Raw genomic sequence first — 96498 nt, forward strand, 5'->3', positions numbered from 1 at the left:
ATGCAGCGAATGACACCGTCAAAGTCGAGGCGAACCCGCTTGCCGAGGAATTCGTTCAGTGGGATGCGGCTGTCGCCTACCGCAATGGAATAGGAAACTGGCGCCACCGCTTCGGCCGGCATTTTGCGCAGCCGACCCGTCACGTCAATCAGATCACTCAAGACTTGACCTCGACAAACTGGTCCGGATCAATGTCAGTCTTGCCGGCATTCGCCCTTTGCACCGAAGGATCACAGGCGGTGCCTGCCTTGGCGCCCCGATCAATGTAGCCTGTGCGCTCCTCTTCCGGGACCTGGTGCAGGTTCTCGTAGTAGATGACCGCTTGCAGGCTGATCTCCCGCTGCTCCGGTGTGAGCTTTCTGCCGTCTGGCCACTTTCCCAGCTCGATCGACTGGCGGAGGCTCCGGTAGACATTGGGATCCAATCGCTCAATCAGTTCATCGTAAGTCATTCGGTTCTCCCGAAACGCGTTCAAAAAAATGTGCCTCAACCGTTTGACAGATGCAAACGATAACAATTATCATTCCCTCGCCAAATGACGACGGTCGTATCATTTGGTCTCTCTCATCAGGAGCTTCTAGCTCTTTTCATGCCCCGCCCCTTGGCGGGGCTTTTTTATGGGCCGTCACTGTTTTCTTACGGGCAATAGCAGCGCAAGGGCCACTCCACTGACAAACCCGCCCAGATGGGCTTCATTGGCCATACGCCCCAACCCCAACAGTTCCATAAAGGGCGTGAACCCAATCACCATCCAAACCACGGCGAACGTCACCAGCGCAGGCGGGAAATGAAATCTCGGAACCTTGCGCTGACTCAGCCAGCAGTACCCGAGAATGCCATAAACCACGCCGGACAGCCCGCCAAACAAGGGTCCGGAAACCAGGTACTGAAGTCCATTCGAGAAAATACTGGTGCCGAGGAACAACACAATCAAGCGCCCTCGCCCATCGAACCATTCAATCTGGCTGCCAAGAAACCACAGCATGACCGCATTGAAGATAATATGGGTCCAACTGAAATGCAGGAAATCGGGGGTCAACAACCGCCAGACCTGGCCGCTGGCCAGGGTGTTGGCAAGCGCATCAACGCGGCCCGCCATGGTGCTCCAGTCAAAACTCCTTGGGTCGATGACCATGAGCGCGGCGGCGAGCTCATTACGCCCCATCGCCGTTACCCAGACCATGATCACGGCAAAGACAATCAGCCCCAGTACAACGGGCGCATGCCGGGGCGACGGCTGCCAGCGACCACGCACGAAGACGGAGGAATGCTGCTGGCGCTCCACAGCGTCTCGCAGCTCAGGCTCAGCAAGAAATCGCTCCAGGGCCGCAAGGACGGGTTCCGCGTGCTCAGGATTCTCCAGCCACAGAACCTGGTGATCGTTTTCTTCCGTGATCCGGTGCGCCACACCCTGTCCAGCCAGCCATCGACTGAAGCCGGCGAGATTCACCGTGGTATCCAACTGCTTCACGCGGTACACAAAAAACCTCGCCTGTCGGAGTAATCGGGTTCCGTTATCTCAACGGGCAATGCTGTCTTCGGTGCCGGAATAGCCCGGCTGTTCTGGGCGGTCAACGTCCACCCATACAAATTTGTCTGGGGAAAGCACCGACTCACCGTCCATTCGGTAGGCTACTAACCGGCCGTATTTCACCGCGCTGTAGTCGATGCAGGCCACGTTGGCCTTAAGTGGGGCCGGCTCCCCTTCCATCCAGTAATGCCCCACAAATACCGGTGGCGCATCCACCGGATAACTGATCAGCTGCTTGCGCTCGTTTTCGGTCAACACCATGCGGGCCACCTCCGGCGGCAGGGGGTCCGGCTGGAACACCACGTCGGCATAAGTGTGCGGGTCATCGGCCCAGAACTTGGTCCGGAAAAACTCCCGGACATAGCCGTCCCGCCCCGTGATCTTGGTCCCCTCCGGCAGGCGCAAATCCGTTCCTCGAAGCAAGGTATCCATGACCTGCCCGGCAAACGACTCAATGGCCGCCGATGCATGCAGGAAATCCTCGTCAATGCAGGCGCCGCCCTGGATCTGTTTGAACTTTTCAATCAGCTCCCCATCCCAGCAGGCATGAACGACCCGGAAGCCGTCCTCCTCAATAAACAGGGGGATGCTGTAGAACCAGTCCAGAAACTCGTTCCATTCATGGGGGTAGGCGTCAAACTGCTCGAGGGTTTCGCGAATCAGTCGATCATGCCGGGCATTGTGCTCACGCAGCCACTTTTTGCCGCTGCCAGAACGGGCACGGGTGCAGTAGCCCAGCGCATTGTACTCGTGATTACCCATCACAATCCGGGCTGAGCCATGCTCCACCATGTCGCGCACCAGGTGCAGGGCTTCACGGATTCTGGGGCCACGGTCGATAATATCGCCAATGAAAATCGCCTGGCGCCGGTCGTGCTGATACACACCGTTCACCTTCCGGTAGCCCATCTGCTCCAGCAACCGGATCAGGGTATTGGCGCAACCGTGGATGTCGCCGATGATGTCAAAGCCGCGGCTTGCGTTGTGTCTGTTTACAGCCATGATCAACTCGCTGAAATTTCACTTGCCCAGCCAAGCTTGTCACGGCAGGTGGCATAGAAGTTGTGATCGGTGGGGTGAATCAATCGGATCTTGAACGGTTTTTTGGTAATGCGGATGATGTCACCCGGCGCACAGGCAATGTTCATCTGCCCATCGAACGAAATCTGCGGGTAGGTTTCGTTGGTTTCGCCAATCACCAGTTTAATCTCGCTCTTGCCATCCACGACGATGGGGCGGCTACTGAGTGTGTGGGGAAACATGGGCACCAGGACGACTGCATCCAGCTTCGGATGCATGATTGGGCCGCCCGCAGAAAGCGAGTAGGCCGTAGAACCGGTCGGCGTCGCGACGATGAGACCGTCGGAGCGCTGGCTGTAGACAAAGTGACCATCGATAAACAGATCGAAGCCGATCATCCGGGTCGACTTGCCCGGGTGCAGCACCACGTCATTCAGGGCGGTCCCGAACCCCAGCGGCTGTCCATTGCGCTCAACATTGCCGTCCAGCAGAAAGCGCGTTTCTTCCACGTACTCGCCTTCCAGAACCTTGCCCAGACGCTCTTCAAGGTCGGAAGGGGAAATGTCCGTCAGGAAGCCCAGACGGCCCCGGTTCACACCCAACAGAGGAATCTTGGATTTCGCCAACTCCCGCGCCGCGCCCAGCAGGCTACCGTCACCACCGACCACAATCACCAGGTCGCAGATTTCACCCAGCAGCTTTTTGCTGGCGACCTGCAGGCCATGGCCCGGCAGCATACCGGCGGTGTCTTCCTCGAGAATGACGTGGTAGTTGTTGGTAATCAGGTATTGTTTGAGCTGGCGCAGTGATTCAACCACCTTCACGCTGCCCAACCGGCCGATAACGCCAATATTCCTGAACTGATCCATGAGCCTTCCTGTGGAGTCGGGATGCGGTGGGGCCGGCCAGATCCGCCAGCCCCGTGACAATCTGGCTCACAGTTTAACGAAAGTCACGCCGATACTGAAAAAAGATCGAAACGTCAGGATTGATGCTGTTCACAGCGATCGTCAATGCCGGAACGGAACTCGCCTGGCTGGCTGACCCGCATGATGGGCTCGCCGCAGGCCTTGCCATCCTTGCCCTCGTGCTGGCACACAGGGTTTTCATAGTGCTCAAGCCACTCGCGATACGCGGGCTCATTCATGCCGCAGCGCTCCGCCGCGTAGGCCACCGGGTTGGTGAAGTAGGTGTCGATATCGTCGTACGGCAATGTGATATGCCCAACACCCGGGTGGTAGGCCACCAGGAACACCGCCTGCTTCTTGAGCTGGTCCATGATGGAGTTTTCCGCTGGCTCCTGGTGCTGAAGGTCATGGTTCTCCTGCTCCAGGGCTACGATCCGCTCGTCCCGAAGTTCCAGCTCCCGCTGCTTCCGGTCTAGCTGTTCCCGGAGCAAGACCAGTTCCGCATCGGTGTTGGCGTCGTCACGCTTCTTCTCCTCACCACCGGAGGCAATCTGCTCCTGCATGGTGAGATACTGCTCGTTCCGCTCCGACAGTCGTTTCTTCAACTGTTCGTTGCTCAGGCGCTGCCGTTCGTATTTCTGCTCCATCGAGGACATTTCGCTGCGCAAGGTCTGCAGCTCCACGCGGTGCTCACGCTGGATCTCGGACAGGGAATCCCGATGGACACTTTGAAGGGTTTTGATGCGGAGCCGCTGCTCCCGGATAAGCTGGGCCAGACGGGCCCGATCAGCAGCGTTGGCAGCGTCTTCCTGTGGCTGCGGCGTTGCGGGAGCCGCATTCAGCACCGGAATGTCTTCTTCCTGAGCCGGTGCAGGCTCAATTTTCCGGAATTTTAGGGAGTTGGTATCAACCGCCTTGCGAATCGCCTGGAAATGGTTATTGCCCGGAGTCATATCCGGATCCCAAAGCTCCTCTGCATAGCGGGGCTCCGGGCACTGACTGCGGCACACCAGCCGAATGGGGCCACCCCCCATGTCCGGCCCCTTGGCACCGCGCTTGGCCAGCTCTTCAATGGGTACGTTCCAGTTGCTGTCGGCCCGACCCTCTTCATCAAACCAGATTCGGAAAAACACGAGGGACTGCACGAGGAGATCGCCACTGAGCTCAACCAGGACCGCTTTGACGTCGGTCTCTGCGAGGTCTGACAAGCCTACGTATCCGTCCAGAAAAGCCCCAAACTCGCTGGCCCGCATCTGGCGCGCCACATGGCCTCCATCCACGAAAAACACCGCCGCATAACCATCAGTCGCCTGGTCGGCAGATACCATGTGTGACTCTCCTAGCTCCTAAAGATTCGACACCAACACGATGAAATCCCGCAGAATGTTCCATCCAGTTTCGATGTCGGCAAACACCACCCTCCCGGCTCGGGAGGGTGGATACGCAAACTGACAGACTCCGGCTTACAAGTCTAGCCAGTCAAACTTCGGTGCACAGAGAAAAACTGCAACGTTTTGTGATCACAGTTGCGCGGCGAGGCGGCTTCCCTGATCGATGGCCCGTTTGGCATCCAGCTCTGCTGCAACATCGGCACCGCCAATCAGGTGCACCGGCACACCAGACGCTTCCAGACCGGCCTGAAGTTCCCGCAGGGGCTCCTGGCCGGCACAGACGATGACGGTATCCACTGGCAATACGCGATCCTCACCTTGCTCAGCGCCTTTGGGCGTGACGGTGATGTGCAGTCCCTGATCGTCAATCTTGCGATAGCTTACACCAGGCACCATCTGAACCTGGCGGTTCTTCAGGGAGGTCCGATGGATCCAGCCGGTGGTCTTGCCAAGGTTTTTGCCCACTTTGGAGGCCTTGCGCTGGAGCAGGTAAACCTCACGCGCAGGCTCTGGCACCTCCGGCGAGACGCCTTGAATGCCACCACGGTGCTCGACGCTCAGATCAACACCCCACTCACGCATGAAATGCTCGGCGTCCAGAGAGGCCGACGTGCCCTTGTGCACGATGAACTCAGAGACATCGAAGCCGATGCCGCCGGCCCCGATCACAGCCACTTTCTGCCCAACTGGCTTGCGCTCAAGCAGGGCGTCGAGATAGCCGATGACTTTCGGATGATCAATCCCCTCAATATCCGGGGTACGCGGTTCGACGCCAGTTGCCAGAACCACGTCATCGAAACCGCCGGCTGTGAGATCATCCACACTCACCCGGGTGTTAAGCCGGATGTCCACGCCGTGCTTATCCAGCATGACCCGGAAATAACGCAGCGTTTCGTAAAACTCTTCTTTCCCGGGAATCCGCTTGGCCACATTGAACTGGCCGCCAATCTCGCTGCCCGCATCAAACAGGGTGACCTTGTGACCACGCTCTGCGGCAACGGACGCGAACGCCAGGCCCGCCGGTCCCGCACCCACCACGGCAATCGACTTGGGCGTCGCCGTCTTGACCCAGGTCAGCTCGGTTTCGTGACAGGCTCTCGGATTGACCAGGCAAGAGGTCAGCTTGCCGCTGAAGGTATGATCCAGACAGGCCTGATTGCAGCCAATGCAGGTATTGATTTCATCGGCGCGATCCTCCGCCGCCTTCAACACCAGCTCCGAGTCTGCGAGGAATGGACGGGCCATGGAGACCATGTCTGCATCGCCTTCGGCCAGGATTTTCTCGGCAACGTCCGGCATGTTGATCCGGTTGGTGGTAACCAGCGGGATACTCACCTCACCCTTGAGGCGGGCCGTCACCTTGGTAAAGGCACCGCGAGGCACGGAGGTTGCGATGGTCGGCACCCGGGCCTCGTGCCAGCCGATGCCGGTGTTGATGATGGTGGCGCCCGCCTTCTCGATTTCCTTGGCCAGGTGCACCACCTCTTCCCAGGTGCTGCCATCCTCTATCAGATCCAGCATCGACAGGCGATAGATCAGAATGAAGTTCTCGCCCACCCGCTCCCGGACGCGACGCACGATTTCGATCGGCAGGCGAATCCGGTTCTCGTAACTGCCACCCCAGCCATCGGTGCGATGGTTGGTGTGGGACACAATGAACTGGTTAATAAAGTAGCCTTCCGAGCCCATGATCTCGACACCGTCGTAGCCGGCACTCTGGGCCAGGGCGGCGCAGTCGGCATAATCCTGAATCTGTTTCTCGATGCCGGCCTCGTCCAGCTCTTTCGGCTTGAACGGGTTGATCGGAGCCTGAATGGCAGACGGCGCCACCAGTTCCGGCGAATAGGCATAACGCCCCGCATGCAGGATCTGCATACAGATCTTGCCGTCCGCCTCATGGACAGCCCGGGTGATGACCCGGTGCTTTTCCACTTCGTCTTCGTTGGTCATCTTGGCCGCATGCTGGAACACACCGCCCTCCACGTTGGGCGCAATACCACCGGTCACGATCAGTCCAGCGCCACCCCGGGCCCGTTCTGCGTAGAAAGCGGCCAGACGCTCAAATCCGTTCTTCGCCTCTTCAAGACCGGTATGCATGGACCCCATGAGCGTCCGGTTACGCAGCTTGGTAAACCCCAGATCCAGGGGTTCGAGCAGGTTGGGGTATTTAGCGACGCCGGGGGTAGCGGGTGCACTCATGATTGATCTCCTCATCATCACAGTTGGCGGACCTTTACGGGCCCGACTCGTTTTATGGCCCTTAAATTACCCGGCTCACTTGCCATCAACAATATCCCCTCATAACATTCTATTATCTTCAGATAACATGTCGGACAAACACTGGTCATGAGCGAACAGCCATCCCCTACCCCGAGCTCGCGCAATGCCCTGGGCAACATCAGCGTCCTTCACGCCTCGGTCCTTCTGAGGGCGGCGGCTGCGGAAGGCGCTGACATCGACCTGCTGACCAAGAACTTCCGGCTCGGGAGAGAAACCCTGGATTCCGCTGCCGCACGAATCAGTATTCCGCGCTTCATGCGGCTGGGTCACGCAGCCATCGCTCAAACAGGAAATCGAGCCCTGGGTCTTCGGATAGGCGCACTGACGCGACCGGTTGATGCTGGAATTGCAGGACTGGCCGGGCAGTCAGCCCAAACCGCAGGCGAGGCCCTCAGCACACTTATCCGGTATTCATTACTCACCAGCCAGAACAGTCGCGGCACCCCCTCCATAAGCGCCGAGAACAGACAGGCGCGGTTCTACTCGATACGCCCCTACAACGACTTCAACTTTTTTGTCGTGGATTCGGTGCTTGCCGCCTGGACCCAGTTTGTTCGCAACGTCACGGGGCAGTATGAAGTGCTGGATCAGGTCACCATCGAATACCCATCCATTGGCCAGGATGAGCTTTTCGAGAGCTGGTTTCGGTGCCCGGTTCACTTTGGCGCCGCCGAGAACGGCATCACCCTGAAGGCAGACACCTGGGGCCACCCAACGCTCCAGGCGCAGGCCGCCATGCATGAGAAACTGGTGGAATTTTGCGAGCGGGAGTTACAGCAGATTCGGAAGGGCTGGACCACGGGCGACCGGGTCAAGCACCTGCTCACGCCACTGTTCAGGGGCGAGAGTCCCAGCCTTGAAACCATTGCCGGCAAGCTCGGCGTGGCGCCATGGACGCTCCAACGGCTGTTAGCCGCAGAAGGAACGGGCTTTCGGGAACTGGTGGATGAGACACGGAAACAACTGGCGAGGGACTACATACGCGAGACCGAGACGGCGCTTTCTGAGATCGCCTGGCTTCTGGGCTTCGCCAATCCGGCCGCTTTTCACAAGGCTTACCGGCGGTGGTTTGACATCAGCCCCGGCGAGCACCGGAACCGGCTGAAGACAGAACGCTAGATTTCGGTCGCGTCGTCACACCCGTCGTCATCGTCAAACTCTTCGAACTGGCTTTCAATCAATTCTTCTTCGTAATCCGACATGGATCTAGCCTGCGTGCATACATTCAGGAGCAGGTTAACGCCAGATCGTGACAGGGGGATGACAGAAAACGGGAGACTAAAAAAAGAGGGAGAAAATGGCGGAGCGGACGGGACTCGAACCCGCGACCCCCGGCGTGACAGGCCGGTATTCTAACCAGCTGAACTACCGCTCCGCGATGGTCATCACGTCATGCCCGAACTGGGCGGTGCAATCAGGGGTTTGACTGCTCGGTGACAACGAGGGCGCATTATAAAGAGGCGCCCGGTTATGTCAACGCTTTTCCCGAAAAAAATCAAAAAAGCGTCGTTGCTAGAGCGCATCGACCATGGTGTCCTTGCCCTGCGCGGTTTTCCGGTACTCGATCGGCGTCATGTTCGACCATCGTTTGAAGGCCCGATAGAAGGTACTGGGCTCGGAAAATCCGGTCAGGTAAACGATCTCGTCAATCGATTCGTCGGTCGTGGCCAGTAACTGACGGGCCAGGCGGTAGCGGAAATCCGCCAACACCTGGTTGAAGCTGGTTTCTGCCTCCGTTAACCGGGTGCGCAGGGTCCTGGGTTTGATACCCAGGCGCTCGGCAACGGCGTCCAGGGTGACCTCGCCACTGTCGAGCAGCTCTGCCACGATTCTTTCCACCTGCCCCACAATGTCTTTTTTCTCAAGCCGGGCCACTTGCTCACTGGCAAACCGTTCATGCAGATCAAGCAACTCCGGCTCCGCATGGGGTGAGGCGTGGGTGAGCAACGATGCCGGAAAATACAGACGATTTTCCTCGGCACCGAACACGACATCGCAGCCAAGCACCTCGGCTACGTGGGCCTGACCAGTGTCTCTCTGGTGCTCAAACTCAATGCGCGAGGGGTAGAAGGAATCATCGGTGATAGAGCGGAAGAAAGTGATCACGCCCTGCACAAAACATTCATTGAAGTGCCTCAGGCGACTGACCTCATCGGAGGCCGCATCCAGAACCATGCAGGCATCGTCGCCTTCGATAAAGAAATCCGTGTTGGCAGCATCGCTCAGCAGCCGCTGGTAATTCTGGGCACGCCGAAGGCCTTCACCGAATGTCGGGCTGCTGAGGAAAAGATACTCAAGAACCTGCCCCTTGTAGGCGGGCAAAAGCGGCCCCAGGTGCAGACCAATGTCCGGGTCTCCTGACACGTCTTCAACCGCCTGCCAGAAGTACAACTGAGCGCTGTGGGGGGTGCGCAACTGTTCGGTGTAAACGTAATTCTCGTCAACGCCCAGGCGACTGAAAATAGCATCGGTATCAATGCCCTTTTTTTTCATCGCCTCATAGATCAGGCGCAACATTACTCCCGCGTCACGAAGTTCCTGCATAAGATTCCGCTTTTTTTATTGGTTTAATACCACTTTGACCCGACGGACAATCACCGGGGCAAGCCAAGTCAATGCCTGATCCAGCCGGATTTGCCAGAGTTAAGGCCTTTGATCTGAAGGTCTAGGACTAACGTCTGATATTAGAGCATATCAGGCCACAGACGCACAGTTGTACCAGAATGTAAAAATAACCGGTACTTACGTGTCGGAATCATGACTATATTAACGAGCGAATTCCTGCGCGGGGAGACAACCTGTATGCCAGATACTCTTATTTACCACAACACACCGCCGGGGCTGCTGCCCCTCTACGCCCGGGCACTCTTACCCAAACCGGTCAAAGCGGGGAATGAGGTCACCATCCCAGAGCTGTCAGCACGGCTGCTGGGCGCCAGCACCGCCAGCGACGAGCTGGCACGGTATGAAGCGATTTGCGGCTTCTGCAAAACGACTCGGATTCCGGTCACCTGGCCGCACGTCATGGCCTTTCCGCTCCACCTCAAGCTATTGACCGACAAAACCTTCCCGCTGCCATTGCTGGGACTGGTGCACCTGCGCAATACCATCACCCAGCACCGCCAAATCGGCGTGGGCGAAACCCTCGACCTGACCGTCCGGCTCGGAAAACAGGAACGCACAAATCGGGGCATCGAATTTGACCTGATCACCGAGGCCTATGCGGCGGGCAAGCTGGTCTGGGAGGAATCCAGTATCACTCTGTATCGGCAAGCGGCGACTGAGTCCGGGGCCGGTAAAAAGTCCGCCCCGCCACCGCTGGAACGGTATCCGAACACCCTCAGCATCAAGGCCCCGGAATCCATCGGCCGCCAGTATGCTGGCGTCTCCGGTGACAGCAACCCGATCCACATGCACGCACTCAGCGCCAAGGCGTTCGGATTCCCGAAGGCGATCGCTCACGGTATGTGGAGTAAAGCCCATGCGCTCGCTTTGCTGGAGCAACAGGAGGGGTGGAAGCCGGGCGCCATCCGGGTGAGCTGCCAGTTCAAGAAGCCGTTGTTCCTGCCCGGAACGGCGCAGCTGAACTGGCAGACCGGCGCAACCGGCTGGGACTATCAGTTACTGAATGCAAAAGGCGATGCGCCGCACCTGAGCGGTCGCATCGAGTGGCTGTGACGGCCAAGGGGATCGGAGCCTGGCGCTCAGGCTTCCCGGGCGTTTGAGGCAGATTCCGGGGCGCAGGGCGCCCCATCCGCGCTCGCCACTGGCAAGGTAAAGTAGAAGCAGGCGCCCCCGTCCTCGGGACGCTCAAAGCCGATATCTCCACCTTGTGCCTGGATCAGGGAGCGGCAGGTAGCCAGACCAATGCCCATGCCCTCATCCTTGGTGGTGTAGAACGGAAGAAACAGCTTGTCCTCGGCGTCGACTGGCAGGCCAATGCCGTGGTCCCGGACCCGAACCCGAACGCAGCTTGAACCGACCAGCTCTGCAGTCACCTCCACCGGCGTTGACGCATCAGCACTGCGGGTTGCCTCCAGTGCGTTTCGGATCAGATTCAGCGCAACCTGTTGCACCTGAATGGGATCGGCCGCCACATCCGGCAGGGAATCCGGTACCGACAACTCAATCCCGCCTTCGTTGTTGCGCATGTCCACTTCAGCGAACTGCCGGGTATCCTCCAGCAGGGCCGGTACCGAAATGACTTCCTTCCCGGTGGCCGGCTTCTTCATGAATCGACGAATACGACGGATAATCTCGCTTGCGCGGTGTGACTGGGCCTCGATCTTGTCCAGGGTTTCGCCCAGCAGACCGAGATCCGGGTTCTCCTTGCTCATCATGCGCTTGGAAACCCGGGCATAATTAGTAATGGCGGTGAGCGGCTGGTTGACCTCATGGGCGAATCCGGCGGCCATCTCCCCCATGGTGGTCAGTCGTGATGCGTGTGCGAGCTGATCCCGCTGCTCCTGCACCAGTTCCCGGGCCTCTTCCAGGGCAGCCTCATTTTCGAGTTCGGCCGTGATGTCCCGGAATACAACCACGGCGCCGTGAAGTTCGTCGTTGTCGAGCTTCGGCGTGGACCGGTACTCGGCGGGAAACCCACTGCCGTCCATTCGCACCATACGGATATTGCGCTGACTCTCGGCCATACCCTGACAACAGGTGGTCTGCACCGGCAACTTGTCGGGACATTCACCGCAGGTCGCAAAATGCGCCTCGAAAAAGTTTCGACCAATCAGCTCTTCGACCGGGCAGCGCATGATCTCGGCCGCTGCCGGATTGGCAAACTCGATCACGCCATTCTCATCAAGGCCGTATATGCCTTCACTGATGGAGTTCAGAATCCGGGTCTGGTCGCCCTGCAGTTCACGGTTGCGCGCCTGCAGCTCACGCTCCAGGCGGATGACCCGAGCGTGGGTTTTTACCCGCGCAATCACCTCAAGGGACTGGAAAGGCTTGGAGATGTAATCGGCGCCACCGAGGGAAAACCCCTTCACCTTGGCCTGCAAGTCATCCAGGGCAGACAGGAACACCACGGCACAGTCTGCCGTCTCAGGATCGGCCTTAAGGCGTTCGCACACCTCGTAGCCATCCATTTCAGGCATCATGATGTCCAGCAGGATAACTTCGGGCTGATGGCGGTGGGCAAGGTCCAGGGCCTTTTCACCTTCGTTGGCAATCAACAGGCGATAGCCCTTGTCTTTCAGGGTCTCATAGAGGACTTTGAGGTTCTGCGGATTATCGTCCACAAGCAGAACCGTCACCTCCGAGTTCTCACTGACAACTTCAGTCATATAAACGGGGCCGATTGGAAACGTCTCCGTATAATGCCGGCAGGATCACCGGGCGTCGATAAGGTCCTTTACGGACAGAACCATACGGACGAGGTGCGCCAGGGAGTGGGTTCCCATCTTGTGCATGACCCTGGAACGGTGAATTTCCACCGTCCGCTGACTGATTTCCAACTCGATCGCAATGACCTTGTTGGCCTGTCCCGCAATCATCCGATCCATGATTTCGTGCTCGCGGGGAGTAAGGCTTTTAACGCGGCGGATGATCTCCTGTTTCTCATCGAGGGTCTTGCGTTGCTCAAGATCCTGCTCGAGCGCTGCCTCGATTTTTTCCAACAGGGCTTCCTCACGGTAGGGCTTCTGAATGAAGTCCACCGCCCCTTCCTTCATGGCGTCTACGGCCATAGGAACGTCACCGTGTCCGGTCACGAAGATGATGGGCAGGATGGAATGCTTTTCGTTCAGTTTCTTCTGAAGTTCCATACCGTCCATACCCGGCATGCGGATATCCAGCACGATGCAGCCAGCCATTTTTTCGGAATAGTCCTTGAGAAAGCCGGTGGCATTCTCGTAGGTTTTCACTGGCTTTCCGTCCGACTTCAGCAGCAGCTCCAGTGAATCACGAACCGCTTCATCGTCTTCTACTACGTATACGGTCTGCTGGATATCTGTCATGTGTGTGTTCTCTCCTGTCCACTTTCTTATTTGAGTCCGGTCAGTGAATTGACGGATCCTTATGGTCGTCCCGAGCATGTTCCTGACGCTCGTGTTCACGCATTTTCTCAAGCCGTTGCTGGATAATGCCAAAAACGCTCTGCTTCGGGTACCTGCCCTTGTCATCTGCCTTGCCGGCAGGCTTACCGAGCAGCAGGGTGACGGCCTCCTCCAGCCGGCTCACGGCGTAGACCGCAAACTTACCCTCCCGGGCGGCTTTGACTAATTCACTGTCCAGCATCAGATTCTGAACATTGGTGCTGGGAACGATCACACCCTGGGAGCCAGTGAGACCGCCTTTCAACTGGCAAGTTGCAAAGAAGCCTTCGACCTTCTCGTTCACCCCGCCAATGGGCTGAACCTCACCAAACTGGTTGACCGATCCGGTGATGGCAAGATCCTGCCTGACCGGAATCCCGGCCAGGGACGAAATCAGCGCACAGAGCTCCGCCAGGGAGGCGCTGTCGCCATCCACTTCTCCATAGTTCTGTTCGAAGGTCAGGCTGGCAGACAAATGCATCGGATCCGTGATGGCGAAGTGGGAAGCCAGCCAGGAGCTCAGGATCATGACGCCCTTGGAGTGAATATTCCCCCCAAGCTTCACGTCCCGCTCGATATCCATCACCGCACCATCTCCATAGTAGCAGGTTGCGGTCACACGGTTGGAAAGTCCAAACTCAAAACCGCCCGTGGACAGCACCGAGAGCGCATTCACCTGCCCGATACAGGTGCCGCTGGTGCTCACCAACGTCGTGCCATCGCGGATGGAATCGTAGAACTGATCCCGGATCCGGCTGCTGCGGTACTTGGCACTCTCGAGCGCCCGTTCCACGTGCACGTCCTGAATCAGTTTCGCGTTGGCCTGACGGGCCCAGAAATCGGATTCGCGCAGCAGGTTGGCGATGTCCGCCGCGTGCAGGGACAAACGGTCCTGATGCTCCGCCATACGGGCACTGTGCTCAATCACCCGAGCCACTGCCTTGTTGGAGCAATGCAGCAGTTTCTTCTCGCTCACCAGGCTGGCAATGAATTTGGCGTAGAGCAGCTGGCTGTCGTCGGAGCGGTACATCTCGTTCTCAAAATCCGCCGTCACGCGGAACAGCTCCGCGAACTCCGAATCGTATTCCTGCAACAGCATCCAGGTCTCCCGGTCCCCGAACAGCACAATCTTGACGTCCAGAGGTACCGCTTCCGGCTCAATGGAGATCGTTCCGGACAGCGTCAGTTCGCGCTCCAGGGAGTTGATCTGAATCGACCTGGAGCGCAGGGCACGTTTCAGGCCGTCCCAGACGAACGGCTGCTCCAGGACCTTGATGGCGTCCATCAACAGATACCCACCGTTGGCCCGGTGCAGGCTGCCCGGCCGGATCAGGGAGAAATCGGTAAACACCGTGCCCTTGTAGGTCACGTTCTCTACGTAACCGAACAGGTTGTGATAGGTCGGGTTGTCTTCGACCACTACCGGCACTTCGTTGGTTTTCTGGTGCACCAACAGGTTAACCAGGTAGCGCCGGGGCATTTTCTTGTCGAGAGACGCGTAGGCAATGGCCGCCTGCTCGTCGTCGTCATCCAGGAAGATATCCAGGTTCTCGGCCAGATCGTTCCGGACAGCTTCAAAGAAGGACACCACATCCGGCAGGTCACGGTATTTTTCCTCGAGCTCGTCGATCTGATGGCCCGAGATGCCTTCCAGGGTTTCCTTGTTCAGTGCCTGCTGCTTGTCGGCGTACTCTTGCTCCCAGTCGGCCAATTTGCGCAGGGCCTGCCTCAGCTTTTTTTCCAGCTTGTTGATCGAGTCTTCGAACTTGTCGCGCTGCTCGTCGGTCAACGCCTGGAACGATTCCGCCGTGTGCGGTTCGTCACCGTTCATGGCGACCAGGCGATACCCCCCGGGGGTGGTGACAGTCAGGCTGACCTTCTTGCGCTTGGCCTGGGCGGCCACCTTCTCCAGTTCGTCTTCCTGCATCTTGCCGTATTCGTTCTTCAACTGTTCCGAGCGTTCCAGGAAGCTGTCGCTATCGAAGGTCTGAGGGATAACCTTCACCAGCCGGCTCATCAGTTTTTCCATGTCCTGCTTGAGCTCGGTGCCCTTGCCCGACGGCAGTTGCAGCAACCGTGGAACCCGCGGTTCCTCAAAGTTGGCGACGTAGCACCAGTCATGACTCTGCTGATCGGTATCCACGTGGTGCTCAAGATAGCGCAGCATCATGGTGCGCTTGCCCAGTCCATTGCGCCCGACCGCGTAGACGTTATAACCGCCGTGGGGCATCGCCAGCGCAAAACGGACGGCCTCCTGGGCCCGGTTCTGCCCGACGATTTCGGCCAGCGGCTCCAGTTGCCTGGTGGTTTTGAACGGCAGGTCTTTCAGAACGCAGGATTTGTAGAGCTGGTGCAGAGACAGTGACTTCAAGGTACGGTCCTGTAACGGTTGAATCATTGGCCGGTCATTGTAGATTCTGCAGCCGCCCCTGTCGCGTGCCCACGCAAGTTTTCTGCCGTTTGGCAGCCCTTTACGGAAGTGTTAGCCAGTTCACACTTTCATGAACGGTCATTTTTCAGACAGATGTTCCAGAACTACACTTTCTCTCCCTGGCTACACAATGACAAGAAACGCAATGGATGCACCTCTATGACGAGTGATTCGACCGATCGCAGAATCAAGGATCGCTACCCAGCTTCTTGCCTTCAGGTTCAGTTACGGGAACGGGGCGTGTTTGGACGCGCCAGACAGGCCATGTCCGTAACCTGTCTGGATCTGAACCGTTACGGCATGGCCGTTCTCGGCCCCCGACCGATGGACCCCGGCGTTCGACTGTTCATGGATTTCGCCGGCAAGTACATCCGGGAATCCAGGGTGGGTGCCCGGGTCGTGGAGTGCCAGCCGTTCCAGACGGGCTACCGGATCAGCATTCAGTTCAGCTACTGCCTGGACAAGAAAGGCTACTCACGGGCGGTGGATAATGCGCTGTCGCGGATCGAAGGCTTCTATAACCGGCTTGCCAGCTAGCGCACCGACTAGATCAAGCCTGCATCCAGGCTTGCAGCCACGTATAGCCCCAGCTCCAGACACTGCTCCTGAAACGCATCCCGGTATTCCCCGCGACAGAGCAGCGGCTCCTGAACCTGTTTCCAGCGAAGGCCGGTGGTGATCGACTCGATGGCGCGTTGGGTCCCGGTGCCATCGTGCCCGGCCCGAATGTAATAGGCGAAGGGCAAACCCTGGGTTTTCTCCAGGCAGGGGTAATAGCTGCGATCGAAGAAATCCTTGAGGGCCCCACTCATGTAGCCAAGGTTTTCAGTGGTTCCGAGTATGATCGCATCGCAGGCGAGTACGTCTTCCGGGCCCGCTTGCAGCGGCGCGAGCACTCGGACATCAACGTTCTCGATGTCTTCGTGGCAGGCGCCCCTCTCCACCGCCTCGCGCAGTTTGAGGGTGTTTGGGGAGGGCGCATGGGCCACGATCAATAACTGTTTCCTGTTCTCCACTGGCTCTCCCGGACCGGTTCACCACATTGAGGCCCTGCCATTACGGAATGCGTCGCAGGGCAGCCCAGGGTCAGTGTAACAAAGTCAGTGCCCCAGAACTTCCGACAACGGCTCACCCACAGCCCCGGAGGGCGCTTTTGCGCCGATCAGGGATGACAGCGTCGGGGCAATGTCATACGGCGCTATTGGTCGACTGACGGTTTGGGCCTTCAGTCCGTATCCGGAAAAAATCACCGGCACATGGGTGTCATAACGCCAGGGTGAACCGTGAACAGACGCCACCTCCAGGCCGTCAAAATCGTTGATGAAGACATTGGGATTGAACACCACGTAGATGTCGCCCGAGCGCTTGGGGTGAAAGTTATTCAGGACGGCATTGATCACTGGAACGTTCGGAAACGCTCCCGACCGAAGGGCCGAACTGGGTATAGCCACGGAAATGCCCTCAAACTGCATCAGCGTGTCGGCAAGTGTCTGTTCGATCGCCGCTTTGTTCAGACCTTTTTCTTTGATGACCTCATCATTCAGATACAGGTAGGGTTGGAAGAACGCCTCTATGAGTTCCTCACCAATGCCAAACTGCTTCTTCAGGGCCTCAATGGCCGGTGTCTTGTCGAGCGCCTCGACATCGAAATAGTTGGCACCGGACACACCAAGTTCATTGAGATGGCCGGGGACTTCGGGCTGTCCGTGGTCGGCCGAAAGCACCACCAATGTGTCCTCAAGGCCAACGTGCTCATCAACAACGTTGAGCAGGTTAGCCAGGGTACGATCCAGGCGAGCCATATTGTCCTCGGTTTCCAGGCTGGACGCGCCGAAAACGTGACCGACATAGTCGGTTGAGGAAAAGCTGACCGCCAGGAAATCCGGTACCTCGTCCTGCCCCAACCCCTCGGCTTTCATCAACGTGGTTGCAAAATCGAGGGTTAATTCGTCACCGGCCGGGCTGAGCGTCAGGCGCGTCGTCATATACTTGTCGTCGGCTGTGCCCCAGGCGTGCGGGAAGGTACGCCCGAAACCCGGAAAATCGGTTTCGAAATCCTGATCATCAGACCCACCAAACTGGTAAGCATTCGGCTCCAGGAGCAGCTCCCAGGCCTGGTCCGCGTATTTGCCAGCGGGCTTGCCCGCGTTCCAGTCCGTCACCCATTGCGGGTACTCGTCATAATAATACGTGCTGGTAACAAACTCCCCGGTGGCCTTGGAGAACCAGAAGGCTTTCCCGGTCTGCCCAGCCAGGGTCACTGCGCCCCGATCTTTCACGGAGACGCCGAAGATCTTCGACCGCCCATTGAAGTGAATCGCCAATTCATCACTGAACGTCGACGTGAGGATGGCGGTTGGTGACCGGCCATCCACCTTGGCTGCCTTCTGGGTCGGATCGATTTCAGTCTGTTTATCCACATCAGCACCGGCTGTCAGCAACCGATAACGTGCATCTTCGATGTTGTAGATCAGTCGTCCCAACTCACGGTCAAACCAGACGTTTCCGATCATCCCATGGCGTGCAGGTACGGTGCCCGTAGCCAGGGATGTGTGACCAACGACGGTCTCCGTGTTGGCATGCCGGTAGTTGGCGTTGGAATAGGTGATTCCGTTGTTCCAGAGGCGCTTGAAGCCACCGTCTCCCAGGACGGACGCGTAACGCTCTGGCAAATCGGCCCGCAGTGCATCCACGGTAATTTGCAGAATCAGTTTTGGATGACCACCACCTTCAGGTTCTGCAGAGCCCGCTGCGCCGGGTGTCAGAGCGGCAATCAGGAAGGCAATCGCGAACGTGAGCGGCAGACACGCCCGCCTTGTCAGAACGTGGTTCAGGAAGGAGAGGTACAGCGTCGTCATGAGAGCGCCCCGATTTGGTTGAATGTCCTTATTAACCAAACAATCTCCACCACGGCTCCCCGTTGCTACGGAGTCACTGCCCGGATTGTGTTATCTCGGTATAACACAGCCCCGGTTATTTTCAAGCTGATGGCATTCCCGGCAAGACAGGGACGTCAAAACGAAAGGAATCGAAAATCGGAGGGCTGGGAAGGGGGCATGGGCAGCAGGAAAGGCGTCCTGCTGCCCATTACTGGATGGACCGTTCAGTTAAAGCAGTTCGCCATTTGCTTCAGCCGGGGCTTCCTCGGCCTTCTCTTTTTTCTCCGGCTTCGGCATCAACTTGTCACGGACCTTGGCTTCAATTTCAGTGGCCAGGTCCAGGTTCTCTTCCAGGAACTTGCAGGCGTTGGCCTTGCCCTGGCCAATCTTGTCGCCGTTGTAGGCGTACCAGGCACCGGATTTGTCCACGAAGCCTTCTTTCACGCCCATGTCCAGAACCTCGGCCATGTGGTAGATGCCCTTGCCGTACATGATCTGGAACTCGGCCTGGCGGAACGGCGGCGCCACCTTGTTCTTGACCACTTTCACGCGGGTTTCGTTGCCCACCACCTCGTCGCCTTCTTTCACCGAGCCGATACGGCGGATGTCCAGACGCACGGAGGAATAGAACTTCAGCGCATTACCGCCAGTGGTGGTTTCCGGGCTGCCAAACATCACACCAATCTTCATCCGGATCTGGTTGATGAAGATCATCAGGCAATTGGCGTGTTTGACGTTACCGGTCAGCTTACGCAGCGCCTGAGACATCAAACGCGCCTGAAGGCCTACGTGACTGTCGCCCATTTCGCCTTCGATTTCCGCTTTTGGTGTCAGGGCTGCGACGGAGTCCACGATGATCACGTCAACGGCGTTGGAGCGAACCAGCATATCGGCGATTTCCAGTGCCTGTTCGCCGGTATCCGGCTGGGACACCAGCAGGTCGTCGACATTTACGCCCAGCTTTTCAGCGTAAACGGGATCAAGTGCGTGCTCCGCGTCCACAAAGGCACAGGTTTTTCCCTGCTTCTGGGCTTCAGCGATGACCTGAAGGGTCAGCGTGGTTTTACCGGAACTTTCCGGGCCGTAGATCTCACAGATTCGCCCATAGGGAAGACCGCCAATACCCAGGGCAACGTCGAGCCCGAGAGAACCGGTGGATACCGCAGGAATGGCTTCACGGGGCTGATCGCCCATTTTCATGACGGCGCCCTTGCCGAACTGGCGCTCGATCTGACCCAGTGCTGCGCTTAGTGCTTTCTTGCGGTTGTCTTCCATCAGTGCAAACCCTCTGTCGCCGTAGCCACCGGTCGTCACTTAACGCCGGTCGCAGAATTTTGGAGCGGGAACTTGTACAGCAGATACAGCAAATTCCCTGTATATTTGAACAGTATTAAAACATAACCCGATGAGGAGACCAACCCCCTCTTTCACGAAACTGACGGGAGGCGTCCGCCAGCCCCATCGGATGCCATTCAGGAGGCGCCGAGAAAATCACTGACCCCCTGCAACGCAAAGAGCACCGCCTGGCGACGAACCTCGTCCCGGTCACCTGGAAAATGGGCTACCACGGCTTCCGTGGATGCCGGGCCCCGGCCCCAGGCAAACCACACCGTGCCCACCGGCTTATCTTCGCTGCCACCGCCCGGCCCCGCGACACCACTGATGGCCACGGCCACATCCGCACCGGTCACCGCCAGCGCACCGGCAACCATTTCCCGAACCACCGGTTCACTGACGGCACCGTGGTCAGCCAGCGATTGACCGCTTACGCCCAGCAACCCTTCCTTGGCATCGTTGCTGTACGTTACCAGGCCTCCCAACACATACGCGGAGGAACCCGCCCTGTCCGTCAACACCTTGGCAACCCAACCTCCGGTGCAGCTCTCGGCCGTGACAATCGTACGTCCCTGACGCTCCAGCAGTTTGCCAAGGCGGGCACCCGCCTCGGACAATTCCTGATCACTGGCGCTCATAATGATCTCCTTCGTTTCATCCGGGGCGTTATTTTCTTACAATTCACGCCTTCATCCAAAGCAAGGCAATCCGGACCGTCCATGTCAGCAGCCCAGACCGATCTCTCCAAGCACACCCCCATGATGCAGCAGTATCTGAAGATCAAGGGGCAGCACCCCAACGAGCTGGTGTTCTACCGCATGGGGGATTTCTACGAGCTGTTTTACGAAGACGCCAAGAAAGCCGCTGAGCTGATGGACATCACATTGACCGCTCGCGGGCAGTCCGGCGGCAACCCGATCCCCATGGCGGGCATCCCGTTCCATTCATCTGAGGGATACATTGCCCGGCTGGTGCGGGCGGGTCAATCCATCGCCATCTGCGAACAGATTGGCGATCCGGCCACCAGTAAAGGCCCGGTCGATCGCCAGGTGGTTCGAATTGTCACGCCGGGCACACTCAGTGACGATGCCTATCTGGAGGACCGTCGCGACAATCTTCTGGTGGCCATTTACAGCCATCGCGAACAATTCGGCTTTGCTTCGCTGGATATTTCCAGTGGCCGCTTTGCGGTCTCTGAACTGGACGACCTGGAAGCCCTGCAGGGCGAACTCCAGCGCGTGCGTCCGGCGGAAATCCTGATCAGCGAGGACTTCCCTTACGAAGAGGTGCTGGAGGGTTACACCGGCATTCGCCGCCAGGGCCCCTGGCTGTTCGAATCCGATACGGCACGCCGGGTCATCACACACCAGCTGCAGGTGCGGGACCTGACCGGGTTCGGCTGCGAGGACCTGACCCTGGCCATCTGCGCTGCCGGCTGCCTGCTGCAGTACGCCAAGGAAACCCAGCGCACCGCCCTGCCCCACATCCGGAAACTGACCCGGGAACGGCGGGACGAAGCGGTCATCCTGGATGCCGCCAGCCGCCGCAACCTCGAGATCGACACCAACCTGATGGGCGGCCACCTGCACACCCTGGCCTGGGTAATGGACCGCACCGCTACCTCCATGGGCGGCCGGGAGCTCCGGCGCTGGCTCAATCGCCCACTGCGCGACGTGACGGTGGTTTCCCAGCGCCAACAGGCGGTATCGGCGTTGCTGGACGGCTTTCATTACGAGCCGGTGCATGACCTGCTGAAGGCGGTCGGAGACATTGAACGGGTGCTCGCCCGGGTCGCCCTGCGCTCGGCCCGCCCCCGGGACCTGGCCCGCTTGCGGGATGCCTTCCAGGCGTTGCCGAACCTTCAGGAAACCCTGAAACCGGTCAATTCCCATCACATCGTCAAGCTGGCAACCGTCATCGGCGAATACCCGGAGCTGGCCGACCTGCTAGAACGGTCCATCATCGACAATCCGCCCGTGGTTATCCGTGACGGCGGCGTGATCCGCGAAGGCTTCGACGAGGAACTGGACGACCTGCGCAACATCAGCGAGAACGCGGGCCAGTACCTGCTGGACGTGGAAACCCGGGAACGGGACCGTACCGGCATCAGCACCCTCAAGGTGGGCTACAACCGGGTGCACGGCTACTACATCGAAATCAGCCGGGCCCAGTCCGACCAGGCTCCGGTGGATTACATCCGGCGCCAGACCCTGAAAAACGCGGAACGGTTTATCACCCCGGAACTGAAAGAGTTCGAGGACAAGGCCCTGAGCGCCAAGAGCCGCGCGCTGGCACGGGAAAAGGCCCTCTACGATGAGGTTCTGGAAACGGTCGCCGAGCAGTTGGCGCCGCTTCAGGATGCGGCCCAGGCCCTGGCCGAGCTGGACGTCCTGAGCAACTTTGCCGAGCGGGCCACCACCCTGCGCCTTGCGGCTCCCGAGTTCAGTGAGTCACCCGGCTTCGACATCGAAGAAGGTCGCCATCCAGTGGTGGAGCAGCTGCTCGACGAACCGTTCGTGCCCAACGACCTGCTGATGGACACCCAGCGCCGCATGCTGGTGATCACCGGCCCGAACATGGGCGGTAAGTCCACCTACATGCGCCAGGCCGCACTGATTGCCCTGCTTGCCTACACCGGCAGTTTTGTACCGGCCAACCGCGCGGTCCTGGGCCCGGTGGATCGCATCTTCACCCGCATGGGCTCCTCGGACGACATTGCCGGCGGGCGTTCCACGTTTATGGTGGAAATGACCGAAACCGCCAACATCCTCCACAACGCGACGGAGTTCAGCCTGGTACTGATGGATGAGGTGGGCCGCGGCACCAGCACCTTCGATGGCCTGTCCCTGGCCTGGGCCACGGCCGAACACCTGGCAAAAAACATTCGCTGCTACACCCTGTTCGCCACGCACTACTTTGAACTGACCCAGCTCGCCGACGACCTGACCCACGCCGTCAACGTGCACCTGACTGCCACCGAGCACGACGACAGCATCGTCTTCCTTCACAACGTCCACGATGGCCCGGCGAGCCAGAGCTACGGTCTGCAGGTGGCCAAGCTCGCTGGTGTGCCGCAGGACGTGATACGCAACGCCAAGGGCCAGTTGGCGCACCTCGAAGGCAGCGCAACCCCCGCTGCCGTCTCGACGGACCAGGCCCCGGCGCCAAGCGCTCCGGAGGCCCGCCCGCAGCCTTCAGCGCGGGTCAGCGAGCCGGTCATGCAAGGCGATATGTTCGCAAGCCTGGAGCCCAGTGTGGTCGAGCGAACGCTCAAGGCACTTGAATTGGATGACCTGACCCCGAGAGAGGCTTTGAACCGGTTGTACGAATTGAAGGAGTTGCTGGAGAAATGACCGGAATTTCCGGATTGTTGATCCAGGTAATAACGATATAGCGGGTCAACTCTTGCGGGTCTGCGGGGCGCTCCCTACAATATCGCGCACTAAAACATAACCATGGAGCCTGACTGCAAGCTCCCGATGAGATTGACCACTGGACCAGGGATCTGACTATGGCGTTTATCGTTACTGATAACTGCATCAAGTGTAAATACACAGACTGCGTGGAAGTCTGCCCGGTAGACTGTTTCTACGAAGGCCCGAACTTTCTGGTAATTGATCCGGACGAGTGCATCGACTGCGCCCTGTGTGAGCCCGAGTGCCCGGCAGAAGCGATTTTCTCCGAGGACGAACTGCCCGCCGATCAGGTCCAGTTTGTGGAGATCAACGCCGATCTCGCCGGCAAGTGGCCAAACATTACCGAGAAGAAGGACCCGCTGCCGGACGCCGAGGAATGGGACGGCAAGCCGGACAAGCTGCAGTACCTCGAAAAGTAAGGCGATGCCTGAACGCAAAAAGGGAAGCCCCATGGCTTCCCTTTTTTTCGCCTGTTCAGGCGTCCTTCCACTCCGATCGGTTCAGCTGCTGGCCAGCTTGGCACCCATGGCGACGAAAAACCCGCCGGTGGCAGCGTTCAACGCGCGTTTCACCCGCGCACTCGCCCCCAGCCCCCTGAACCGGACGACTACGAAAGCCAGCCCGCACTGCCAGAGCATAGCGAGCAGGAAGTGGACACTCGCCAGCACCAGCGACTGCTGAAAAGCGTTACCGGCTGGGTCCACAAATTGCGGCAGCAGGGCCATGTAGAACAGAGCGGTCTTGGGATTGAGCACGTTGGACAACAGCCCCTCACGAAAGGATACCGCCGTAGCCACCCGCCGACGAATCACCTCCGGCTGCTCAACCGGGCGCCTGCCCTCTCTGGCCCACGCCTGCCGGAGTGAGGCGATACCCAGCCAGACGAGGTAGCAGGCCCCGGCCCATTTCAGCGCCGAGAAGGCCCAGGCGGTTTCGACCAGCAGGATGGAGATACCCAACGCCGAGAGTGTCGCGTGGATGAACAACCCACTGCAAATGCCAACACTGGTCACACAGCCATCTCTCAAGCCACCACGACCGGTATTACGCATCACCAGCAGGGTGTCGACACCCGGTGTAATGGTCAGCAGAGTAATAGCGACCAGGTACGCCCAGAACAACTCTGTAAACACGGCAGGCCTCCGGTGAACGGCCGGTGGCTGCGCGGGTCAGGCCTCCGGCTCAAGAATCTTGCGTGCCGCCGCGGAACTGTAAAAGCTGCTCAACCTGCGGCGAACCAGGGCCTCAACATAGCCCTGTTCCCGCAACACGTCCATAACCGGAAGTGCGTAGGCATCAATTTCGGCCATGATCACGTCCCGGGTGACCCCAATATCTTTCAGCAGATCACTGATCGGACGGTCGCCATACTTGGCAAACAGGTGCTCCACCACCGCGCGGGCACACCCCTCGAAGTAGGCGGTTTTTCGGAACTCAAGCCAAAACTCGTAGCCCAGCACCACGAATTCCTGAAGTTCGACATCCCCCATCCCTTCGCGCAGTTCAGCAATGGTGCGATTCTCTACCGACACCCAGCCGGCCATAACACTGTCCCGCAGTTCGTCATCGGACAGCGCCTTGTTGAGGAACTGCTCACTGCGGGCAATCAGCCCCGGCAAGCTATCGGATAACCAGGTTTTTATCCGCCGCTCAAACGTTTCATCCAGTCCCGGCACGGCCCGATTCGCCATTTTCTTCCCGAACTTCATCATGGAACCCACCCCAGGCACCGACTTGGTGATGAGGTTGTCCTCGTAGAGGTAGTTCACGAGGCCGGCATACACCACATTGGACACCAGCTCCTGATAGACCGGGTGTGCCATGATCTCGCTGATGACCCGCTCCCGCTGCTGGCGCAATTCCAGGGCCTCTTCCACGAAGCCGGTTGCCTGGTCCCGGCTGATGATCTCGCCCAGCGTGGTCTGTTCCTGCACCGGCGCGTTCATCACCTCCGTGGCCATTTCCGCCGCCAGTTCAGGGATACCGGCATCCAGTTCCATATTCACGACGATCCGCTGGATCACCCCCATTACCTGCTCCACCGAACTCAGTCGGCCAAGGGTAACCACATCAGCCTGACCCAGGAGTTCCGTCACCTCGCGCTCAAGGAACTTGCGCAGCCTGGCCCCTTTAAGCGACGCCATTTCATGCTTTACGTGCTGTTCCAGCAGCCTGCTGGCAAGATCCGCATTGCTGTTGCTCATGGGTTCAACTGTCCTGTATGCAAAAGGTTTGGAAGAAGGCTTACGAGGCTAACACGGCAGCGCCAGAGAAGAGTTTGCCAAAACTACCGTTTGAGAACTGCGGCGGGGCAAATGCCGATCACCGCGTCGGATCAAGGCGGGTGCGAATTACTGAAAATCGTTGAAAGAGTGAGGTTCAGCGGCCAGGGCAAGGCACAGACTGCCCGGCCCCACATAGATGCTGCTGGTGATCCCCATCTGGGACAACAACAGCTCGACGCCATTGCGTTCGCAGGCGTCCCGAAGACGGTTCAGCCCCGGCAGGTCCTCGATTTCGGTCCAGGTCAGGCCACAGGACAGGCTGACATAAGGCGTGGCCAGGCCCGCCTCCACCCGAGCGGCAGCGTAGTTCATCACTTTCTCCACGGCCACATCAAAACTTCGGGTCTTGGCCACAGGCTGGCCCTCTGCGCCCTTACCGAAGATCACCGGCGTGATATTGAGCGCCTTGCCCAGGAAGGCCACCAGCGCCGAGACGCTCTTGTCGCCGCGTCGACGGGCCCGTTCCCGGATGTAGTGGAGGTCGCGAGGGAGAACACAGGTGTAGATTTTGTCCGAAAAGGTCTCTACCTCATGTCTGAGCGCGTTCTTGGAGAGCTTCTGCTCAATCAGCTTCAGGGTATGGGCGGCAAGGAGGCCCTGGCCGGCAAAGATCTGCTTGCTGTCGATGACCCGCATCGAGAACTTGCCCTCCCGACCGGCGGCCTTACGGGTCTGGTCGTAATTGGCAAGGACACTGTTCATGGCCTCGGTGGCATTCTCGAAAATCAGGCTACGACTGCGGGTGACGGTTTCACAGAAGGCCACGTCGAACTGGGTGACGATCTTCTCCATGAACAGGTCGTGAATCTGTTTTGGCGTGAAGGCCTGGGTCTCGGCCTGATGCCCCTTCTGCAACAGACCGCTCTGATAGAATTCCTGGGTCCTGACCGGATCATGCTCGTCGATGTAAGTCTGGCCATCGATGACGGCGGTGACGGGAAGAATAAACAGGTCGTGCTTGCGACTGAATTCGTAAGGTAAATCGCACGCGGAATCGACGATCAATCCAACTCGCATGATGGGGCCTCCAGCTCCGGGCGAATCCTCGGTTGGGACCGCCCTTTATTGTCATTATTCTTCTCGGAGACCAGTGTTACACAACCTGATCGGAATTTCAGCACCACACCGTCAGCGGGCGGTTGGCGCGGCCTCCAGTTCCTTGAGATTTTCCTCGAGTACCCGCCGGTTGTCCTGTTGCCAGGGGTGGAAGTCCTTACGGAAGTAGGCGAGAAACTCGGGCAGGCACTTGCGGATCACGCCGGGTTTACCCCACAGGAAATTCAGGCCGCCCAGCCAGGTGCTCACGCTCCAGAGCTTGCCGTCCGTTTTGAGCAGGCTGCAGGTGTTCAGGAAGGTGTACTTGAAGAAATTCCAGGTCACGAACAAGAACACGATCCGGCGCAGACGTTCGTTACCAACACACTCTCGATAGACATCGAAGGCCACGGATTTGTGCTCGGTCTCCTCGATCGCGTGCCAGCGCCAGAGGCGGGCCATGCCCGGAGTAGCGCCCTCCATCCATTCCGGGTGCCGGAGAATGGCGTTAGCCAGAACCGCCGTGTAGTGCTCGGCGCCGCAGGTTCCAGCCAACTGGCGGCTGGGCGGCAGGTTTGCCACCCATTTCATGTGCCGGGCGAACCGATCATCAATGGCATCAATGTCATAACCGCGGGCTTTCAAGGCTTCGTTGTAGCTCTTGTGCTCACGGCTGTGCAGCGCTTCCTGACCAATAAAGCCCCGGATTTCAGCCTGGAGCTTGGGGTCCTCGATACGATCACGGTAAAGCCGAACCGCGTTGATGAACTGTTGCTCACCGTCCGGAAACTGGAGGGAAAGGGCGTTGAAGAAGGCTGTCCTGAAGGCATTATTGCCATGCCAGAAGGACTTGAGATCTTCACTGACATCGAACCGGATATGACGGGGCTGAACCGACACCCCTTCGGGCGTGGAACTGATGGTCATGGCTGCCTCCTGTTGTTATCACGTTTTGTCGTGTTGTTATCGATCACAAACAGCGGTTAAACATTCACCAGTGACGCCAGTTTAAACCCGATAACAAGACCGAAGGAAGGCTTTGGGAGGAACTTTCCGACAAATTGTCACGAAATGACATTCTGTCACCAACCAGAATTCAGACAAAAAAAGGGAGGCATTACACCTCCCAAGGACACACAGGGGTTTGTCTGGCTCCGGTCCGAAATCGGAGCCAGACGGATCAGTGTTCTTCAGCGATCTCGGCACCTGGCGCTTCCGGATCGGCCGTAAAGCCCAGCAACTTTGTCCGCTCAATCAGCAGGTAGAGGACAGCCCCGGTCGCAAGGCCCCAGCCTGCGCCGTAGACCGCCAGCACGACGCCCATGGTGCCGGCAATACCGCGCTCGGTGTTGTTCTCCAGCTGTTCCAGGCCAACCATCAGACAGATGTAGCCGGTCAACAGCAGGGTCAAAGACAGCGCAATGGGCAGAACGGGCTGGAAGAAGCTCACCAGCGGCAAGACAAACAGGGCGATGAAGCCCGTGATCCAGAAGGTCCCGCCGCCACTGTAGATCGAATCCATGGCGTTTCGGCCATACTTGTACCGCTCGGCCATGGTGGCAGTGACGGCCGTCCAGATCGGACCGGCGAGTCCGGGATACGGGGCAAGGAAGGCGTGCATGCCATTGCGGATGGCGGTTACGAGGTGAACACGATCGACACTGCTGTCGATGTCTTCGTCTTTGCGCAGGTGGTCAACACGACTCATCAGGGACTGGCCCACCACGATGTCGCCGAAAGCGATAACGTAGGCGATGACCGCCGTCGGGATGGCATACAGGAAGACGCTCGAATCCGGAAAACCGACCGTAAACGGCAGGTAATTCCAGAGCTCGCCGAATGCCGGCCGGGTGATGCCCCACTCCACGCTTGGCACTGCGTACTCGCCGGTCGCAAAGCCCACCAGAATAGCGACGACCATCCCCGGTACCATGCCGTAGTTGGCAATCTTGCGGGCAAGGCTGTTGGTCTCCACAAAGCCTTTGAACGAGACCGAGAACATCAGGTACAGGCACACCAGGCCACCGATGATCAGTGATATCGGGGTGTTGGCCAGCCGTCCTCCGGCTTCAATTTCACCCATGAGGGCGGCAATACCGGCGCCGATGATGATGCCGCCTTTCATGGACCGGGGAATCAGTTCCACCAGCTTGCTGCCCAGGCGCGTGACACCCAGCACGAAGAAGATCATGAAGACCAGGAACTGCAGGGCGAACAGGGCCTGGATCGCCTCGGGCCCCGGCTCATAATCGCCCAGGAACAGGAGCACCACCGGAATCCCCGGCGTGATCCAGCCGGGCACCAGCGGCACACCAAGCAACGCCGGCAGCATGAAACCGATGCCGCAGATGACCACGTAAGCGAGGGCCACGTCGTAAGGTACGCCCAGGTAATTCTCCAGCAGCGGAATCATGGCCAGACTGACCACAAACATGATCAGCGCCTGAACCATCTCCGCGAATTCCCAGCGGTAGTGAACAAACGGCAGGCGAATCTTGAAGGGGCCGGCGGGCCAGTACGGCTGCTCCTCGCCGTTGTTACGGTGAAACATTTGCATAATAGGGTCTCCGGGCGCACGCGCGGCGTGCACCAGACAGGGTTGTTTTTATCGGTGTAAAAAGGCTGTGCCGGGCCCGGCACAGCCCGTCAGGCAATCAGTCCAGCTCTTTGGCCTGATCTCTCAGCACGAACTTCTGGATCTTGCCCGTGGAGGTCTTGGGCAGTTCCGAGAAGACGACCGTCTTGGGCACCTTGAAGCGCGCCAGGTGCTCCCGGCAAAAGCTGATGATGTCGTCTTCACTCACCTCACCCGCTTCGGGCTTGAGGGTGACGAACGCGCAGGGTGTTTCGCCCCACTTTTCGTCCGGTCGTGCGACCACGGCCGCCTCAAGCACAGCAGGATGGCGGTAGAGGGTGTCTTCCACCTCAATGGTGGAGATGTTCTCGCCACCGGAGATGATGATGTCCTTCAGGCGGTCCTTGATTTCCATGTAGCCGTCCTCGTGCCAGACCGCCAGGTCACCGGTATGGAACCACCCTCCCCGGAAGGCTTCCTCGGTGGCCTTCGGATTCTTCAGGTAACCTTTCATCACGGTGTTGCCGCGCAGGAAGATCTCGCCGATGGTCTTGCCATCCTTCGGTACCGGTTCCATGGTGTTCGGATCACCCACCATGGTGCCTGCCAGGGTGTGATAACGGACGCCCTGGCGAGCCTTCTTCCTGGCCCGATCGTGCAGCGGCAGTTTGTCCCACTCCGTTTTCCAGGCGCACACCGTCACCGGGCCATACACCTCGGTCAGGCCGTACACGTGGGTAACCTGAATGCCCATTTCCTCGATGGCTCCAATCACCTGCGCCGGTGGCGCCGCACCGGCCGTCATGGACTTCACGTCATGATCGATACCGGCCTTTGCGGACTCCGGCACGTTCAGCAGGGCGTTCAGCACAATCGGGGCACCGCACATGTGGGTGACCTGGTGATCTCGAATCAGTTGCAGGATCTTCTCCGGGTCAACCCGGCGCAGGCATACGTGGGTTCCGGCCATGGCTGTGATGGTCCAGGGGAAACACCAGCCGTTGCAGTGGAACATCGGCAGGGTCCAGAGGTAGACCGGGTGCATGTCCATGGACCACACCGCCTGGTTGCCGAGTGCGTTGATATACGCCCCGCGGTGGTGATAGACCACGCCTTTCGGGTTGCCGGTGGTGCCCGACGTGTAGTTCAGCGAGATGGCGTCCCATTCATCCGCCGGGAAGCTCCACTGAAACCCCGGATCGCCCTCCTGCAGAAAGGCCTCGTAGTCCAGGTCGCTGACCTGGACCCCTTCGCCGTACTCGGGATCGTCCACATCAATCACCAGCGGCTTGTCTTTGAGCCGGCTGACGGCGTCATTGATGACATCACCGAACTCGCGATCGGCAATCACCACCTTGGCCTCACCGTGTTCGAGCATGAAGGCAATGGCTTCGGCATCAAGCCGTACATTCAGGGTGTTCAGCACCGCGCCGATCATGGGTACACCGAAATGGCTCTCCACCATGGCCGGGATGTTCGGCAACATCACCGCCACCGTGTCGCCCCGCCCGATACCCCGGCCTTTCAATGCCGAGGCGAGGCGCACGCAGCGCTCATAGGTCTGGGCCCAGGTGTACCGGATGGCACCGTGGATAACGGACGGGAATTCAGGGTAAACGCTGGCAGTGCGTTCAATAAAATCAATCGGCGATTGAACGGCGTAGTTGGCATCGACGGGCGCAAGGCCCTGATCAAAAATCGAGGTCATTGTGGGGTCCTCTGTGAGCACTGTTGTTCTTATGGCGTATTCAGGAGAATCGCTAAAGCCGCTATACTTCGAGCTGGCCAAAATGGTATTTGATAGAACAAATACTAGAAATTACACTAACGTATTATAGTATAAATACCATAAAAACCGCGATGACAAACTCTCCCCCCGTAACCGTATTTAGTTTGCCGGACGCCGACCCGCAACCCGGGCTGGTACTGAATACCGATTGCGAGCCACTGCTGATCAATCGCGCCGCCCTGGATCTGGTCCGACACAATAACCTGCCGAACGCGCTGGACCTGTTGCCGGTCAATACCTGCGCCCTGGTCACGTCTGCACTGAACCAGAACCGGGCCATTGAGGGGGTCGAAGCCAGGATCGATGGCACGATTCTGCTCTGGACCTTTATTCCCGACCGCGAGACGGGACAGATTCTAGTTCGTGGCCGGGACGCCACCGAGGATATGCGGCTGCGCGACGAGGCCACCCGCTCCAGCAGGCTATACCGGTTGATTACCGAAAACACCACCGACCTGATTTCCCGACATGCTCCGGACGGCCGTTTTATCGATGCTACGCCAGCCTCCTGGCGCCTGCTTGGATACTGGCCCGAGGAACTTCGTGGCAGATCGTTGGAAGACATCTTCAAGGGGCACTCCGTCACCCAGAAACTGGCCGAGACCCGTAACCGGCTTCGGGACGATGGCTACGCTACCATGACTGTGGACATCCTCCACCGGGACGGCAGCCGACGCTGGTTCGAGATCGCCAGCCGCGCCATCCGGGAAACCTACACCGGCGCCGTGATTGAAGTCATCAGTGTCTCCCGGGACATCACCGGCCGGGTTGAATCGGAGGAAAGCAACCGGAGACTCGCGGACGAACTCGCCCATGCCGCGCGGCTGGCCACACTGGGTGAACTCGCCTCCAGCATCGCCCACGAGATGAACCAGCCCCTGGCCACCATCGTCAATTTTGCCAGCGCCAGTCAGCGCTACCTGAAACATGCCCAGGCCAACCCGGAATGCCTGAGCCGAGTGGACGACGGTCTGCAAAAGATCGTCCACCACGCCAACCGCGCGTCGGAAGTGATCAAGCGATTGCGGGCCTTCCTGCGCAAGGGCCAGAAACGCACGGCACCGGTCTCATTGAATGACATCGTCGCCAATGTCACCCGGCTGTGCCAGTGGGAAGCGGACAAGAACGGCGTCCGGATTACCCAGCGCCTGGCCCGCTGTGCCCCGGTGATTACCGCCGACCCGGTGCTTCTCGAACAGGTGCTGATCAACCTGATCCGTAATGGTATTGAAGCCAACGTGGAAGCCCAGGCCACGGTCGCCGGTGGCGACCCCTCGTCGGTCGTAATCAGCACCTGTGTGAATGCCGCCGGGGAAACGCTGATCGAGGTGAGTGATCAAGGCCCGGGCCTGGACGAGCCGGGCATCCGGCAGATGTTCCAGCCGTTCTACACCAGCAAACCCCAGGGGCTGGGACTGGGGCTCTCCATGAGCCGTTCCATAATCGAGGGCTTCGGCGGTTTTCTCGATGCCACCCCGGGCCGTTCCGGTGGCCTATCCCTGATCTGTCGATTCCCCCCGGCCACCTGTACCAAACACACCGCCGCACCTCGCACGGAGACCCATCCCGATGACTGATACCCCAGCCACCGACTCCACCACCGTCTACGTGGTAGATGACGACGCCGGCATGCTGGAATCCACCCAGTGGCTGCTGGAATCCGTAGGCCTTCAAGTGGCGGCCTACTCTGACGGCCGCAAATTCCTGGATGCGATCAGCGCTGAAAACGCAGGTTGCGTGGTCCTGGATGTCCGCATGCCTGGACTGGGGGGGTTGAACGTTCAGGAGGAATTGCAGAAACGGGGATTGGCGCTACCCATCATTTTCGTGTCCGGCCACGCCGATGTGCCGATTGTGGTCCGAGCCTTCAAATCCGGCGCGTTCGACTTTATCGAGAAGCCATTCAACGAACAACTTCTGCTCGACAGCGTTCAGCAGGCCTTGCAGGAACATCGTCAAACCAGCCACCGGCAACAGGGCGACGAATCCACCGACAGCCTGCTGGCCACCCTCACCCGCCGGGAGCGGGACGTGTTCCTGCCGCTGGCCCAGGGCTACACCAGCCGCGAAATCGCCCAGCAGCTCGATGTGGGCGTGAAAACCATCGACCTGTACCGCGCCCGGGTCATGAAACGCCTTGGCGCCGAGCGATTGCCCGACGTCACCGGCATCGCGATCGCGGCCGGCCTCATCGACCCGCTGGACTTGCGGGCCGAAGCCTAGCCAGCCAACTCCTGTTCGGCGTGGGCCAGTGCCCCCAAACGGGCCACAGCCTGCTCGATGCGCTCAGTCCAGGGGTTGGCGCTGTTCAGGCGCAGGCAGTTGTCGTACTTGTTGGTGGTTGAAAACATCAACCCCGGTGACACATTGATGTTCTCCGCCCGTGCTTTCTGGTAGATCTCGGTCCCTGAAATGCCATCCGGTAGCTGGACCCACAGAACAAAGCCGCCTTGGGGCCGGCTGACGGCGGTGCCGACCGGGAACGATCGGGTGATCGCCGCCCGCATCCGCTCCGAGGATTCCCGGTAATGCTGGCGCGCCGAGCGCAGGTACCGATCGTAACTGCCCTGCTCCAGGAAGTGGGCCACCGCCAACTGCGGAATGGAAGAGGTGGCCAGGTTCACGAAGTACTTGTGCTGCCGGGCCATGGCCATGTGACGACCGGGCACCATCCAGCCCAGCCGAAGCCCCGGCGAGATGGTCTTCGAGAAGGAACTGCAGTAAATCACGTTATCCGCGCGATCGAAGGCCTTGGCGGGCCTGGGCCGCTCTCCGGAGTGGTACAGGTCGCCGTAGATGTCGTCCTCGATCAGGGGCACCGATGCCGCGGCCAACATGGACACCAGCTGTTTCTTGCGCTCGTCCGGCATTCTCGCGCCCATGGGGTTGCTGTGGTTGGTGACCACCACACACGCCTTGAGCGGCCATTGGTCAAGCGCCAGCTGCAGACCTTCGAGGCTCATGCCATCAGACGGATGGGTGGGGATCTCGATGACCCGCAGTCCCACCACTTCCAAGGCCTGAAGGATTCCCGGAAACGATGGCGTCTCGACGGCCACAATGTCGCCCGGCTGGGTCACCGCCCGAAGCGCCAGGATGATCGCTTCCTGGGCGCCGTTGGTCGCCAGCACATCGTCCGGCGTGATGGGCACACCCAGGGCGGCCATGCGCTGGGCAATCTGACGCCGGAAGGACTCCTTGCCCGGAAACGCATAGTCCAGGGTCTCCAGCCCCCGACGCGCCGCCCACAGAGTGCTTTGCTGAATCTGACGGAGAGGCAGGAAGTCCGGGTGCGGGATCGCCGTGGCCAGTGGCACCATGCGCTTCTGCTCGTCCACGCACAGGTCGAGGGTCATTTCCCGGGCCGTCACCGGTACCGGTCTGGCGCGATGTTTCTGCATGACCGGCTCGGGGGCATCCCGGGCGGGCAGGCGCACGAAATAGCCGCTGCGCTCACGGGCATCCAGGTAGCCTCGTCCTTCCAGGGTCTGGTGAGCCTGCAACACGGTGGAGATGCTTACCCCGAATTGCCGGCTCAGCACCCGCACTCCGGGCAGGCGATCACCGTCCCGATAGACACCATCCCGGATCAGCGCCTGCAACTGGTCTGCCACCTGATTGTATAGAACGCCCATGTCAGCCACCTCCCTCTTCAAGGCTCCTGCACCCATTGCACCAGATTCGGAACCGAACGGATCGGTACAGTTCGGCGGAAATATAACCAGTACAGTTTACTATCAAGCACCTCTGTACCGGTTCAAAATAAGATTATCTGAATCTGTTATGAGTGTCCGCCCTACCACACAATGGCCTCATGAATCGACGCCGTAATGGCGTTATGCTGATGCCACTCGACGGGAGACCAGACAATGACCCATTCCATCTACCAGGTAGACGCCTTCACCGACCGCATCTTTGGTGGGAACCCGGCCGCGGTGATGCCGCTTGAGCAGTGGCTGCCGGATGAGACGCTGCTGGCACTGGCCAACGAGAACAATCTGTCGGAAACCGCCTTTCTGGTCCCCTTGCCGGACAACGAGAAGGTCGATTTTCACATCCGCTGGTTTACCCCGGGTGTCGAGGTACCGCTCTGTGGCCATGCCACCCTGGCCAGTGCCTGGGTGCTGTTCAACAAACTGGGCTGGACCGGCGAGACTGTTCGCTTTCAATCCAAAAGCGGCATCCTGAGTGTTCGCCAGGATGACGGGGGCTGGCTGGTTCTGGATTTTCCAAACCTCGCGTTTGAGCAGCAGGATACCCCGCAACTGGTGAGAGAGGCCCTCCCCGAAGCGCCGGAAACGGCCTTCTTCGTACCCAACGACACGAACTACATGGTGGTCCTCGGCAGCGAAGCTGCGGTGCGGGCGGCGCAACCGGATCTACGCAAGCTCAAGATGCTGGGCAACCAGGGCCTGATCGTGACGGCCAGGGGCGACACGTGCGACTTCGTCAGCCGCTACTTTGCCCCGGGCGCCGGCATTGACGAGGACCCGGTGACCGGCTCCATCCACAGCGTGCTGGTGCCCTACTGGGCCGAGGTTCTGGGCAAGACCCGACTGAATGCCCGTCAGGTTTCAACGCGGGGCGGCGTCCTTCGCTGCGAACTGCAGGGCGAACGTGTTGCCATCGCCGGCCAGGCGGCCTTTTTCATGGAAGGCTCCATTCAGCTGTAGCCCGGCAGCGGCAATTACACTATGGCAATGTCAAACGGTGAGAGATTTGGCGCCAACCGGAGTATAAAGCCCAATACATCCGGTAAAAGGAGCCTGAACCATGACAGCGACCAAAGCATTCGCGGCACAATCTCCCACCTCCGGCATGGCCCCGCACGACATCACGAGGCGGTCGTTGCGCAAGGACGATGTTGCCATTGAGATCGACTACTGTGGCGTCTGCCATACCGACATCCATTTCGCCGAGAACGACTGGGGCGTCACCCAGTACCCGGTTGTTCCCGGCCATGAAATCGTCGGACGCGTCTCGGCCGTCGGCCCCGGCGTCAAGAACTATCGGGAAGGTGACATCGTCGGCGTAGGCTGCATGGTCGATTCCTGCCGTACCTGCTCTGCCTGTGAAGCCGGCCTGGAACAGTACTGCAGCGAAGGCATGACCGGCACCTACAACGGCGAGGACCGTTACGACCACTCCATCACCTTCGGCGGCTACTCCGAACGGGTGGTGGTCAGTGAACGATTCGTGGTCCGGATCCCGGACAAGCTGGACATCCAGAAGGCAGCGCCGCTGCTGTGCGCGGGCATCACCACCTACTCGCCCTTGCGCCACTACGGCGTCAAAGCGGGACATAAGGTCGGCGTGATCGGCATGGGCGGTCTTGGTCACATGGGCGTGAAGTTTGCCAAGGCGCTGGGCGCCGAAGTCACCATCTTCACCCGCTCGGAAAGCAAGGTCGCCGAGGCCAAGAAACAGGGTGCCGACCATGTGGTGATTTCCACCGACGAAGATCAGATGGCGGAAGTCGCGGAGACTTTCGACTTCATGCTCGACACCGTCCCGGTCCAACACGACCTGAACCCTTACCTGAACTGCCTGACCTACGATGGCACCCACATCATCGTCGGGTTGCTGGAGCCCATCGAGCCGGCACTGGAGGCGGGCGCGCTGGTGTTCAAGCGTCGGGTTCTGGCCGGTTCACTCATCGGCGGCATGCCGGAGACCCAGGAAGTCCTGGATTTCTGCGCCGAGCACGACATCAGTTGCGATGTCGAGATGCTGGACATTCACAACATCAACGACGCCTACGAACGGATGAAAAAGGGCGACGTGAAATACCGGTTCGTGATTGATATGGCAACACTGAAAAACAGCTAGTGGCATCGCGTATAATGCCCGCACATTTCTCAGTGTGTGGGTACTCATGAGTTCCGACTACGACGTAATCATCATTGGCGCGGGGGCCGCTGGCCTGATGTGCGCGGCCACGGCAGGATACCGTGGCCGCAAGGTGCTGGTGATTGACCACGCCAACAAGCCGGGCAAGAAGATTCTGATGTCCGGTGGTGGTCGCTGCAATTTCACCAACCTGAACAGCACGCCCGCCAACTTTCTGTCCGATAATCCTCATTACTGCATTTCGGCGCTCAAACGCTATACCCCCCAGGACTTCCTTGAGCTGGTGGAACGCCATGGCGTCGCGCATGAGGAAAAGGCGGCGGGGCAACTGTTCTGCAAAGACAGCGCAAAGGACATCCTGAACGTCCTGCTTACCGAGTGCGAATGGGCCGGCGCTGAAATCCGGTTAAAAACCTCCGTATCCGGGGTACAGGGCACCGATACCGGTTACAATCTGGCCACCAGCGCCGGCTCGCTGACCTGCGAGTCCCTGGTCATTGCCAGTGGCGGGCTATCCATTCCCACCATGGGCGCCACCGGCTTCGGCTATGACATCGCCAGACAGTTCGGGCTCACCCTCCTGCCCACACGGGCCGGCCTTGTGCCGTTTACCCTGCACCCGGACCTGAAGGAACAGCTTGGGCCCCTGTCCGGCGTCAGTTGCCCGGTCGACGTCTCGTGCCGGGACCAGCATTTCCGTGAACCCATGCTCGTCACCCACCGCGGCCTGAGTGGCCCCTCAATGCTGCAGATTTCCAGTTACTGGCACCCCGGTGACAAACTGACGGTAGACCTGTTGCCCGCCAACCGGATTCACGAAGACCTCCTTTCCCTGAGGAAAAACAAGCCTCAGTCCACCGTCGGCCACTACCTCGGACAGCATTTGCCCAAACGGTTTGCCCAGGCTTACAACGACATGCACGGCTGGACAGGCCCCCTGCAGGGCTATAAGAACAGCGACCTGGAACAGGTAGCGGAAGCGCTCGGCCAATGGCACATCAAGCCCGCCGGAACTGAGGGCTACCGAACGGCGGAGGTGACCCTGGGTGGCGTGGATACTCGACAGCTGTCCTCAAAGACCATGGCCGTACTCGAACGCCCCAATCTCTATTTTATCGGTGAAGTGGTGGACGTGACCGGGCACCTTGGCGGCCACAACTTCCAGTGGGCGTGGGCCTCGGGTGTGGCCGCGGGCAACGTTGCCTGAAGGTGTTCGGGTACCTTTGGTGGGTGAGACCCATGATTACTGCACACTTACTCCTGCTTGAATCTCGATGCGCTGGCAGCCTTATGAAACGAACACTGTTGGAGTCTTTATGCTACCAAGCTTGACTGACGGTTACCGGCTTGCGCCCCGAGCCAGCCGTCTCTTCTGGATATTCCTGACACTCGGGTTGCTTGGCTTAAGCACCGATGTTCTGGCTCATGCTGTTGCCCAGGGCGACAAGGGCTACATTCAGGAAATTTCCGGAGTGAACCTCATCGCGTTCATCTACCTCGGTGCCAAACACATGGTTACCGGCTATGACCACCTGCTGTTCTTGCTGGGTGTGATTTTCTTCCTTTACCGCATGCAGCACATTGCTGTCTATGTGAGCCTGTTTGCCCTGGGGCACTCCACCACGATGTTGCTGGGCGTGTACTTCAACGTCGGGATCAATAGCTACATCATTGACGCCATCATTGGCCTCTCCGTGGTCTATAAAGCCCTGGACAACCTCGGAGCCTATCAGCGCTGGTTTGGCTTTCAACCCAACACCAAAGCCGCCACTCTCGTCTTCGGGTTCTTCCACGGCTTTGGCCTGTCCACAAAGATCATCGAGTACGACATCTCCCCGGATGGACTCATCCCCAACCTCCTCGCCTTCAACGTGGGCGTTGAGATCGGGCAGCTTATTGCTCTGGCGATGATCCTGATTGTCATGAGCTTCTGGCGGAAAACCGATGGTTTTTTCCGCCACGCCTACACCGCCAACGTAGCCATGATGAGTGCAGGGTTCCTGCTCATTGGCTACCAGCTCACCGGCTATTTTGTCGCTTAATTCTGGAGATGTCTGATGTACAACACTGATATGCCGAGCCGTGAAGAATTGCCCAGCACCGGCAAACTGATTCGCTCAACGATCATAGCTGTCATCGTGGCGCTGGTGCTTCTGGTTACTGTGGTTATGCCTGCGGAGTACGCCCTGGACCCGACCGGCGCCGGCCGACTGCTGGGACTGACTGAGATGGGTGAAATCAAAGAACAGCTTGCCGACGAAGCCGCGGCTGACGAGACCGCCCAGATGGTTACCGTGAAGTCCTCGCCCGACCAGGAGGCACCCGAAGTTACCGAGTCCGTCCCCGAGACAGTGAGCACCCCTGAGCCTGAACCTGCACCCGTTGAGGAAGCACCTGCCGCAGAACCCGCCCAACCACAATGGCAGGATGAAGTACGCGTGGTTCTCACACCAGGTGAAGGTACCGAATTCAAGCTGACCATGGACCAAGGTGCTGTCGCACGTTTTTCCTGGGTTTCCGAGGGCGGCCCCATCAACTACGACACCCACGGCAATGGCGGTGGCCAGTCCATCTCGTACGAGAAGGGGCGAGGCGTGCCACAAGATGAAGGTGAGCTGGAAGCGGCTTTCACCGGAAAGCATGGCTGGTTCTTCCGAAACCGGAATGACAACGACATCACGCTCGTGCTTCGTACCGGTGGTGATTACGGTCAACTGCAAAAGGTTCTGTAACGGGATTGACGCACTGATCAAAATCCCCACGCACCGAGTTCATCGGGTGTTGAAAACGGTGCGGCTTGAAGCCGCACCTTGTCTGAAAAGGGCCCGCTGGTCTAACGGCTGCTCGGGGTAATGAGAGCCTATGGCCGATACCGAAGTGCCCGGAGCATCCCCTGCCCGTCGATCAACAGGATTCGCTGGCGCGCCACCTCGCTCGCGAACTCCGCGCTGACCTCGTCACCGTCGTCCAGATTTGTGCGCGCATCTGACAGAGCCCGATCCAGGTTTGCCAGCGCTTGTGCCCGGTTATCCGCCAGCGAGAGGTTATCCAGCAAGATCAGCCAGGGGGTCGATTGGGCGGGATCGCCCTGTTCGATCCGCTCACGGTAGATGGGATGCTCTTCCCCTGAAACCAGGGCGTAGTCGTAGAGCATTTCCGCCGCCGAAAACATGAGGTCCGGCTCACACGGGCCTTCGAGGTACCGTTCCATCGCCTGCACCAGATGTTGGTCCATCTGCTGTGCACCGCGGCGGCCATAACTGTCGGCGATCATCTCGGGCATGGTGCACAGGAAGTAATTGCCCGCGTAATAAGCGCTGGTCTCGCCATCGACGGCGGTGAAAGGCCGTTCTGGCAGGTGGGAGCGTTCGAGAAACAGGGGGTACAGCCGGGCGGCCAGCTCGTAGAGCTGTTCCGCTTCTGACAGGTTGGCATCACCGGCAACCACCGTTTCGACGGTGTCTGACAGCCGGTTGAAAAAGTCGCCCCACAGCCTGTACTCGTGAGCGGTGGCCGGTCCTGACTGGATCAGCGTCAGAAAATCCTGACCAACGGTGCGCAGTTTTTCGGACCAGCGGACAAAGTCGTCTTCGTCTGCTGGTAAGGCCTGGCCGTTCAGTTCGGACAGCGCCCGATCGATCCGATCCAAGTGATTTGAGTAGGCCGGATCAACCGCTTGCTTGTCCGTCTCCGCCCGGCCCGAAGGGACCTGTGGTTGAGGTGGTGAAATGGATTGGCAGCCGGCCAATGCCAGGACCAGAATCAACATGACAATGGCCGGGCATCGCCGGCTCAGACCATTGAGTAAGGTAGCCAATCCGCGCACTCCTGAACCCGTTCCGTCACAGATCCTGATTAGCGCAGGATCACCAGCGGCTTTTCGGCCGTCTTCAGCATGGTCGTGGTGGTACTACCCACCAGGAACTGGCGGATTCGGGAATGACCATAAGCGCCCATGACCAGAATATCGATGTCGTGCTCTTCCTGATAGGCGTGCAGTGCAGGTTCCACATCGCCCGCCCGGATCGCGAGAGTGATGTCGGACTCCAGCCCGGCCAGCATCTTCTCCGCCTTTTTCAGCTGCTCCCAGCGGTCGTTGGTGTCCGCGCCGATCATGACGAGATGCAGCGGCATGCCCTTGAGTACCGGACTACCCGCCAGCAACTCAACGCCCTTGAACGCCGTCGCGCTGCCATCAAAGGCCAGCATCGCACTCTTCGGCGCCTTGAACTCGTCGGGCACTAGCAGAATCGGCCGGTGCATACTGCGGATGACGGTTTCGAGCTGGCTGCCGATGTGAATGTCACGATCGGAACTGCTTTCCCCGTGCAGCCCCATCACCAGCAGGCGGGTCTGGCTCTCGAGCGCCAGCAGTGACTCGGTCAGGTCGCCATGGCGCTGGCGCTTGGTAACGTCCTCGACGCCTGCTGCCTTTATCCGGTGCTCGGCTTCGTCAAGCAGGTGGTGGCCATGCTCCAGGGCGAGTTTGGAACGCTTTCGATCGAGCTCCGCAAGCTCGTCCAGCAACTGTTCCCGGCTTCCCAGACCAATGCTGCCTGCCAGGTCCGGCTCGGCCGGATAGCGCTCTTCGTCGAGAACGTGAAGCAGGGTCACGGGGGTTTCCATGTACTGGCTCGCCCACCCGGCATAGTCACACACTGCCGGCGCGGCGCGGGAACCGTCGATACAGGCCACTACTCGTAACATCTCAACCTCGCCTTGCTGATTGTTGTGATTGTTATCCATGCTCAGTGCCCCATCAGTTGGTCGACGCCTTCCGGCTTGTCATGGACGCCAAAGCGGTCGACGATGGTGGCGCTGGCCTCGTTCAAGCCAATGACTTCGACATCGGCACCTTCACGGCGGAACTTGATGACTGCCTTGTCCAGTGCGCCAACCGCGGTAATGTCCCAGAAATGGGCGCGGCTCAGATCAATCACTACATTATCGACTGCTTCCTTGAAATCAAAGGCCTGGAGCAGTTTTTCCGACGAACTGAAGAACACTTGGCCAACAACGGTGTAGGTGCGCGTGTTCGTCTGCTCGTCCAGATCGGAGTCCACCATCATGTAGTGACCGATCTTGTTCGCGAAGAACAATGCGGCCAGCAACACCCCCGCCAACACGCCAAAGGCCAGGTTGTGGGTGGCCACCACAACGATAACGGTGACCAGCATCACGATGTTGGTGGACAGCGGGTGTTCCTTGAGGTTGCGGATTGACTCCCAGGAGAAGGTACCGATCGACACCATGATCATCACCGCCACCAGGGCGGCCATGGGAATCTGCACCAGCAGGCTGTCGAGAACCAGCACCATGATCAGCAGGAATACCCCGGCGGTCAGCGTTGACAGCCGGGTCCGACCGCCGGATTTCACGTTGATGATGGACTGGCCAATCATGGCGCAACCGGCCATGCCGCCGATCAGGCCCGAGCCGATGTTGGCAATACCCTGGCCCTTACACTCGCGGTTGCGATCGCTTTCGGTATCGGTCAGGTCATCGACGATGGTTGCCGTCATCATGGATTCCAGCAGGCCAACCACGGCCAGCGGCAACGAGTACGGCAGGATGATCATCAGGGTTTCGAGATTGAGCGGCACATCCGGCCACAGGAAGATCGGCAGGGTATCCGGCAGTTCGCCCATATCGCCGACGGTCCGGATATCCAGTCCGAGAGCCACCGCGACGGCGGTCAGCACGACGATGCACACCAGCGGCGAAGGCAGGATCTTGCCAACCACCGGGATGAGCGGGAACAGGTAGATAATACCGAGCCCGGCCGCGGTCATGGCGTAGACGTGCCAGGTCACATTGGTGAGTTCCGGCAACTGGGCCATGAAGATCAGGATCGCCAGGGCGTTGACGAACCCGGTGACCACCGAACGGGACACGAATCGCATCAGGCTGCCCAGTTTCAGGTACCCCGCGACGATCTGGATCACCCCGGTCAGCAGCGTGGCCGCCAGCAGGTACTGAAGCCCGTGCTCTTTCACCAGCGTCACCATGAGTACGGCCATGGCCGCGGTCGCCGCCGAGATCATGCCCGGACGGCCGCCCACAAAGGCGATGATGACGGCGATGCAGAAGGACGCGTAGAGGCCTACTTTGGGGTCCACCCCGGCGATGATCGAGAAGGCGATGGCCTCCGGGATCAATGCCAGCGCCACCACAATACCGGCGAGAAGATCCCCGCGGATGTTGGATAACCATTGGTTTTTCAGGGTATTAACCATGTCGAATTCCGTTATTGGTCAAACAGGTACAAAGCCACCGGACCGTCACCCGGGGTGATCGAAAACAATCCCGACTGTGAGAAAGAGAACAGCAACGGACATCAGGGTGTACTGGAGTTCACGGGGTTCCGGCGGGCTCTGAACAAAAGGGTTGCAAACAAGGGCCGCGAAGCTTACCAGATCCGCCCCCGGCACGTAAGGTGAGCGATATCGGCAGACGTTTCCGAGAACCCCCTGGCAAGCTACAATTTACCCATATTTACACCAAGTTATGGACCACCTGCCCCCATGGATGATGTCGCTGCGCAATTTATTACCACCAACCAGACCACGATCCATCTCGCCGTCGCGCTTCTGCTGGGCGCCATCATCGGCCTGGAACGCGGCTGGGACGCCCGGGACCAGAAAGCCGGCGAGCGCATCGCAGGTATCCGTACCTTTGCGTTGGTGGGGCTTCTGGGCGGTCTGTCGGCGGTGCTCGCCGACGCCATTACGCCCTGGGCGTTCCCGGTGTTGCTGATCAGCGTGGTGGCGATGGGACTGGTGGGGTACAGCGAACGCCTCGCCCACATCCGCAATTTCAGCATCACCGGGATGGTGGGCATGGTCCTGACGTTCTGTTTCGGTGCGGTGGCCGTGGCAGTGGACCCGGTGATGGCGACTGCCGCGGCGGTCATTACCGCGATCATCCTCGACAACAAGGAAGATATCCACGGCTGGGTCCACAAACTCAAGGCGCACGAACTTGATGCGGCCCTGAAGCTCCTGCTGATTTCGGTGGTGATGCTGCCGTTGTTACCCAACGAGGAAATGGGGCCGGGCGGGGTCCTCAATCCCCGGGAAATCTGGTGGATGGTGGTGATGATTGCCTCCATCTCGTTTGTCGGCTACTTTGCCATCCGCGTTGCCGGCACCCGGCGAGGCATCCTGTTTACCGGTGTATTCGCCGGATTAAGCTCGTCCACCGCCCTGACCCTGCACTTCGCCCGCCAATCCGCGCGGTCGCCGCAACTCAGTGCCCAATTCGCCACCGGCATCCTCATCGCCTGTGGCACCATGTTCCCGCGCATTCTGGTCTACTGCTTCGTGATCAACCGGGACCTGCTACCCAGCCTGATCTGGCCGGTAGTCACCATGACGGCCCTGCTCTACGGCCCGGCATTCCTGATCTGGCGACGCCACTCGGATCGGCTGGAAGTCAACCAGCCGCCTCTGAACCAGAACCCGCTTGATCTGACCTCTGCCCTGCTGTTCGGCCTGCTGCTCATGGCCATCCTGCTGCTGGGCAATTATCTGACTGGCTGGCTAGGCAACGCCGGGATTTACATGCTGGCCGCCAGCTCAGGAATTGCCGATGTAGACGCCATCACGCTCTCCCTCACCCGGATGTCAACGGGCAGCCTGGCCATGAACGTCGCTGTAATCGGCATCGTGATCGCGGCCGCCACCAACAACCTGGTCAAATCGGGCATGGCCTGGGCCATTGGCAACCGGCAAACCGGCCTGTTCGTGGGCGTTCCGATGGTGATGTCGCTCATTGCGGGGCTGGCTGTCGCCTGGTTCCAGTAGTCAGCGAGCCCGGCGGAAGGTGAGATTGTAGCGGCAGGCGCCGGTCAAAGGGTGGCTGCCATTTTTCAGCGTCAGGACTCCGTGATAGCGCAATCGCGCCGCTCCGCCCCAGACCACCACATCGCCATGGGCCAGCGGGATCTTGACCGGCCGATCACTCCGTTTCAATCCGCCAAACTGGAACACCTGAGGCAGTCCCAGGGAGACGGACACGATGGGCTGATCAAAATCGGACTCGTCCTTGTCCTGGTGCAGCCCCATTTTTGCCCCGGGTTCATAGCGGTTAATCAGACAGGCATCCGGTCTGAAATCCCGGTAGCCGGCGGCCTGCGCTGCATCCCCGGCCAGCTCCCGGAAGCTGTCGGGCATCGTCGGCCAGGGCTCACCCGTATGCGGGTCCGTGGACTGGTAGCGATAGCCCCGGGCGTCCGTCACCCAGCCCAGCTCACCGCAGCAACTCATGGCGACCGACATGGTATGCCCGCCGGGCGTCTGCATGTGTCTGAGGGGAGCCGACGCATTAACCCGGTTAATCGCAGCCAGCAGCGCCTCTGCTTGCGTACTGGCGAACTGGCGCAGCACCACGGCGCCGTCAGCAATGGCCTCGGAACTCGGTTGGGCGGGCAGATCGTCAAAAAGGTCGGCAGTCATCAGTGGCTACTCCGATCAACAGAATACAGCGCTGCTGCGCCGGTCATGACTGGACAGGGTCATGGGTTCACCCGGGACTTACGCCACTCTACACCGGAGAGGATGACTCGTGCAGCCGGTTCGATGTACACGTCGAATGAAAGCCTGTTCATGAACCCGGATCGAAAAACCCGTATATTCTATGGACTGTTCCCTTTCGGATTAAGGACCTACTGATGCTCTTGGCTCTGATTCTTGGCGGTTTGATCGGCTATGCGTTTGGCAAGTTTCCCGGGTTTCTGGTGGGTGCTGCCATTGGTGCCTTTCTTTTCAACCGCCTCAAACGTCGCCTGGTGGGCAAGCTCCAGCACATTCAGTCCGGCTTTGTTGAGTCGGTGTTTGCGGTCATGGGTGCCTTGTGCAAGGCGGACGGCGTCGTGTCTCAGGACGAGATCAAGGTCGCAGAAGCCATGTTTGTTCGGTTCCGCCTGAACGACACCCAGAAAGCCAAAGCCAAGGCGGCTTTCAGTCGTGGCAAGGCACCAGACTTCGATCTGGACGCGGAACTTGCCCGTTTCCTGCAGATGACGGGGCGGCAACCCGCGTTTCTGCAAATGTTCCTGCAGGTTCAGGTGTCCGCCGTTGCAGCCGATGGTGTCATCCATCCCGCCGAACACGCCATGCTGGTGCGAATTGCCCGTGGCCTGGGTCTGCCGGAAAGCCAGGTGGATCAGCTCGAGGCCATGCTGCGCGGAGCCCACAGCGGGCAAACTGGAGCGGGCCCGGGGCAGCGTTCATCCGGCCAACAGATAGACGATGCCTACAAGGTTCTGGGGGTCTCCCCCTCCGCCAGCGACGATGAACTCAAGAAAACCTATCGCAAGCTGATGAGCGAAAACCATCCCGACAAGCTGGCTGGAAAGGGCTTGCCCGAGAGCATGCGTGAAATGGCCGAGGAGCGGACCCGGGAAATCAGCCACGCTTATGACGTCATCAAGGATGCCCGCAAGAAGGCCGGATGACGTCTAGAACCAACGGGGTACGCGCGCCCGGTACTCGTCATAGGGCGCGCCGAATTGACTCGAAAGGGCCTTTTCCTCTTCCCTTGCCTGGCGGGTAATTACCAGCACACCGGCAATCAGGCACACCAGGGAAAACACACTCGGCAGCGCCAGGAAAAAGCCCAACTGCCCGGCCATTACGCTGATGAACAAAGGATTCCGGGACCGGGCGAACGGTCCGGAGGTCAGCAGCGTGCGGTGGTCATCACGGTGATCGATACCGGAGCGCCAGTCCTCGTGCATGTACGCCTGCAGGTAGTTGACCGACGCGAAGGAGGTCAGCAGAAGCAGCATGCCGAGCAGCAGAACCGGCCACTGGTACAGCACGCCGAACACCCCCAGCCAACCGTCGATATCCGCAAACACACGGACCACGCACACCGACAGGATCAGCGTCCGGAACACGTTGAATATGTGTCTGTGCCACCAGGGTGCCGATCCGCGATCACCGTAATTGATGTGGGAAAACTGCATACGCCGGTAGAGGCCCAGGGTCCGACCGGCAAACTGCAGGCCGATCATCAGGAAGAAGATGCCCAGAAAGTGGCGTACGAGGGGTTCGATAATGTCCATCTGACTCGCTTGCTGCGTGAGTACAGGGCAAGCTTATTATTTGAAAAGACCCGTGAAAAGCATCTTAAGGTGTTTAATTGGCGAAAACCGGCCAGGCCCCTGTCACACTTTCCCCAAATGACATGTCGTCACGTTCCGGAATTCCGTAGAGTCAGGAAACCTTGATGGAAATGGAGTGTTTCGCGATGGATTCTTCCCCGGCGCCACGATCGGCCCACGCGTTTACCGACGATGCCCTCGGCACGGACGATGCGACGGCTCTGGCCGAGCGAATTCGCCGTCGTGACGTCTCGGCGACCGAGCTGGCCGAGGCGGCCATTGCCCGGGCACAGGCGATTGAGCCGCAGATCAACGGGCTGATCACCAGCAGTTATGGCCAGGCACTGGACGCGGCCCGCCGTCTCGACACCCGAAAGCACAGCCAGGCCACCGGATATTTTGCCGGTGTACCCACGGTGATCAAGGACAACACCGACATCAAGGGCCTGCCCACGGGCCACGGTTCCGCGGCTGTTCCCGCCTCGGTAGCACACCAGACCAGCCCCTTCGCCCTGCAGATGCTCGACCAGGGCTTCGTGTGCCTCGGTAAAAGCACCCTGCCCGAGTTCGGATTCAATGCAACCACCGAGCCGGCGCACCGACCGCCATCACGAAACCCCTGGAACCTCGACTATTCCACGGGCGCCTCATCCGGCGGCTCTGCGGCGTTGGTAGCGGCCGGCGTGGTGCCCGTGGCGCACGCCAATGACGGCGGGGGATCCATTCGCATTCCGGCAGCCTGCTGCGGTCTGGTCGGCCTGAAGCCAAGCCGGGGACGGCTGATCGACAACGACGCCGCGCGCACCCTGCCCATCAACATCATCGCGGATGGCATCGTCAGTCGCTCGGTCCGCGATACCGCCCATTTCATGGAACAGGCCGAGCGCTATTTCCGCCCGCCCGGACTGCCGGCCATTGGCAGCAATGCAGGGCCGACGGGCAACGCCCTGACCATCGGCCTCGTTCTGGACTCCATAAACGGCTATGCAACCGACGACGACACCCGCCACACCGTCGAGAACACGGCCCGGCGACTGGAAAAGCTGGGGCATCGGATCGTGCCGATGGACGTGCCCGTCGCGACCACGTTTCCGGAAGACTTTGCCCTGTACTGGGCACTTCTGGCGTTTGGCGTGAAGGCCAACGGCCGAAAGCTTTTTCATCCGGGATTCGATAAGCAACGGGTGGATGGATTGACCGACGGTCTGGCGGGGAAGTTCAGGCGACAATTCTATCGCTTACCGGCAGCACTCTGGCGACTGCGCCGCTCCTACCAGCATTACGCCCGGGCGATGTCCGGTTTTGATGCCGTCCTGACGCCAGTCCTGGGCCATACCACACCGCCCATTGGCTACCTGAACCCGAGCGTACCGTTCGATACCCTGTTTGAGCGACTGACCCGATACGTCGGTTTCACACCACTGGCCAACGCGACCGGCGCACCGGCCATATCGCTGCCCATGGGGATAACACGGGAGAACCTGCCGATCTCCGTTCAGTTCATGGGCCGGCACGGCGACGAGCGGACCCTGCTCGACATCGCCTTTACACTGGAATCCGATTCGCCCTGGCCGCACCTGCACCAGGTAACGCCGGACCCTCAGACCCGGGTGACCGCCGAAACCATGCTCTGACCATCGGCTTGCCTGGCCACCACCCGGTTTCGGCCCTCGCCCTTGGCCTCGTAGAGAGCCTCATCGGCCCAGTTGAAAATCTCCTTGGTGGCATCCGCCCTCTCGGGCGACACGGTGCAGACGCCCGCGCTGACCGTCAGGTGCAGCACTTCGCCGGAGACCCGGAACGCCGTCGCCTCAATTTCAGCACGAATACGTTCCGCCACCCGGATGGCACCGTCAACCGGGGTGTCCGGAAGCAGAACCACAAACTCCTCGCCTCCGTATCGGGCCGCCAGGTCCTGGGGGCGCGTCACATGCTGGCTGATACACTGGGCGACCATCTTGAGGCAATCATCGCCCACCAGGTGACCGTAGGTGTCGTTGAATTTCTTGAAGTGATCGATGTCCAGAACCAGCAGCGACAGCTGTTCCTGGTATCGGAAAGCCCGGACCACCGCCGACTGGAACGTCCGGTCAAAATAGCCGCGATTTTTCAGGCCCGTTAGGGCATCGGTGGCGCTTAATTCCAACAACTGATCGTTGAGACTTTTCAGATCGCGGGTTCGGGCATGCACCCGTTCTTCCAGAAGTGTATTGGCCTCACGCTGCACCCTGAGGGATTTTTCCTGCGCCATCCTGGCCTTGCGCTCCTCACTCAACAGCCGTTGCTGGGCCTGGAAAGCCCGCCGCTTTTCCCGATCGAGACGATCGGCAAGGGCGATGGACAACAGAATCACACCGAGCGCCGAGCCCACCTGGGTGGCATTCTCGGTCAGCAGGTTGCGGGGCAACACCGTGAATTTGCTGAGTGCCAGTACGATGCCACCGAAGAGCATGAAGACCCAGGCCAGGGTGTAGTAGCGCGCGGCCGGGTCCCGCCTGTACCAGCGGATGATGCTGAGTATGAGCATGGTGGAACAGCCCACGAACGCAACCAGAATGGTCGGGAGGATCAGGAATTTATAGGGAATCAATAACCCGGCGGCCGCGAGCGCTCCGGCCACGATGATCACCGCGACGGTCCAACGGTTGAAGCGGGGGTGGTTTTCCCGGGTCACGTTGATGAACCGGATACTGAAGGTGCCGCCGAACAGAACGGCCAGGTTGAGAAAGACGATGATCGACTGATCGTTCCACCAGGTCGCCCCGGGCCACAGATACTGGAACGCAACACCATGAAGGCTGGCGATGAAGAGCGGCATGGCGGTGATATAACCGACATAGTGCAGGAAGCTGCGTTCGCCAACCGCCATGAACACGAACAGGTTGTACAGGACCATGACCAGCACAATCCCGTAGTAAATCCCTTCAAACATGGTCCGGGATTGCTCGGCGGAAAAAAAACTGTCCCGATCCCACCAGATCAGCGGAACCTGCATGGAACTGGTGGTTTCCACCCTCAGGAAGACTCTGGCCCGCTCTCCGGCTGCCAGGTTCAGGGGGACAACGAAATTGCGGTGATCAATGGGCCGTTCGGAAAAATGCTGCTTGTCACCCAGGATCAACGGCTCGGTGCCGGAAGACATGGGATTGATGTAAACCTCGATCCGGTCCAGCACGGGGTACCCGATCTCAACAAAGGTCTGTATGGCTTGAGGTGCGGCATTATCGAGCGTGACCCGGAACCAGTAGACGTCCTTTCCGTAGCCAAAACTGATGCTGTCACTGCCATTGCGGACCCAGTCTGTCTCGTCGAGCTCTACGACCGTATCAATGCCTACGGCAGTGGCAGGCTCCTGCCAGTAGTCTACAAATCGGGCAAGTTCGATACGACTCGCGCCCGTTTCCCATCTCGCCGATGCCTGCGCTGAAACGACAGCGGAGTAGCCGGTCAGCAGAAAAAGACACAACAAACCGAAGAATCGATGCACAACGGGCCTCAATGAACCACAGATTACATTTTGTTATTGTCCTGCTCCCGATTATGGGCTAAACGGCCCAGCTTAGCCCCTTCTCACTACCAATCGACGCAAATCGACATAAAACTGATACAAAACCCAACCTGTTCCTCAATTTTGGCCCGACTCACGCCATGTAGACAGCCCCTCGCTACCCTGTCATATTTTTACAGGTAGATCAGGGCTTATTATTTAACGCGCCAGTGCGCCTAATCGCGGTTGCTCGTCCAGTCGCGAAACACCAGAAGAACTGTGCCCCACCATGCGTGACAGTGAGATACTGGTTTCCCATCACAAGGCATTGATGGAACTCAGCCACGATGCCGACTTTATCGAGCAGCCGAGACATCAGAAACTGGCCGCCCTCACCGAACTCTGTGCACGGCGCCTGAACGTGGAACGGGTGAGCGTTTGGTCATTCCCCCCCAAAGGCGACCGAATCAATTGCGAGTGGCTTTATGATGCCTCCGCGGCTCCCGACAACAGAAGCAACTCGGGCGTTCCGCCCAGCCTTTACCAGTCTGAGCATCCGGCGTACTTCGCCACGGTCGGTTCCGAGCGGGTGGTGGCCGTGGAAAACGCCCAGGAAGATCCGAGAACCCGCTCGTTTACCCGGAGCTACCTTGGCATTCACAACATCCATGCCATGCTCGATGCGCCGGTCTTCGACGGCGCGCGAATGAGCGGTGTTATCTGTCTGGAGTCCCGGCAACAACGGTCGTGGAGTCCGCCAGACATATCACTGGCGGTGGCCGTGGCCGATACCGTGAGCCTGATGAACACACACGAGGCCTGGATCCGCTCCAAGCAGGCGCTGGAGTACGTAACCCGCTTTGACTCCCTGACAGGGCTTGCCAACATGGATTCGCTCAAGGCTCGCCTCAACCATCTCATCCGGAAGGTCGACAAACGTGGTCGCGGCGGGCTGGCACTGATCTGGATCGATATCGATCGACTCAAGGTCATCAACGATGGGCTCGGCCCCCAGGCTGGTGACCAGGTCATCGCGGAAATCGGCCGGCGACTCAATGATCTCCAGCTCACCGGTAAAGATTTCCTGGCCCGGATCGGTGGAGACGAATTTGCCGTGGTCATCCGGAACAAGATCCTGCCCGAGCTGCTTGACAGCGCCGCCGAACTTATCCAGCAACGAATCCGTTCCCCCATTCGCGTGGACGGACAGGATCTGACGATCAGTGCCAGCCTCGGAATCAGTCGCTACCCGGGCGATTGTGATGACGGAGAAGAATTACTGCGCAGCGCGGAAGCGGCCATGTATCACGGTAAATATCGGGGTCAGGGCCAATCCACCCAGTACGACTCGGAAATCCAGATGACGGCCCGCTCGCGTTTCGCGGTGGAGAGTGAATTGAAACTGGCCCTGGAGAACGATGGCCTCGACGTGTTCTACCAGCCGATCATGGACAGCACGGGAACCCGAATCGCGAGCGCTGAAGCCCTCGTGCGCTGGAACCACCCTGATCGCGGCTGGCTCTCTCCCATCGAGTTTCTCGATGTGGCCCGCAGTGCCGGCCTGATGTTCCGGCTCGGTGAATGTGTCATGGAACGGGTATGCCGGGACTGGCGAGCCTGCCGGGCCAACGGCATCAATCTGGCCACCATTTCGGTCAACCTTGCCCCCGAACAGGTCATGGTGACCGACCTGCCCGCCCTGATCCGAGACGTCTGCGGCCGTTACTCCATGCCCGTGAGTGCGCTCCAGTTCGAAGTGACCGAGGACGCCCTTCAGGGCGAGCTCCGGGTATTGAGCAAGGTTCTTGAGGATCTGGTCGATTCCGGCGCCATGCTGGCGATCGACGACTTTGGCACCGGCTACTCGTCCCTGGCCCGTTTGAAAAGCCTGCCGTTTTCCCACATCAAGATCGATCGTTCGTTCATCAAGCACCTGCCAAGCGATGACAATGACCGGGCCATCACCCTGTCGACCATCGGCCTGGCCCGAGGTCTGGGGCTATCTGTTGTGGCGGAGGGCGTCGAGACGCGGGCCCATGAACGCTGGCTCTTTGAAAACCACTGCGACTACCTCCAGGGGTTCCGCTACAGCAGACCCCTGCCTCTCGGACAACTCACCGACCGCTTTTATCAGCCAACTCACCTCGTCCAAAGTCACCAGCGGCACTGAAAACCGACATCACCCGCTGGAAACTTGGTTCTGGATCGGCATCAATCACCACAGGATCACCGCTGACGGGGTGTGCGAACGCAATCCGGGTGGCGGCAAGCATCAACCTCCCCTCACCGAACCGCTCGGCAAAATACCGGTTGTGTCGACCGCGCCCATGATTGGCGTCACCGATGATGGGATGACTGATGTGTTTCATGTGACGGCGCAGCTGGTGCTTTCGACCGGTTTCCGGATGCAGCTCGACCAGGGCATAGCGGCTGGTGGGGTAGCGCTCGATGGCCACCGGAATGGCTGTCGTCGCCAGTGTCCGGAAGCGCGTTCGCGCTTCCCTGACGGGCTGTTCAATCCCCTTCAGGCGGCGATCCTCGGGCTCTTCCCGGAGTGGGTGATCGATCAGGCCACTGTCAGCGGGCCATCCTCGCACCATGGCGCGGTAGGTCTTGCTGACGCCTCCCGCCATCATCGCCTGCCCCAGTTTCCGGGCGGTCCCGGGATCCCTGGCGAACACCAGCACCCCCGAAGTCGGGCGATCCAGGCGATGCACCGGGTAAACGTGGTCACCGTCGTTAAGTGACCGGGCATACTGCAGGGCAAACTCGGTCTCGTGCCGGTCGATGGGACTGCGATGCACCAGCAGGCCCGCAGGTTTGTGCACCACAAGCAACGCCTCGTCCCGGTACAGGACCGTCAGAGGATTCATCAGCCTTCCCGGAGTGCCTGCTGACGGATCCATCGCCTCGCGGTCCGGACACGTGCACCCGCATTCTCGCCCAGGACCAGCAGGGCCGGCGTCAGCAGCAACGTCAGGATCGTTGCAAAGGCCAGGCCCCCGGCGATGGCGCTGGACAACTGGGTCCACCACTGGGTCGAGGGTGCGCCCAGCCCCAGTGACGGCGTCAGCAGGTCGACGTTAACGCCAAGCACCATGGGCATCAGGCCCAGTATCGTCGTAATCGCGGTGAGCAGTACCGGCCGTAGACGCAGGCACCCGGTTTCCAGGGCCGCCTCGAAGGCGTCAAGTCCGTCGTTGCGCATCTGGTTGTAGGTGTCGATCAGGATGATGTTGTTATTCACCACGATGCCAGCCAACGCGATGATGCCCATCCCCACCATGACTATGCCGAAGGACTGGCCATTCAGCAGCAGCCCGAGCAGGACGCCGGCGGTGGACAGGAGGATCGCAGACAGGATCAGGAAGGTCTGGTACAGGGAATTGAACTGGGTCACCAGGATCAGCAACATCATGGCCACCGCGACCAGGAAGGCACTGGCCAGGAAGTTGGAGGCCTGCTGCTGGTCCTCGTTCTCACCGGCGAATTTCACCGTCACCCCGTCCGGCGGCTCCGGCATGTCCGCCTGCAAGGTCTTCAGCAGTTCATCCACCCGACGGCCCGGCGCCAGTTCAGACTTGATGGTCACCGTGCGCTGGCCATCTACGCGGACAATGCTGTTGGTCTTGTCGCCAGGCTCCAGATCGACAAACTGCGACAGCGGCACCTGACCACGGGCGGTATTGATGGTCTGCCGTTGGAGGTGATCCAGTTCGCGCCAGTTGTTGGGCACGCGCACGGCAATGTCCACCTCGTCCCGCACATCTTCCGGCCGGTAAGTGGCCAGAACCAGCCCGTTGGTGACCAACCGCACCGCACTGCCCACGCTTAAGACGTCGGTCGAGAACCGGGCCGCCGCCTCGCGATCAACTTCGAGCCGCCATTCGATGCCGGGTAGGCTCCGGTCGTCCTCGATATCCACGAAGCCGCCCATGGCGTTCATGCGGTCCTCGATCTGGTCCACGTACGCGTTCAGCTCGCTGCTGTCGCGACTGCTGACCTGAAGTTCAATCGGTTTGCCTTCCGCCGGCCCGCCTTCCTGCTCGCGGAATTCCAGCTGCACCCCCGGGATATCCTCCGTCCGCTTCCGGAAATCCTCGAGGATGGCGTTTGCCGGTCGACGGCTGTACCAGTCGGTAAACTGGAACTGCAGCACCCCGATGACATCGGGCGCCATCCGGTTGCCGGCACTGATCATGGACCGTGCATAGAGTGCATTGACCTCAGGCATGCCCCGAAGCCGCTGCTCCACCTCACGGACGATCGAGTCCCGCTCCCGGATGGACAGGTCGCCCCGGGCCCGGATCTGGACCTGGGCCGAATCGGGCTCCACGCTGGGGAAGAACTCCACCCCGAAATTGAACTTGGCGTACGCCGCGTAGATCACCACGATGATGCCGAGCACACCCAGCAACGTCGTCCCCGGCTTTTTCAGCAGCGCGGACAACAGGCCCCGATAGTGTTTCATCATCGCCCCGGTGCCATGGTGTTCACGCGCGCGGCGGCCGCCACTGACCCCACCCAGCACTGGCAAAAACACCAGTGCCATGGCCAGGGATGCCGCCAGACAGATGATCACCGTCAGCGGCAGGAACTTCATGAATTCCCCGACCACACCGGGCCAGAACAGCAACGGCACGAAAACCGCCAGCGTGGTGGCGGTCGATGCGATAATTGGCCACGCCATCCGGCTGGCCGCCTCGGCCCAGGCGGAGCGCACGGTCTGCCCTTCCGAGAGATTACGGTCCGCCAGTTCCGAGACCACGATCGCGCCATCCACCAGCATGCCGGCCACCAGGATCAGGCTGAACAGGACCACAATATTGAGCGTCAGTCCCAGCCCCCAGATCACCAGGATGCCGGTCAGGAAGGCACCCGGGATCGTGAGCCCGACGAGCAGCGCAGAGCGGGGCCCCATGGCCGCGATCACCACAATGATCACCAGCACGATGGCCGTCAGGACGTTGTTGAGGAGGTCACTGAGGATGTCCCGAACCTCCTCCGACTGATCCATGATGTAACGCACTTCCAGTGTGTCCGGAAGCTGGGGCCGCGCATGCTCGACCAGCTCCCGGACCTGGGCCACGGTTTCAATGATGTTGGCGCCGGTCCGCTTTGAGACTTCCAGAACCAGCGCGGGCTCGCCGTTGATTCGGGCAAAGCCGGTGGGATCCTTGAAGGTCCGCTGCAACATGGCCACATCGCCAAAGGTCACGACGGTGTCGCCGTCGACCTTGACCGGCATGGACATGACATCCTCGATGGTTTCAATCACGCCCGGCACTTTCAATGCCATGCGGCCATTGCCGGTATCCAGTGAGCCGGCCGCCACCAGCTGGTTATTACGGGTTACCAGGGCGGCCAACTGGTCAAAGTCGATGCCATAGCTTTCCAGCACCTGGGGATCGACCACCACCTCGAGAAGATCCTCCCGGTCTCCGCCGATTTCCACCTCCAGCACTTCCGGGATCGCCTCGATGGCGTCCTGAAGCGCCCGTGCGGCGGTAATCAGTTCGCGCTCAGACAAAGGGCCTGAAAGCCCAACCGACAGGACCGGAAACAGGGACACATTGATTTCATTGACCCGGGGTTCATCCGCCTCTTCCGGCAGCTTGCTGCGTGCGGTGTCCACTTTCTCACGGACATCCTGCAGGGCCTTGTCGGAATCGAAGCCGGCATCGAATTCCAGCATCACCGACGCGGAGCCCTCCGAGGCCCTGCCACGCATTTCCTTCACCCCCTCAAGAGACCGGAGTTCCTGCTCCATCGGCCGCACCAACAGGCGTTCGGCATCCTCCGGACTGATGCCGTCCAGGGTCATCGACACATAGATGATGGGGATGGTGATGTCCGGATTGGCTTCCTTGGGGATCGTCTGGAACGCAGCGATGCCACCGAGAATCAGGAACAACAGGGTCAGCAGCGTGGTGCGGCTGCGGTCCATGGCGGCAAAGATCAGCGTTCGCATATGGCTCAGCCCCGGTCTTCGGCGGCGTCGACAGGGCGAACCTGTTCGCCCACGCTCACGAAACCACCGCCCCGGGTTATCAGGCGGATTTCATCCGGCAACCCGGTTACCCAGGCACCATTGGTGGCAACGCTGAGCAGTTCGACGGTACTGAATACCACGCGGTTGTCCTCGTTCACGTACTTCACGCCGGGGCGTCCGTCGTCCCCGAGGGACAGATACGCCGGTGAGATGAACATGGCTTTTACCTCGGGCAAAGCAATCCGGAAACTCGCGCTGCCACCGGCCACCCGGCGAAGGTCGGGATTCTCGACGGCAATCTCCACCGCGAAGCTCCGGGTCTCTGGGTTGGCCGCACTCGCCACGAAAGTCACGATGCCATCGAGCTGTTTGCCATTCAGCAGGTCCACCCGCACCCGCTGCCCCGGCGACACCTTGCCCGCGGACTGCTGGGGAATTTGTCCCATCGCCTTGAGGCGATCAATCCGGACCAGCTCGAACATGGGAGAACCCACCTGCACCAGGGCACCCTGCTCCACGTCCCGGGCATTGATGATGCCGTCAAACGGTGCTTTCGGCGCCAAGTGTTCCACATCCAGCCTGGCGGCAGCCAGTTCGGCGTTGGCTGCGGCCAGCTCGCTTTCGAGGTTCAGGAGTTCGGACTGGGACGCCAGGTTGCTCGACCGCAACTTTCGGGCCGCCGTCAGCTCCGCTTCCAGGCTTCGCACCCGTGCCCGCCAGCGTTCAACAACGGCCCGACGACCGTCATCCGACAGCGTCATCAGGGTTTCGCCTGCCTTCACATGCTGACCAAGGTCCACGGCGATTTTTTCGACGGTGCCTGCCACACGGGCACTGATCATCACCGCATGCCAGGGTTCCAATTGCCCCTGAAGCAACAGCCCCGGCTCGTGAAGACGGGCGATCAGTGACTCAACCTGAACGCTGGTCAACTCCGGTTCGGCACTCGCCTGCTTCTCCGGAGCGGCTTCGCTCGCCATCTTGATGTCGCCGGTCGCCAACCATACTGCCAGGGCAATAATGACCAGGAGCGACAATCCCAGGGAACCCCACTTTCCTTTACTCATGAAACGTTCGCCGTGCCTGAAAACCGTGATTGAGCCCCAAGAATTCGGGACCCGAGAAAAAAAACCGGCAAGAAACGGTTGCAACCGGTTAAACGCGTGGGGTAGATTCTACACAGAAATTTTTTACGAATTCAGAGCAGATTGTTCCTTTTATGAATCTCAACGCAGTAATTGTCCTTGTGAAGCTTGTCCTGGTGGTCGTGGTACCGTCCGGGGGCTTTTGCGTGGACAAGCGGGTGAGATAGCAACAACCTGACAAGACACCAAAAAGCCCCCGGCACCGAAAGGTCCCGGGGGCTTTTTTTTGCAGCAGCGAAAAGGAAAAGACGACCATGAACGGCGCACAACACATTCTCGACGCGTTTCATCGCCACGACATCCGTACCGTATTCGGCTACCCCGGCGGCTGCATCATGCCGCTATACGATGCCCTGGTGGACGATGTCGGAACCGAGCACGTGTTGTGCCGCCATGAGCAGGGCTGCGCCCTGGCCGCCGACGGCTATGCCCGGGCCAGCGGCCAGCTCGGCGTGTGCATTGCCACCTCGGGCCCCGGCGCCACCAACCTGATCACCGGCGTCGCCAACGCCCATCGGGATTCCATCCCCATGCTGGTGATCACCGGCCAGGTTCCCTCCGGCCTGATCGGAACCGACGCCTTCCAGGAAACCGACGTTCTGGGGATGACCCTGGGCATCGTCAAACACAGCTACCTGGTCGACAGCGTCGATGAGCTGCCCGCGATCATGGAAGAAGCCATCCACCTGGCCCAGAATGGCCGTCCGGGACCGGTCTGGATCGACATTCCCAAGGACATTCTGCTCGCGGAAGCCAGCGTGGAAGCAACAATCCGCCAGGAAGCCACCCAGACAGAGTGCCCCAACCTGTCCGACGCCCTCGCCTTGCTGCGTTCTGCCCGCAAGCCCCTGCTTTACAGCGGCGGCGGAGTCAGCCTGGCCCATGCCGAATCCAGCTTCCGTGCCTTCGCTGACACCTCGGCATTGCCCGGCGTTGTTACGCTCAAAGGCATCGGTAACGCCGGCAAACACAGTGACCATAACCTCGGGATGCTGGGCATGCACGGCTCCAGAGCCGCCAACCGTGCCGTGGACGAGTGTGACCTGCTGCTCGTTGTCGGAGCGCGCCTGGATGACCGGGCCACCGGCAAACTGGACACCTTCGCCCCCAACGCCCGGATGATCCACATCGATGCCGATGCCGCCGAAATCAACAAATTACGCCCGGCAGACCTGGCCATCCGGGGCGACCTCAATACCATCCTGACGGCCCTGACCCGGGAGCTGGAAACCGAACCGTTGGCGATTGCCGACTGGCAAAAACAGTGCCGCACCTGGAACACCACCGGCGGCTTCAACGCGGCCGACAACGAAGAGCCCCTGGCGCCAATCACCGGCCCCGCGTTCGTGCGACAGCTCTCCCGAATCGCACCTGACGATACCGTCATCGCCTGCGACGTTGGCCAGCACCAGATGTGGGTCGCCCAGCATTACCAGTTCAACCATCCACGCCACCACCTCTCCAGTGGCGGACTCGGCACCATGGGCTTCGGCCTGCCGGCGGCCATTGGCGCCCAGTTCGCCAACCGCGACAGCACCGTGATCAACGTGGCGGGCGACGGCTCCTTCATGATGAACGCCCAGGAACTGGCCACCATACGGCGCTACAGACTGCCCCTGAAGATGATCATCCTCGACAACCAGTGCCTGGGCATGGTCCGCCAGCAGCAGGAACTGTTCTACAACAACCGTGAAAGCCAGATCGACCTGGACGACAACCCAGACTTCGTCGCCATGGCCCGGGCCTTCGACATCCCGGCCCTGCACATCGAACGCACCGACCAGATCCGCCGCGGTATTGAAACCATCCTCGCCTACGACGGCCCCATGCTGCTGCACGTTGCCATCGCCCGCGAGGACAACGTCTGGCCCATCGTCAAACCCGGCGCCAGTAACCGCGACATGATCGACGAATCCCAACGCACGGCAAAAACCAACAAGGAGCACGTTGCATGAACCCTCAACGCCACGCCGACACACCCAGCTACACCCTCACCTGCCAGATGAGTCAGGAAGCCGCGGCACTGGAGCGCCTCTGCCAGGTGGTACGAATTCGCGGGTTCCGGATCGCCAGGATGGCGGTGGAAACAGCCGGGGACGAACTTGCCATCGCCCTGACGCTGGAGGGCACGAGGCCCATTGCGATGCTCAAGTCGCAACTGGAGAAGTTGCATACGGTGGCGGAGGTTGTCCTTGAGCAGGGTAGCTTGGCTCGTTCGCTTCGGGCGTGATTGGGAGCCTTTGTTCTTCGTAGCCTGATAGGTTTTGGGGCGGGTACGCGGGTGGGGGTGTCTTTTCTTCTGGGAAAAATAACTCGCTTCGCTCAGACATCTTTTTCCCGGCAGAAAAGACACCCCCACCCCCTACCGACGGGCAAAATCCGATATACCGAAAAAGAGAAAGGAAAAAGTAGACGTGGCTTGATCTGGAGATCTCGGTGATCAATCAGGAGATACTTCATCGAACCCATTAACTCAAAAGCTTTTTGCATTGCGAACCCGATTGGTCAGCTCGGCGCGGGGTGGTGGATGGATTTTCTGCCGGAAAAAGGTGTCTGAGCGAAACGAGTTCTTTTTTCAAAGAAAACTCCATCCACCACCCCGCAAGCCCGCCCCCAAACCAATCAGGCTAGGGAAAACGAACTACCAAGCCTTGTACGGCAGGAACTTCCCGTTCATGGTGATCACCACGCGATCCCCCTTCGGGTTCTCTTCCTTGTCCACGTGCATGGTGAAATCGATGGCACTCATGATGCCGTCACCAAACTTCTCGTGGATCAGCTCCTTTAGGGTATCGCCGTAAACACCCACCACCTCGTACAAGCGGTAGATCAGCGGATCCTGCGGCACCGAATCCCCCCAGGCCTTCTTCGGGCACACCTGCAGGGTTTCTGCCACGGCCTTATCGAGGCCCAGGATCTCACAGAGGGCAAATGCCTTGTCCTCGGTCAGGCTGTTCATCCCAAGGCAGGCCGACGTGGTAAACACCGGCGACATGCCAATCGCCTCGGACAGGGACTCCCAGGAAACGCCCTTGGTCGCCTTGGCTTCCAGAATTTTTGCGGTCATCAGCTCTTTGTTCATCATAAGGCACTCACCCTTTGCTTCAGTTGGTTTTGCACTGTTCCAGTGCGGCGGCCGGGTGCAAACGATTCGCTGCGTCCGGCTACCGCACGAGCCTGACAGGGCTACCGCAGAGTTCGTGCCAACCCACAGAAACACTCCAATACTCTGTTTTTCTTGGCATTTGAAATAATCGTCGGGAACGAGCTCCACTACGAACTTTCGTAAATCACGAAATATCGTGGTGATAAACACGAATTGTCGTAATTGGCACGGGGATTGACTCATCCATCCGGAGACACCGAAAGGATGAACACCATGAATACCAGGACTGCCGCCAGAAAAGCGGTGCCCGCAGCGCAACAGCCACCGCTCGACAGCTGGGTCGACTTCCTGCCCGAAGCCGCCCTGCTCGTGGACTGCGACGGAGACCGGATTCTCGCCGCCAATGCCCTGGCCGCCCGGATGACAGGTCTGAAGCAAGCGAGTCTGATCGACGGCCGCTGCACCGCCCTGTTCCCGGACCAGCGCCCCACCCTCATCGCGTTCACCGAAGAGACTCTGTTCCGGGGGCGAGGATGGAGCGGGGATTTCACGCTCCGGCATCAGGACGGCCACACGGTCGAATTGGAAGTCTCCGCCTCCCGCGCCGGCGCTGACGATTCCCGGGCCATCCTGCTCCTGCTTCGGGACCGGAGGCAGCTACGCTCCCTGCGCGAGCGCCACGAGGTGAACCATTACCATCGCGGCGGACTCCTGGAATGGCGAAGAGTCGAGGCACTGTTCAAGGATATGGAGCGGGAGAATCAGTTGATCCTCCATGCGGTGGGCGAGGGAATCTACGGCGTCGACGCCGAAGGCCGCACCACGTTTGTGAACCCGGCCGGCGAAAAGATGCTGGGCTGGCGAACGGACGAACTGATGGGGCGCGTGATGCACCGGGTCGTCCACCATTCCCATGAGGACGGCTCCCTGTTCCCGCTCAAGGACTGCCCCATCTACGCCGCGTTCCGCGACGCCAGCGTCCGTCGGGTCGGCGAAGACTGGTTCTGGCGTAAAGACGGCACCGGCTTCCCGGTGGAGTACACCAGCACCCCCATCATGGACAACGGTCACCCCATCGGTGCGGTCGTCGTGTTCAAGGACATTTCCGCCCGCCGACAGGCCCAGCAGGAACTTCAGGACGCGCTCAAGGAAGTGGAGAATCTGAAACGCCGGCTCGAGATGGAAAACGCCTACCTGCAGGAGGAGCTCAGTGCCGAATACCATGTCCACGACCTGGTTGGCCAGAGCGAGGCCATCAAGGGCATTGCCCGCCGCATTGGGCTGGTGGCGCCCACGGACGCCAACGTATTGATTACCGGCGAATCCGGAACCGGCAAGGAACTGATTGCGCGCGCCATCCATCAGGCCAGTGACCGACGGGACCGCCCCATGATCCGGGTCAACTGCGCGGCCATCCCCAAGGACCTGTTCGAGAGCGAGTTCTTCGGTCACATCAAGGGTGCGTTCACCGGGGCCGTGAGCGATCGGATTGGCCGCTTCGAGCTGGCCGATGGCGGCACGCTGTTCCTCGACGAGGTCGGTGAAATTCCCCTCGAGCTCCAGGGCAAGCTCTTGCGGGTGCTACAGGATCAACAGTTCGAACGGGTGGGCGAAAACCGCACCCGGGCAGTAGATGTCCGGGTGATTGCCGCTACCAACCGGGACCTGAAATCGGAAATCCAGGCCAGGACCTTCCGGGAGGACCTCTACTTCCGACTGAATGTCTTCCCCATCGAATCCGTCCCCCTGCGCCGGCGACTGGAGGATATCCCCATCCTCGCCCGGGAATTCCTCAACCGGGCCTGCCAGAAGTTCAACCGGCCCACCCTTGTATTGAGAGAACGGGACGTAGAAACCCTGAAGGCCTACCACTGGCCGGGCAATGTGCGGGAGCTGGAAAACGTGATTGAGCGCCAGGTGATCACCGCCGACGGCGGCCTTGATCTGGACCTTCCGGGGCAGGATTCCCCGGCCAGAACCTCAACGGCACCCACACCACCGGCCAGGCATTTCAATGGCGAATTGATGACCGAGCACGAACTGAGGGAATTGGAGAAAAAGAACCTGACACAGGCCCTGACCATGAGCAACGGCCAAGTATTCGGGGATGACGGCGCGGCGACCTTGCTGGGCGTCAAACCAACCACCCTCGCCTCACGCCTAAAAAAGCTGAAGATTGAACCGCGGCAATTCCAAGTAAGGAATGATTAATTGCAATAAACCGCCAGGGTATGTCGGCGCGGGGTAACCGGTGGATTTTTCGCCGGAAAAAGGTGTCTGAGCGAAGCGAGTTCTTTTTCCAAGAAAAATCCACCGGTCACCCCGCAAGCCCGCCCCACAATAGGCAGGCTACATCACGGAGCGATCACCCAAATCAGATCAACTCAATGGCCACCGCCGTGCCCTCACCGCCACCAATGCACAGTGAAGCCACACCGCGCTTCAGACCACGCTGCTTCAGCGCATTGATCAGGGTAACGAGGATACGAGAGCCCGAGGAACCAATTGGATGCCCCAGGGCACAGGCGCCGCCATGCACGTTGACCTTCTCTGCCGGCAGACCGAGCTCGTTGATCGCCGCCAGGGTTACCACCGCAAAGGCCTCGTTGATCTCGAACAGATCCACGTCGCTCACGGACCAGTCGGCCTTCTTCAGGACCTTTTCAATGGCACCGATGGGCGCGAGGGTAAATTCCGAAGGCAGCCGCGCGTGGGTAGCATGGGCCACGATCCGCGCCTGCGGAACCAGACCGCGCTTGTCGGCCTCGGCCGCCGAGGCCAGCACCAGGGCGGAGGCACCGTCGCTGATCGAGCTGGAGTTGGCCGCCGTCACCGAACCGTCTTTGGCAAAGGCCGGCTTCAGGTGGGGGATTTTTTCCGGCTTGGCGTTGCCCGGCTGTTCGTCGATGTCCACCAGGGTGTCACCGCCACGGCCAGCGACACTCACCGGGACAATCTCGTCCTTGAACCAGCCATTCTCGATAGCCGCCAGGGACTTCTGCAGGGAACCGATGGCGAACTCGTCCATGGCCTGCCGGCTGATGTCGTACTTGTCCGCCGTGCGCTGGGCAAACACGCCCATCAGGCCGCCTTCGTAGGCATCTTCCAGACCATCCAGGAACATGCTGTCCAGCACCTGGCCGTGCCCCATGCGCATACCGCCACGCGCCTTGGGAAGCAGGTACGGTGCCTGGCTCATGTTCTCCATGCCGCCGGCAATCATGATGTTGTTGGTCCCGGCCTTGATCTGGTCGTGGGCCATGATCACCGCCTGCATGCCGGAGCCACACATCTTGTTGATGGTGGTGCAGCCGGAGCTGTCCGGAATACCCGAGGCGCGCGAGGCCTGTCGGGCCGGAGCCTGGCCCAGGCCTGCGGGCAGCACGCAGCCCATGATCACTTCCTGGATATCGGCCGGCTGCAGGCCTGACCGCTCAATGGCGGCCTTGATGGATTCCGCGCCAAGCTGGGGGGAGCGCACGGAACTCAGCGACCCCATCATGCCGCCCATGGGCGTCCGCGCCGAACCGGCAATTACTACGCTGTTGTCACTCATGATCTATCCTCTCTCAAACGTTCAGCCCTTGCCCAGAACGGACCGGGCAATAATCTCTTTCATCACTTCCGACGTACCGCCGTAAATGCGCTGAACCCGCGCATCGATGAAGGCCCGGGAAATGGGGTATTCGGTGGTGTAACCGTAGCCGCCGAACAGCTGCAGGCAGCCGTCCGCCACCCGGCACTGCATTTCCGTGGCGCTGTACTTGGCCATGGACGCCGTCGGCGCATCCAGCTCGCCTTGCTCGTACTTGGCAATACACTCGTTCACGAACGCCTGATTGACCCGGTAGTCGGTTTCCATGCGGGCAATCTCGAAACGGGTATTCTGCAGCTGCGCCAACTTCTGACCGAACAGCTCACGCTCCTGGGCGTAGGCGATGGTCAGGTCCAGGGCACCCCGGGCCGCCGCCACACCGAGCGCACCGATCACGAGACGCTCACGGGGCAGTTCCCGCATCAGGTACATGAAGCCCTGCCCCTCTTCACCCAGCAGCGCCGAGGCGGGAACGCGCATATCGGAGAAGAACAGTTCGGAGGTATCGCCGGAATGCTGGCCGATCTTGTCCAGATTCCGACCCTTGCTGTAACCGGGCAGTGAGGTATCAACGAGGAACAGGCTGATGCCGCGGGCACCGGCTTTCGGGTCGGTCTTGGCAGCGACAATCACCATATCGGCATGCTGGCCGTTGGTGATGAAGGTTTTCGAACCGTTCAGGATGTAGTCGTCGCCATCTTTCACCGCACTGGTGCGGATCGCCTGCAAATCACTGCCGGCGCCCGGCTCGGTCATGGCGATGGCGCCAACCGCTTCACCGGACACCAGCTTCGGCAGCCATTGTTGCCGCTGTTCCTCGTTGCCCATGTGGCTGAGATAGGGTGCAACAATGTCCGAGTGCACCATCACGTTGGTGGACAGCGCGCCGAATCCCATCCGGGCCAGCTCTTCCCCAACCACCACAGAGAACTGGAAAGGCGCACCGATTCCGCCCCACTCCTCGGGCACATCGACACACAGCATTCCGGCGTTGCCCAGCGTGTTCCACAGCTCTCGGGGCACCAGCCCGGACTTTTCCCAGGTCTCGTAATGCGGCGTTACTTCCTTTTCCAGGACCTTGACTACCGAATCCCGGAACATCGCCAGTTCTTCTTTATCAACAGACACGGTCATGTATGTCTCCTGCAATTGAATGCTTCACTTGGGCGCCATGCGCAGGGCACAGTCCAGACGAATCACTTCGCCATTGAGAATCGGGTTGCGCACCATCTGGTCCACCATCATGCCGAACTCCTCCGGCTTGCCGAGGCGTTTCGGAAACGGCAAGGTGGCAGCCAGGCTTTCCTGAACTTCCTCAGGCATACCTGCCATCATGGGGGTCATGAACAGGCCCGGTGCAATCGTATTTACACGGATGCCCTCTCGAGCCAGCTCGCGCGCCGACTGCAGGGTCAGGGAAACCACCCCGCCCTTGGATGCACTGTAGGCCGCCTGGCCGATCTGGCCTTCGTAGGCCGCCACTGACGCGGTATTGATGATCACGCCCCGCTCGCCGTCGGCGTTGGGTTCACGCTGGGCCATATCGGCCGCCGCCAGTCTCAGGATGTTGAAGGTACCAATCAGATTGACCTGGATAACCTTGCTGAAGTTCTCCAGCGGCATGACGCCGTCACGACCCAGAATCTTCGAGGCCGGGGCAATGCCGGCGCAGCTTACCGCCACACCGCAGAGGCCGTGGGCTTCCCGCGCGGCATTCACCGCGGCTTCGGCGCTGTCTGCCGAGGTCACGTCACAATGCAGGAAGATGCCGCCAATCTCTGCGGCCACTTTTTCACCCTGCTCCTTCTGTACGTCAAGGATCGCCACTTTGCAGCCTGCTGCCGCCAGCGCACGGGCCGCACCTTCGCCCAGCCCCGATGCACCGCCTGTTACAATGGCCGCCACACTTTTGAATTCCATCGTTTACTCCTGCTCTAAAGACACTTTTTGTTCGAAATCTGACCGTAAAAGCACTTTACGTTTACGTAAACTTTATCTAACCTAAGTCTAAAAAGGAAATCGCCATGATGAAAAAAGAAACCTACAGCATCAGCGAACTCGCCAAGGAGTTCGACGTGACGACCCGGAGCATCCGATTCTATGAGGATCAGGAGCTGCTCAAACCGACACGGCGTGGGCAAACACGCATATTCAGCTCCAAGGATCGGGTTCGGCTGAAGCTGATCCTTCGGGGCAAACGAATGGGGTTCTCACTGGCGGAAACCAAAGAACTCTTCGACCTGTGGGACGAAACCCTCAGCGGCAACGAAAAACAGTTGCTGCTGATGCTGGAAACCCTGAGCCGGAAACGGGCCCAGCTGGAACAGCAGAAGAACGACATCGCACAGGCAGAGATGGAAATGGACACCGCCGAAGCGCGGTGCCGTGAAGCACTGGCAGACCTGCAGAAGAAAAAACGAGAACAGCAGATGCCGGCGAACGAAGAACCAACGACAACCGCCGAACAGCGCTAAGCCACAAGGGCAATCAAACTCGCCCTGCGCCATGGCTGTCCGGTTATGAATCCTCGTAAGTCAGAGAGCAAAATAAAAGGTAACCGACATGAAATCACAGTACTCAGAGCTCAACTTCGGCCTTGGTGAAACCCTCGATATGCTGCGTGAGCAAATCAACGGCTTCGCCGCGGCCGAAATCGCTCCGCGCGCCGAAGAAATTGACCGCAACAACGAGTTCCCCATGGATCTCTGGCGCAAAATGGGCGACATGGGCCTGCTGGGCATCACCGTTGCCGAGGAATACGGTGGCTCCGATATGGGTTACCTCGCCCACGTGATTGCCATGGAAGAAATCAGCCGCGCCTCGGCCTCCGTCGGCCTGTCCTACGGGGCCCACTCCAACCTGTGCGTGAACCAGATTCACCGCAACGGTACCGAAGAGCAGAAGCAGAAGTACCTGCCCAAGCTGGTCAGCGGCGAACACATTGGCGCCCTGGCCATGTCCGAGCCCAACGCCGGCTCCGACGTTATCTCCATGAAGCTCTCTGCCCGGGACGAAGGCGACCACTTCGTTCTCAATGGCAACAAGATGTGGATCACCAACGGCCCCGACGCCCACACCTACGTGATCTATGCCAAGACTGACACCCAGGCCGGTTCCAAAGGCGTAACCGCCTTCATCGTTGAGCGCGACTACCCGGGCTTCAGCCGTCACCAGAAGCTCGACAAACTCGGCATGCGCGGCTCCAACACCTGTGAGCTGGTGTTCGAGGACTGCAAAGTGCCCCGTGAAAACATCCTGGGCGGCGAAGGCAATGGCGCCAAGGTGCTGATGAGCGGCCTGGACTACGAGCGTCTGGTTCTGTCCGGCGGCCCGCTGGGCATCATGCAGGCGGCCCTCGACGTCACCGTGCCCTATATCCGCGAGCGCAAGCAGTTTGGGCAGGCCATCGGCGAGTTCGAACTGGTGCAGGGCAAAGTGGCGGACATGTACACCTGGATGAACACCGCCAAGTCCTACGTCTACATGGTGGCCATGTCCGCCGACCGCGGCGAGACCACCCGCAAAGACGCCGCCGGCGCCATCCTCTACTCCGCGGAAATGGCCACCAAACTGGCCCTGGATGCCATCCAGCTGCTGGGCGGTAACGGCTACATCAACGAATACCCAACAGGCCGCCTGTTGCGCGACGCCAAGCTCTACGAGATCGGTGCGGGTACGTCAGAGATTCGCCGCATGCTGATCGGTCGCGAGCTGTTCCTGAACAAATAACAAGCACTCGGCACGAACACGCTCGGGTACAAGTACCAAGAACAACGAGGGGGTGGCGGCCTGGCTTTCCGGGAATGTCGGAGGCCAGGGACGGCCGGAGACAAGCGCACAAGGATGTGCTCGTAGCGGTTCCCGGAAAGCCAGGTCGCCAGCCCCGATGCACGGACCCTAATGCTATGACGATACTCCAGAGCAAAATCAATCCAAGGTCTGACGAATTCCAGGCCAACCAGGAAGCCATGGCGCAAGCCGTCGCGGACCTGCGGGACAAAGTGTCCACCATCCAGCAAGGCGGCGGCCCCTCCTACCAGGAGCGCCACGTTGCCCGTGGCAAGCTGCTGCCAAGAGAGCGGATCAACCGCCTGCTGGACGACGGTTCCCCCTTCCTGGAAATCGGCCAGTTTGCCGCCTACAACGTCTACGGCGAAGAAGTCCCGGCCGCAGGCGTGATTGCCGGCGTGGGCCGGGTCTCCGGCACCGAGTGCATGATCATCGCCAACGACGCCACCGTTAAAGGCGGCAGTTACTACCCGCTGACCGTGAAAAAGCACCTGCGGGCCCAGGAAATTGCCCTGGAAAACCGTCTCCCGTGCATCTACCTGGTGGACTCCGGCGGCGCCAACCTGCCCCGCCAGGACGAAGTCTTCCCGGACCGGGACCACTTCGGCCGCATCTTCTACAATCAGGCGCGCATGTCCGCCGACGACATCCCGCAGATCGCGGTGGTGATGGGCCTGTGTACCGCCGGTGGCGCCTACGTGCCGGCCATGGCCGACGAATCCATCATCGTCCGCAACCAGGGCACCATCTTCCTGGCCGGCCCGCCGCTGGTTAAAGCGGCCACCGGCGAAGTGGTCAGCGCCGAAGACCTCGGTGGTGCCGACGTGCACTGCAAAATCTCCGGTGTTGCCGACCACTACGCGGAAAACGACGCCCACGCCCTGGAAATCGCCCGGCGCAGCATCTCCAATTTGAACCGCCGCAAGCCGGCCGAGGTGGAGATCCGCAAGCCCAGGGCACCGCTGTATGACGCGGAAGAGATCTACGGCATTGTCGGCACTGACCTGCGCAAACAGTTTGACGTGCGTGACGTAATTGCCCGCATTGTCGACGGTTCCGAATTTGACGAGTTCAAACGCTACTACGGCCAGACCCTGGTGACCGGCTTTGCCCACATCCACGGCTACCCGGTCGGGATCATTGCCAACAACGGCATCCTGTTCAGTGAAGCCGCCCAGAAAGGCGCGCACTTCATCGAGCTGTGCTGCCAGCGCAACATCCCGCTGCTGTTCCTGCAGAACATCACCGGCTTCATGGTCGGCCAGAAATACGAGGCCGAAGGCATCGCCAAACACGGCGCCAAGATGGTCATGGCCGTGGCCTGCGCAGAAGTGCCAAAAATCACAGTATTGATCGGCGGCTCTTTTGGCGCGGGCAACTACGGCATGTGTGGCCGAGCCTACAGCCCGGACTTCCTGTGGATGTGGCCGAACGCGCGCATCTCGGTGATGGGCGGTGAACAGGCCGCCGGCGTGCTGGCCCAGGTCAAACGCGAGGGCATGGAGCGCAAAGGCGAGGAGTGGAGTGCCGAGGAAGAGGCCGAGTTCAAGCAACCGGTGATCGACAAGTACGAAGAGCAGGGGCATCCCTACTACGCCAGTGCCCGGCTCTGGGACGACGGCGTGATCGACCCGGCCCAGACCCGGGAAGTGGTTGCCCTGAGCCTGTCCGCCACGCTCAACCGACCCGCGAAGCCCACGCGCTTCGGCGTGTTCCGCATGTAATCGGGAGACTATGCCATGACAGAACAAGAAACTGCGGTTCTGCTCAAGCGCCGCGCCGAGGGCATAACCGAAGTGGTGCTGAACCGCCCGGACAAACGCAACGCCTTTGACGACGTGATCATCCAGCAGCTGATCAACGCGCTGACCGACATCAACGACGACGCGAACACCAAGGTGGTGATCCTTCGTTCCGAAGGCAAGCACTTCTCCGCCGGCGCGGACCTCGGCTGGATGCGCCGCATGGCGGACAACACCCGCCAGGAAAACCTGGATGATTCCCGGGAACTGGCGCGGCTGATGAACGTGTTGAACCACCTCTCCAAGCCGGTCATCGGCCTGGTGCAGGGCGCGGCCTTCGGCGGTGCGGTGGGCCTTGCCGCCTGCTGCGACATTGTCATCGCCACCGAGACATCCAGCTTCTGCCTGAGCGAAGTGAAGCTCGGGCTGATCCCGGCTGTAATCAGCCCCTATGTCGTGCGCGCCATTGGCGAACGCCAGGCCCGCCGGTACTTCATCTCCGCCGAGGTGTTCACCGCCCGGCAAGCCGAGGAATACGGCCTGGTCCACATCGTTTGCGACGATGTCGAGGCCATGGAGGCCCGCTGCAACGAGATGCTCGAGCAGCTCGCCCTGAACGGTCCGGAAGCCATGACAGCTGCCAAGGATCTGGTGTTCGCGGTCAGCCACAAACCCATTGATGACGCCGTGATTGACGACACCGCACACCGCATCGCCGACATTCGCGTGGGCGCAGAAGGGCAGGAAGGTTTGAGTGCCTTCCTGAACAAGCGCCACGCCAACTGGATTCCGGAGAACAAGTGACATGTTCAGCAAAATACTGATCGCCAACCGGGGCGAAATCGCCTGCCGGATCATACAGACCGCCCACCGCATGGGTATCCGTTGCGTTGCGGTGTATTCCGACGCGGACGCCAACGCCCGCCATGTCGCCATGGCCGACGAGGCGTTTCACATTGGCCCCGCCCCCAGCTCCGAGAGCTACCTGCGGGCCGAGAAAATCATCGAGATCGCCAAGGAGAGCGGTGCCCAGGCCATCCACCCGGGCTACGGCTTCCTGTCCGAGAACACCGGATTTGCCGAGGCCTGCGAGGCCAACAACCTGGTCTTTATCGGACCGCCCTCCTCCGCCATCGCGGCCATGGGCTCCAAGTCCGCCGCCAAGGCGATCATGGAAAAGGCCGGCGTGCCACTGGTGCCCGGTTATCATGGCGACGATCAGTCCCCTGAAACCCTGCGCGCCGAGGCGGAGAAATGCGGTTTCCCACTGCTGCTGAAAGCCGTGGCCGGTGGTGGCGGCAAAGGGATGCGCGTGGTCGAGAACATGGGCGAGTTTGATGACGCCCTGGCCGCGGCCAAGCGCGAAGCCAAGAATGCCTTCGGCAACCCGGACATGCTCATCGAACGCTACCTGACCCAGCCGCGCCACGTAGAGATCCAGGTGTTCTGCGATCAGGACGGCAAAGGTGTGTATCTGGCCGAGCGCGACTGTTCCGTGCAGCGCCGTCACCAGAAGGTGCTGGAAGAGGCCCCGGCCCCAGGCCTGAGCGAGGACACCCGAAAGGCCATGGGTGAGGCCGCGGTGCGAGCCGCCCAGGCCATCGACTACGTGGGCGCCGGCACCGTCGAGTTCCTGTACGACGTGGACGGCTCGTTCTTCTTCATGGAGATGAACACCCGCCTGCAGGTCGAGCACCCGGTCACTGAAATGGTCACCGGCCAGGATCTGGTGGAATGGCAGCTGAAGATCGCCTGGGGCGAGCCGCTGCCGCTGGCCCAGTCCGAGGTGAAAACCCGGGGCCACGCCCTGGAAGCCCGGATCTACGCGGAAGATCCGGATCACGATTTCCTGCCAGCCACCGGCCACCTGCGTTACCTGAGCACCCCCGATGAGAGCGCCCACGTGCGCGTCGACACTGGTGTGACCGAGGGTGACGACATCAGCATCCATTACGACCCCATGATCGCCAAGCTGATCGTGTGGGACGAGACCCGGGACCAGGCCATCAACCGCATGGTCCAGGCACTGGAGAACTACCGCATTGCCGGGGTGAAGACCAACATCCGCTTCCTGCACGCGCTGGCCGATGCCCAGCCGTTCCGGGAAGAGGACCTGACCACCGGCTTTATCGACACCCATCGGGACCTGCTGTTCCCGAAATCCAAGCTGGACACCCACAAGGCCCTGGTTCTGGCCGCCGGCTTTGTGCTGGAAGAGCGCAAATCCAGCGAGCCGGCCTCCACCGATCCCTGGTCCCCGTTTGGCCGCCGCAACAGCTGGCGCCTGAACTCTGAATACGCCCAGCCCCTGCAGCTGCAGGTCGGCGAGGAGATCCACGACCTCAAGATTCTCGAGCGGGATGATCGCTACCAGGTGTTTGTCGGCGGCAGTGTCTACAACCTGACCGCCCGGCTGGACGACGACTACCTCCAGGCCGTGATCAACGGCCACCGGATCAGCGTGCACGGCAACCTGCACAAAGACCAGCTGGTGCTGTTCTACGAAGGCGATACCTTCCAGTGCAGCGTCTACCGCGAGACCTACGGGTTCGAGGACATGGCCGGCGAAGGCAGCCTGGCAGCGCCAATGAACGGCGCCATCGTCGCGGTGCAGGCCAAGGTGGGTGACAAGGTCACCGCCGGCCAGACCCTGGTCATCATGGAAGCCATGAAGATGGAACACGCCATCAAGGCCCCGGCCGACGGCGTGGTGAGCGAGATCTTCTTCGGCGAAGGTGACCAGGTCTCCGAAGGTGCCGAGCTGATTGCCATCGAGGTGAGCGAAGAGGAGGCACAGTAATGGCCTTTCCCAAACAGGTTCGCCTGGTCGAGATGAGCCCGCGGGACGGGCTGCAGAACGAGCCGGGCCCGGTCATCGCAACCCGGGTTAAAACCGGGCTGATCGACCGGCTGGCCGACTGCGGCCTGACCCACATCGAGTCTGCCAGCTTCGTCTCCCCCAAGTGGGTGCCGCAGATGGGCGACGCCGCCAAGGTCATGGCCGGCATCAAGCGCAAGGCCGGTGTGCGCTATTCGGTGCTGACGCCGAACCTCCGGGGCTTCGAGAACGCCCTGGAGGCCGGGGTGGACGAAGTGGCGGTGTTCGGCGCCGCTTCCGAGTCGTTCAGCCAGAAGAACATCAACTGCTCCATCGCCGAGAGCCTCGAGCGCTTCCTGCCGGTGATGGAAGCGGCGAACAAGCACAACATTCCCGTGCGGGGGTATGTCTCGACGGTTCTGGGCTGCCCCTACGAGGGCGACATCGCCCCGGAACAGGTGGCCAAAGTCGCCAAAGACCTGGCCGACATGGGCTGCTACGAGGTCTCCCTGGGCGACACCATCGGCGTGGGTACGCCGCTGAAAGCCAAGCGCATGCTGGAGGCCGTCGCCAAGCACGTTCCGGTTGAGCGCCTGGCCGCCCACTTCCACGACACTTACGGCCAGGCCCTGGCCAACCTCTACGCGGTACTGGAGGAAGGGGTCGCGGTGATCGACGCCTCGGTGGCCGGCCTCGGCGGCTGCCCCTACGCCAAGGGCGCCTCCGGCAACGTCGCCACGGAAGACGTGCTATACCTGCTAAACGGCCTCGGCATCGACACCGGCGTGGACCTGAACCGGCTCGTTGCCACCGGCAACTGGATCAGCGGCCAGCTCAAGCGTCACAACGGCTCAAAAGTGGGCCAGGCCCTCGGCGGCAACTGCTGAAACGAAAAGGATTCGACATGAACCAGAACAAAAACGTCGTTGCCCTGGATCTCCCGATCCCCGAGATTTCCGACATGCCGGAAGATACCCAGAAGTACTTCCAGATCTGTCAGGAAAAGCTGGGCATGATTCCGAACGTGCTCACGGCTTACAGCCAGAACCTGAAACAACTCGAAGGCTTCACCCGCCTGTACAACGAGCTGATGCTGGGCGAAGGCGAGCTCAGCAAGCTGGAGCGGGAAATGGTCGCCGTGGTGGTCTCATCCGAGAACAAGTGCTTCTACTGCCTGGTGGCGCATGGCGCCGCCGTGCGGGTACTCAGTGGCGATCCAACGCTGGGCGAGCACATGGTGATGAACTACCGCAGCGCCAAGCTGGACCAGCGCCAGCGCGCGATGCTGGATTTCGCATCCCACCTCACCCGCTCACCGGCAACGGTCACGGAAGAGGACATCCAGGCCCTGCGCGACGCCGGTCTCAGTGACCGCGCGATCTGGGACCTGAGCAACCTGGTCGGGTTTTACAACATGTCCAATCGCGTGGCGATTGCCAGCGATATGCAACCCAACCCTGAATATCACAGCCAGAGTCGCTAGCGGGGTTCACCCTGCTTGCCCTCGACTACAAAAACAATGGAGGCAGAGACCATGAGCATGACTCTTCCAAGCTACACCAGCGGCACGTCAGAGACACCGCTGCTGGGCATGACCATCGGCGAGATGCTGGACCGTACCGCCGAGAAGTACCCGGACACCGAAGCCCTGGTGTGCCTGCACCAGGACATTCGCTGGACGTACAAGGAATTCGTCGAGAAAGTGAACGAGGCCGCCCGTGCCTTCATGGCCATTGGCGTGAAGCGTGGCGACCGGGTGGGCATCTGGTCCCCGAACCGCTATGAATGGACGGTGACCCAGTTCGCCACCGCGAAAGTCGGCGCCATCCTGGTGAACATCAACCCGGCCTATGGCATGCACGAACTCGAATACGCCATGAACCTGGCGGGCATCAGCGTGTTGGTGACCGCGGACAGCTTCAAGGCGTCTGATTACCGCCAGACCCTCTACGACCTGGCGCCGGAACTGAAAGCCAGCCAGCCCGGCAAGCTCAAGGCCCGGCGTCTCCAGGACCTGCGTGCAGTGATCAACCTGGATGCCGACAAGCACGACGGCATGTGGACCTGGAACGAGTTCGTCCAATTCGGCAGCGACGTCAGCCAGGACGAACTGGACAAGGTTCAGGCCAAACTGCAGTTCGACGATCCGATCAACATCCAGTTCACCTCCGGCACCACCGGCAACCCCAAGGGCGCCACCCTCACCCACCACAACATTCTGAACAACGGCTATTTTGTGGCGGAGAGCCAGCTGTTCACCGAGAAAGACCGCCTGGTGATTCCGGTGCCGCTGTACCACTGCTTCGGCATGGTGATGGGCAACCTCGGCTGCATCACTCACGGCTCCACCATGATCTATCCGGATGAGGGGTTTGAGCCCAAGTCGGTGCTAAAGGCGGTTCACCAGGAGAAAGCGACGGCGCTGTATGGCGTACCCACCATGTTCATTGCCGAACTGGCGGACCCGGAATTCGAAACCTACGACCTCTCCTCCCTGCGCACCGGCATCATGGCCGGCTCCATCTGCCCGGCCGAGGTGATGAAGCAGGTCAACGGCAAGATGAACATGAAAGAGGTCCAGATTGCCTACGGCATGACCGAGACCAGCCCGGTGTCCACCCAGACCAGCTCCCTCGACCCGTTCGAGAAGCAGGTCACCACCGTGGGCCGTACCCAGCCGCACCTGGAAACCAAGATCGTCGATCCCGGCTCCGGCAACGTGGTGCCACGGGGTGAGATCGGTGAACTCTGCACCCGGGGCTACAGCGTGATGCTGAAGTACTGGAACAACGAAGAGAAAACCCGCGAGGCCATCGACGACGCCGGCTGGATGCACACCGGCGACCTGGCCACCATGGACGAGGACGGCTACATCCAGATCGTTGGCCGTATCAAGGACATGGTGATCCGCGGCGGTGAGAACATCTACCCGAAAGAGATCGAAGAGTTCCTGTACACCCACCCGGCCATCGAGGAAGTCCAGGTTACCGGCATTCCCGATGAGAAGTACGGCGAGGAACTGATCGCCTGGGTGAAGCTGCGCCCGGAAGCCGACCCGGTCGATGCCGAGGATCTGATCGCTTTCTGCAAAGGCCAGATCGCCCACTTCAAGATCCCGAAGAACTACAAGTTCGTGGATGAATTTCCGATGACCGTCACCGGGAAGATCCAGAAGTTCAAGATGCGGGAGATATCGATTGAGGAGATGGGGCTGAAGAAGTAAAGCAGCCGGAGAGACTGCACTCTGCTGGATTTCTTGCAGGCAGAGTGCAGTCTGTTTCGTCAGAGATCAGGTCCAAGCCCAACCAGCATAGTTGAGCCCCTCAGCTTCAGAACCAACTAAATTTCGACAATCGATCCCGAAGCTTTTCGGCCAGCCAATCGAAGAAGTTCCCCAGATCGAAAACACTGCCCGGATTTGGTCCGGTCTTCGCGACGTCTACGCTGAAGCTTTGCTGATCACGACCACCAAACCCATCTTCAACCAGTACGACCACCTCAAAGGTGCCTGACTGGCTCTTCGTTGGCGTCCAGTTGATCACCCCACTACTTGAGTCGATCACCATTCCAGACGGTGCCGAAACAAGGGAGTAAATCAGGCTATCACCGTCGTGATCTTCCGCCGTTACCGTGTAGCTATACAGCTTCTTGGTTCGCGCCTCGGTTTTAGGCTCTGAGACAATGAACGGCGGCCAGTTGTTCACCTCACCCACCATCAACGCGCCGGCATCCCAGGGGTTCTGACGCTGCGCGCCAGTGGCATCCACGTTGAAGGGATAATGATCGGCAACGGAGAGATTCACGGCCTGCCCCAACGCACCGGCATCCCAAGGAGCCAGAGCGAAGTTGTTGGCACCGGCATCGACGAAGACCACGTCTCGGTTGCGGAACGCATCGTCCGGGCTGGTGGCGTCAGAGCTGACGTTGTTGCCTGTGACGGCCCAGGCATTGGCCCAGGACACGTAGTCGGTCTGATTGTTGACCGCCAGATTGTTAAAGACCTGTGAACTGGCGTGCTCGATACGCAAGCCAATACGGTTTCCGACAAGGGTATTGTTGTACACAAACGCCGGGCCAGCGGTATGAATACCGTGGTTGACGTAAGTTCCAACAAAGCCGGTCACGATGTTGTTGCGCAGGACATACACCGCATCCGGATCGGCGGCCTCGATGCCACTACCCCGGGCCGGATCACCGGTCACCGTGCCAGCGATGCGAAGCGCATCCAGCACCACCGTTGAACCCGGGTCCTGCTGCTCAACGATCAGGCCGCCCACCGCATCGTAGCCGTTATTGCGCACCCAGATGCTGCCACCGGTGCCGCGAACGGTCACGTGGTTGTCGCGGATGCGAATGCCGTACACACCGTTTTCCAGTGCATCAACCTGTAGCTGATAGCCGGTCTCCAACACAATCGTGATTGGCTTGTCGGCGCTGGCGTTGAAACCATCAATCACCACCGGCGTGGTATCCGCCAGTCCCGTTGAAGCCTGCGCCCGGAACAGAAGCGGATAGGCCATGTCACCCGCCTCAGCAGCCAGCGCCGCCTGCAGGCTGGTGTAATCGGCACCGGCCGCCGGATCGGTGTTCACCGTCACCAGCCGCGCACCATTACTGCCTGCGGGGGACACAATCAGCTCGAAGGTTTGGGTGGCCATACCACCGCGGCCATCCGATACCTCAATGGTCACCGGGTAGTCGCCTACCTGAGAATCCGACGGCTGCCACTTGATAACACCGGAAGCAGCGTCAATGGTCATGCCCTGGGGAGCGTTATCCAGAGCATAAGTTAAGGTATCGCCATCGTTATCGGTGGCCACCACCGCATACTCGTAGGTATCACCCTGCTCCACCAATGTGACCGCATCACTGTCAATAAACGGCGGCCAGTTGGATACTTCGCCGACCGTATGGGCACCGATGTCCCATGGCGACTGGCGGGGCTCCATGCGCAGGTCAACGGCAAACGGGTACTGACTGATAGCGCTCAGATCCACGCCCTGACCCACCGCAGAAGTATCCCACGGCGCCAGCTCGTAGTTACCGTTCTGCGCATCGACAAATTCAACGGTGCTCTCGCGGAAGTTTTCCTGCGGGCTGGTGGCGTCCAGGCTCAGGTTATTGCCGCCGGCCGGCCACTCGCCCGACCCGGCCAGGTAATCCCGCTCATTGTTCACCGAGAGGTTATTCCACAGCGCACCGGTTGCGCCATTCACTGCGACGCCCACGTGGTTGTTCACCAGCGTGTTGTTGTAGGCAAAGGTACGACCACTGAGCGACAGGCCGTAGCCTCCCGTTTGAGCTGTAAAGCCGCTCACTTCGTTATTGCGAACCACCACCGTGGAGAGGGCATTGTGCACCAGAATCCCCGCCGAGCGGGCCGGTGATCCGGAGATGTCACCCTGAACGGTCAGGCGGTCCACGAACACCTCCGAGGCCTCGGCACCGCCGGTCACCTCCACGGCCACGGTTTCATCGAACCCGTTATTGCGGATGATGATCCGCCCACCTTCACCGGCAAGACTCACGTGAGGAACCGCTAGGGAGATGGCACGGGCACCTGGGGCGGCCGCATCCACGGTCAGCTGATAACCACCTTCAAGGATGATCGACAACGGCATCTCGGCACTGGTGCCCGCGTTATCAATGCGGACGGGGTTGGTATCCACCGCGCCGGAGCTTGAGCGGGCACGAATCACAATCGGCCGAACAAAGGTTTCCGGCAACGCGGCGACCGCATCCGCCAGGCTGCGGAAATCGGCGGTGGCGTCCGGTGACGGATCCACCGTATAGACCCGGGCAATGGACCCGTTGGGAGACACATCCACCACGAACGTCTGTTGGCTGACACCCCCCAGCTGGTCCCGAACCTCGACCACCACCGTATGACGGCCCTGCTGATCCATATCCGGAACCCACTGAATCAGGCCAGTGGCTGGATCAACGGTCATGCCCTCCGGTGCATCCAGCAGCGTGAAGGTAAACACATCACCGGGCTGGCCGCTGGCAATCACCTGATAGGTGTATTCCTGGCCATCCATCGCCTCGCCCGGTGCGGAAGACACAATGCTCGGTGCCTCGCCCTGAATCGTCCAGTCCAGGGCCGCCAGATTCGGCGTGACGCCTGCGGGGGCCGTCACGGTCACACTGCCCTCACTCCAGGCACTGCTGCCCTGACCAACCGCCGGGAAACTCAGGGACGAACCGGACACCAGAGTCAGCTCCTGAGACAGCGACTGTCCCTGAGCAGAGGCGGAGCGGATGCCCAGGCCGGTGTTCTTCAAGCGGGCCCGGTACTGGTAGCGCACACTGCCGCCATCGGCCTGCTGGCTCAGCAACTCATAGGAGCAGATAAACAGGCTCTGCCCCACTGACTCGTTATCCCGGTTCACGATCTCCACCGCCGGGGTCAGTGTGCCCTCGTAAGTGGGGTCGGCACTGACCGCCGGGGAAAACTGCAGGCGGTAGCTGGCCGGGCCATCAATCTCGCAGTCGTCCTGGCCGCGCACCCAGACCTTCCGGGGTACGGACCAGTTATCCGGGGTGAATTCCAGGTACGCCTGCTCGTTCAGAATCCGACCCTCGCCGGCATCGGACACCGACAGGTTGAGCAGCACCGAGGTTCCGGCGCGCGGCGCGTCATCCAGGACCACGTCGAATTCCGCATCGGTCACGCCGTATTCGTCCGTCACCGCCTCGGTGACCGGAGTAACACGAGCGGCGATTTCCCGGTCGGATTTGCGAATCACACAGCAGGCATCCACACGCACCGAACTGGTGTTGTCTTCAATCACCGCAGACAGTGCATAAGTGCCGACGGGCAGGCTGTCGATGTTCCAGCTGTAACGGTCACCCTCGCCCTCAGCACTTTCGGCCAGGTCCGCCACAATCAGGTTGGTGTCGTTGTAGTACAGGCTGATGCGGGCATCGCTGTCCGGGTCCTGATCGACCCACTGAATCTCGATGTTGCCGCCGTAGGTGTCCACATTGGTTTCCGGCAGCACAAAGCTCAGGGTCGGCGCATCGTCGATGCCGTCCTTGTTGGTGAAGAACCGCTGAACCGAGGACCAGCCACTGGCCAGGCCACCGGCGTCCACTGCCCGGCCACGCCAATAGTAATACTGGTGGTTCTGCAGGGGAGCCGGGACGGTCCAGGCTTGGTCGTCTACCACCGCGTTAGCCACGGATGTTTCCAGCAGCTCGTCCTGATACAGCTCGAACTCGTAGGACACCGCATCGCCGTTGGGATCGATTACCGGATGTACCGACAGGGCTGGGCTAAGCACTTCCACCCAGGCCTGATCGGCCGGGTTGTCCAAGGTCGGTGTGCCAGGCGGCTGTGCATCGATGTACATGGTGAAGCTGGCCGTTACCCAGGGACCCTGGGCGGAGCCGTCATCGGCCTTGGCGCGCCAGTAATAGCGCTGCCCTTCCCGCAAGCCGGTAGCCGACCAGGAGGTTTCACCGTTCACGCCCTCGGCCACGGTGCCAGAGGTTTGCAGGGCCGGGCTGTCAAAGGTGTTCACTTCATCAATTTCGAACCAGTAGTCCAGGCTGCGGCGCTCCGGGTCCCGGGCGTTGCCCACCACCAGGGTGGCGCCGTTGCCCATCACCACCTCGCCTTCCATCGGCGAAACCACCGTCGGCGCACCCGGTGCCAGGTTGGAGGTGGACACAATGAAGGTGGCCGGTTCGGACACCTTGCTGGCACCGTGCTCGTCGGTGGCCACGGCAATCCAGAAATACAGCTGGCCGTTGATCAGCGGGGTGGACACCGTCCAGGCGGTTTGCCCTTGCTCGCCCTGGGCCAGGCCACTGACCTGCGCCACCGGGTTGGTGAAGTCCGCATCGTCCTCGGCGAACACCTGGAACTGGTACGTCAGGGCATCGCCATCGATATCCGCACTGTTGTTGGTGACCAGCGTCGGGGTCAGGGTGTCCACCAGCGTCTGGTCCGACGGTTTGCTAACGGTAAACGCCGCCGGAGCATCGTTCGCGGTGTTCACGAAGAACCGGCCATTCACCCACTCGCTGGCGCCAGCCGCGGTGCGGGCGTTAGCCCGCCAGAAGTATTCGGTATTGTCGTTCAGTGTCCCGCCTGAATAACTGCCACTGCCGATCACGACCTCGGTGGTGCCCTCCCCTTCGGGCACTCCGGTGGCCACAACAACCTGCCGGGTCATGCTTTCGTCTTCGTACACTTCGAAGGTGTAATCCACGCTGCCAATGTTGGCATCGTGGGCACCATTGGTGACCTGGAGGGTTGGCATCAAGCTGGTGACTTCCGCGCCGTAGGCCGGTGTGGACAACTGCGGTTCCGCCGGTGCCAGCTCAGCCACGGTGGGGTCGGCGTCGCGCAGGAACTCATCCTTGTCGGTAATGCCATCACCGTCAAAATCCCCAGTGCCATCCCGGCTCAGGTCGCCAAAGTGTTCAATCTCCCAGGCGTCATCCATGCCGTCGCCGTCCCGGTCAGTGTCCGGGAACACCACCACCTTGGCGGTCTGGTTGGCCGACAGTTCGCCGTCAGACGCACTGAATTCCAGCACATAGGTACCCGCCTGGCCCACCTGCGGGAACCAGCTCAGTACACCCTGGCCGTTGCCTTTGTCCTGGAAGGTGGCACCCGCTGGCAGGTTCAGGGCTGACAGGCTGGGTGTGGTTTTGTTGGGGTCACTGGCCTGCACCAGGAAACCCACCTGCCCGGTTTCATAGGTGGTGTAGTTGGCGATATGCTGGATCACCGGTGGCTCGTTGGCCTTCAACTGGCCACCGAAGGTAAGTGTGTAGCTGCTGCCCCCGGTGGTGTCGAACACGTTCAGGAAGTAATCGTAATGAATCTTGTCGTCCTGAATGGTTTTGGACAGCCAGTAATTGGTCGGGCTGAGCACCTTGCCATCCGAACGCACCACGCTGGTCAGCGATTCGCTGCCCTCGTACGGGTCGGTCACCTTGATATGCACCGGGCCGGACGTGGCGGTGATGGAGAGCGTGCGGTTGATACCGGAGCCGCCCGTAACCGCGCTGCCCAATGAACCAGCTAGGGATGTAACCGCCAGGCAGTCACTGCAATCCGGCTGATTGGTGCCGGTGTGTTCGGATTCGTAGACACGCACCGAAGTGCCATCCTGCGCCAGGAAATCCCGAACGGCATCCCGACCCGGCAGATCCACGGTTACATCATGCAGCAGGAAGTGGCTGTTGACCGCTTCGATCACGGAGGTGAGCTCACCGCCGAATTCATCGGCGTGGGTAAACGAGGCATTGAATTCGGTAAAGCGTCCCGTCAGCGAGGTTTCCATGATCCAGCGCCCGGTGGTGTTGGACTGGGCGGGGATGGTGCCGAAATTGAGCAGCAGGGTCTTGTTCGCCGGCGCATCATCCACAAAGCTGCCGGTAATCAGGAAATCCACCAGCAGGCCCCGTTCGTTTTCCACAATCTTGGGCTGGGCCGACTCAATCTTCACACCGTAGGAGGCACCGCTGCCGGTGTTGGCCACGCGCACGCCTAGGTTGTAGGGCTCCACCGGCTCGATTTCAGAGGTAAAAGGGTTGTCGCCATTCACTTCGGAGGGCAGGAAGTAATCCAATACAAGGTTGGGCTGGGGTTTGACCACGATGGTGTCGGGCGCCACTTCAATGGTCTGGCTTTCGCCACCGTAGGTAAAGGACAGGCTGGCACCCACGTAATACAGACGGCCTGCGCCGTCATCGCCGCCCGCGCCCACCGTCGGCACGATCAGCCAGCGCAGCTCGCCCACTTCGGTGGGGTCGATCACGCCATCGGTAATCGCGCCATCGTCACCCTCGCTCAGGGAGCTGATGTTGTTGTGGGCATCGAGGGAAATAAAGAACGCCGCAGAGCTGTGGCTGGGGTTCGAGGAAGCCACCACGGTGTTGCCGTCGCTATCCTCGAACTCAATGTTGATGTTGATGTTTTCCAACGGCATGGAATCCAGGCTGTTGGTAATGCGCATATTGGCTTCAAACGCCTGCCGCTCCAGGGTGAGTTCCTGGGCGATTTCGATTTTCACCACGGCACACAACGATTCCTGAGCATGAACCTGGGCTGCGAACAACGCCGTCCATGCGAACCACCAGACTCCTACTACTCGCATCCACTTCATGCTTACCGCTTCCTTTTACATCTTTTCTACGGAGACAATACGAATGTACTTAGCAGGCTTTAGTTTGATGCTGAAATTACTCATCGAGCCCACCTAAATTTAATTTAGTGACGGAAACAACGTCACTAAATATGCCTATATTCCAGTCCTCTCCAAACAGATCAAGAATCAAAGGAATTATAAAAAGATACGAAATCTTAAAATTATATGAAAATGAAAAATCCACACGCCCGGATCGGATGATCTCAATCTTTTCAAACAAGAAAAATTTACGCACTCTTACAGTTACACCTTCATCCAGAACCACCTTCCCATTCGGCCAATCCAGCTCATAATAACCAGAGTCTCCAACATATAGAAAAAATGGAACACCGTTTACCCTCTGGTATACGCCATCCACACTGACACCCTCGTAAAACTTATCCCACGAAAACACATATTTATGGACTTTCTTTTTAGTACTATCATATACAACCATGCGAACTGGAACAGCGAAACTTCCATACCGCGTTAATAGTTTCATATTCATGATTCGCACTCGCACAAACCAGCTCCAGCCGCCCCGGCAGCAGCTCCGGCGGCAGCCCCAGCGGCCGGAAGACCTTTACTCGGCAATTTCATCAAACCATTAGCAACCTTGTTAGTGTCTGTAAGAATTTCAACTATCGACTTATGTGAGACTCGATCAAAACCAGGGCCAAGCCGGTCTCCAGATTTATAAATATTGCGAAGATATATTCCCCACCGAATAGGGAATGGTGTTCTTAGCTTAAGTTGATGACCTAATTGTCTTCGAAGCGACCAAGCATCAAATCGCGTGCGCACAGAATTCATAGCACTGCGCAACCCATTATTATAGGCAACCCTGGCAGAACGAGCCGCAGCTATAACCCCGCCCCCAATTCCTCCTAACATTGCACCTCCGGCTATATACGATCCTTGGTAAGCAGAAGAACAAAAATTTACTCCGCCATTTATATCAAGCGCATCGCGAATGCCAGACGTAATCCCGAATGAAATTCCATCCCCGAATCCAGCAGCAGCATCGACGGTTGACTGATCCGGCTCCCAGCCAGTTGAATCGTGCACGAATTTAAAAACGGGATCCATTGAAAACAACCCATATGGATCACTAAACCTTATAGGGTTCGAGTAACCATAAACATATCTATTTAATCCGCCTGAAAGCCCAACAGGATCTGACTGTATATACCGTCCAATCTCAGGATCGTAGTCTCTGAAATAATTGTGGTACAAACCGGTCTCTTGGTCATAATACTGCCCTGAGGACCGCAAGTTATTGCGAACACTTTCCTTCGTAATGAAAGCTGCACCAAAGGCCTCATAATTGGCAGCCCATACCACCTCTCCAGAAGCAGCAATCAACTTTTGTGGCGTACCTGAGTGATCATTCAGATAAAAATGGATCAGCCCGCTGTGGCGCTGAAACAAAGGATTGGTCATCCAAGTACTCTTCGGTAGGTACTGATACTCCGTCATCAGGTTACCGGCAGAGTCGTACTCACCTACTAGCCCCGATGTGTTGTAGAGGAAGTAAGTTCGGGTGCCATTAACTTCTTTCCAAAGCCGAAGGCCTATTAGGTTATACCCATAACGGGCAATAACATCGCCAGCGCCATTTTCTACCCTTATGAGGCGTTCTTGGGCGCTGTAGAAATAAAGGGTGACCTGTCCGTTCTCCACCTTTTTCGTGAGATGGCCGTTGGGGCTGTACTCATACGTGGTGTCTTTCTGTTGATAAAGCTGGTTGGCATCATTGTACTGCCAGCTGGTGTCGCCGTTGTAGCTGGTGCGGTTGCCGACGCCGTCGTAGTCAAAGCTCTCATCGTTGGCGGCGGCGTAATCAGCGCTGATCAGGTGGTACAGGTCGTCGTAGCCATAGAGGGTGTCGCCGTCCTGGCCTGTCTGGCTCAGAATATTGCCCACCGGATCGTACCCGTAGAGCGCACTCATCAAGGCGCTTTGAGCCGGATCCAGCAGCGTGTTGGATTCCATGCGCTGAAGGCCGTCGTACTGGCGCTGGATCATGCTGCCGCCGGGCAAAGTGATTTGGGTGGGACGGTTCCACTGATAGTCCGAAAAGCTCACTTGGCCGGAGCCCGGGATATCAATGTTAGTTACCTGGCCATTCGCATCGTACCTGTAACTGTATGTTATGCCCTCTGGGTTGGTGTATGTGGAGACGTTACCGGCGGCGTCGTAGGTATAGCCGAAACTTTTCGAAAACGGGCCGTAGTCTGTTGTAGCCGTTAATAACCGGCCAAGACTATCGTAGGTGTAGCTCCCAGAAGTCTCACCATCGTCATAAGAGACCATCTGACCCAAAGCGTTTTGGGCCAACCTGATGGACCGCGCGGGAGTGTTTGAAGTTTCGTCTGGATACAAATCGATCCTAACCAGTTCCCCTACCGTGTTGTATGTGTAAACCGTCTTCTGGCCATCCGGTGTCATATCGGCACGCAGGTTACCGTCGCTATCATACTTGTAAGTACGGCGCATGACGTCAGTTGAGCTTGGCTTGTTCTCTTCAGCAACCACCTGGCCGTTCCGATTGTACTCAAACCAAGTGCTGCGGTTCTCCGGATCAGTAACCTGCACCAAGTTTCCGTGAACATCGTAGGTCAGACGGGTGATACCACCAGTCGCGTCGGTGATCCTGATCAACCGACCAAGTGCATCGTATTCCTTATATTCTGGATTTTTGTTAGCATCAATTTGCGTTTCCACCTGCCCCAAAGGATTGACCTGGAGCTGGGTAACGGCTTCTTGGCCATCGAAGTGGTTGGTCACCGCCTTAGGGCGGGAACCTGTGCTGTAGTCGAAGCTCTGTTTGAAGGTGGGGTATTGAGTATAAACCAGCCGCCCGTTCTCATAGGTTTGCTCAGTCACGTTACCGTTGGCGTCTTCGATCACTTTAGGTACGCCTCGGGCATTCATGCTCACGGTTGCAGCAGAGTCTCGAGCGTCTTTTACCGTTAACTTTCTTGCCTTTCGGTCAAAGACCATTTCGGTGGTTTGATTGAGTGCATTTGTGACTGTTACTTGCTGGTTGAGGACGTTGTAGCCGTATGTGGTAACTGCCTGATTCGGCCAGGTAATTGAAGTTTGATTACCTGCAGAATCGTAGGTGAACGCAGTGACTCGATTGAGAGGATCAATCTCTTTGGTCAGGTTACCCGCACTGTCGTATTCGTAGGTATACACAGCTCCAGAAGGCGTGGTTTCAGTCAGGATCTGCCCCAATACGTTATGGGTGTAGGTAGTTGTATTGCCCTCCGCATCCGTGAACTGGATGACATTGCCGTACTGATCGAACTTCTCGGTAGTGATTGCATCGCCTGTGTATGCATCACCCATATGAGTGGTGATACGTGTCAGAAGATCCGGGTAACTGTAACGGATAGTTTGCTGCTCTGGCATGCCGGTTGCTCTGCGAACCTCGGTGACACGCCCCTTGTTGTCATAGTCCCATTCAGTTCGCGTGCCCACTTGGTTGACATACGCCCTCAGGAAGCGGCCATCAGCCGAGTATTCCCAGGATTCGGTAGTGCCATCCGGGTGGACTACTTTCGTTGTTTGGCCGAGGTGATTTTTTTCGTAAACCGTTTCCTCTCCGGCTTCGTTCACATAACGGGGATTTGACTGACTACCGAAACGCTGGGAAACCACATCACCATTGACCGAGAGCTGATATTGGGGCTCGGAATCGTTCGCCGGCCGGTTGTTATAGATGCTCTCACGGACAGCTCCGTCCGGTTCCAGAATCGTTCGGAAGAATTGGTCTTCGGCCTTGTCGTAGCGGTAGGTGTACTTGGTTTCCAGTTGATCTGCCGTCACCTCCGTGGCGCTGTTTTGCGTATAAACATACTTGGTGACGTTACCATTCGGGTCGGTCAGGCTGGCTATCTTTCCTTTGTCCGTGTAGGCGTAGGACCAGGTTTGACCGCGAACGTCGTTGACTTCGACCAGTTGGTTCTCACTGTTGTAGGTGTAGGAAACCGCTCTGCCGGAGTAGTCCTCGATTCGAGCTGGCAAATCCGTTGTGCCAAGGTATTCAAACGTGAGCAGCAGATTGCCTAAATTATCCCGCAGTTCCTTGATGCGTTTCTGGTCATCCAGGGTGAAGGTGTTGGTATAAAGTTCCGTGCCATAGCTGTGGATATGGCCAGCCATTGCCGGCCCACCGTATTCCTGCTTTTGGTCCGGATTTTCGGGTGTATACCGTATCCAGTTTCCGGAACTGTCCCGCCATGTGAACGAATCCTGCGTTAGCTCAAAGTACTCTCCCTGTATTTCATTGCCGCCCCGGAAAACGAATGTGGCCCCATCACCCGACACTCGTTCAAACTGAGCCTTGTACCTTTCGATTTCATCGTGACCTTGAAACCAGAAAACCGGATCTGGCATGACCATTCCCACGCCATCACCGGAGCCCCCTCCCCCAGACGTCTGACTCTTTTGACTGGTGACATCTTTCCACTGCTTATTCCAGACCCACTCCCCATCAATCCATTCGCGAGAAATCGCGATATTGTCACCGAAGCTGGCAATGCGCAGGTCGACGTAGTGAGCATCCAGCCCAATGCGCTTGGTTGCGGGCGATTGCTGAATGGTCTCAATGCCCGGCGCTGATTGGACGGTGACACTGACCACCATAAGCGCCAGAGTCATGAACCAACGCACTACTGACGACGATACGTAAGCGTGACTTCTTGATGATTTAGTCTGTTTCAATGAGGACATTACTTCCGTCATCCTTGCGCTGGTCTTTGAAAATACTGTGGTTGTGGGCGCTTTCACCAGAACCCCCCCTGCGGAACGCCAGTTGCTGTCCCCAATCCCGGCGCAGGGTTAAAGCCGCCACCCGAGCCTCCAAATCCGCTACCTGAGCCACCACTGCCCCCGCCGCAGCAGGTTTCGCAATCTTCCGGACAGAACTGCTCATCCACCGCAATGGAGCTGGGCGCAGGCGAGTAGTTCGTACCGCCGCCGCTACCACCGTAATAGCCACCACCGAAGTAGCCTCCGCCAAGCCCACCAGTACTGCCTCCGCTACACGAATCGCCGCTAGTCGCGTTCCAGAGCATGGTTGCTGAGCCATCAATCGTGGAGCCCACGGCACACTGAGCGCTGTAGGTTGAAACCGCCCGGTAACTGCGCCGCAAACAGCCGCCACCGGTTGCCGTGCCATCACCGCTGGGCTCAAAGTCCTGCAGGGCCACAATGCGGTACGGCACGCGCACCACCTGCCCCGGGGACAGAACATCCGGAATATCCGTCAGGTAATCGAAGCGGGCGTACTCGTCCCCGGTGGGCAGGGTGGTTTGAACGTCGTAGGCTTCGATCAGGCCGTGGTTGGTGAGGGTGAACTCACCCTGGAAGACCTCGCCCTTCTTGAGCATGGGCAGGTTCACGGACATGGGCTCGAACAGGACCACCGGGGCCGGAACGTTGGTTTCGTAGGTGGCATCCAGCACGATGTCGTAGCGATCTTCCAGGGTGATCTCGGTGACCGAGAACTCCACATTGATGAGCTGGTTCATCAGGAAGATCTGTTCCTGGGTGGTGACCCCTGCCTTCACCCACAGGTGGCCGGATACGGATTCGTGATCAAACGCCGATGCGCGGAAGCTGTAGCGGCCAACCGGGATGTCCGTCAGTTCGCCGAAGCCATCGACGTCAGTCGTCAGCTCGTAAACTTCCGACAGTACCTCGGTGTTCTGAAGTTTGATCTTCACGTTGCCGAGGCCCGGAATCGGTTCCATGTTTTCATCCAGGGTGGCGGTGTAGATGTCCACGGTGTGGAAGAAGACTTCCCCGGTGTCCGAATCGGTGGCGGCCACCAGTACCGGCACGTCCATGGGCTCCAAATTGTCCGCAGTGATGCGCACCTTGAACAGGTAATCGCCCACGGGCACCGAAGCATCTGGCGCTGCCGCTATCTGAATTTCGGTTTGCTCTCCGACCGCCAGGGCTGACAGGTTGGCCGGTGTCAGCAGGCGGAACCAAGAAGGCGCCGCGCCACCGGTTTCGTTCACCAGGCTGATGGACAGGTTTCTGGCGCTGTCCAGACCGGTGTTCTTCACGGTGATGCTTTCCTGCTGGGACTGCCCCAGGCCAACGCCGGTATCCACGATGGACGGCTGTGGCAGCAGGATGGGCTGGGCTTCGGTGAGGAAATACTCCACCGCCACGGTGCCCAAGGGTTCTGCCCGGTTATCGGCCAGAACATGGAAGCGCAGGGTGCCGTTTTCCGCCGCGGAGGCATCGCCGGAGAACTTCAGTTTGAAGTACGTGGTCTGGTTCTCACCAATGTTCTTGGTGGCCCCCAGGTCAAAGCTCATGCCCTGCGGTACCGGTAGCGTATTGCCTTCGCTGTCGGTGGACGGCGCGTAGACAAGGCGCACGTTGCTCAACTGCGTGGCGTAGCCAGACCGCACTCTGATATCCAGGCCGTATTGGTAGTTGCGCGGAATGGTCAGGCGGGCCTTGGCTGGCGATACGCCTGCGCCCTCGACTACGAAGGTCCCGTGTTGCGGCCGCTCCACCATGCTCGGGTGCAGTACAGCCACGGAGTATTCACCGGATTCCGACGCGCCCGGGGTGAACTTGTACACGAAATCGCCCGAGCTGTTGGTGTACACCGGGAAGGTCCGCTCGAAACCACGGGTGGTCAGCACGAGGTTCAGCGGTACGTTGGCCAGCGGTGCCTCGGCCTGACGATCAATGGCCTGGCCGGCGATTTCCACGGTATCGCCCACGAACGCGGTGGCCGGGCTGATGTTGCCCAGCGCGCCGTAGTATGGCGTTTCCTTCAGGCTGACCGGGCTGCTGGCGCGGGTGCCTTCGATCGCTACGTAGGTGTCACGGCCGGTGTGGTAGCGGAATTTATCGATTTCCAGGTGCACAGTCACGTTATCCGGTGCCGAGGACGGCACGGCAATCTCGAGCACGCCCGAGGTAAACGTGCCGTTGGCCGGAATGCGCGCGACTGTGGCGCCATTGCTGACGGTGATCACATTACCCGTTGCCTGGCGCACGGCCTGCTGGCTGAGCACGTTGCCGTCGCCATCTTTGAGGATCAGCCGAACCTCACTGGAATCGCCCTTGCCATTGTTGGTGGCCAGCAGCAGTTCGGTTTCAACGTCGGACGGGTTCTCCAGTTTCAGGCGAACCTTACCGGTCGCCCCACGCACAAACTCCTCTGCCTGGACCGTGGCGACCAGGCCAGACTGGCCGATCTGCACCGATTCACGCTGTTCGATGGTCACGGACTGGCCCGGCTTGGGCTGAACCACAATCTGGGTGTCGATGTCGGTCAGTGTGGGCAACTGGTCGTAACCACCGATGACCACCGGCACGTCGGTGAAGCTGCCGGGCTCAACAGTGAAGCGCTCGGACCAGTGCTCACGAGGCGTGCCGTTGTCCATCAGTGTCGCTTTCAGGCGGGCCTGGACCACAGTGCTGGCGCCAGCATTGACCACCCGGAACATCACGCGGTTCATAACGCCACGATCCAGAACGGTCCCGGAGTCGTCAGTCAGCAGGGACACGCTCAACGCCGGCATCAGCAAATCGTGATTCACGCTGCTGACGTTGTTGTCGTCAACCGCCACCACACGATAGAGCCGGTCTGCCGGAGCACCGCTGGTCAGGTTGCCACCGTTGTAGTCGAGATCCTCGAAGCTACGGGCATTCAGGCGGCTGTCGTTCAGCTTGACGGCGTTGGAGCCATCCACCCGGTAGACGTCAAAGCCGACCGCCGACGATTTGGAGTGATTCCACTGCAGCGCCGGGCGACCCTGGTCAGCCAAAGCAATGCTCAGGTCACTGACCGGCAGCAGGTCGACGTTCAGGTATTCGCCGTTGGATGGCGCCGATTCGTTGCCGGCCGGGTCGACCGCGGTCACCAGGTACAGATGCTCGGTGGCGGACGGGCGTGAATCCAGGGCGATAATGTCGGGGATGCCATTCTGCAGGGGTGCGTAGCCTTCCATGGAGGACGGCGCCGAGCCTTCCGGCAGATCCACCCGGTACAGGTTGTACTTCAGCAAGCCATCCTGGGCTTCACTGGCCGGCGGCTGCCAGCGAGCCACAATACCGGCACCGTTCAGTTCCAGGCTGAGGTTTTCCGGTGCATCCGGCGCGGTGCCATCGGCCGTTACATACACAGGCTGGCTAAGCGCACTTTCCGCGACTTCCCCGTTCTGGGAACGCAGGCTGGCGATGGCGTACTGGTAGATGCCATCGGTCAGCGCGACGGAGGAACCATCCACGTACTGCATGGTGTCCGGATAGCTCAGCTCGGTCAGTTCCGTGAGTTCCGTTTCACCCGGGGCCTGTCGGAACAGTTTGTAGCCGGAGGCGCCTTCAACGTCACTCCAGATCAGCTCTACTCGGCCACCCGGCAAGGCTCTTGCTGTGAGACCGGCGGGTGTTGCCAGAGGTGGCAGTTCGCCCTGGTATACCTGGAACTCGGCATCGTTGGGCACCTTGGTGCTCTCGTTGCCGAGATCGTCCCGGGCGCTGTACTGGAAGGAAAGGATTTCTGCCGTCGTCTCCCCACTGCTGTTTTGACCTGCAGACAGCGGCAGGCGGAAGCGGCCGGTATACACCGGCGCACCCGGCAGGGAGGCACCGTTTTTGGTCAGGACAAGGCCACTGGCGTAGTCATTGATCACTTCCTCGCCCTGCTCACCAATCACAACCGGCACCAACTGGGGCAGTTCACCCGGCATGACTTCGTCAGACAGCGTGAGTACAACCTCGACTTCCTGGCCCAGGCCGGAAGCGTCCGCTTCGTTCTTGATAGGGGATCCCGGGTTGATCTGCAGCTTCGCCACGGCTGGGCCCTGGGTGTCGACAACGAAGTTCTGACCGTCCTTCACCTCCGTGCCACGGTTGCCCACCTCATCGTGTGCAGAGAGCACGGCAATGGCGGTTCCGGACTTGTTGGTCGGCTCGATCTGGAACTGGCCGGTGTACAGGGTGTCGTCCGAGTAATCCCGGTTCAGGGTTGCCACCATCGGCAGGCCGCCGCTCACGGTGAACGCCAGGTACGGAGTGGTTTTCAGCGGCTCATTAAAGACCACTTCCAGATCCACCTGCCCCGGGGCAATGCGGCCGGTGCCTTCGTCATAACTGCCCTGCGGGGTCATGCGGATTTCAACGGCGTGCGGCGCTACGCTGTCGGCGACCGCACTGGCCACAGAGGATGGATCACTCTCGGTACCCAGATCGTTCAGACTCACCACGCGGTAGTAGTACTCACCATCATCGACGGGCAGATCCTGGAACGTGGTCTTCTGCAGCATCTGTGTGGTGATGCGCTCGGCCATGGCCGGATCCGTGAACTCGCTGGAGGACCGATAGACGTGGTAGCCGGCAGCGTTTTCAACGGCGGACCAGGACAGGGCAATCTGGCCTAGGGGTTTGCTCTGGGCATTCACACCCTGGGGCGCATCCGGCACGGAGCTGTCGAGTGTGACGGTCAGCGCAGCGCTTGAATCACCATAGACGCCCCGGTTGCTGTAGGCGGCTTCGGCGAGCAGGACGTTCTCTCCTTCGGTGATGTCCAGTTCACCGGAGAACCGGCCCGCCGCATCGGCCACGAACTCATCGGCCAACCAAGAACCGTTAACGGACACCCGTACCTTGGAGGTGGGTTCGGCCTGCCCCGAGAAGCGGACAACCGGCTGGTTGGTAACGGCGCCATCTTTCGGTGTTTCAAACTCTGGCGCCGCCGGTGGCTCAAGCGCCACTTCGACGTTAACCGTCAGTTCCGACTCGTTACTCAGGGTGTCGAACACCTTGGCCGTCAGTGAGTACTGACCGTCATTAATGGCGACCAGATTCCAGGGAATCTCGTAAGCCGGCGCTGCGGTATAGTCGGTACCGACAGTTTCGGTTCCCGCCAGAACTTCCACGCGGCTCATGCCGGATGGATCGTCTGCGTAAACGCGGATCATGCCGGTACGTTTGAGAGTGGTGCCATCCGCCAGTTCCGTTTCGGTGGTGCCATCGAAGTAGGTGATGCGGCTGATGTTCGGGCCGACGAGGTCGTCCTCCGGAGTGACCGACACGGTAGAGACCTCGGTCGATTCCCCGCCGGACAGGTTCACGGCGGTGACGGCCACGTGGTAGGTGGTGCCGTTTTGGAGGCCGGCAATGGCAGTGGACAGAGTACTCGGTGCCACAACCTTCGCAGGCTGCTTACCGGCAACGCTGGTGAAGTCCGTTGTGCCGAGGTAGATCCGGTAATTCTTGATCAGATCGAACGGCTCAACTGCACTCCACTGCAGCTCAATCTTTCCGCTGAACGGCTCGGGCGTCAGATTAGCGGGATTCGCAAGTAAGGTAATGCCCGAATCAGTGACGCCAGAAGATTCATTTCCATCCTGATCATAAGTTGTAACTCGAACAGGAGAAGATGCGGCCGGCTCCAGCCCCTCTATGAGGAACTCTACGCCACCATCAACGAGCGTGACGGAATCCGCAGGAAGATCCTGAGACTCCACCGTACCCTGTTTGTCGATGTAGACTCGATAACCGGCCAGATCATCCGCAGAAACCGGTGCCCAGCGCAGTTTCAGGCTGGTTGCCGTGGAGCTCACCTCCAGTGAAGACACATCTTCAGGTGCAATAACATCCACCGGGGTCAGTGCGACACTGGTGACCTCATTCAGACGGAGGCCCGCCTGATCTTGGGCAACAACCGCCAAATGGACCCTAACGTTGCGCTCCAGATTGACCAGCTCATGGTTTTTGGTGCCAGCAGTAACGTTTGCGAAGGGTGTCTTACCGTCAACCGTTGAGAATGCTGCCGGCTCGACGAAGATCTGATATTGCTTGATGTCGTTGCCATTCTGGACTTCATCGTAAGCAGACCAATCTAGCCGGATGGTCTTACCATCGCCTTCAACCTCGGAAGAGATAACTACTGGGCCTGGACTCAGGTCGTCATAACGGATGGTGGCCACAGTTGGGCTACTCGTGTTACCCGCTAGGTCACGCTGGGTGAATACGATTTGGTTTTCGCCTACCTCTAGCGGAACCAAGTACTCCCAGGCATTGCCATCTACCGTTGCATCAATCGGCTCTACATTGACCAACAGTTCCGCACCACTTTCGATTGTGCCGGTAAAGCTCTGTACATTGATGCTCGTGACAGCAGGATAATCACTCAACTGCACGGGAGACGGCGCGACAGTGTCGACCACAAAATCAAAATTGTGGAAGGTTGATTCGCTGGGCGATGAGTTTCCTCGGGCATCTGTGACTCTTGCTGACAGTTTGTAATTGCCGTCAGTCAACGTTGCTTGTGGGGTAAAGGCGATACCAGTGCTGTTCTCGGAAATGACACCCTCAACAGTGCTTCCATCACGCAGAAGTTCTAACGACGATGCGGATAAGTCGATACCGCTGCCGCCGTCGCTTGTTCGCAAGTTGAGCAACGCTGGGGGTTCGGACAAATAGCCAGTTGCATCGAGGCCATCGACCTGCGGCGCTATCGAGTCCACATCAACAGAGAGCGAAATCGGATCACTGGAAATGCCACCTGCATTCACAGCGACCAGTTCGAGTGCGTTTGCGCCTTCCAACAACGGTAGTTCCAAAGCCCAGGAACCCAGTCCCAGCGCAAGTTTCTCTTCACCGTTTACCAGAATGGCTGTCGCTTCGTCCCCTCTTGTACCGGTTAAGAGTATTGACCGCTTATCAAGTAAGACGTCGCTCCCCGGGCTGTGAGAAGTAAGGACCAGCGGATCAGGCTGATCAACCGTGATCTCGAACTGGAAACGATAGGCGTCTTCGGGCTCGCCCCCTGTTTCATCAAAATCGTGGTTCATCGCCTTACCGTCGACGGTAAGAACGTCTGGCCCGATTGTAAGCTGATAGGTGCCTTGAGAAATTGTCGAATCCAGAACGACTAAATACTTCTTGTCGAGCCCGGAGATCGCGTCTACGGAACTAATCCCGACGGCGCCGTTGGGACCGGTCAGCGTAATATCGTCGACATCGAAGGTCTGTCGGTCGATGGCAACTTCAAAATTGACTTCGAATTCATTCACAAGTTCAGTTGTGACTGAATTAATGCTGACGCTTGCAACATTGGGATTGCCCGAAAGGTTAAGCAACCATTCCCCATAACTCGGACCATATCCCTCGGCCGCGGAAGTAATGGAATCCGAGGGGGCAGCTCTTACACTACTGCTCCAATAACTGATTCCTGCAGGCGCGACAACTTTGTTCAAAGCTATCTGACCGTCGTTCATTCGGTTGAAGGTGGCGTAACCCCTCTCAAGATAGGAGTTTCTGAACTCGACCCGTCCAGGAGTGGACAAACCATAAAGGGTATGGTGATTTCTTGAAGACAGAATCCTCACCTTATTGAAGATTACGCTCCCCCTATGATTAGGGAATCGCACCGCAGAGTGCCAATCATGCGAGGGATTGCCGGCTATAGACAGGCCTTCGACAATCACATCCTCATTGGCATATACGATGGTACCGCCGGCTACCGCGAGGCTATAGTGAGGAGGTTCAGAGTAACTTCCGCCTTGCTTCTTGATCACGACGTCAGCAGGGTTTTCACTGTTACCTTTGAGGTGGACCAGCTTATCGAGGCGTACGCCTTCGTCGTAGACACCGGCGTCGATCAGAACCACATCGCCTTCATTGGCGGCATCGATCGCAGATTGAATCGTTTTGAAGGTTCTGGTCTCGCCAACGTTCAGAATCTTGAAGCCTTCTACGCCTTCCGGCCGATTCCACTGACCCGACTGAACAAAGGTACTGTTCTCAAAGCTATAACTGTCGGTGATCGTCAGCTCGTAACCGGATTGTTCCCAGGTGCTGGTGTTCTGAAGTACCAGAGTGGGAACCGTCAAATTGCTTGCCTGCGACAACGTGCTGTTATCCAACACCAGATCGGGCGCCACATCCACGGCCAGTGTCACGGTTGCATTGCGGATACGAATCTCATCCAGATCCGATGGCAGCGCCGTGAGCTCTGTGGCGTTGCCATTGCGGCGACTTCCGTTGTCGATCACCAGAATCCGGGTACCCGCCGTGCGGTCTTCCAGCAAGACCGTACCGGAACCTCCCGACCGTTGATCGTTATAACGACCACCCCCAGGTGCGCGAACCGAAGTCTCCAGATTCCCCGCTACATTGTCGTACGCCACATGGATCCGGCCACCACCGCCGCCGCCATCGCTAGAGTTATCGACAAACCCTCCAGCCGCTTCAATCCGACCGGACTCGCCGATCGTCAGCGTGCCCACTTCCAGCCAGATGGAACCACCAGCACCGCTGCCATAGTACTGACCTCCGCCCGCGCTGGTGATCGTGCCGGACAAGTCCACCGAAGACGCCTGGATCTTCAAGGCACCGCCACCCCGGACAACATTGCCATAACGACCGCCATAACCCAGTGACGTCGGACTGGCAATTGCCCCGTGTGTCGGCAGCGATGCACTGGTGCTGCGGTAATTACCGCCCCGGCCGCCGTGGCTACCCCCTACATACTGGGGCTGGCCCTCCGCCAAGCCATAGCCCGCACCCGATGCGCTCAACACCCCGCCTTCGGCCACCACCAATTCGTTGACGTCTAGCGTTAAACGACCACCCTGTTCGGTGGTTTCATTGTAGGGCGAGACTTTGATCTTCCCTCCGGCGCCAATCGTCAGCGTGCCGTACTGATGCGTGCCCGAGGGCAACGTCATGGTGTAGCCTGTAACCGTGAGGTCCGACCCTTCCGGCCGGTTCCATACGCCGGACTGCACGAACGTACTGTTCGC

At 59.5% G+C, this 96498-nt stretch carries 66 protein-coding genes and 1 tRNA gene (1 of these 67 running past the window's edge); 27 read left to right on the forward strand and 40 right to left on the reverse strand.

The genetic code is table 11. From position 1 onward, the window contains the following. From KXD86_RS16770 to KXD86_RS16800, 7 genes are all read right to left on the reverse strand, one after another. On the reverse strand, nucleotides 1-161 hold the start of the coding sequence (locus KXD86_RS16770) for a DUF2797 domain-containing protein (RefSeq protein ID WP_218637305.1). Its footprint begins 679 nt before the window's first position; the window shows 161 of its 840 coding nt (coding positions 1-161); it begins with the start codon at nucleotides 159-161; its stop codon lies off the left edge, out of view. Continuing rightward, entirely contained in the window at nucleotides 158-451 is a 294-nt protein-coding gene (locus KXD86_RS16775) for a YeaC family protein (protein WP_218637306.1), read from the reverse strand. Before KXD86_RS16775 ends, KXD86_RS16770 begins: the two co-directional genes overlap by 4 nt. Before the next feature lie 174 nt (nucleotides 452-625). Next, nucleotides 626-1480 carry a rhomboid family intramembrane serine protease gene (locus KXD86_RS16780; RefSeq protein WP_218637307.1) on the reverse strand — a complete coding sequence of 285 codons (855 nt, stop codon included), beginning with the start codon at nucleotides 1478-1480 and terminating at the stop codon, nucleotides 626-628. A gap of 39 nt (nucleotides 1481-1519) precedes the next feature. After that, the gene (locus KXD86_RS16785) at nucleotides 1520-2533 is read right to left on the reverse strand and encodes a metallophosphoesterase (RefSeq protein WP_218637308.1); all 1014 of its coding nucleotides are present in this window, start codon (nucleotides 2531-2533) and stop codon (nucleotides 1520-1522) included. A 2-nt stretch (nucleotides 2534-2535) separates the two neighbouring features. Continuing rightward, nucleotides 2536-3420, reverse strand: a complete 885-nt coding sequence (locus tag KXD86_RS16790) for an NAD(+) kinase (RefSeq protein WP_218637309.1) — start codon at nucleotides 3418-3420, stop codon at nucleotides 2536-2538. A 113-nt stretch (nucleotides 3421-3533) separates the two neighbouring features. Further along, nucleotides 3534-4787: a DNA repair protein gene (locus KXD86_RS16795; protein WP_218637310.1), complete on the reverse strand. Its 1254-nt coding sequence runs from the start codon at nucleotides 4785-4787 to the stop codon at nucleotides 3534-3536. Between the two features lie 192 nt (nucleotides 4788-4979). Further along, nucleotides 4980-7049 carry an NADPH-dependent 2,4-dienoyl-CoA reductase gene (locus KXD86_RS16800; protein WP_218637311.1) on the reverse strand — a complete coding sequence of 690 codons (2070 nt, stop codon included), beginning with the start codon at nucleotides 7047-7049 and terminating at the stop codon, nucleotides 4980-4982. Between the two features lie 147 nt (nucleotides 7050-7196). Here KXD86_RS16800 and KXD86_RS16805 point away from each other — a divergent pair, with 147 nt between their 5' ends. Then, a complete protein-coding gene (locus KXD86_RS16805; protein ID WP_218637312.1) occupies nucleotides 7197-8249 on the forward strand; it encodes an AraC family transcriptional regulator in 1053 nt (350 codons plus the stop codon). A 179-nt stretch (nucleotides 8250-8428) separates the two neighbouring features. Here KXD86_RS16805 and KXD86_RS16810 read toward each other — a convergent pair. Both KXD86_RS16810 and KXD86_RS16815 read right to left on the reverse strand, forming a co-directional pair. Then, a tRNA-Asp gene (locus KXD86_RS16810) sits at nucleotides 8429-8505 on the reverse strand. Nucleotides 8506-8642: 137 nt separating this feature from the next. Next, entirely contained in the window at nucleotides 8643-9674 is a 1032-nt protein-coding gene (locus tag KXD86_RS16815) for an AraC family transcriptional regulator (RefSeq protein ID WP_218637313.1), read from the reverse strand. A gap of 258 nt (nucleotides 9675-9932) precedes the next feature. Here KXD86_RS16815 and KXD86_RS16820 point away from each other — a divergent pair, with 258 nt between their 5' ends. Beyond that, nucleotides 9933-10808, forward strand: a complete 876-nt coding sequence (locus KXD86_RS16820) for a MaoC/PaaZ C-terminal domain-containing protein (protein ID WP_218637314.1) — start codon at nucleotides 9933-9935, stop codon at nucleotides 10806-10808. Nucleotides 10809-10834: 26 nt separating this feature from the next. Here the strand turns inward: KXD86_RS16820 and KXD86_RS16825 are convergent, their stop codons facing one another. The 3 genes from KXD86_RS16825 to KXD86_RS16835 are packed head-to-tail and all read right to left on the reverse strand — an operon-like array spanning nucleotide 10835 to nucleotide 15545. Further along, the gene (locus KXD86_RS16825; protein ID WP_218637315.1) at nucleotides 10835-12424 is read right to left on the reverse strand and encodes an ATP-binding response regulator; all 1590 of its coding nucleotides are present in this window, start codon (nucleotides 12422-12424) and stop codon (nucleotides 10835-10837) included. A gap of 45 nt (nucleotides 12425-12469) precedes the next feature. Beyond that, nucleotides 12470-13096 (reverse strand): response regulator FixJ, encoded by a 627-nt coding sequence (gene fixJ, locus KXD86_RS16830; RefSeq protein ID WP_218637316.1) that lies wholly within the window; start codon nucleotides 13094-13096, stop codon nucleotides 12470-12472. 40 nt (nucleotides 13097-13136) lie between these two features. Further along, the gene (locus KXD86_RS16835) at nucleotides 13137-15545 is read right to left on the reverse strand and encodes a Lon protease family protein (protein ID WP_218637317.1); all 2409 of its coding nucleotides are present in this window, start codon (nucleotides 15543-15545) and stop codon (nucleotides 13137-13139) included. A 219-nt stretch (nucleotides 15546-15764) separates the two neighbouring features. Here KXD86_RS16835 and KXD86_RS16840 point away from each other — a divergent pair, with 219 nt between their 5' ends. Continuing rightward, complete coding sequence (locus KXD86_RS16840; RefSeq protein ID WP_218637318.1) at nucleotides 15765-16142, forward strand: PilZ domain-containing protein; 378 nt, start codon at nucleotides 15765-15767, stop codon at nucleotides 16140-16142. Between the two features lie 8 nt (nucleotides 16143-16150). On the opposite strand, the gene KXD86_RS16845 is transcribed toward KXD86_RS16840, so the two are convergent. The 4 genes from KXD86_RS16845 to KXD86_RS16860 all read right to left on the reverse strand — a co-directional run bounded on the left by KXD86_RS16845 (nucleotide 16151) and on the right by KXD86_RS16860 (nucleotide 20457). Continuing rightward, nucleotides 16151-16621 (reverse strand): flavodoxin family protein, encoded by a 471-nt coding sequence (locus KXD86_RS16845; protein WP_218637319.1) that lies wholly within the window; start codon nucleotides 16619-16621, stop codon nucleotides 16151-16153. Nucleotides 16622-16705: 84 nt separating this feature from the next. Continuing rightward, nucleotides 16706-18463: an alkaline phosphatase family protein gene (locus tag KXD86_RS16850; RefSeq protein WP_218637320.1), complete on the reverse strand. Its 1758-nt coding sequence runs from the start codon at nucleotides 18461-18463 to the stop codon at nucleotides 16706-16708. Nucleotides 18464-18712: 249 nt separating this feature from the next. Further along, entirely contained in the window at nucleotides 18713-19759 is a 1047-nt protein-coding gene (gene recA / locus KXD86_RS16855; RefSeq protein ID WP_218637321.1) for a recombinase RecA, read from the reverse strand. A 197-nt stretch (nucleotides 19760-19956) separates the two neighbouring features. Further along, a complete protein-coding gene (locus KXD86_RS16860; RefSeq protein WP_218637322.1) occupies nucleotides 19957-20457 on the reverse strand; it encodes a CinA family protein in 501 nt (166 codons plus the stop codon). Between the two features lie 81 nt (nucleotides 20458-20538). On the opposite strand from KXD86_RS16860, the gene mutS reads away from it, so the two are divergent. After that, the gene (gene mutS, locus KXD86_RS16865) at nucleotides 20539-23172 is read left to right on the forward strand and encodes a DNA mismatch repair protein MutS (RefSeq protein WP_218637323.1); all 2634 of its coding nucleotides are present in this window, start codon (nucleotides 20539-20541) and stop codon (nucleotides 23170-23172) included. Nucleotides 23173-23330: 158 nt separating this feature from the next. Continuing rightward, nucleotides 23331-23654: a ferredoxin FdxA gene (fdxA, locus tag KXD86_RS16870; RefSeq protein ID WP_215983906.1), complete on the forward strand. Its 324-nt coding sequence runs from the start codon at nucleotides 23331-23333 to the stop codon at nucleotides 23652-23654. An 81-nt stretch (nucleotides 23655-23735) separates the two neighbouring features. On the opposite strand, the gene KXD86_RS16875 is transcribed toward fdxA, so the two are convergent. From KXD86_RS16875 to KXD86_RS16900, 6 genes are all read right to left on the reverse strand, one after another. Further along, nucleotides 23736-24368 (reverse strand): LysE family translocator, encoded by a 633-nt coding sequence (locus KXD86_RS16875; protein ID WP_218637324.1) that lies wholly within the window; start codon nucleotides 24366-24368, stop codon nucleotides 23736-23738. A 36-nt stretch (nucleotides 24369-24404) separates the two neighbouring features. After that, nucleotides 24405-25439 carry a hypothetical protein gene (locus KXD86_RS16880; protein ID WP_218637325.1) on the reverse strand — a complete coding sequence of 345 codons (1035 nt, stop codon included), beginning with the start codon at nucleotides 25437-25439 and terminating at the stop codon, nucleotides 24405-24407. Between the two features lie 147 nt (nucleotides 25440-25586). Next, complete coding sequence (locus tag KXD86_RS16885; RefSeq protein ID WP_218637326.1) at nucleotides 25587-26537, reverse strand: DegV family protein; 951 nt, start codon at nucleotides 26535-26537, stop codon at nucleotides 25587-25589. A gap of 111 nt (nucleotides 26538-26648) precedes the next feature. Next, nucleotides 26649-27482 (reverse strand): metal-dependent hydrolase, encoded by an 834-nt coding sequence (locus tag KXD86_RS16890; RefSeq protein ID WP_218637327.1) that lies wholly within the window; start codon nucleotides 27480-27482, stop codon nucleotides 26649-26651. A gap of 253 nt (nucleotides 27483-27735) precedes the next feature. Then, nucleotides 27736-29112 (reverse strand): solute carrier family 23 protein, encoded by a 1377-nt coding sequence (locus KXD86_RS16895; RefSeq protein WP_218637328.1) that lies wholly within the window; start codon nucleotides 29110-29112, stop codon nucleotides 27736-27738. A gap of 97 nt (nucleotides 29113-29209) precedes the next feature. After that, the gene (locus KXD86_RS16900; protein WP_218637329.1) at nucleotides 29210-30838 is read right to left on the reverse strand and encodes an acyl-CoA synthetase; all 1629 of its coding nucleotides are present in this window, start codon (nucleotides 30836-30838) and stop codon (nucleotides 29210-29212) included. A gap of 152 nt (nucleotides 30839-30990) precedes the next feature. Here KXD86_RS16900 and KXD86_RS16905 point away from each other — a divergent pair, with 152 nt between their 5' ends. Then, the gene (locus tag KXD86_RS16905) at nucleotides 30991-32496 is read left to right on the forward strand and encodes a sensor histidine kinase (RefSeq protein WP_218637330.1); all 1506 of its coding nucleotides are present in this window, start codon (nucleotides 30991-30993) and stop codon (nucleotides 32494-32496) included. Next, a complete protein-coding gene (locus KXD86_RS16910) occupies nucleotides 32489-33142 on the forward strand; it encodes a response regulator transcription factor (protein ID WP_218637331.1) in 654 nt (217 codons plus the stop codon). The genes KXD86_RS16905 and KXD86_RS16910 overlap by 8 nt, the downstream gene beginning before the upstream one ends. On the opposite strand, the gene KXD86_RS16915 is transcribed toward KXD86_RS16910, so the two are convergent. Next, nucleotides 33139-34554 (reverse strand): aminotransferase-like domain-containing protein, encoded by a 1416-nt coding sequence (locus KXD86_RS16915; protein WP_218637332.1) that lies wholly within the window; start codon nucleotides 34552-34554, stop codon nucleotides 33139-33141. The genes KXD86_RS16910 and KXD86_RS16915 overlap by 4 nt on opposite strands. 234 nt (nucleotides 34555-34788) lie before the next feature. On the opposite strand from KXD86_RS16915, the gene KXD86_RS16920 reads away from it, so the two are divergent. The 5 genes from KXD86_RS16920 (at nucleotide 34789) to KXD86_RS16940 (ending at nucleotide 39501) form a co-directional block, all read left to right on the forward strand. After that, on the forward strand, nucleotides 34789-35592 hold the full coding sequence (locus KXD86_RS16920; RefSeq protein ID WP_218637333.1) for a PhzF family protein: 804 nt from the start codon (nucleotides 34789-34791) through the stop codon (nucleotides 35590-35592). 100 nt (nucleotides 35593-35692) lie between these two features. Beyond that, entirely contained in the window at nucleotides 35693-36748 is a 1056-nt protein-coding gene (locus tag KXD86_RS16925; protein WP_218637334.1) for an NAD(P)-dependent alcohol dehydrogenase, read from the forward strand. Nucleotides 36749-36794: 46 nt separating this feature from the next. Beyond that, nucleotides 36795-37976, forward strand: coding sequence for a BaiN/RdsA family NAD(P)/FAD-dependent oxidoreductase (locus tag KXD86_RS16930; RefSeq protein WP_218637335.1), 1182 nt, complete (start codon nucleotides 36795-36797; stop codon nucleotides 37974-37976). 109 nt (nucleotides 37977-38085) lie between these two features. Beyond that, complete coding sequence (locus tag KXD86_RS16935) at nucleotides 38086-38811, forward strand: HupE/UreJ family protein (RefSeq protein ID WP_218637336.1); 726 nt, start codon at nucleotides 38086-38088, stop codon at nucleotides 38809-38811. Nucleotides 38812-38826: 15 nt separating this feature from the next. Further along, entirely contained in the window at nucleotides 38827-39501 is a 675-nt protein-coding gene (locus KXD86_RS16940; protein WP_218637337.1) for a hypothetical protein, read from the forward strand. A 128-nt stretch (nucleotides 39502-39629) separates the two neighbouring features. On the opposite strand, the gene KXD86_RS16945 is transcribed toward KXD86_RS16940, so the two are convergent. From KXD86_RS16945 to KXD86_RS16955, 3 genes are read right to left on the reverse strand one after another with little or no spacing between them, the layout of a single operon-like run. Next, complete coding sequence (locus tag KXD86_RS16945; protein ID WP_218637338.1) at nucleotides 39630-40586, reverse strand: hypothetical protein; 957 nt, start codon at nucleotides 40584-40586, stop codon at nucleotides 39630-39632. Nucleotides 40587-40624: 38 nt separating this feature from the next. Continuing rightward, a complete protein-coding gene (locus KXD86_RS16950; protein WP_218637413.1) occupies nucleotides 40625-41476 on the reverse strand; it encodes a universal stress protein in 852 nt (283 codons plus the stop codon). A 41-nt stretch (nucleotides 41477-41517) separates the two neighbouring features. Beyond that, entirely contained in the window at nucleotides 41518-43005 is a 1488-nt protein-coding gene (locus KXD86_RS16955; RefSeq protein WP_218637339.1) for a SulP family inorganic anion transporter, read from the reverse strand. A gap of 288 nt (nucleotides 43006-43293) precedes the next feature. On the opposite strand from KXD86_RS16955, the gene KXD86_RS16960 reads away from it, so the two are divergent. Beyond that, on the forward strand, nucleotides 43294-44574 hold the full coding sequence (locus KXD86_RS16960; RefSeq protein WP_218637340.1) for an MgtC/SapB family protein: 1281 nt from the start codon (nucleotides 43294-43296) through the stop codon (nucleotides 44572-44574). On the opposite strand, the gene alkB is transcribed toward KXD86_RS16960, so the two are convergent. Beyond that, nucleotides 44575-45225, reverse strand: a complete 651-nt coding sequence (gene alkB / locus KXD86_RS16965) for a DNA oxidative demethylase AlkB (RefSeq protein WP_218637341.1) — start codon at nucleotides 45223-45225, stop codon at nucleotides 44575-44577. Nucleotides 45226-45440: 215 nt separating this feature from the next. Here alkB and djlA point away from each other — a divergent pair, with 215 nt between their 5' ends. Beyond that, complete coding sequence (gene djlA, locus KXD86_RS16970; RefSeq protein WP_218637342.1) at nucleotides 45441-46226, forward strand: co-chaperone DjlA; 786 nt, start codon at nucleotides 45441-45443, stop codon at nucleotides 46224-46226. A gap of 3 nt (nucleotides 46227-46229) precedes the next feature. On the opposite strand, the gene KXD86_RS16975 is transcribed toward djlA, so the two are convergent. After that, complete coding sequence (locus KXD86_RS16975; RefSeq protein WP_218637343.1) at nucleotides 46230-46838, reverse strand: methyltransferase family protein; 609 nt, start codon at nucleotides 46836-46838, stop codon at nucleotides 46230-46232. A 185-nt stretch (nucleotides 46839-47023) separates the two neighbouring features. On the opposite strand from KXD86_RS16975, the gene KXD86_RS16980 reads away from it, so the two are divergent. Next, complete coding sequence (locus KXD86_RS16980) at nucleotides 47024-48511, forward strand: amidase (protein ID WP_218637344.1); 1488 nt, start codon at nucleotides 47024-47026, stop codon at nucleotides 48509-48511. Here KXD86_RS16980 and KXD86_RS16985 read toward each other — a convergent pair. Continuing rightward, the gene (locus KXD86_RS16985) at nucleotides 48478-50364 is read right to left on the reverse strand and encodes a sensor domain-containing diguanylate cyclase (protein ID WP_312846319.1); all 1887 of its coding nucleotides are present in this window, start codon (nucleotides 50362-50364) and stop codon (nucleotides 48478-48480) included. The genes KXD86_RS16980 and KXD86_RS16985 overlap by 34 nt on opposite strands. Before the next feature lie 289 nt (nucleotides 50365-50653). Here KXD86_RS16985 and KXD86_RS16990 point away from each other — a divergent pair, with 289 nt between their 5' ends. Then, nucleotides 50654-52534: a sensor domain-containing phosphodiesterase gene (locus KXD86_RS16990; RefSeq protein ID WP_218637345.1), complete on the forward strand. Its 1881-nt coding sequence runs from the start codon at nucleotides 50654-50656 to the stop codon at nucleotides 52532-52534. Here KXD86_RS16990 and KXD86_RS16995 read toward each other — a convergent pair. From KXD86_RS16995 to KXD86_RS17005, 3 genes are read right to left on the reverse strand one after another with little or no spacing between them, the layout of a single operon-like run. Then, entirely contained in the window at nucleotides 52479-53237 is a 759-nt protein-coding gene (locus KXD86_RS16995; protein ID WP_228739651.1) for a pseudouridine synthase, read from the reverse strand. The two genes, KXD86_RS16990 and KXD86_RS16995, sit on opposite strands and share 56 nt — an antisense overlap. Continuing rightward, nucleotides 53237-56335 carry an efflux RND transporter permease subunit gene (locus KXD86_RS17000; RefSeq protein ID WP_218637346.1) on the reverse strand — a complete coding sequence of 1033 codons (3099 nt, stop codon included), beginning with the start codon at nucleotides 56333-56335 and terminating at the stop codon, nucleotides 53237-53239. The genes KXD86_RS16995 and KXD86_RS17000 overlap by 1 nt, the downstream gene beginning before the upstream one ends. Before the next feature lie 5 nt (nucleotides 56336-56340). Further along, nucleotides 56341-57423 carry an efflux RND transporter periplasmic adaptor subunit gene (locus KXD86_RS17005; RefSeq protein WP_218637347.1) on the reverse strand — a complete coding sequence of 361 codons (1083 nt, stop codon included), beginning with the start codon at nucleotides 57421-57423 and terminating at the stop codon, nucleotides 56341-56343. 332 nt (nucleotides 57424-57755) lie between these two features. On the opposite strand from KXD86_RS17005, the gene ilvG reads away from it, so the two are divergent. Next, nucleotides 57756-59456, forward strand: a complete 1701-nt coding sequence (ilvG, locus tag KXD86_RS17010) for an acetolactate synthase 2 catalytic subunit (protein ID WP_218637348.1) — start codon at nucleotides 57756-57758, stop codon at nucleotides 59454-59456. After that, nucleotides 59453-59731, forward strand: a complete 279-nt coding sequence (locus KXD86_RS17015; protein ID WP_218637349.1) for an ACT domain-containing protein — start codon at nucleotides 59453-59455, stop codon at nucleotides 59729-59731. Before ilvG ends, KXD86_RS17015 begins: the two co-directional genes overlap by 4 nt. 411 nt (nucleotides 59732-60142) lie before the next feature. On the opposite strand, the gene cynS is transcribed toward KXD86_RS17015, so the two are convergent. Then, nucleotides 60143-60586 carry a cyanase gene (gene cynS, locus KXD86_RS17020; protein WP_218637350.1) on the reverse strand — a complete coding sequence of 148 codons (444 nt, stop codon included), beginning with the start codon at nucleotides 60584-60586 and terminating at the stop codon, nucleotides 60143-60145. 294 nt (nucleotides 60587-60880) lie between these two features. Here cynS and KXD86_RS17025 point away from each other — a divergent pair, with 294 nt between their 5' ends. Continuing rightward, nucleotides 60881-62818, forward strand: coding sequence for a sigma 54-interacting transcriptional regulator (locus tag KXD86_RS17025; protein ID WP_218637351.1), 1938 nt, complete (start codon nucleotides 60881-60883; stop codon nucleotides 62816-62818). Nucleotides 62819-62981: 163 nt separating this feature from the next. Here the strand turns inward: KXD86_RS17025 and KXD86_RS17030 are convergent, their stop codons facing one another. Genes KXD86_RS17030 through KXD86_RS17040 form a run of 3 tightly spaced genes read right to left on the reverse strand, consistent with a single transcriptional unit; the run spans nucleotide 62982 to nucleotide 66122 of the window. After that, a complete protein-coding gene (locus tag KXD86_RS17030; RefSeq protein WP_218637352.1) occupies nucleotides 62982-64163 on the reverse strand; it encodes an acetyl-CoA C-acyltransferase in 1182 nt (393 codons plus the stop codon). 21 nt (nucleotides 64164-64184) lie between these two features. Next, nucleotides 64185-65336, reverse strand: a complete 1152-nt coding sequence (locus KXD86_RS17035; protein ID WP_218637353.1) for an acyl-CoA dehydrogenase family protein — start codon at nucleotides 65334-65336, stop codon at nucleotides 64185-64187. Between the two features lie 24 nt (nucleotides 65337-65360). Next, a complete protein-coding gene (locus KXD86_RS17040) occupies nucleotides 65361-66122 on the reverse strand; it encodes an SDR family NAD(P)-dependent oxidoreductase (RefSeq protein ID WP_218637354.1) in 762 nt (253 codons plus the stop codon). Nucleotides 66123-66226: 104 nt separating this feature from the next. On the opposite strand from KXD86_RS17040, the gene KXD86_RS17045 reads away from it, so the two are divergent. The 8 genes from KXD86_RS17045 (at nucleotide 66227) to KXD86_RS17080 (ending at nucleotide 75774) form a co-directional block, all read left to right on the forward strand. Next, nucleotides 66227-66676 (forward strand): MerR family transcriptional regulator, encoded by a 450-nt coding sequence (locus KXD86_RS17045; RefSeq protein ID WP_218637355.1) that lies wholly within the window; start codon nucleotides 66227-66229, stop codon nucleotides 66674-66676. 88 nt (nucleotides 66677-66764) lie between these two features. After that, nucleotides 66765-67931: an isovaleryl-CoA dehydrogenase gene (locus KXD86_RS17050; RefSeq protein ID WP_218637356.1), complete on the forward strand. Its 1167-nt coding sequence runs from the start codon at nucleotides 66765-66767 to the stop codon at nucleotides 67929-67931. Between the two features lie 176 nt (nucleotides 67932-68107). Further along, nucleotides 68108-69715 carry a carboxyl transferase domain-containing protein gene (locus KXD86_RS17055; RefSeq protein ID WP_218637357.1) on the forward strand — a complete coding sequence of 536 codons (1608 nt, stop codon included), beginning with the start codon at nucleotides 68108-68110 and terminating at the stop codon, nucleotides 69713-69715. A gap of 15 nt (nucleotides 69716-69730) precedes the next feature. Then, a complete protein-coding gene (locus KXD86_RS17060) occupies nucleotides 69731-70537 on the forward strand; it encodes an enoyl-CoA hydratase-related protein (RefSeq protein ID WP_218637358.1) in 807 nt (268 codons plus the stop codon). 1 nt (nucleotide 70538) lies between these two features. Beyond that, nucleotides 70539-72533: an acetyl/propionyl/methylcrotonyl-CoA carboxylase subunit alpha gene (locus tag KXD86_RS17065; RefSeq protein WP_218637359.1), complete on the forward strand. Its 1995-nt coding sequence runs from the start codon at nucleotides 70539-70541 to the stop codon at nucleotides 72531-72533. Continuing rightward, nucleotides 72533-73438 carry a hydroxymethylglutaryl-CoA lyase gene (locus KXD86_RS17070; protein WP_218637360.1) on the forward strand — a complete coding sequence of 302 codons (906 nt, stop codon included), beginning with the start codon at nucleotides 72533-72535 and terminating at the stop codon, nucleotides 73436-73438. Before KXD86_RS17065 ends, KXD86_RS17070 begins: the two co-directional genes overlap by 1 nt. A 17-nt stretch (nucleotides 73439-73455) precedes the next feature. Continuing rightward, on the forward strand, nucleotides 73456-74034 hold the full coding sequence (locus KXD86_RS17075; RefSeq protein WP_218637361.1) for a peroxidase-related enzyme: 579 nt from the start codon (nucleotides 73456-73458) through the stop codon (nucleotides 74032-74034). Nucleotides 74035-74091: 57 nt separating this feature from the next. Next, nucleotides 74092-75774, forward strand: a complete 1683-nt coding sequence (locus tag KXD86_RS17080) for an AMP-binding protein (RefSeq protein ID WP_228739668.1) — start codon at nucleotides 74092-74094, stop codon at nucleotides 75772-75774. Nucleotides 75775-75880: 106 nt separating this feature from the next. On the opposite strand, the gene KXD86_RS17085 is transcribed toward KXD86_RS17080, so the two are convergent. The 4 genes from KXD86_RS17085 to KXD86_RS17100 all read right to left on the reverse strand — a co-directional run bounded on the left by KXD86_RS17085 (nucleotide 75881) and on the right by KXD86_RS17100 (nucleotide 96423). Then, nucleotides 75881-82678 (reverse strand): Ig domain-containing protein, encoded by a 6798-nt coding sequence (locus tag KXD86_RS17085; RefSeq protein WP_218637363.1) that lies wholly within the window; start codon nucleotides 82676-82678, stop codon nucleotides 75881-75883. 76 nt (nucleotides 82679-82754) lie between these two features. Continuing rightward, nucleotides 82755-83207 carry a hypothetical protein gene (locus KXD86_RS17090; protein ID WP_218637364.1) on the reverse strand — a complete coding sequence of 151 codons (453 nt, stop codon included), beginning with the start codon at nucleotides 83205-83207 and terminating at the stop codon, nucleotides 82755-82757. Further along, entirely contained in the window at nucleotides 83204-87370 is a 4167-nt protein-coding gene (locus KXD86_RS17095; RefSeq protein ID WP_218637365.1) for an RHS repeat-associated core domain-containing protein, read from the reverse strand. Before KXD86_RS17095 ends, KXD86_RS17090 begins: the two co-directional genes overlap by 4 nt. A gap of 125 nt (nucleotides 87371-87495) precedes the next feature. Continuing rightward, on the reverse strand, nucleotides 87496-96423 hold the full coding sequence (locus KXD86_RS17100; protein WP_218637366.1) for an Ig-like domain-containing protein: 8928 nt from the start codon (nucleotides 96421-96423) through the stop codon (nucleotides 87496-87498). Nucleotides 96424-96498: the final 75 nt, after the last annotated feature.

Origin of the sequence: Marinobacter arenosus, from assembly GCF_019264345.1 — a bacterium.
Taxonomy (GTDB): Bacteria; Pseudomonadota; Gammaproteobacteria; order Pseudomonadales; family Oleiphilaceae; genus Marinobacter; species Marinobacter arenosus.

Coding starts and splice junctions, on each gene's coding strand:
- KXD86_RS16860 (WP_218637322.1), bottom strand. CDS start 20,457: ATGAGCGCCAGTGATCAGGAATTGTCCGAGGCGGGTGCCCGCCTTGGC.
- KXD86_RS17085 (WP_218637363.1), bottom strand. CDS start 82,678: ATGAAGTGGATGCGAGTAGTAGGAGTCTGGTGGTTCGCATGGACGGCG.
- KXD86_RS16790 (WP_218637309.1), bottom strand. CDS start 3,420: ATGGATCAGTTCAGGAATATTGGCGTTATCGGCCGGTTGGGCAGCGTG.
- KXD86_RS16895 (WP_218637328.1), bottom strand. CDS start 29,112: ATGCAAATGTTTCACCGTAACAACGGCGAGGAGCAGCCGTACTGGCCC.
- KXD86_RS17055 (WP_218637357.1), top strand. CDS start 68,108: ATGACGATACTCCAGAGCAAAATCAATCCAAGGTCTGACGAATTCCAG.
- KXD86_RS17095 (WP_218637365.1), bottom strand. CDS start 87,370: ATGACTCTGGCGCTTATGGTGGTCAGTGTCACCGTCCAATCAGCGCCG.
- KXD86_RS16910 (WP_218637331.1), top strand. CDS start 32,489: ATGACTGATACCCCAGCCACCGACTCCACCACCGTCTACGTGGTAGAT.
- KXD86_RS17080 (WP_228739668.1), top strand. CDS start 74,092: ATGACTCTTCCAAGCTACACCAGCGGCACGTCAGAGACACCGCTGCTG.
- recA (WP_218637321.1), bottom strand. CDS start 19,759: ATGGAAGACAACCGCAAGAAAGCACTAAGCGCAGCACTGGGTCAGATC.
- KXD86_RS16825 (WP_218637315.1), bottom strand. CDS start 12,424: ATGACTGAAGTTGTCAGTGAGAACTCGGAGGTGACGGTTCTGCTTGTG.
- KXD86_RS17100 (WP_218637366.1), bottom strand. CDS start 96,423: ATGACGTTGCCCTCGGGCACGCATCAGTACGGCACGCTGACGATTGGC.
- KXD86_RS16990 (WP_218637345.1), top strand. CDS start 50,654: ATGCGTGACAGTGAGATACTGGTTTCCCATCACAAGGCATTGATGGAA.
- KXD86_RS16890 (WP_218637327.1), bottom strand. CDS start 27,482: ATGACCATCAGTTCCACGCCCGAAGGGGTGTCGGTTCAGCCCCGTCAT.
- KXD86_RS16950 (WP_218637413.1), bottom strand. CDS start 41,476: ATGTTACGAGTAGTGGCCTGTATCGACGGTTCCCGCGCCGCGCCGGCA.
- KXD86_RS16900 (WP_218637329.1), bottom strand. CDS start 30,838: ATGACCTCGATTTTTGATCAGGGCCTTGCGCCCGTCGATGCCAACTAC.
- ilvG (WP_218637348.1), top strand. CDS start 57,756: ATGAACGGCGCACAACACATTCTCGACGCGTTTCATCGCCACGACATC.
- KXD86_RS17005 (WP_218637347.1), bottom strand. CDS start 57,423: ATGAGTAAAGGAAAGTGGGGTTCCCTGGGATTGTCGCTCCTGGTCATT.
- KXD86_RS17070 (WP_218637360.1), top strand. CDS start 72,533: ATGGCCTTTCCCAAACAGGTTCGCCTGGTCGAGATGAGCCCGCGGGAC.
- KXD86_RS17075 (WP_218637361.1), top strand. CDS start 73,456: ATGAACCAGAACAAAAACGTCGTTGCCCTGGATCTCCCGATCCCCGAG.
- KXD86_RS16785 (WP_218637308.1), bottom strand. CDS start 2,533: ATGGCTGTAAACAGACACAACGCAAGCCGCGGCTTTGACATCATCGGC.
- KXD86_RS16980 (WP_218637344.1), top strand. CDS start 47,024: ATGGATTCTTCCCCGGCGCCACGATCGGCCCACGCGTTTACCGACGAT.
- KXD86_RS16935 (WP_218637336.1), top strand. CDS start 38,086: ATGCTACCAAGCTTGACTGACGGTTACCGGCTTGCGCCCCGAGCCAGC.
- KXD86_RS17060 (WP_218637358.1), top strand. CDS start 69,731: ATGACAGAACAAGAAACTGCGGTTCTGCTCAAGCGCCGCGCCGAGGGC.
- KXD86_RS16880 (WP_218637325.1), bottom strand. CDS start 25,439: ATGAGCAACAGCAATGCGGATCTTGCCAGCAGGCTGCTGGAACAGCAC.
- KXD86_RS17090 (WP_218637364.1), bottom strand. CDS start 83,207: ATGAATATGAAACTATTAACGCGGTATGGAAGTTTCGCTGTTCCAGTT.
- KXD86_RS16850 (WP_218637320.1), bottom strand. CDS start 18,463: ATGACGACGCTGTACCTCTCCTTCCTGAACCACGTTCTGACAAGGCGG.
- KXD86_RS17035 (WP_218637353.1), bottom strand. CDS start 65,336: ATGACCGTGTCTGTTGATAAAGAAGAACTGGCGATGTTCCGGGATTCG.
- cynS (WP_218637350.1), bottom strand. CDS start 60,586: ATGATGAACAAAGAGCTGATGACCGCAAAAATTCTGGAAGCCAAGGCG.
- KXD86_RS17025 (WP_218637351.1), top strand. CDS start 60,881: ATGAATACCAGGACTGCCGCCAGAAAAGCGGTGCCCGCAGCGCAACAG.
- KXD86_RS16930 (WP_218637335.1), top strand. CDS start 36,795: ATGAGTTCCGACTACGACGTAATCATCATTGGCGCGGGGGCCGCTGGC.
- KXD86_RS16800 (WP_218637311.1), bottom strand. CDS start 7,049: ATGAGTGCACCCGCTACCCCCGGCGTCGCTAAATACCCCAACCTGCTC.
- KXD86_RS16925 (WP_218637334.1), top strand. CDS start 35,693: ATGACAGCGACCAAAGCATTCGCGGCACAATCTCCCACCTCCGGCATG.
- KXD86_RS16815 (WP_218637313.1), bottom strand. CDS start 9,674: ATGCAGGAACTTCGTGACGCGGGAGTAATGTTGCGCCTGATCTATGAG.
- KXD86_RS16960 (WP_218637340.1), top strand. CDS start 43,294: ATGGATGATGTCGCTGCGCAATTTATTACCACCAACCAGACCACGATC.
- KXD86_RS16955 (WP_218637339.1), bottom strand. CDS start 43,005: ATGGTTAATACCCTGAAAAACCAATGGTTATCCAACATCCGCGGGGAT.
- fdxA (WP_215983906.1), top strand. CDS start 23,331: ATGGCGTTTATCGTTACTGATAACTGCATCAAGTGTAAATACACAGAC.
- KXD86_RS16805 (WP_218637312.1), top strand. CDS start 7,197: ATGAGCGAACAGCCATCCCCTACCCCGAGCTCGCGCAATGCCCTGGGC.
- fixJ (WP_218637316.1), bottom strand. CDS start 13,096: ATGACAGATATCCAGCAGACCGTATACGTAGTAGAAGACGATGAAGCG.
- mutS (WP_218637323.1), top strand. CDS start 20,539: ATGTCAGCAGCCCAGACCGATCTCTCCAAGCACACCCCCATGATGCAG.
- KXD86_RS17040 (WP_218637354.1), bottom strand. CDS start 66,122: ATGGAATTCAAAAGTGTGGCGGCCATTGTAACAGGCGGTGCATCGGGG.
- KXD86_RS17000 (WP_218637346.1), bottom strand. CDS start 56,335: ATGCGAACGCTGATCTTTGCCGCCATGGACCGCAGCCGCACCACGCTG.
- djlA (WP_218637342.1), top strand. CDS start 45,441: ATGCTCTTGGCTCTGATTCTTGGCGGTTTGATCGGCTATGCGTTTGGC.
- KXD86_RS16840 (WP_218637318.1), top strand. CDS start 15,765: ATGACGAGTGATTCGACCGATCGCAGAATCAAGGATCGCTACCCAGCT.
- KXD86_RS16905 (WP_218637330.1), top strand. CDS start 30,991: ATGACAAACTCTCCCCCCGTAACCGTATTTAGTTTGCCGGACGCCGAC.
- KXD86_RS17045 (WP_218637355.1), top strand. CDS start 66,227: ATGATGAAAAAAGAAACCTACAGCATCAGCGAACTCGCCAAGGAGTTC.
- KXD86_RS17030 (WP_218637352.1), bottom strand. CDS start 64,163: ATGAGTGACAACAGCGTAGTAATTGCCGGTTCGGCGCGGACGCCCATG.
- KXD86_RS16940 (WP_218637337.1), top strand. CDS start 38,827: ATGTACAACACTGATATGCCGAGCCGTGAAGAATTGCCCAGCACCGGC.
- KXD86_RS16975 (WP_218637343.1), bottom strand. CDS start 46,838: ATGGACATTATCGAACCCCTCGTACGCCACTTTCTGGGCATCTTCTTC.
- KXD86_RS16885 (WP_218637326.1), bottom strand. CDS start 26,537: ATGCGAGTTGGATTGATCGTCGATTCCGCGTGCGATTTACCTTACGAA.
- alkB (WP_218637341.1), bottom strand. CDS start 45,225: ATGACTGCCGACCTTTTTGACGATCTGCCCGCCCAACCGAGTTCCGAG.
- KXD86_RS16995 (WP_228739651.1), bottom strand. CDS start 53,237: ATGAATCCTCTGACGGTCCTGTACCGGGACGAGGCGTTGCTTGTGGTG.
- KXD86_RS17015 (WP_218637349.1), top strand. CDS start 59,453: ATGAACCCTCAACGCCACGCCGACACACCCAGCTACACCCTCACCTGC.
- KXD86_RS17050 (WP_218637356.1), top strand. CDS start 66,765: ATGAAATCACAGTACTCAGAGCTCAACTTCGGCCTTGGTGAAACCCTC.
- KXD86_RS16820 (WP_218637314.1), top strand. CDS start 9,933: ATGCCAGATACTCTTATTTACCACAACACACCGCCGGGGCTGCTGCCC.
- KXD86_RS17065 (WP_218637359.1), top strand. CDS start 70,539: ATGTTCAGCAAAATACTGATCGCCAACCGGGGCGAAATCGCCTGCCGG.
- KXD86_RS16775 (WP_218637306.1), bottom strand. CDS start 451: ATGACTTACGATGAACTGATTGAGCGATTGGATCCCAATGTCTACCGG.
- KXD86_RS16920 (WP_218637333.1), top strand. CDS start 34,789: ATGACCCATTCCATCTACCAGGTAGACGCCTTCACCGACCGCATCTTT.
- KXD86_RS16795 (WP_218637310.1), bottom strand. CDS start 4,787: ATGGTATCTGCCGACCAGGCGACTGATGGTTATGCGGCGGTGTTTTTC.
- KXD86_RS16915 (WP_218637332.1), bottom strand. CDS start 34,554: ATGGGCGTTCTATACAATCAGGTGGCAGACCAGTTGCAGGCGCTGATC.